Consider the following 113,941-nt stretch of genomic DNA (forward strand, 5'->3'; position numbering starts at 1 on the left):
GACGAACCAGCCGTCGACAAAGATGCCGAACTCGCCGAACAGGTAGATGAACTCATTGGCCAGCGACAGCACGCGCAGATCCGGCACCGCCGTCAATCGGGTGCCGTAGTCGGCCTTGAGTTGGCGCAAGCGGCCTTCAAGTGCAGCGAGGTTGCGTTCTATCCGTGGCGCATCGGCGGGAGCCAGGCGTGCCAGGTCGGCGGCGATCAGCGCTGACATGCGCATGGCGTTGACGGGGCCGAGCCAGGCGTAGGGTGACGGGCCCTCATCGACATCGCCCGCGGCGGCCCAGGGAATGTCGTTCACTGGCGCGTGGGCCACGGCTACGCCGGGCTTGACGGTGTCCCATGAGCGCGAGGCATCGATCTCGACGATCCGCAGGTTGTGGCGGCGTGCCGTCGCATACAGCGGATCTGCGCGCCAGAGGCTGCTGAGGGTGACCACGGCTTCGGCCTGCTGGAACACCGCGGCGTCGAGGCGCGACAGCGAGTTGGCCTGGCTTTCCATGGGCACGGCTGCGTCCTTCGGAACACGGACGATCTCCAGGGACGTGCCGGCGCTGAGTACCGAGGTGAGCGCATACACAGCAGGCAATGCGACAAGCACTTGCTGCTGGTCGGTATCGGCAGCGGTCGAAAACGGGATGCCCAGCAGCAGCGCCAGCATCGTCAGCCAGGACCTATAGACCCCTTTTCTATTCATACGCTGGCCCCCCTGAACCGGGATGCGGTAGCGCGCATGACGGTGGTGGCGATGAACACCAGGGCGGCGACGATCACGATGGCGCCGCCCGTTGGTACGGGGATGTGGAATTGCATGGGGGCCAGGATGCCCACCACGCAGGAAAAGGTCGCAATCAGGACGGCTCGTGCGACCAGCCCCGGCAGCGACCGGCTGATGTTGCGTGCTGCCGCGGCCGGTATGAGCAGCAGGGCTTCGACGAGCACGGCACCGATGATTTTCAGGCAGGCAACCGTCACCAGGGTGACCAGCACGACAAACAGGTATTCGACGCTTCGCACCCGCACGCCACGCGCATGGGCCAGGCTTGGATTGAGGCTGGCCAACAGCATGCCGTTGTACAGCGGCAACCCAAGCAGCGCGCACAGCGCCGTTACGCCAAGCAGCACGTTCATGTCGGTGTGGTCCACCGCCAGGATGGAACCGAACAGCACGCTTTCCATTACGTGGGTGTTGATCTTCGCCGACACGAACAGCAACAGCGAGGCCCCGACCGCCAGGGAGATGGACAGGAACACGCCGATCAGCGTGTCATTGGCCAATGTGGTGCGGTGCTGTGTGTACTTCAGCGTCAGGGCGAACAGCAAGCAGAAGCCGAACATCGAGAAGTAGGGGGATGTGTAGGATTCGCCGATCAGCACGCCAATGGCGACGCCGGTCATCGCTGCATTACCGACGGACTGACTGAAGAACGCCATGCGCTTGATCATCACCATCGAGCCCAGTACGCCCAGCAGCGGGCCGATGAGCACGGCGCAGAGCAGCGCGTTGATCACGAACTCGTACTCGAACGGTTGCGGCAGCAAGCTACTGGCGGCGAGCGCCTGCAGGTGGCTGCGAATGAAGTCGTATAGGGCGTTCATTGGGCGCTCTCCAACGAATGGGCGACCTGGTCGGGGGCGCCATGGAACAATACCCGCCGGTTGATCACGGTCACTGATTGGGCGATGCGCCGGACTTGTTCCAGGTCATGGTTGATCCACAGGATGGTGACCCCACGACCGTGCAATTCGGCCACCAGCGCCTCCACCAGCCGCACGCCCGGCTCGTCGATGCCAGCGGTCGGTTCGTCGAGAATCAACAGCCAGGGCGCCGGACTGATCGCCTGGGCCAGCAGCACGCGCTGGCGCTGGCCACCGGACAGGCTGCCAAAGGCTTTGGTGCCCATTCCGGCCACGCCGGTACGCGCCAGGGCCTCGGCATTGGCCGCCTTGGCGGCTCGGCTGGCGCCCAGGAAGGCCGGCCGGCGCTGACCAAGAAGCGCCATGAGATCGTTGACCGTCATCGGCAGGTTGCGGTCGAAGTCCGGCAATTGCGGGACATAGCCCATGGGTGTCGTCACCTCGCCCTCGAAGCGGACCGTCCCTGAATGCGGCATCTGGCCCAGCAGTGCGCGCACCAGTGACGTCTTGCCGCCGCCATTGGGACCGACGAGGCAGTGCAGCGCACCGGCTTCCACCCGAAAGCTGACGTCGTCGAGCACTTGCGTACCGCCCAGTTGCAGGGAAACGTGATCGAATACGATGGCGGGACCGCGCATGACTTGTTCCTCTTTCATCGCTGCGTAAACTCAACGGCTTCGGCCAAGGTCTCGAGGTTCTCGCGCATTGCCACCTCGAATTCCTCCGCGCTGTAGGCTGTGCCGGTGATGTGCGACAGCGCGAAGACTTTCACGCCGGTGGCGGCTTCGATCGGCTTGGCGAGGTCGAGTGAGAAGTTTTTTTCGGCGAACAGCACCCGAACATTGGCCTTCTTGATCGCGTCGAGGGTGTTGGCCAACTGGCGCGCCGTGGGTGCGACGCCATGACGAGGTTCGATCACGGCGCTCACGAACAGGCCGAACTCCTGCATCATGTAGTCGTAGCCGGCATGGGTCGTCGCACAGCGGAACGATGACAGATCCAGGGCGGCGAAGCGGGTCATGAAGCCGGCCCGTAATGCTCGGATGCGTGCGGCATAGGCGAGGGCGTTTTGTCGATACGCCGCAGCATTGTCCGGGTCCAGTTCCCCCAACCGGCGAGTGATCTCGAAGACCTGCTGTATCGCTGCCGTGGTGGATACGAAGGTGTGCGGATTGACCACCTTGGCGCCGCCCTGGTCACCGCCGATGGGAATCAGGGCCACTGAGGCATTGGCCTGGATGATCGGCAGCGTCGCCCCACGACCGGCAGCCTTGACGATCTGGAAGGCCCATTCATCGTGCCCGATGCCATTGACGACCAGGGCATCGAGCGTCATCGCGCGGGTGATGTCGTCCGGTTGCGGTTGATAGTTGTGCGGATTCGCTTGTGCCGGGATGAGCGCAACGACCTCGGCCCGATCACCGACGATATTCGCTACGAAACTGTAATAGGGGTGCAGGGTGACGCCGATCTTGAGCTTCTTGCCCAAGGGGGGCGTCGAGTCGGCGAGTGCGATGGCGGGTATCAGCACCAGCAGTGTCAGGCAACGGCGCCACAGTGTGCGGTATTTCGTAGAAACGGTCATGGCTGGTTTCCTTTAACGCGTTCGACTTCGCTGGCGCCGTCGTAAGGAATGACCTGACGCCAACCTTTGCCGACCAGCGATTCGGGCTTGACGATCCCGGGGTAGGGCGCATTCGGGTCGGGGTGGACCCAGATTGTTGCCTGGTTGGCCCACATGACGCCGGCATGGGCGTGTCCAATGACGAGCAGGTAGGCGCTCTGGCCGGGCGCGCGGCCGGCGGCGCCGTAGTAGACCGTCGCGCCCTGGCCCTGGGTGGCTTGCGACACTTCGTTGGTGGCCGGGGCAGCAGCGTCGTCTTCGTGCTCATCGACGGAACCGGCATGGGGCAGGTGGCCGCCAGGCAGGATCAACTGCCAATGCACCTCGCCGTTGGTCTTCCAGAAGGCGTCCCGGTAGAAGGGCGGCAGCAAAATTTCCTGAGCACGCTCCAGGGTGATCCAACCGCCGGTGTCGTTGTTGTTCCAGATGATTTCTTCACCGGCAGGCAGCAGGGCGCTGTGGATGGCCTGGTCGACCGCACCCAGGCCATCGAAGGAACGCACCTGCCAGCTCAAGGGCGTCGGCGGTCCGGCGTGCTGTGGGCGCAGCAGCACATAGCCTGTCACGCTGGCGATGATTGCCAGGGTCGCTAGTACCAGGGCCAGCGATTCCCAGTGGCCGGAAGCCGGGCGCACGACCTTGGTCGCGCCGTTGGCGTCAGCGTCGGGCCAGGTTCGCGACAGGCGCGCCATCAGACGAACCCGATCCAGCGGCCAAGGCCTATCACGCTCACCCACAGCGCCAACGAGCAGAATCCAGCGACACGGGCCTGGCCGGGAGGCGGCAGAGTCGTGTCCCATTCCTCGATTCGGCGATAGGCGCCCAAGTGGAAGATCCCCATGTTCAGGCCCGCCAGCACTAACACGCCCATCTTCCACCAGAACACGCTGTTTTGCGCATAGGTGGTGGCATTGGAAACGAACATGAGCAGACCGGTGATCACGCAGGCTGCGAAGGCAACCCAGGTGTAGGGCAGCAGTTCCTGGATCAGCCGGAGCGCGCTGCGACGATGGGAGGCGATGCCGAGCAGGCGCAAGTCGACGACGGCGATGGTCCCGAACACGAGGGCAATGCCGATCACGTGCACTGACTCCAGGTTTGGAAAAATGGAACCCGACTCTCTGATCTGGGCGGCGACAGAGGTGTCCTCGAGGGCTTGCAATATCGATTGGATGTCCATGGCAAATACCTGAAAAAAAACATTGAAAACGCTGGGATCAGTAGGCAATCCAGCGACCACAGAAGATCACGACGCACCACAGGGCGATCGACAGCCAGGCCAGGGCCTTGATGGGCGGCTTTTCGTCGGCGCCTTGTGCAGGGCCGACAGCGCGCAGCAACGGACGCCGGACCGACCAGGTCAGCGAGAACACGGCGACGACCAGGAACATCTTCAGCCAGAACGTTGTGTTGACGAGCACCCGATCGGGCTCGCCGATGACCATGACCAATCCGCTGAGGAGCAGGACGATGAGCGCCGCGCGCATCCATGGGAAGTAACGGCGCACGACGCCGCCCATGGGTTCGTCGGTAGCGAACACGCCCGCGAGCCTGAGGTCGGAGATGACCGCAGCGCCGAAGATCACTGCGATGGCGACGATATGAACGCTCTGGACGGTGGGCACGACCCAGGACATGTCCCTGATGGCCGTGCTTAACGGTGACGCGTAGATCCAGGCGATGATGAGTTCTGATGACATCTGCTTTGCTTCCGCGTTGAGTTAGAAGTCTTGAGGTTTCGCGATCGGACGCAGGCCCGTTGCGTCCTCCGGGAGGAGATAGCCTTGCTTGATCGAGAGGCGCTTGGCGTCTTCGAATGCCTGTGCGTAATGGCTGAAACTGCCATAGCGCTGGCCAAGCACGTCCTTGGCGTAGGGCACCTTGGTGTCGTAGATCAGGCCGCAGCCGGTCTCCTGGTCGGTGAGGTAGGTCGCGCTGGGCACCTGGATCCAGGGCGGGCGCACGCCCCCTTGCAAGTTGCCGGTAGCGGGGTCGCGCACGGCGGCCTTGCCCTCGCGTACGACTCGGGGGGCCTTCGGCATGGCTTTGCCCTCGCGCACCCAGTGGTCCATGCCATCCAGGAGGGCCGAGACGACCAGTTCCGCCGGCTCGTCGTACAGCGTCCGGCACCGTGGGTCGTCGCCCTTGCCGACGTCGTTCGCGAACAGTTCGGTATGTTCCGTACCGAGGTCGGCCAGCCGCAGATGGGGCATGCCGGTCACTTCGTAATAACGAAGCTGCGGGCTGTCGGTGTCCGGCGGCAGGTCGATGCCTTCGATCACGTCGTGCATCAGTTCGGACTGGCTGTAGACGGTCACGAACGGCACGCCGTCGGGCATCTGCCGCGGCAGCCGGATCACGTCGCCGCCCACCTCGCCATAGGCCATGCGCCCCGTCATATAGGCATCGATCAACGGCCGTGCGTCGGGCATGCGCCATTGCTGGTGCCGGCCCTGGTCGAGGTAGTCCATCCAGACTTGCGCGGTCACCGCCCAGCTGTTGACGTAGACGCGATGCACATCCAGGCCGGCCAAAGGGCCTTGCGCTGCATTGGTTTTGAGCAGTAACGCCAGCTGCGCCGCGATCCCCTGTGACTGTGGCACGAACGGGTCAGGACCTTCACCACGGGTGAAACGCTGTGGATCGTAGTAGGTGCCCAGCGGCGCATAGCGCGCGTAGTCGAAGCGGCGCATGAACTCGAAGTTCACGATCCGTCCGTACTGGGCAATTTGCTCCGCTTCGGCGGCCGGGGTATCCGCGATGAACTTGGGATCGACGGCCGGCTTGTTCATGTTCAGCGTGTAGCCGACGTACGCGTAGCCGCGCCGCAGCAAGTAGTCACGGGTCAGGATCCATCCTGCGCCACGCTCGCCAAACCAACTGAACGGCTCGATCACCACCGTGCCATTGAAGCGCGCCGGGTCTGTTGGTTTACGCACCAGGATGCGCGTGGTGTAAGGCGCCTCGAAGAGGGTTTTGCCGGCGGCGGTAATGGCTGGGGCGACGCCTTGCAGGTAAAACTCCTCCTCGACGTAGCCGTACTTGGCGAGATCGCTGTGCTCCGTGCCCGGCCGTTTCGCCGACGACAGCGGTGGCTCGCTGGAGGGCGGTATGGCGATGGCCGTGGGCATGCGCGGCACCTCGGCGAACGTGTTCGAGGTGAGGATCAGCGAGAGCATGACCCCTGGCAGCATCGGCCGTAGAAGGCTGATAGTTATTGGTCGTTCCATCCGGTCATCTCCAAGGGAGCAACGTCAGCCTGGTTTGGGGGCGCTTCGCACCCCAGCGGGAGCAAGCTCCCTCGCCACGGTTTTGCGTTTGGCTGGGCAGTGCTGTGGGGTAATCAGATCCCATTACGTTGCCCGCCAACCTGTGGCAAACGCCGCCTTTTGTGGCGAGGGAGCTTGCTCCCGCTGGGCTGCGCAGCAGCCCCAACACTGTCTTGATCCAATAGGGGCTTCACTCACGGCTGAGGGACGCCTTGCCCTCGCTGTCGATCACGATCTGGTTGTTCTCGCAGACATATTCTTGAATGGCGTAGTTGGAGCGCTTGTAGTCGAACGTGAAGCGATACGGGGTGTTGAGCACCTGCGGGTCTTCGATCACCACCTGGTTCTGCAAGTGGTCTGGCCCCTTTAGCCTGATGCGTTCGGTGATCTTCATCGCCTCACCGTGGGGAACGTCATAGAACGTCACGTCGGTTCGCACGCGTTGCGTCTCCACCACCAGCGTGTCGCCTTCCCAGTGGCCGCGGGAATGGCCCTGATATTTGGGGTCGAGCTTCTCTTTGGGCGGCATGGCTTGGTTCAGGAGAATCCGCCGCACCTGCTGGAGGTACTCGCCGAGGACAATCACCTGCTTGTCGTCGTGAATGATCTGGATCGGAAACAGCGCCGCCATCATCGTCGGCATGCCTTCGGGCAGGCACCTGGAGCTCGTTGTGGCCAATGGCGCGCCGGCTTCATTCGCGGCGGCTTGTTTCTTTTTCAGTGCGGCGTATTCGCCAGCGTAGGGTTCCTTCAGGTCCATCGGGCCGCCAGGGTGCACCGGATCGTCCGGGTTCTCACCGAACCAGTCGTCCGGGGTTCTTTCCCAGGTGCCGCTGATGTCCGGGCGCGGGTTGTTCTGGGATTTGGACGGCGCTGCGTGGCACACCCCGACGACCGTCGCGAGGATGACGCCGAAGAAGATTGTTGCTGCGCTCAAGGTTCGTACCGGTTTCATTGAAACGTCTCCACGCTGCTGGCTGGCTTGTTCGGTTTGGCTCGGTGGCCATGAAGCTGGGAAGGAGCCAACTTCTTATCCGCCGCCCGTGAGCACGACGTCACCGATTTTGATCTCCACCAGCAGGCCGCCCGGATCACCGTTTTTCAGCGGCCTGAAGGACACCTCGGCGCTCTCGCCGGCCTTGATCGAATCAGCGCTCCAGCCAGCACGCTGCAACGCGTTGACGCTGCCCGTCTCGATCTTGAATCGCTGGGGCGGCGGGCCGGGGGTATCGAGGTAGATCGTGATGTGCGGATTGGTCCAGGCAAAGCGCTCGACGACGCCCTTGACTGTGACGGTCTTGGTCTGGTCGAACAGTGCGAATGAATGGTGGGCAGTGGCCAGGGACGGCAGGGCACTGCAGGCGACGATGGTCAGTAGGCAAAGCCCCTGACGTAACAGCGGTATTGGGGTCATGACGGGTGCCTCATTCTTATGCGTTCTTATGGCCCCAGCATAGGGGCGACGCCTGGGCATGCCGTAGCCCAAAACGGCAACCGTTCAAGTCTCTGGAAATGTTTTCCGGCGGGCAGGGGGACGCTGAGAAAAATGGGTCGCCGGTCCTCGCACATGCTGATTTGGGCTACCGCAGGGGCGACCCGAATCGGAACACTCATGACTCGCCTCATAAATATAAAAACAGGAGAGACGTCATGCGCACCCCCCATTACGCCCCATTGCTTTCGCTGGTTGCACTCTGCGCGTTCGAGCCGCAGGCACAGGGCTACGAGCTGTACAACGAAAACGACGGTGGGACCGTCCTGAACGCCGAGCTGTGGGCGGGATTTGGCTGGTTCGGCAGCAGCGAGAACTACCTCGGCGACCCACAACGGGAGCCCGGCAGCATGCGGTGGCAGGAAGGGTTCGCCAAGTATGGTTTGAGCGGCACGACGGATCAGATCGCCGCCGGCTCGATCTACGGCGGGTTCAGCATGATCAGTACCGGGTCATGGGGCGATGGCGATGCGGGAGCGCTCACCGCCGGAAACGAGAGAGAAACCGCTGTGGAAGAGGCCTATCTGGGCTGGAAGTCAGCTGATTTGATTCCGGCGTTGGGCACGGACGGCGTTGATTTCTCTTTTGGCCGACAGATCGTGACGGTGGACGGCTTTCTGATCACCGACGATGGGTTCGCCCCCGGGAACGCCTTCAACCCCATCGAGGGTGTCGCGGATGGCCGGTTCAATCGCGGCGGTGCCTTTTACCTCGGCCCGCGCTTGGCGTTCGGTAATACGGCAGTCCTGAAGCTGGGCGGTACGCAGGGCCTTCATGGCAGCTTGATCTGGTTGAAGTCGGATAACCCCGGGCAGTCCAAGACCGAAGTGGCGGCCGCCACTGTCGACTACACGACGCCCATCGGCTCGATCGGTTCAACGTACGTGCGCGGCCTGGATGTCGAAGAGCGATACGTCTTCGGCGATCGGGGGGAGCGCAAGGGCATGGACATCTACAGCATCCGTGGCCAGGGCAATGCCGGCATCGAGAACGCCGATTTCGCATTCGAAGTGGCGCGCCAGGAAAAACGGTCGGGGTCGCAGCGGGCGATGTTCTTCGACGCGGGCTACACCTTCGCGGATGTCAAATGGCAACCGACGGTGAGCTATCGCTATACGCGCTATTCCGAAGGCTGGGACTTCCTGTTCCAGGGCGGTTTTCGTAAACGCTACCAAGGTGAAGTCGCAGTGAATTACGCAGGTTCAGTGACTTCGAACATGCAGATCAATGATGTGCTGCTCTCGGTCATGCCGACCGACAAGTTGACGCTTAACGCGATGGCCTTCGACTACCACCAGCTTTCCCGACGGGGGGAGCAGGACTTCAGCGCACGCGAGGTCGACTTCTTTCTGGATTGGATGGTGACGGACAACATCACGCTCTCACCCCTTGTCGGTTTCTACAAGCCTGAGAAGTGGCTCGGCAACGGTGGCAACCAGAGTGGGAGCGCATCGACGAACACCTACTTCCAGCTCATCGCCTGGGTGAGTTTCTGAGCGGCCATCCACGCCGCCACACACCGTGAGCGCATGCTGATTTGGGATATCTCCCCAACGGAGTGCTTGCGTATCTTCCCCCTGGAATAAACCACACCCACGCGCCTGGCACCGGCCGTCACGCACTTCAACGGTGGCGGTTTCCGGGATGTCAGTCACTACCAACGTGTAGAAAAAGACGCAGGTCATGCCTATGAAAATGCTCCCTCTTGCTCATGCAGTCATCGCGCTGCTGGCCATTCTGGCCGCCTCGGCGAATCCTTCGTTCGCCATCGCCGCAACGCCCAATGCAACCGCCAGCGCGGCCCAGCCGAAAGCCGCACCGCCCGACATCAGCGGGCTCTGGATGCCGGTGGGGAGTTCCGTAGACCCCCTCGTCAACAGCACGGGTGCCGATAACCCCGACACCAATATTGGCCCTCCATTCGGCACCACGCCGGAACTCAAGGGGGTCTACCTCGAGAGCGCCAGGAAACGCGCTGAAGCCCTCACCAAAGTGGGCAGCGAGTTCAAGACCTCGTGCAAGGTGCTGGGCATGCCAACGAACATGGTCGGGCCCTACGCGGTAGAGATCATGCAGACGCCGACGCAAATCAACTGGGCGCAAGAGTTCCTGCGCGAGACTCGTCGCATTTACCTCGATGGGCGCGCCCACCCCAATCCGGAGGAAGCTCCCCCGACGTTCGAGGGCCATTCAGTCGCACGCTGGGAGGGAAATGTGTTGGTCGTCGAGACGACCAACATCCGCCAGGAAACCACGTTGAGCGAGTATGGGCATGCCGACGACGCGCTGGGCCACGGCCCCCGCATGATCATCAAAGAGAGGATCTTCATCAATGACGAAGGCCTGCTGCAGGTGGACGGCAGGGTCGAAGACCCGGATGCGCTGGTCAAGCCATGGCAGTGGGCGCCGCTGACGTTCCGCCGTGCGCCCAAGGGTGTCGAATTCATGGAGTTCGTCTGCGAGGACAGCAATAACGAGTCGATCGATCCTGTGACGGGCGCGGAAATCACGACGATTCCCGAGCGACGGAACCTGAACCCAGCGGACAACAATAATCAAGGAGACACGAAGTGAATCTCAAATCCATTCTGTTCAGTTTGGCGTTCCTGGGCTTGTCGGCCCCGGCGGCTTTTGCCCACCATTCCTACTCAGCCTTCGACATGTCGAAGCTCGTCGCGATTGCCGGCACAGTGAGTGAGGTGCAGTTTAAAAACCCTCACGTTTGGTTGTTCGTCGATGTGCCGGTCGGGGACAAGACCGAGACCTGGGCGATCGAGGCCGGCGGCCCGAACATCCTGATGCGCCAGGGCTGGATGGCCAATACGCTCAAGCCGGGCGACAAGGTCGACCTGCAGCTCGCTCCGATGAAGGACGAGACGAAGACGGGTGGTGCCCTCCAGGCGCTGCGGTTGCCCAATGGGAAAACCATCGGAGCCTGGAAATGAAGCCCACGGGCAAGGTTCGGTTGTCCAGACTTTCCATGGCCGCTTTGCTGGTACTGACGACGGCTGCGCCCGTCGTCGCGCAAACGCCATCCATGCCGCAAATCTCCCAGGTGCCTCCCAGCGGTCAGTTACCGCTCGCGTCCGCGTCAAGGCACGGCACCGAGTATGTCGACCTGGAGAGGTTCGGGTATGTAGAGGAGGAGTACTACATGCTAGGGCTCGCGCCAGCGATCACCGCTTCTGGCGAGCATGTGTTCGACGCGCCCTACGTCACGCGCTTCCTTATCCGCAAACCCAAGGACCCTGGACGCTTCAACGGCACCGTCGTGATGGAACCGTTCAGTTGGATGGGCGAACGCGGCGCGGGCTGGATCCTCACCCGCAACTACCTGCTGCGCAAGGGGTATGCATTCGCCGGCTACACACTCAGCATCAATCGGCCGGCGAACGATCCCAAGACGCTGGATTGGGATCCTGAGCCCCGCAACTTGAATCTGGACTTCATGCGGCGCTACGACTACAAGCGCTATGCACCGCTCGGCAGCTACTACGACAGCGACCGGTTTCGACGCGGTGACGGTCCCGACCAGTACCCGCCCCAGGCGCAGGGCATTGCCGCGCAACTGGCCTTGCTGCTCAAGTCAAACCTTGTACACGGCCCCACCCAGGGGCTCGACGTCAAGCGTATCTATGTCAACACCTGGGCAATCAATGGGCAGCTCTGGCTCGATTACCTCGATCAGGGCCGTCATCAGCAGTGGCGCATGCCGGACGGCAAGCCGCTGATCGACGCCTACATGACGGGGCACGTTGTGTATGGCGACCTGGGTGGCGAGGTGCTCAGGGTTCCGCGCAAAATCCCCTCGGACGCGCCTTTCGTGACGGTCTACAGCCAGACCGAGGTGGTACACGATGCCAACCAGGAGATCGCGCTACCGCCAGATACAGACCAACCGAAGCTGCGCTACTACGAGATCGCGGGCATGCCACACCTGCGTCTTGTCGATCAAGGCACCGACGGGACAGAGCCGCACCCGGCTGACGGTGACAAGCGCAACGATCCGCACTGCCAGTTCCTCTATGACGAGCCGGTGGAGACGGTCGTGTCGGCGATCCTCGACGCGATGGATCGCTGGGTGCGTGAAGGTACGCCGATGCCCAAGGCTGAACGGGTCGGTCGCGAGGGGAAGGGCGTTGCCCGCGATCCGCAGACCGGCAACATGCTGGGGGGTGTGCGTCCGCCGTGGATCAGGGTGCCAAGCGCCACCTACCTGACCGACCAGGAGACCGGCTGCGGTTCAGCCTACGACACGAAGGTGCCGTATTCCGCGCAGCGGCTGAAGGCGTTGTATGGCAGTCATGCAAATTATGCGAGTCGTTTCGAGGCCGCCAAACAACAGGCGATCAAGGAGGGGTACTTGCTGCCGGAGGATGCGCGACTCGTCAAGCCAATCGCTTTGCCGGCGGACTTTACCGGGTCTCTGCGGTCCGAGCCGTGAGTGAAGGCGTTGGCATCTTTCGCCAACGCCTCATCACGTCACAGCATGCGGCGCAGGACATCGTTTCGCGGGTCGCGGTCATAGAACCGATGCTTGAGGGCGCCGGCGACATGCACCAGGATCAGGCCGAGCAGGGTATAGGCGAGCACTTTATGCAGCCATTGGAAGACGACGAACCAGTCGTCATTCTTGCCCAAGAGTTCCGGAAGATTCACCCCAAAGAAGAACACGCCGTCGCTCATCGTGTAGGTGCTCGACATCGAATAGCCCATCAACGGCACGATCACCAGCAGCGCGTACAAGGTACGGTGAGCGAGCCTTGACGAAACCCGCTCATACCGTGCCAGCGTCTCTGGCGGTTGCGGCAGCCTGGCCGTTCTCACCCGCAGGGCGATCTGGACCAGGACCACCAGGAATGCCAGCACCCCAAAGGATTTGTGCCACGGGTAATAGAGCTCGTATTTACTCGCCACTTCGTCATCCATCCCGGTCATGTGCCAGCCTGCCCAGAGGAGGCCTGCGATAAGTACTGCGCGCACCCAGTGCAAAAGCCGCAGGGACGTCGGATACCGATCAATTATTGTTTGATTTACCGGATTCATCACGGTCTCTCCATCGATCATCAGAGCATCGGAATGCACATTTGAACGACCACCTTCCATGGCACAGAGACTTGGAAGGTGGCCGGGTCAGTGCGGGTTTATTTTGCGCTGGGCAACAGTACGGTGATGACCTTCTCCTCGGTGTAGGCCAACGCACCGCTGAATCCTCCTTCTCGGCCAATGCCGCTGGCCTTGACGCCGCCCCAGGGCAGGTTGGCGTCCAGAGGGCTCCAGCAGTTGATGCCCACGGCACCGGCCTTTATCGCCGCCGCTACGCGGTGCGCTCGCGCCAGGTCGCTCGTCCAGACCGTGGCCGCGAGGCCGTAGTTGGAGTCGTTGGCCAGTGCGATCGCCTCATCCTCGCTGTCGAACGTGATCACCGTGCCGACCGGGCCGAAAATTTCGTCCCGGGCGATCGCCATGTCATTGCGGGCGTTGGCGAAGATCGTCGGCCGGACAAACCAACCCTGTTCAGGGTTCGATACCCCGCCGGCCAGCAGCGAGGCCCCTTGGTCGATGCCCAGTTGGATGTAGCGGTTGACGCGATCCAATTGCGCCTTCTTGGCCACCGGCCCCATCTGCACGCCGGGTTGGCGAGGGTCGCCCACCTTGACGGCGCGTGCGGCATCGGCCAGCGCTGCGGCGAAGCGATCGGCGAGGTTGCGTTGGACCAGGATGCGCGAACCGGCCGCGCAGACCTGTCCCTGGTTGGCGAACAGGCCGAGGGAGCAGCCGAACAGCGCGTCGTCGAAGGAGGCATCGTCGAAGACAATCTGCGGGCTCTTGCCGCCCAGCTCCAGGGCCACGCGCTTGAACAGTACGCCGGCGGTGCGCTGGATCTCGCGTCCGGCTTCGGGGCTGCCGGTGAAGCTGATCTTGTCGACATGGGGGTGTTCGCACAGGGCGCGACCCACCTCGTTGCCGTAGCCGGTGACAACGTTGATCACGCCATCCGGGAAGCCCGCTTCCTGGGCCAGCGTAGCCAGGTGCAGGGCCGACTGTGGTGTCTCTTCCGACGGCTTGATGATCACGGTGCAGCCTGCCGCCAGCAGAGCGGCGAGCTTCCAGACCGTGATCATCAGCGGTGAGTTCCAGGGAACGATGGCACCGACCACGCCCACCGGCTCACGTACCGTGTACGAGAGGGACTTGGTGCCGAAGTAGCCGCCGGAGGGAATGGTCCGCCCTTCGAGTTGGTTGGCCCAGCCGGCGGAGGCGCGCAGGTTGGCGACCGCATTGGGCAGGTCCAGCCGGCGCGGTTCGATCGGCGAGCGGCCGATGGCGTCGGCGTCCATATCGGCCAGTACATCGGTGTCGCGCTCCACCAGGTCGGCCAGTTTCGACAGCAGTCGAGCGCGCTGGGCACCGTCAAGCTGGCTCCAGGCGCCACGTTCGAGCTGGTTGCGTGCGGCCCCCACGGCACGGTCCACGTCTTCAGCGGTGCCGCGGGCGCAGCTGCCATAGACCTGTTCTGTCACCGGGTTGACGAGGTTGATGCGGCGCCCGTCGGAGGCTTCGAAGGGCGTGCCGGCGATGAAGTGTTTCAAGTGCTCAGTCATTTTGAAGTCCATGGGTGATGGGCAGGAGTCGGGACATGTCACGCATCGAGGGAATCCAGGGCGTCGCCGAAGATGTCCAGGGCCTTGAAGAACAGCGCCCGTGAGATCGTCAGCGAGGGCATGACACGCATCACGTTGCTGTAGCGACCGCAGGGAATCATCAGCACGCCGTGGCTCAGCAGGTAACCCATGAGTTGGCCGATCTTTTCCGGTGCCAGTGGCGCCTTGGTGGTCGGGTCCGAGACCAGCTCGATCCCGATCATCAGGCCGCGACCACGGACCTCACCGACCAGCGGGCTGCCGAAGCCACGGATACGTTCCTGCGCTTCCAGCCCCAGTGTGTGGGCACGGTTGAGCAGATCGAGCTCCGGGTCCTGGAGGATGCTGATGTTGGTCAGCGCCACGGCCGCGGACAACGAGTTGGCGGCGAAGGTGTTGGGCATCGATCCGTCAGGAATCGCCGCCGCCAGGTCCGAGCGCATGATCAGTCCCGCCATTGGCAGGTCGCTGCCAATGCCCTTGCCGAAGGTGAGCATGTCGGGTTTCACGCCGGAATGCTCGACCGCCCACATCTTGCCGGTACGCCCCGCACCGGATTGCACTTCATCGACGATCAGCAGTGCGCCGCTGCGGTCGCAGGCCTTGCGCAACAGTTGCAGGAATTCTGGCGAGGGAGGCACGTAGCCGCCTTCGCCCTGTACCGGTTCCACGATCACGGCAGCCACGTCGTCGGCGGCGGTGTAGGGGGTGTTCAGTAGGTAATCCACGTACTCACCGGCGATCTGCTCGGCGCTTTTGTGCGTGGTGTCGAAGGGGAAACGGTAGGCATAAGGGTAGGGCGCGTGAATGACGCCGCCCATCTGGGCGCCATAACCTTTGCGATAGGCCGTGCCGGTCGTCAGCGCACCGGAAGCGTTCCACACGCCGTGGTAGCCACCGTGGAAGGCGATGATCTGGTGCCGTCCGGTGACGCGCTTGGCGAACTTGATGGCCGCTTCCAGCGCATCGCTGCCGCTTTGCGTGAAGAACGTGATGCAGTCGCCGCGCAAGCCGTCGGGCGCGATCTCCGAGAGTTTGGCGGCCAGTTCGGTGCGTCGGGTGCTATTGATCTCCAGTGCGTGCATCAGCACTTCGGACTGTTCGCGAATGGCCTGCACCACCTTCGGGTGGCAGCGACCCACGCTGCTGACGCCTACGCCAGCGGACAGGTCAATGTAGGTATTGTCATCGGCGTCCTTGAAGGTCGCGCCGAACGCCCGGTCCATGGCCACGGGCATGCGTCCGCCGCCGCGTGCCATCGATTCGGTACGCGCCGACAACGCCAGGGCCTCGGTGGTCTTTGGGCCGGGAATGGTGGAGGTAATCCGCGGGGCATCCGCGAAGTGGAGGGCTTCAAGTTTGGCTTCACTCATGACGGTCTCTCAGGATGTCGGTTTCAGTGTCTCGATCATCCTCGTGGCCCGTTCCTGGCCGGTAGCCCGAATCGGCACATTGGGCGGGCCGTTCCGAGCGTCAGCACCGAAGCGCTGACATTGCGCAAAGAAAATTTGCAGAATTCTCTTTATGTGAGAATATCGCTCGTGAAGGCGATCTAAAAACAAGAATATTGGCCGAGGCTTTCGTCATCATGAAAAATCAGAACATCAGCCACTTCCACGACATTCATGTCCACGCCGCCACCGTCCAGGAGTGGAGCCAGGACTACAACCAGTTAACCGCGGGTTTGGCTGAGAGCTCACTTATCCAGTTGACGACGCCGCGCTGCCACGTATTTCGCGAGCAGATCAATCAGCGTGTTGTGCAGCATGGCGTGGCCCCTCGGGGCAAGATGTGTTTCGCCGTGCCGATCACCGTCCCGGGTACGATACGGATGCAAGGGCGGGAAGTGGACGACAGCAGCCTGTTCTTTCTCCAGGGTGGCGAGGAGTTCATGTTCCACATGCCGCTGGGCATGGAACTGCTGGCGATCACCTTCGAGCGTGACTTGTTCGAGCAAGCGTTGGCGCAAACCGCGTCGGCCAAGGAAATCAGCCAGTTGTTGCGTCAGCCGGTGATCAAGGTTTCCACTCAACGCTATGCCGAGGCTCGCCATCGAATGCTGGCGGCGTTCTCCCAGGCGCTCTTGAGTGAAGAACTCGACAATTCGCAGGACCGGGAAATGGCGCTGGAACAGACCATGCTCGGTGAGTTGCTGCAGTTGATGACCGATCCCGCCTGCGACAAGCAGCAGCGCACGCCAAGCTCCACGCGCAGTTACATTGTCGAAAAATGTCACCGCCTGGCGACCGCGCAATTGAACAACGTGCCCAGCGTGGACGAGTTGTGCCAGCGACTCCAGGTGAGTCGGCGCACCGTGCAGAACAGCTTCCGCTCGGTGACCGAGACGACACCGGTCAATTACCTGCGCTCGGTGAGGCTTAACGGCGTGCGCCGAACCCTGATGTCCACCCCCGCGTCGCGTCTTTCGATTGGCGATGCGGCGGCCCAGTGGGGCTTCTATCACCTGAGCCATTTTGCGGCGGAGTACCAGGCGCTGTTCGCAGAGTTGCCGTCCCAAACCGCCCGCGCTGCCATCGGCGGTTGTGCGCTTGCTTGAGCATTTGCCTGCACAAGGATGTAGAAAAAATGAATAGCCTTCGTCGCCTGCTCAGGGTTTTCGACTTGTTTCGCCCTGAACAGCCGGTCATCGATGTCGACGTCATTTGCCGGGAGCTCGGCTACACGCCCGCCACCGCCTATCGTTATCTGCGCGAGCTCGGCGACGCGGGCTTTTTGAAGCGATTGCCACGCGGCTACGCCCTCGGCCCACGTATCGTCACGCTTGAGCATCAGATGGCCCACTACGATCCATTACTGGCCGGCAGCCGGGGCCTGGTCGATAAACTGGTGGCTGACACGGGCCTGGATGCGCTGGTCAGCGAATGGCATGGCGACTCGGTGGTCAACGTGCTGATCCAGCGTGGTTCCGACGCCGGCCCGGTGGGGGGCGACCGAGGGCGCCCGATCGATCTTTTCCACAGTGCGACCGCTCGGGTCGTATTGGCGTATCTGCTGCCGCGCCAGATCCGCCGCATCTACGACGTCCACGCGAATCCCGCGCAAGTGCTGCATCAGGGATTGGAGTGGAAGCCGTTCACCAAGGGGTTGCTCGCCATTCGCAAGCAGGGCTACTGCATCAGCGAAAGCGAACTGCACCCGGGACGCAGTGGCGTCGCGGCGCCGATCTTCGACGAAAAACGGCGAGTGCTTGGGAGCATGACCCTGGTGGGGCGTAGCGAGCGGTTCCATGCGTTCCAGCAGGGCTACCTGTGCGACCTGGTCATCGGCGCGGCGTCGGAACTGACGGCGCGCATTGCCTTGCAATGAAGTGAGAGGGCCTCACGCCATAATGTCTAGTCAGTTAGGAGCAAACGGCATAAACCCTGTGGGAGCAAAGCTTGCTCGCGATTGCGGTAAACCAACCGACAACGATATTGACGATTCTGCCGCTATCGCGAGCAAGCTTTGCTCCCACAGGTTTGCAGCTTAACTGACTGGCATCAGCCCCACGCCAGGCTTTTTTGAGGGGACCGTGCCGATTACCGATTTGGGCTAATGGGGCGCTCAGGGAGAGGCATAGGATCGAATCCAGCGTGAAACAAGAACAATAACGCTATTCGGTGACGGTGTGCGTTTGACTGCACCGGTCCTACAGCGACTGCCTCATACAATAAGGTCAAGAAAACATGAGTGTATCTCTCCCGGTCAATAGCAACACGGAGCTCAAGCGTGGGGCCCTGGGTGTCGGCTTCATTATCTTCTTCGTGGTTTCGGCGGCGAGCCCCTTGAGCGTCATCGCCGGCGGTTTCCCCATTGGCATCATGCTGGGCAACGGCGCCGGCACACCGGCGTTGCTGATCCTGGCCCTGTCGGTGTTATTGGCGTTCTCGGTGGGCTACACCACCATGTCCCGACACGTGACCAACGCTGGCGGTTTCTATGCGTTCACCTCTCGCGGTTTGGGTGGCTTGGCCGGTGGCGCTGCGGGCGTGCTGGCGATGTTCGCCTACAACATCCTCCAGGTCGGGCTGTATGGCATGTTCGGGGGCGTGGTCAGCGGCACGATGGAAAGCGTCTTCGGTCTGGTATTGCCCTGGTGGTCGTACTCGCTGATGGCGATGGCCAGCGTTGCGATTCTCGGCTATCGCAAGATCGACCTGTCGGCCCGGGTGCTGTCGGTGATTGTAATCGCTGAATACCTGGCGATCCTGCTCCTGGATTTCGCCATTCTCAGGACTGGCGGCGATAGCGGCATCAATCTCGACGCGTTTGATCGCAGTCACGTGTTCAGCGGCACGCCGTCCATCGGCTTGCTGTTCTGCTTCGCGGCGTTCATCGGCTTCGAGGCCACCACTATCTACGGCGAAGAAGCCAAGAACCCGCAACGGACGATCCCGATTGCCACCTACTGTTCGGTGTTGCTGATCGGTGGTTTCTACGCGCTGTCGGTCTGGTCGATGGTGATCGGCGTGGGGGCGGACAAAATCGTCTCCACGCTCCAGGCCTTGCAGGACCCGACGACGTTTATCTATGGCATGTCCGACCACTTTGTCGGCCCGCACCTGACCCAGGTCATCCGCGTGCTGTTCATGGTCAGCATCTACGCCGGGCTGTTGGCGTTCCACAATGCCGCGGCCCGTTACTTCTATGCCATCGGGCGTGACGGCTTGCTGCCCAGCCGGCTGGGCACGACCCATCGCGTCCACCAGAGCCCGCACATGGGCTCGGCGTTGCAAAGCTTGATCTCCGCCGTGGTGGTACTGATTTTCGCCGCCATGGATGCCGACCCGATCCTGCAATTGTTCGCCTGGTTCTCCAACCTGGCGACGCTTTGCGTGATCTTGCTGATGGCGCTGACTTCCGCAGCGGTCTGGGTCTTTGCCCAGCGCCACCCCGAACTCAAGCTGGGGATCTGGCGTGGGCGGATTTTTCCTGGGTTCTCTTGCGTGGCGCTGTTGACGGTCCTGGTCATCGCGGTGGTGCATTTCGATGTGTTGACCGGCGCGAGCAAGGCCTTGTCGTATGGTCTCTGCGCCATCATTCCCGCGGCCTTGCTGGCGGGTGTGTTCCTGGCGGCGCGACTGCGCAAGGCGGCGCCGCAGCGGTATTTGGTGTTGGGCAGTCACAAGCTATAGGAACCTGCGCAGTATCGATGGCGCTTGAAAAGGATAAGGCTAAGCTGATTGGGTTTCCGCGTTCCAATGCCTCAGCGGCCGGTGTGCCGGGCTGGACCGTAAATAGCAGAGGAGTCTTGCGATGACACTTCCACAAGCGTTGGCATTTGATGTGTTCGGCACCGTTGTTGACTGGCATTCAGGCATCGCACGTGAGGCGAGACCATTCGTGTCGACCTACCTGCCCGCGGTCAGCCCCGCAGAATTTGCAATGCAATGGCGCCGGTTGTATGCGCCAGCGCTGCGCGAGTGCATCAAGGGGCATGGGGGCTTCGTTGTCCTGGATACATTGCACTACGAGACGCTGGTCCAGTTGTTGACGACTTACGGCTTGGAAGCCGATCAGCTTGCCCCCGAGGTATTGCACACGCTTGCCCATGCCTGGCGTCGCTTGGACCCGTGGCCTGACGTGGCCGAGGGGCTGGCCCTGCTGCGACGACGCTTTGCGGTGGTGACCTTGTCCAATGCCAATGTGGCCTTGATGATCGCAATGAACCGGTATAACGGTTTGCAGTGGGACGCGCTGCTGGGGGCGGAATTTGCACAAACCTATAAACCGGATCCTGCCGCGTACCTGTTCACGGCAAGGGCGCTGGATCTCAAACCCAATGAACTCTGCCTGGTGGCCTGCCACCACAGCGATCTTGCGGCGGCCAGGAATTGCGGCCTGATGACGGCCTATATCGACCGGCCCATGGAATACGGTGGAGCACCTGCCCCCGACGCCGCCGACGCACAGGATTGGGATTGGCAGGCCGATGGTTTCATCGAGCTTGATCACAAGCTTGCGTGACGGCGCCCGTCAGCTTACCTCCGCAGCCTCATCAAACTTCAACCGGGCCGCTTCAACCTCAGGCAATTTGTCGAGCGTCCATTTATGCAATTCGCGAAATGGCTGCTGCAGTGTTCGACCCAGTTGAGTGATCTCATATTGGACCGCCACAGGCGAGAACGAAATGACCTTGCGCGAGACGAGGCCATTTCGTTCCAGGCGCCGTAGGCACTGAGTCAGTGCCTTCTGAGTGACGCCCTCCAGGCGACGCCTGATGGCGTTAAAGCGATGTGGCCCGTCATCCAGCACCGCCAGAACCATCATTGACCACTTGTCTGCGATCTGGTCGAACAGCGCCCGGCTTGGGCACTCCGATGAAAAACATTGCGGCTTTAATTCCAGCATCGAAGTTTCCTCATATATACCTAGGCGACTCTAGGTGCCTGATTGACATTTGGTTTACAAAATATACTTATATGGCTTCCAAAAGCAAATGGGAGTCCATTCAATGTCAAACCTTGATACCAGCGTTTTATTCCGTCCTTTTTCCATTCGGTCGCTTGAACTGAAAAATCGGATTGTCATGTCGCCGATGACGAGGCAATTTTCGCCGGAGGGCATCCCCGGTGAAGGGAGCGCTGCATACTACCGGCGGCGGGCTGAGGGGCGAGTCGGGTTGATCTTGTCAGAAGGGACCGTCGTTGATCGTCCCGCTTCACGTAACGGCTCCGGCATTCCTTTTTTCCACGGTGAAGCAGCACTCGCTGGATGGAAGAACGTGATCGATTCTGTTCACAATGCTGGGGGCCGTATGGGGCCGCAACTCTGGCACACCGGCGCAGTGCGTGACGTCAGCGGCTGGGAGCCTGATGCGCCGGTTGAAAGCCCATCTGGCCTCGATTCGCCAAACGACCGGCGCGGCGTGGCAATGAGCGGAGAAGATATTGCAGACACAGTTGCTGCTTTCGCCAAGGCCGCGGCGGATGCCAAACGACTGGGTTTCGACACCGTTGAGATCCATGGGGCTCATGGTTATTTGATCGACCAGTTCTTCTGGGCCGGCACCAATCAGCGCACCGATCGTTATGGCGGACCGACGATCAAAGAACGCTCCCGCTTTGCCGCAGAGATCGTGACTGCAGTTCGTCACGCGGTTGGGCCCGAATTCCCTATCATCATGCGCGTTAGCCAATGGAAGCAGCAGGACTTTGGGGTGCGCCTCGCCGAGACGCCTGCCTTAATGGAAGACTGGCTGCTACCGTTGGTCGAGGCGGGTGTTGATGTTCTGCATTGCTCGCAGCGACGCTTCTGGGACCCTGAGTTTCCCGAAATTGACGGTGAAAACGGGCTGAACTGCGCTGGCTGGGCGAAGAAAGTCACTGGAGCCACAACCATTAGCGTCGGCTCGGTCGGGCTGGATAATGATGTGACTCACGCATTCGCCGGCCAAGGCTCAACCCCGGCGAGCCTGGATCGGCTCGTCGAGCGCATGGAACGCGAAGAGTTTGATCTGATCGCAGTAGGACGTGTTCTGCTGAGTGACAAGGATTGGGCCGCCAAAGTGGAAAAGGGCGATTATGCGGATCTGAAGGGCTTCAATCCGGCATCTTTAGCCGAATTGGTTTGAGCCTGAGTGGAGAGTGTGACGTCACAAAGGTTTTAGCCTGAAGGTGTAAGCGGTCTGGCCTCGGATGTCGCGAGGCCGAGATTGCAATCTGTTGTTGAGTGCGCCATGACAGTTTCAATGACTGATGTGTTAAGGCCACTCAACATGGGGTTAACACTTTTTTCGGAACTCGGTGGAATCTGTTACAGGCTATCCGGGTCGCCAAAAAACATCTGAATCCGCGAACGCAACCAGCGCTCCCCAGGATCATTGTCCTGAGAACCGCGCCAGGCCATGTGCAATTCAAAGCTGCGCACCGGTATGGGTGGGTCTTCGGCGCGTACGCCACCGGCGGCGGTCAGTGCGTCGGCGGTGTAGTCGGGCACGGTGGCGATGATGTCGGTGCCCGACAGCAGCGTGCTCAAGCCGTTGAACTGCGGCACGGCCAACACCACATGGCGCTTGCGGTCGAGTTTTGCCAGTTCTTCGTCGATGAAGCCGCTCAAGTCCCCTGCGAAGGAGACCAGGGCGTGGGGGCGGGCGCAGAATTCGTCCAGGGTCAGTCGTCCCGGCGCGGTGTCGGCCCGCAACACTTTGGGCAAGCTGCGCCGCAAGACCTTGCGCTTGGCGTTGGCTGGCAGGTCGTCGGTGTAGCTGACGCCGATGGAGATTTCACCGGAGGCCAGCAAGCCCGGCATCAGAATGTAGTTGACCCGGCGCACCACTAGCACAATGCCCGGCGCTTCGGCCCGAAGGCGCTTGAGCAGCATCGGCAGCAGGGCGAATTCGGCGTCGTCCGACAGGCCGATGCGAAACACCGAGGTGCTGGTGGCCGGGTCGAATTCCGCGGCGCGGCTGACGGCCGTGGAAATCGAATCCAGGGCCGGAGAGAGCAGGGCGAAGATCTCCACCGCCCTAGCCGAAGGTTCCATGCTGCGGCCGGTGCGCACGAATAGCGGGTCATCGAACAGGCTGCGCAGCCGCGACAGCGCGGCGCTGATGGCCGGTTGGCCTAGAAACAGCTTCTCAGCCGCGCGAGTCACGCTGCGTTCATGCATCAACGTTTCGAACACGATCAACAGGTTCAGATCGACACGCCGCAGGTCATTACGATTCATCTGGGGTCCTGGCAGATTCGGTAAGCTTGACGTGAACGGCCATATGGGAACAATGGCCGGCATGAATCTTACGGGGAAAGGCTGGTACTCTGCATCGGCTAATTGAGTTTTCTTAGGTAAGTCCTACAGGAGTGGTTGGTTTTTCTTGCTGCGGAATCAATGACAGGCATGTCGACTATTAATAGCCACTGATGGTCTTGGGTACAAAGCCCGGATAGAGTTCATGGCATTAGAGGTTACTTTGACGAGGTTTGCGATGTCCCGCACGATCCGTTTTCACAAGTTTGGTGGTGCCGAGGTGCTCAAATGCGAAGAGCATGCGGCGGCTCTTCCTGCGCCAGGAGAAGTGCAGGTCCGCGTCGAAGCGATCGGCATCAGTTGGTACGACACGTTGTGGCGCCAAAACCTGGCGTCCTCCCAGGCACGCCTGCCTTCGGGCCTGGGCCATGAAATGGCCGGCGTGGTAACCGCCGTCGGCGATGGCGTCGATGACTTGGCCGTGGGCGACAAGGTTGCCAGTTTTCCGGCCGAAAGCCCGAACGATTATCCGGTGTACGGTGAAGTCATCGTACTGCCCCGCACCGCCCTGACCCGTTATCCCGACGTGCTCAGCCCGATCGAAGCCGCCGTGCATTACACGCCGCTGCTGATCGCGTATTTTGCCTACATGGACCTGGCGCGGGTCAAACCGGGGCAATTCGCCTTGGTCACCGATGCCAGTCATTGCGCCGGACCATCCTTTGTCCAGCTGGGCAAGGCCCTGGGTGTGCGGGTGATCGCGGCCACCAAGACAGCTGACGAGCGTGAGTACCTGTTGTCGCTGGGTGCCGAGAAAGTCATCGTCACCGAAGAGCAGGACTTGCTGATGCAGATCAACAAGCTCACCGACAACCGTGGCGTCGACGTGGTATTCGACGGGCTCGGCGGGCCGCAGATGTCACTGTTGGGTGATGTGCTGGCGCCCCGTGGCAGCCTGGTGTTGTATGGCTTGCAGGGTGGCAACCAGACGCCGTTCCCGGCCTGCGCGGCGTTCCAGAAGAACATTCAGTTCTTCGTGCACTGCATCGGCAATTTTACCGGCAAACCGGAACTGGGCATCCTCCAGGACCAGGTGGCGTTGCAGCGAGCATTGCGTGATATCAATCAACTGACCGCCGATCACGTGTTGTTGCCACTCAAGACTCGGGTCTTCCCGTTCTCCGAGTTTGTCGAAGCTCACCGGTACATGGGTGAATGCCCTTGCCGTGAGCGCGTTGCCCTTCAGGTTGTCGACCCCGCCTGATACCTGTCTTGCGCAAGAGTCATCGCCGGGCTCTTGCGCTGTTCGGCTTGATCCCCATCCTTCCTTTCCCACGACACTGGCTGCCTGGCGGCGGTGCATTCGTGTCTCGCAAGCCCCCTCAAGTTGCCTGTCCCGGTTCGTTCAAGGCAGAAACGGTTTGTCGGTGAACATCTGAACTGGTTTTTGCCCTCAATCTGTATCTTCTAATCATTATTTAAGTCCTGATAATTGAACGCTGATTTCCATATCAAGGAAGAAGTCGTGGTGCGGTATAACTTTCTCGAAGGCGTTCATCCTTCAAGGCACATTCAAGCTGCAACGAGCGTTAATGGGGACGGGGCTATCTATCGATTCTGGCGAGAACAGAGTGGGGTAGAGGGTCAATTAAAGTTCGGCAAGTTCCTTATTTTGCGTACTCATTATCTGTGGGACGTTGTCGGAATTCTCCTAGGACGTGCGGCCCGCGCGGCGAGCCCCCCGGTTTTAAAGGCCCGCGGCGGGGGATGCCAAGCGCGCGAGGTGACTCGTTGTGTATGTATCAAATAATTACGACAAGCAACGCTTGAGCGTATTGCTAATACTCTTTGGGTACTAGAACGATCCTTTCAGATCAACACGTCGCACGGTCACGTAGGTGCGGGTGCGGCGCCGATAGTTGAATTTCAGGTAAATGGCTATGAGTGCAATTCATGAGCAGGCAATGACTCACGTGTATCAACAGATACTGCAACGATTGTTGGGTTTTTATTCCCGGGCCGAACGGACTGCGTTGCAGCTTTTGATCCAGCGATTGATTGTCGCCGCCGGAGGCATCGACCGGATTGGCGATTATCGGGTGTTGACGGTCCAGAACGGCAGCCGGGAGGGCTTTTATGTATTAACCGCTTTGCGGGCCGCGCAGCTCAGCATCGCGGGCCGGCATCCGGTGACCTTCGCCTTGCGCGTCGCCACGCCGCGCTTGAGCGAGACCACCCAGGCGACGCTTGAAAACATCCATCGCTGCTACAGCGCGCTGTTTGTCTATGACGATCCCCGGGTTGAATTGCTGATGGCGGATAACCGCGAAGTGTTGCCGTTCAATCACCGGCAGCCCTTGTCGGTGGCGGGGCACGAGGCCAATCGCATGGACCTGTTGGCCCTGGGGCACCTTCGCTCGGTCGACAGCCCCCTGGAAATCGGGAGTGAGGGCTACCTGGCGATGACAGAATTCTATCGGCACATGGCCCGCTGGGAGTCTGGCGTGGATTCGATGGTCAGCAGCGATACGCCTCGCCAGCAAAGGCAGTTCATTTCAGGCCTTCGCCGCGCGGCCCGCAAGATCGGCCTGCCGACCGACAATATAGGCTGCTTCGACAGCCTTTTTGCGCATCTTGATACCTTGAACAACGATCTCTACGAGCATTTCTACGGTCCTGAGCGCCTTGGCGCATGGAAACCCGAGGGGCATTACGAAGCCTGCCGGCGGATGAGTCACATCGGCATCGACGACCTGATCGTCGATCGCCTGGAAGGCACCAACTGGCCGCTTTTCAACGAATTCCTGCGGGTACAGACCGATGGTCTCATGCCTTCGGCGATCGAAAACGAATACCTTAGCCCGTTGCTGTTGGCTCATTTGCACGGCCTGCAGGCCTGTTACGTGCAAGGGCGCAGCTACGAAACGGGATACGGTGACTACGTGCAGCGGGCGATCATGCTCATGCATCGCAAGCAACTGCCGGAACACGCCTGCGAGCAGGCTCGGGCGCTGTTCGGCTCACCTTCGTCGATTCCCGAGCGCCGCGCCTACGCCGCCCTCGAAGCGCAAAAGATCCTGGGGCTCAGCGAAACGCAACTGGTGTGCATGCTGTTCGCCCCGTTCGTGGGGCAGGGCGCAGGCCTGGAACATTTCCTGCGCTGTTGCCATCCCGGCATGCTGGTGGCGATGCCGGACTTGCATAAAGCCATGCAGGGCGCGACGGTCGCTGATCAGATCGCGCAATGGATGGTCGACGTCAGTGGTCTGCCCGTCGGTGTCCTTGGCAAACTGTACCAGGCGAGCGTGGCATCGCCGGACCAACCGGAAACTGTTCCGGGAGGTGATCTGCAACAAGTCCTCGACGACGTCGACGCGGCAGAAACGGGGCAGGTCGCCGATGAGCCGCACGAACGCTCGGCAAGGCACTGAGGAACGAGGTTTGATGGACTCGTCTATCTCGTCCCTGGTCGTTGTGTCCGGCGTTGCGACCTGGCCGACGACAATTCGCTCTCCTGGCGTGATCCCATGAAAGGTTGCCGGGAGACAGACTTCGCCTACCAGGCGGTTTATCGCTACCTGACCACGCTGATCAACGAACTGGAGGTTGATGCGCGGGTGCGCCTGCCTTCGTTGCGGCAATTGGCCGAGCGTCTGAATGTGTCGATATCTACCATCCAGTACGCTTATTCGTTGTTGGAGAAGGAAGGGCGGGTGTACTCAATCGCCAAGTCCGGTTACTACGCGCTGCCGGCGCCCACCATGACTACCCTGGACGGTGGTGACGATTTGCTCGAAACCTTGTACGTCAATGCCCGGCGACCGGGCATGCGGGTGCTCAGTGCGGATGAGCCGGCATCGATGCAGCCGTTGGACAGCCCGATGTTGTTGCTCGAGCGCGAGCTGCTGCGCCAATACCCGCGCTCCTCGCAAACGCCCTCGCAACCTTGGGGCGAACTGGAGCTGCGCACCGCGCTGGCGGCCCGCTACACTTCGTCGCCGGCCCGTTGTTGGAATGCCGATGACGTCTACATCGGCGCCGACCTGCGGGGTGTCCTGGAGATTCTGATTGCCGTACTGGCACTCCGGGGCGCCACGGTGCTGATCGAATCGCCCTGCGACTGGGCCGTGTTGCGCCTGCTGCAGGCAGCCGACATCAACATCATCGAGCTGCCATTGCTGGCGAGCGGGGAAATCAACATCGAGCAGTTGGAGGAATTGCTCGAGAGCGAAACGGTACGCCTGGTGATGCTGTCCTCAGTCCTGAACATGCCCACGGGTTCGCTGGTTCCTGAAGGGAACCGTCGCACCATCGCCCATTTGCTGGAACGGCACGGCACCTGGGTGTTGGAGAACGATAGCCATACAGACCTGGCGTTCGAGGCCGGGGCGACGCCTTTTCGGGACTTGCTCGACCCGGACCGGTTGATCGTCTATTCCACGTTCGAGAAGACCATCGGTCCTGAGGCGCCGTATGGCTACGTGTTGTCGCGCCAGTTGACCCTGCACCTGCAGCGACATTTCCTGCTGCGCGCGTTTCGCCTGTCACCCATTCGCCAGAAAGCCATCGCTCGGCTGTACAGCAACGGTCGGATTGATCAGCATTTGCTGGTATTGCGACGCCTGCTGCGCGAAAGCGCGGTTTCCACTACACAATTGCTGTGCGAGCGGTTGGGGGATAGCCTGCAATGGGTGGAGCCCCAAGGCGGCGCGACGATCTGGATGCGCTCGACGCGACGGGTTGACTTGCGGCGGGTTTTCCATCGGCTGCTGGCCCAGCGCATCGTCATCGCACCGGGGGAGCTGTTCAGCCTTCATGGCCTGTATGGGCAACATATGCGTCTGACCCATGCGCTCAATGGGCCCCAGGACCTTGACGCGGCACTCTGCGCGCTGGCCGATGCCCTGAGGCTTGAACAATCGTAATCGGCGGCGATGGATCGAACCCGTCGCGCCATGGTCGAACTGTCAGTAAACTGCACCCCATTTCCCGAGCCACTCCACTCAGAGGTTTTGCATGACAGTCAGTCCATTTGCGGGCAAGCCGGCACCGGCAGAGTTGTTGATCGATATCCCGCGACTGGTGACGGCCTACTACGCCGGCCGACCCGATGCCTCGGTTGCGACCCAACGCGTGGCTTTTGGTACCTCCGGTCACCGTGGTAGCTCCTTCGACCTGGGCTTCAACGAGTGGCACGTGTTGGCAATCAGCCAGGCGATCTGCCTGTACCGCGAAGCCCAAGGCATCGACGGGCCGCTGTTTGTCGGTATCGACACTCACGCGTTGTCGACTCCGGCGGGCGCCAGCGCATTGGAAGTGTTCGCGGCCAACGGCGTGACTGTCATGATCGCTGAAGGGGATGAATACACCCCGACGCCAGCGGTTTCCCATGCCATTCTCTGCTACAACCGTGGTCGCACCTCGGGCCTGGCGGACGGTATCGTTATCACACCGTCCCACAACCCACCGCAAAGCGGCGGCTACAAGTACAACCCCACCAACGGTGGCCCTGCCGATACCCATATCACCAAGTGGATCGAAGCCAAGGCCAACGAACTGCTGGCCAACCAGCTCGTCGGCGTCAAGCGTGTCAGCTACGAGCAGGCCTTGAAGGCCGATACCACCCACCGTCACGACTACGTCAACACTTACGTGGCGGACCTGATCAATGTCATCGATTTCGATGCCATCCGCGCCGCCGGGTTGCACTTGGGCGTCGATCCGTTGGGTGGTGCGGGCGTGCGCTACTGGCCGGCCATTGCCGAGCATTACCGCCTGGACCTGGACGTGGTGAACACCCACGTGGATTCCACCTTCCGTTTCATGACCGTCGACTGGGACGGGCAGATCCGCATGGACCCATCCTCCAGCCATGCGATGCAAGGGTTGATTGGCCTGAAAGAGCGTTTCGACGTGGCCTTTGCTTGCGACCCGGACCATGACCGCCATGGCATCGTAACGCCGTCCGGCGGCCTGTTGGCGCCGAACAATTACCTGGCGGTGTCCATCGACTACTTGTTCCAGAATCGCCCGCAATGGCGTGCCGATGCTGGCGTGGGCAAGACGGTGGTCAGCAGCGGCCTGATCGATCGCGTCGCCAAGCGCCTGGGGCGCCGCCTCTATGAAGTGCCGGTGGGCTTCAAGTGGTTTGCCGACGGTTTGTTCGATGGTTCCCTGGGCTTTGGCGGTGAAGAAAGTGCCGGTGCTTCGTTCTTGCGCAAGGATGGCGGTGTCTGGAGTACCGACAAGGACGGCCTGATTCCGGCGTTGCTGGCGGCTGAAATGACGGCGCGCACCGGCCGCGACCCGAGCCAGGCCTACCGCGCCTTGACCGACGAGCTGGGCGAACCGTTCTCGGTACGCGTCGATGCCAAGGCCAATCCGCAGCAGAAGGCACTGTTGAGCAAACTATCGCCGGATCAGGTGACGTCTACCGAACTGGCGGGGGAGAAGATCCAGAGCATCCTCAGCCATGCGCCGGGCAATGACCAGGCCATCGGCGGCCTGAAGGTCATGACCGAAAACGGCTGGTTCGCGGCGCGTCCGTCCGGTACCGAGGATATTTACAAGATCTACGCCGAAAGCTTCATTGGCGATGCGCACCTCAAACAATTGGTGGCTGAGGCGCAAACGTTGGTGGATGGGGCGATTACCAGCAAGTGATCCGTTAGCAAGTCTTGCTCCAACTTGTGGCCAGGTGATTCATGTGGGAGCAAGGCTTGCCCGCGATACAGACGATGCGGTATTTCAGAAAACGAGGCGCCTACTTCGCGAGCAAGCTTTGCTCCCACAACCCTCTCGCCACAAGATTAATCAAGCCAGGTCTACGAGCACGATTTCGCTGTCTTCGACCGCAGTCACCCGCAGAAGCTGTTCATCTTCAATCGCAACACCGTCTCGAGATTGTGCACGCAAACCATTGATTTCTATCAATCCTGTGGCAGGCACAAGATAGGCTCGTCGCCCTGCGTCCAGTCGGTATTCCGCACTTTCACCCGCCTTGAGGTTGGCCGCTACTAGCCGTGCGTCGGCGCGAATGCGCAGGCTTTGGTCGTCGCCGGCCTTGCCACTGGCCAACGTCACGAAGCCTTCGCGCGAGTCCTTGGGAAACGGTTTAGCGCCCCATGACGGTGCCAGGCCTTCTTCATTGGGAATGATCCATATCTGGAAAATGCGCGTGGCCGTCGATTCCAGGTTGTACTCGCTGTGGGCGATCCCGGTGCCCGCGCTCATGACCTGGACATCGCCAGCCTCCGTACGGCCCTTGTTGCCCAGGTTGTCCTGGTGGCTGATCGCGCCTTCGCGCACATAGGTGATGATTTCCATGTCCCGGTGCGGGTGTTGAGGAAAACCGCTGCCGGGGGCGATGACATCATCGTTCCAGACGCGCAGGTTGCCCCAGTGCATGCGTTGCGGGTCGTAATACTCGGCGAACGAAAAATGGTGGTGGGCATCCAGCCAGCCATGGTTGGCGGCGCCCAAGGTGGCGAAGGGCCTGAGTTCGAGCATGTTCGTGTCCTTTTCGCTGGGAGCGAAAGCGAGGGTTGATGGGGCTATTTTGTCCAAGCAAACCATCGATAAAAAGCGTAAAAAACGCGTCAAAACTATCGCCTATTTAGATATTAAATCGTGAGCCAACTTTCACTTCATCGCCTAAACCTATGACTTAAAAGCTTTTGGGTGGAACCTGGCGGCAAATACAGACACCATAGCCGTCATGGTTCATGAACACCGGAGTCCCCAGCGTGTCGCAACACACTCCTGATCTTCCCCCTGAGCTTTTACCCCTGGCCCAAATGCCGTTGCTCAAGCGCCTGGCCGCTCGGTTATTCGGCCATGGCCTGACGCGCCTGCGCGCCCAGCACCGAGCGTCCTGGTTGCACGGCCAGGCCGATGGTTTTCGCAGCGGCCATACCGCCGGTTTCGACTATGGCTATAAGGAGGGCCGGGCCGAAGGGCTTGAGGAGGGCCGCCAGGTCCTGTTGATCCGTGATTCCCGCAGTACGGAGCATCCGGCACCGCAGGTCGATGATTTGCTGTTCGATGACTGGCGCCTGCCGCTGACCTCCGAGCTGAAGAAACGCATCAAGGCGGATGTCGCCCGATTGCTGCCAGCGCACGCACAACCAAGTGCTGCGCAATGGAAGATGATTTTCAGCGACACACCGTCTACCTCGGTGGTCGCCGGGGCGGGTGCTGGCAAGTCGACGACCCTGGTGCTGCGTATTGTGTTGCTGTCCCACTACCTGGGATTCGAACTGGACTCAATGACCGTGGTGACATTCACCCGGGAATCGCGCAAGGACTTCATTCAGAAATTGATCGAAGTGTTTGCCCTGTGGGGGCGAACCGTCAGCCTCAAGGACGCCCGTGACTTGGTGCGCACGTTCCATTCGCGCATCTTGCCCATGGTCCGTAGCCTGCCCGGGTTCGAGCGCCTCCAGGCCTTCGAGACCCTGAGTCATCGCGCCGAAGCGGACGACGACGCCCAAGGCAATCCCTTTGAACTGCGTATTAACGATGTCCAGCGCCGGCAACTCAACGCCTGTTATTACAACCTTTACCAGAGGGACGCGCGTTTCCGTGAGCTGATCCAGCCATTGTCCCGTCACGCCCTGCAACTCAAGGAGCTGGAGCGCGATCACCCTGATGTGCAAAAACGGGTGGCCGTGACCGAGCTGGCGGCCCAGCGCGACGAGGAATTGTGCGACGCCGTCGAAGACCTGTGGTTTCGCGCCGGTGCCTGGCCAATCAAGGGCATCGAGCCAAAACGACAAACCTTCGAAATCAATGGTTCGACATTCCACTGCCATGGCTACGCACCCTCACTGGATGCCTGGGTGATGCTGGGGTTCGATCCGCGGGAAGATGCCCGGCTCAGTCGTCCGGGTGCCAAGTTGAGCATCCGCGCGGAGTGGGCGGTAAAGCGCACCTTGTTTCAAGCTTTCTGTCGTAAGCCGCTGATCTGGCTCGAAAGTTACGAAGTATCCAAGCGTGTAGTGGCATCCATGGCCGGCGACGCCAGCGCTGGTCCCGGGTTCGACTATAAGGTCAAGGGTGAGCTGGGTTCGGCGCCATTGCTCGACTGTTTTGTCGCGGCGGCGGGATTTATCGAGAACCTTGGCCTGGACGTTCCGGATGCCGTAGGCCGGATGTCTTTTGCCCAGGATGATCCCGACCGGTATTTCTTCGAAGCGCTGAGCCGCTACTGGCGGGCATTCGAAGACCATTTGCTTGATCAATCGCCACCGATCATGACCTACAACCGCATGTTCGCGTTGTTCAGCGAGCACTCGCCGGAAAATTTCAAGTTGCTGGGTGATGCCTTACTGAGGCCGCTTTCGCACCTGATGATCGACGAGTTCCAGGACGTGTCACCGCAGATCGTCTCCTGGCTTCGCGCCAGTCTTCGGGAAGTCCGCAGCCGTGGGCCTGTGCTGCACGTGGGGCGCGGCGCCCAGCGTTCTTCCTTGTTGTGTGTCGGGGACGATTGGCAATCGATCTATGGCTGGCGCGGCAGTTCGCCGAGCTACTTCATGGCGTTCAACAAGCAATTCCCGTCACCCGCGACAACCCGAGTCATGCTTACGGACAACTATCGCAGTCACCAACACATCATCGATGCGGCCGAGCACATCGTGCGCGCGGCTGCGGCTATTCCGGGCAAAAAAGCCAAGGCCAGCGGTATGCCTCGCTCGCTGAGTCCGGTCAATGTGTTGGATCGAGACGATGAAGGGCTGGCCCTGCGATTGGATGAACACTATCGCAAAGGTGATTCCATCCTGATGTTGTATCGAAAAAGTAGCGATAAGTTACTGATAGAAAAGTATATTCATCCAATAGTTAATGTTGATTCTAGCTTGCCGTACGATGCCCGGCGGCTCAGGCAAATGACTTACCACAGTGCCAAGGGGCTCCAGGCCGATGCGGTGTTTTTGTTGGGCGACTGCCAGCACCTGAGCAGTTCGCCTTACAAGAATCAGGTTTATCGGATGGCTGGGCTGGGGCAGGACGGAGATGCTGAGCCTTACGACACGGCGCAAAAAGATGAAATTTTGCGTTTGGCGTATGTGGGGATCACTCGTGCAGTGCAGCATTGTTATTGGTATGTCGATGGGCAGGATGGGCAGGCGGCCAATGGGCCGAAGGCTTCGGATCGTGTTGCGGCGGACAAGCCTTTTTTTGCTGACCACCGGCGTAAAGGATAAGGATGTGTACGGGTACGGATATACACCCAAAACCCAAGCCCAAGCCCAAGCCCAAAAAAACGGCACCTTCCACAAAAGAGGAAGGCGCCGCTTTTTAAATGATCAACATCACCCTTGTCAGGAAGCAAACCGCCGCAACCCCACCGGTGGCACAAACGCTTCCAGCTCGGCCTCTACCGCCTCGATTATTCGCTCCACATCCGGCGCATTCATCACCGTCGCGCAGGGGATCCCCGCAATGGCGATCATCGTCTCGCCGCTGGCACGGTCAAACAACCGGGCAACCATACTGCCAGGCGCATCCATGCTCGCTTCGAATCCCATGGGATGGAAGTGCCAGCGCATCAACTGGCAAGCATTGGGGAACGTAACCTTGCTGAAAGATCCTTTATTCATGTGTTGCCCGCCTTCTTCAATCGAGCGCTTCCTTTTGCTCATGTCAGGAAGGAAGAGCCATCATGGCTCTACCAGTGAGAACTAAAAATAGCACCTGAAAATGAAGCTCATGTGGATTTTTTCAGTCCGTTTTGCGATTGGTTCACTTTTTTTGATCCGGATCACGACTTAAGCGGCAATACTCAGAATGCCATCACACTTGGCTACGGGTGTCCTTGGCTTCGCCGAACTGCTCTGGCACGCGGTATTTCAAGGCGATGACCACGGCCAGGATCGCCATCGCCAGGGCGACGGCGAAGGTCGTGTGCAGCCCGTTCGTCACGGCTTCGGGGCTGGCGCGGGTGATGTCATTTGTCGCCGCTACAGTCGCAAACACCGCGCCGAGCACGGAGGCTCCGGTGAAGAAACCCAAGTTGCGCGACAGGTTGAGCAGCCCGGCTATGACACCCCGCCTCTGGGCGGCCACATCGGCCATGACGGCCGTGTTGTTGGCCGTCTGGAAAAACGCGTAGCCCAGGGTCGTGACCACGATGGCGGTGATATAGCCGGCGATGCCAAGGGCAGGGGCAACCAGTGACAGCATCAGGCAGCCGAGGGCCATGGTCGCCAGGCCGGCGAGTCGCATGGGCTGCACGCCGAACCGGTCCGCCAGGCGTCCGGCAGGCACTCCGGCCAGCGCTGCGACGCACGGCCCTGTCGCCAGCACCAGCCCGACGAGGGCCGCTGGCAGTCCGAGGGCGATGGACAGGTAAAAAGGCCCGACCAGCAGCGTCGCCATCATGATCGTTGCGACCAGGGCGCTCGTCGCCAGGCCCGAAACCAATGACTTGTCGCGAAAGACTGCCAAGGGAATCAGCGGCGACACGGACCGGGACTGGACCCGAACGAACAGCCCGCCGCCCACCAGCGCGGCCAGTAACAACGCAACATTCAACCCGCCAAAGTTTCCGCGCCCGGAGGTCATGGCCAAGGCATAGGTGGCGAGCGTCAACGCCAACAGCACTGTGCCGGTGATATCGAAGCGAGTCGCTTCAGCCTTCGGCGGCACTTGCCGCACCGGTAGCGCGTACCACGCCAGCCCTAACGTCAGCAGGCCGAGGGGGAGGTTGACCAAAAACAAGGCCTGCCAACCGAACTCGCTGATCAGCAGGCCGCCGAAGGACGGCCCAAAGGCCGTGCCCACCGCCGACAGCGTGGCCAGCAGGCCCATGGCGCTGCCGGCTTTCTCCTGGGCGACTGTTTCGCCGACCAGGGCCAGGGTCAGCGTCATCATGATGGCAGCCCCCAGGCCTTGCAATGCCCGACCCGCGACCAGCAACCAAAGCGAGGGAGCCAGGCCGCACAACGCCGAGGCCAAAGTGAACAGGGCGATACCGACCAATAGCAGCTTGCGACGACCCATCAGATCGCCCAAGCGGCCGACGCTGACAATCAGCGTGGTCATGGCGAGCAGATAGGCCAGCACTACCCATTGGACCTGTTGGAAAGAGGCATCGAGGACCTGGGCCAGCGTCGGCAACGCCACTGCGGCCACACTGGCGCCCAGGGAGGCCAGCAACGTTGAGAGCGCAAGGCTGGCCAAAGCCCAGCGAGGTGAAAAGAGCCGGTTTGCGGGTGCGGTTGCCGGCGGGTTTGGTTGCGTGTTGATGGGTTTCATCGTTTCACCTGTATCCGTGGCGCTCTAAACGGCGCTGTCAGAACATTACAGCTGGGCATAACATGGCGGAAGGCGCAGCATTTGCAGGTTATAGCTGCACAAGACGCCATCTACTCAACTCGAGACTCCGCCATGTCTTCGCCTGACCTCAATCTACTCGTCACCCTCGATGTGCTGCTCTCGGAAGGCAGCGTGGCCCGCGCCGCCCGACGGTTGCGGCTCAGCCCATCGGCCATGAGCCGGGCATTGGCACGGTTACGTGAAACCACCGGTGACCCGCTGTTGGTAAGGGCTGGGCGAGGGCTGGTGCCGACACCCCGTGCACTGGAGTTGCGCGAGCAGGTCAGCCAACTGGTGCTGCAGGCCCAGGCGGTGCTGCGGCCAGTGGCGACCCCGGACCTTGGCCGGTTGAACCGTACGTTCACGCTGCGCACCCGTGAAGGATTCGTGGAAAACTTCGCCATCGACCTGATCGCCCGTATCCACGAGCAAGCGCCGGGCGTGCGGTTGCGTTTCGTGGAAAAGACCGACCGGGACAGCACGGCGCTTCGCGAAGGCACCGTGGACCTGGAGACCGCCGTGGTGGACAAGGACACCAGCCCGGAACTGCGAACCCAGGCGTTGTTCAGCGACCGCTTGATTGGCGTGGTGCGCACGGGTCACCCGTTGAGCCACGCGGCGGTGAGTGCCCCCGGTTATGCGGCGGGCGGGCATGTCGGCGTCTCGATGCGCGGCCTGGACCATGGCCTTATCGACCAGGCCCTGGCGGCGCTGGACCTGTCCCGGGAAATCGTCACCACCGTGCCAGGTTTCTCTTCGGCGTTGGGGCTGGCGCGCTCCAGCGACCTGATTGCCAGCGTGCCTGAGCGTTACACCACCAGCCTGCGGGTCGGTCTGCACAGTTTCGCGCTGCCGTTCCCGGTGCCTGGATTCACGATCGCCATGCTCTGGCATCCGCGAATGGACGCCGACCCCGTGCATCGCTGGCTTCGGGGCTGTTTGCGGGAAGTGTGCGCAAGTAAACCATAGTGGTCTTAGTAGATATTCATTAATAGCACTTCGCTGGCACTTAGTTGGCGAAAGTGCGGCGCCGTGCACAAATGCCTAGTTATGGATATTTAATATTTAAATAGAGTTTTGTCCGACAATCTGTAACTCGGGCAGTTGAGCGTGCGCACTAAGAAGGTAGAAACCTATTGTTTCCGGGCGTTAAGGGAATCGACGTGAAATTGAACGAAAAAATTGCTAGACGTTTGATTTCAAATTGTGTCAGGTTTCTTGCGTCCTCATTGGGCGAGTGATAGGACGATCTCGCCAGAGATCGCCTGTCTGACTAAAAATGTTCCATTAGCAAACAAGGAAGTGTGTTTATGTCGAAAGTCAAAAACAGCGCTATTGATTCTGCCGAACAACTGCTCTGGGCTCCGCAATTGGCGGCGCCCAGTAATGCGTTCAACCAGATCAATAGTTTCAGCCATCAATACGACCGCGGCGGCAACCTGACCGTCAACGGCAAACCGTCGTACTCCGTCGACGAGGCGGCCACTCAATTGCTGCGCGACGGCGCGGCTTACCAGGACCGGGACGGCAGCGGCAAGATCGAGCTGACCTATACCTTCCTGACGTCTGCCTCTTCCAGCACCATGAACAAGCATGGGATCAGCGGCTTCAGCCAGTTCAGCGCCCAGCAGAAAGGCCAGGCCGCCCTGGCCATGCAATCCTGGGCGGACGTGGCCAATGTCACCTTCACCGAAAAAACCAGCGGTGGCGACGGTCACATGACCTTCGGCAACTACAGCGGCGGCCAGGATGGCGCCGCGGCGTTCGCTTATCTGCCGGGGACTGGCGCCGGTTATGACGGGACGTCCTGGTACCTGATCAACAGCAGCTACACCCAGAACAAGAACCCGGACCTGAACAATTACGGCCGCCAGACCCTGACCCACGAAATCGGTCACACCCTCGGCCTGGCCCACCCGGGTGACTACAACGCAGGTGAAGGCAGTCCGACCTACGACGACGCCACCTATGGCCAGGATACCCGTGGCTACAGCGTCATGAGCTACTGGAGCGAAAGCAATACCAACCAGAACTTCAGCAAGGGCGGCGTCGAAGCCTACGCCTCGGGCCCGCTGATGGATGACATCGCGGCCATCCAGAAGCTCTACGGTGCCAACACCACGACCCGTACCGGCGACTCGACCTACGGTTTCAACTCCAACACCGGTCGCGATTTTCTCAGTGCCTCTTCGTCGTCGGACAAAGTGGTGTTTTCGGTATGGGACGGGGGCGGCCGCGACACCCTGGATTTCTCCGGGTTTACCCAGAACCAGAAAATCAACCTCAATGACGCCTCGTTCTCCGACGTGGGGGGCATGGTGGGTAACGTGTCCATCGCCCAAGGGGCAGTCATCGAAAATGCTATCGGCGGTTCGGGCAGCGACTTGCTGATCGGCAATGCGGTGGCCAACGAACTCAAGGGCGGTGCCGGCAACGATATCCTTTGGGGCGCCGGTGGCTCGGACAAGCTTTGGGGCGGCTCGGGTTCGGACACTTTTGTGTTCGCCGCCAGTTCCGACTCACGGCCGGGGGCGACGGACCAGATCGTCGATTTCGTCAGCGGCCTGGACAAGATCGATCTGACGGGCATCACCAAGGGTGCGGGCCTGCATTTTGTCAGCGCCTTCACCGGTGCGGCGGGGGATGCGGTGCTGTCGACATCGGGTGGCAACAGCCTGTTGTCGGTGGACTTCTCCGGGCACGGCGTGGCTGACTTCCTGGTCAGCACCGTCGGCCAGGCAGCCGTTTCGGACATCGTGGCGTAATGCTGGAATCCCTGTAGGAGCTGCCGCAGGCTGCGGTCTTTTCGCTTGAGACTCAAGTGCTAGGGGAAAGATCGCAGCCTCGCTTCGCTCGACAGCGCCTACAGGACCCAGCCAGGATCAAGCCAATGCGTAGAGAATCGATGCCCTGTAGCGTTCAGGCAACCGTCGGGTTGCTCGCTACGTTGATGATGTTTTGTGGAGAAGTCGCCATGGCGCGCAGCCTGTTGTTAGCAGAACCCTCGCAGTTGGCCGGTCAGTGGCAGGCCGTTCTGTCGAGCCCGCAGGACACTGCGCAAAGCCAGGCGATGCAGGACAAACCGTCCAACACTTGCCTTGTCGAGCTCAAGGCGGACCAAACCCTGGGCGGACAAACCGAATGCCTGGGCCACTGGCTGGGGGATGAACCGGTCCATTGGTTTACCGAACCCGATGGTCTTTCCCTGATTGGCAGACAGAACTCTAGAGTGCACCTGGGGTTGCGCCAAGAACATCATTATCAGGTCACTTTGAAGTCCGGCCTGACACTCAGGCTTGAGCGGCCGATCCAGCGTTAACAAATTGTTACGATTGTCCCAGGGCGAGACGCGTATGTTCAATCAGGCGTGCGCATCGGCCGGGGCCGATTGAATAATTAAAGATTGGTAGTGCATAACAGCCGGATATCCGGCGAAGCCAACAGCAGGAAGATCCATGACTAAGAGCCGGGGCGCTGTCGCCGTGCCGTTGTTTAAAGCGCTGGGCGCTTATAAACACATTCTGATCAGTGTCGGTTGTTTTACTGCATTGATTAACGTCTTGATGCTTGCGCCGTCGATATACATGCTCCAAGTGTATGACCGCGGGTTGTCATCCCAAAACGAAACCACCCTGGCGATGTTGTCGTTGATGGTGGTCGGGTTCTTTGTGTTCATCGGACTGTTGGAAATAGTGCGCAGCTTCATTGTCATCCGCATCGGCAGTCAGTTGGAAAGACGCTTCAACCTCCAAGTGTACAAAGCTGCGTTCGAGCGCAATCTGTGTCAGGGCGAGGGCAATGCCGGGCAGTCCCTGGGCGACCTTACCCATGTTCGCCAATTTGTCACGGGACCTGCATTGTTCGCGTTCTTCGACGCGCCATGGTTCCCCATTTACTTGCTCGTGATTTATCTGTTCAACGTCTGGCTCGGTGTATTCGCCACCGTCGGCACACTGCTGCTGATCGGCCTGGCCTGCCTGAACGAAGCCATGACCAAAAAACCGTTGGGGCAGGCCAGTGTCTACTCACAACGATCCAGCCAACTGGCCACCAGCCATTTGCACAATGCCGAGACCATCCAGGCCATGGGCATGCTCGACGCGCTACGCAGCCGCTGGTTCGCCGTGCACTCGCGTTTTCTCGGTCTGCAAAACCAGGCCAGTGACACCGGTGCGGTGATCAGTGCCTTGAGCAAGACTCTGCGTCTGTGCTTGCAGTCGCTGGTGCTGGGGTTGGGCGCGCTGTTGGTGATCAAGGGCGAGATGACCGCCGGAATGATGATTGCCGGCTCGATCCTGATGGGCCGGGTGTTGAGCCCCATCGACCAGTTGATTGCCGTGTGGAAGCAGTGGAGCGGAGCCAAGCTCGCCTATCGCCGCCTCGATGCGCTGTTGCAGGCTTACCCGTCACAGGATGATGCGATGGCGCTGCCGCCGCCCAAGGGCCAGCTGAGTTTCGAGCAGGTGAGCGCCGGCCCGCCGGGGCAACGCAATGCCACCCTGCAGCAGGTCAGCTTCAGCCTGGCGGCGGGGGAAGTCCTCGGGATTCTGGGGGCTTCGGGCTCCGGTAAATCCACCCTGGCTCGTGTGCTGGTCGGCGTGTGGCCGACACTGGGGGGAAAGGTGCGGCTCGATGGGGCGGATATTCATCGCTGGAATCGCGACCAGCTCGGCCCGTATATCGGCTATCTGCCCCAGGACATCGAGCTGTTCAGCGGCAGCATCGCCGAGAACATCGCCCGCTTTCGCGAGGCCGACCCGCAAAAAGTCGTCGCCGCCGCGCAACAGGCCGGCGTCCATGAGTTGATCCTGCGCATGCCCCAGGGCTACGACACCGTGCTGGGGGAAGACGGCAGCGGTTTGTCCGGCGGGCAGAAGCAACGGGTCGCCCTGGCCCGGGCGATGTACGACCGGCCGAGCCTGGTGGTGCTCGACGAGCCCAACTCCAACCTCGACACGGTTGGCGAGGCCGCGCTCGCCGGGGCCATTGCGCAGATGAAGGCCCAAGGCACCAGCGTCGTGCTGATCACCCATCGTTCCTCGGTATTGGCCCAGGCCGACAAGTTGCTGGTGCTTGATGAAGGTCGGCTACAGGCCTTCGGCCCGAGCCAGCAGGTGCTGCGGGCACTGTCCGGGCAGCCGGATTCACAGGGCAACGCGCCGCGCCACTCACCGCCAAACAGCCCCCCGGCGACCCCCAACGGACTGAGCATGAGTCGCCAGTACCAGGCAGTCGGCAAACCGGGTGGCGTATGAGCAAGGAGTGCGAGATGAATCTCGAATTGGCCCAGGACTTCGAGCGCCCGGAGCGCGACGCCCGTTTCTTTACACGGATGGGTTGGGTGCTGGCACTGGTGGGGGCCGGCAGTTTTTTCACCTGGGCCAGCCTGGCGCCGTTGGACCAAGGCATCCCCGTGCAAGGCACCGTGGTGGTTTCCGGCAAGCGCAAGGCCGTGCAGTCGATGAGCGGCGGTGTGGTCAGCCGGATCCTGGTGCGCGAAGGCGAGGTGGTGAAGCAAGGCCAGCCGCTGTTCCGCCTGGACCAGACCCAGGCCGCCGCCGATGTGCAATCGCTGCAAGCGCAGTACCGGATGACCTGGGCCAGCCTGGCGCGTTGGCAAAGCGAGCGGGACAACCTGTTGCAGGTGAGCTTCCCGGCAGAGTTGAGTCGCGATCCCGATCCACGCCTGGCCCTGGTGCTCGAAGGCCAGCGGCAACTGTTCAGCAGTCGCCGCGAAGCCTTCGCCCGGGAGCAGGCGGCGTTGCGCGCCAACATCGAAGGGGCCACGGCGCAACTGGCAGGCATGCGCCGGGCCCGCAGCGACTTGACCGCCCAGGCCGACTCCCTGCGCCTGCAATTGGGCAACCTGCAACCCTTGGCGGACAACGGCTACATCCCGCGCAATCGCCTGCTGGACTATCAGCGCCAATTGTCGCAAGTGCAGCAAGAACTGGCGCAGAACAGCGGCGAAAGCGGGCGAGTGGAGCAGGGGATCGTCGAGTCGCGACTGAAGCTGCAGCAGCACAACGAGGAATACCAGAAAGAGGTGCGCAGTCAGTTGGCCGAGGCCCAGCTCAAGAGTGAAACCCTGCAACAGCAACTGAAATCCGCCGGGTTCGAGCTGCAACACAGCGAGATCCTCGCCACCGCCGACGGCATCGCCGTGAACCTGGGGGTGCACACCGAAGGCGCGGTGGTGCGCCAGGGCGACACCTTGCTGGAAATCGTCCCCCAGGGCACGCGGCTGGAAGTGGAAGGGCATCTACCGGTGCACCTGATCGACAAGGTCGGCCCGCATTTGCCGGTGGACATCCTGTTTACCGCCTTCAACCAGAACCGCACGCCGCGGGTGCCTGGGGAAGTCAGCCTGATTTCCGCCGACCAGATGCTCGATGAGAAGACCGGCGCGCCGTACTACGTGCTGCGCAGCAGCGTCAGCGACGTGGCGATGGACAAGCTCAACGGCTTGGTGATCAAACCCGGCATGCCGGCCGAAATGTTCGTACGCACCGGCGAGCGCTCGTTGCTCAACTACCTGTTCAAGCCGCTGCTCGACCGAGCAGGCTCTGCGTTGACCGAAGAATAAGGAAGCCTGGCGGTATGAAGCGTTTCTATTGGGTGGCCGTGCTGGCCGTTTCCGTGTGCAACAACGCCTGGGCCATGGGGCCCTTCGAGTTCTATGAGCAGGCGCTGCGCAATGACCCGGCCTACCTGGGCGCGATCAAGGAGCGCGATGCGGGCCTGGAGAACCGCGCCATTGGCCGCGCCGGGCTGTTGCCGCATTTGGGCTACAGCTACAACAAGGGCCGCAACCAATCCAAGGTCACGTACCTCAATGACCGTGGTGCCAGCCAGCATGACGATCGCAACTACAGCAGCTACGGCTCCAGTCTGACGCTGCAACAACCCTTGCTGGACTACGAGGCATACGCGGCCTACCGAAAGGGCGTGGCCCAGGCGTTGTTCGCCGACGAAAGTTTTCGGGACAAGAGCCAGGCGCTGTTGGTGCGGGTGCTGGGCCAGTACACCCAGGCGTTGTTTGCCCAGGACCAGATCGACATTGCCCAGGCCAAGAAAAAGGCGTTCGAGCAGCAATTCCAGCAAAACGAACAGCTGTTTCGCCAGGGCGAAGGCACGCGCACCGACATCCTCGAGGCGCAGGCACGCTATGAACTGGCAATCGCCGAAGAAATCGAGGCGAGGGACGAGCAAGACGCCGCCTTGCGTGAGCTCGGCTCGCTGATAGGCGTCCCGGCCCTGGATATCGGCGACCTGGCCCCGTTGCACGACACCTTCCAGACCTTTGTCTTGCAACCGGCCAGTTTCGACACATGGCATGAGTTGGCCGTGAGCAATAACCCCAGCCTGGCGTCCCAGCGCCAGGCGGTGGATGTGGCGCGCTTCGAGGTCGAACGCAACCGCGCCGGACACCTGCCCAAGGTCAGTGCCTACGCGACGATGCGCCAGAACGAATCGGAAAGTGGCAACACCTACAACCAGCGCTACGACACCAACACCATCGGCCTGGAAGTCAGCGTGCCGCTGTATGCCGGCGGTGGGGTCTCGGCGTCGACCCGTCAGGCCAGCCGCAACATGGAGCAGGCCGAATACGAGCTGGAGGCCAAGACCCGCGAGACGCTGATTGAACTGCGCCGTCAGTTCAGCGCTTGCGTGTCGGGGATGAACAAACTGCGCGCCTACCAGAAGGCCCTCAGCTCCGCCGAGGCGCTGGTGGTATCGACCCGGCAAAGCATCCTTGGTGGCGAACGGGTCAACCTTGACGCACTCAATGCCGAGCAACAGCTCTACACCACCCGCCGCGACCTGGCCCAGGCCCGCTACGACTACCTCATGGCCTGGACCAAGCTGCATTACTACGCAGGCACTCTTGGCCCGCAGGACTTGGCGAAGGTGGACGAGGCGTTTGTGTCCCAGGGGGCAATTCAATGACCAGCGCGTTGCCTTTGTGACCAGGGATTGCTCCCGCTGGGTTGCGCAGCGGCCCCAAAAAGCCTGGGAGCGCTTCGCACTCCAGCGGGAGCAATCTCTGGCCACAAAAAGCTGTACCACCCGGTTCTAGCATTCCAACAACAAAAAGAGGGCAACAACCATGGGTATCTACGACTACAAGAACTTCGGCACCACCGAATCCAAAGCATTGGTCAGCGATGCGATGGCAATCATGCTGTATTCCTATCACAACCTCGACAACGGCTTTGCCGCCGGGTACCAGGACAACGGTTTCGGCGCCGGATTGCCGGCGACCCTGGTCACCGCGCTGTTCGGCGGCACTGATTCCCAAGGGGTGATCCCCGGCGTGCCGTGGAACCCCGACTCGGAAAAACTCGCCTTGGAAGCGGTGCAAAAGGCCGGTTGGACGCCCATCAGCGCCTCGCAACTGGGCTACACCGGCAAGGTCGATGGACGGGGGACGTTCTTCGGCGAGAAGGCCGGCTACACCACGGCGCAGGCGGAAATCCTTGGCAAGTACGACGCCGATGGGCATCTGACGGAAATCGGTGTGTCGTTTCGTGGCACCAGCGGCCCAAGAGAGAACTTGATCGTTGACTCCATAGGTGATGCGATCAGCGATTTACTGGCGGCCTTCGGACCGAAGGATTACGCCAAAAACTACGCGGGCGAAGCCTTCGGCAATCTGCTCGCAGACGTCGCCAAGTTTGCCCAGGCCCATGGCCTGACCGGCGCGGACGTGCTGGTCAGCGGTCACAGCCTGGGTGGGCTGGCGGTCAACAGTCTGGCGGACTTGAGCACCAGCCAATGGTCGGGCTTCTACGCCGATGCCAACTACATCGCCTACGCTTCGCCAACCCAGAGCAGTACCGACAAGGTCTTGAATATCGGTTACGAGAACGATCCGGTGTTCCGCGTCCTGGATGGTTCGACGTTCAACCTCGCGTCGTTGGGAGTGCACGATGGGCAACAGGAGTCGGCCACCAACAACATCGTCAGCTTCAACGACCACTACGCTTCGGCGGCATGGAACGTGTTGCCGTTCTCGATTCTCAACATCCCCACCTGGATTTCCCACTTGCCCAGCGGCTACGGCGATGGCATGGGCCGGATCATGAGCTCGGCGTTCTACGACCTCACCGAAAAAGACTCCACCGTTATCGTCGCCAACCTGTCAGACCCCGCGCGCGCCAATACCTGGGTGCAGGACCTCAACCGCAACGCCGAAGCCCACACCGGCAGCACGTTCATCATCGGCAGCGACAGCAATGACCTGATCCAGGGCGGCAAGGGCAGCGACTACCTGGAAGGCCGCGCCGGCAACGACACCTTCCGCGATGGTGGTGGTTACAACGTGATACTGGGCGGGCAGGGCAGCAACAGCCTGCAACTGCAGCAGTCGGTGAAGGATTTCAGCTTTGCCCATGACGGGGCCGGAACGCTGTACATGCGCGATGCCCATGGCGCGATCAGCATCACCCGCGACATCGGTACCTTGGTCAGTAAAGAGCCCGGATTATTCTGGGGACTGCTCAAGAATGAGGTGAGCCATAGCGTCACCGCCAATGGTTTGGTGGCGGGCGGCAATCTGACCGCGTATGCGTCTTCGGTCAAGGGCAGTGCGGCCAACGACACCCTGGTGGCGGGAGCAAAGGGGGACTGGCTGTTCGGTCACGACGGCAACGATGTGCTGGTGGGCGGCGCGGGTAACGACACCTTCGTTGGAGGTGCGGGCAACGACCTGATGCAATCGGGCGGTGGCAGCGACACCTTCCTTTTCAACGGTGCGTTCGGCCAGGACCGGATCAGTGGTTATGGGGCGGGGGACAAGCTGGTGTTCCTTGGCGTACCCGGCGCCGGGGCAGGCCACGACTACAGCGATTACCTGTCACAAGTGGGCAATGACACGCTGCTTAAGGTCGGCGACAGTTCCGTGACCCTGGTAGGGGTTGGTATCGGTCAGGTTGGCGGCGACGGGATCGTATTCGCCTGATATCGCTATCGCGAGCAAGCTCGCTCCCACAGGGGATCTCGGGTGTATGCAAGATTTGTGTTCACCCCCGAAGCTGTGTGGGAGCGGGCTTGCCCGCGAAGGGGCCTGAACATTCAACATCATTGCAAGCTGATCCACCGCTATCGCGAGCAAGCTCCCACAGGGGATTTCGGGTGTACGCAGTATTTGTGTTCACCACCGGTCTTTTGTGGGAGCGAGCTTGCTCGCGATGGCGGCCTACCAGGCGAATCACAGGGAATCAGTCTTCCTTGCGAATGGTCGCCACATCATCGGCGCGGACCCGGACTTTCCTGCCGGAAATGTCCTCGAACTCGTAGAAACCGTCGGCGGTGCGGGTGTTGGGGGTGTCCTTGGTCAAATACTGGGTACCGTTTTGCAAGGTCACTACCGTGGGCGACGCGCAGCCAGCCAAAGCCATAAATGCCACGGCGACCAGGGGCAGGCCCAGAAACCTGATGTTCATAACCATAACCTCTCAATCAAAAGGACACGGAGCAGCTGATTCGACCGCGCCATCACATTAGCTAACCGCCATTGGTCTCGCTTGCCGTAGGAAAGTTCATCGCTAGCTGAAGGATTTCACCTTAAATATAGGAGACCGTTCATCTTTTGCGGTTGCCTGAGTGGTTTACAGCTGTTATCTGTATGCATAACCAGTACCCCGACACCCCTTGGCGTTTCTTCCCGTGGCAACCCGTTCTCTCGACGATCCGTTTTATTACCTGATCAACTTCCAGCAAGTGCTCGCCTGGTTGACCCAGCGTTATACCGATGTGCTCAGCGGCGAAGAACAGCGCTTCATTGACGATTTCGCAATGCTGCCCCGTGCCTCCCAAGCCTTGCTGGTGCGGATGGTGATGCGCAAGGGGCTGCGGTTCCGTCATAGCAAGTTGAGTTACCCGGAAATCGGTGACATCGATGCCGCCGTCACGCCGCTGCTGGCGCTGGGTTGGGTTGAGGAACAGGCGCCCATCGGGCTCGTTGAACTGTTCGAAGTGCTGCTCAAGGCGGAAATCCTCCTGTGCCTTGGCCACTTGATTGAACACCCCAAGGCGAAAAAGACCGAATGGCTCCAGGCGCTGGATGATCACTCAAACCACTTTCAGCCGTTCCGGGCCTGGTGTCCGCAGCTCGACGACCGTTTGTACAGCCTGACGATCATGACTCTGTGCGACAGGCTGCGCTTGATGTTCTTCGGCAACCTTTACCAGGATTGGTCGGAATTCGTCCTGGCGGACCTGGGGATCTTCACCTACGAAACCGTTGAGTTCAGTGCCGAGTCACGGGGCTTGCGCAGTCGTGAAGACGTCGATGCCTATCTGTTCCTGCACGACTGCCAGCAACGCTTCGAAGCCGGCGAGCCCCTGGAAGCTGTCGTCGCCCAGGTCAACGAGCTGTCCTTGGATAATCCCTGGCTGGAGCGGCGCCGGGGCAAGTTGTTGTTTCAGATCGGCCAGCACGGCGAGCGCATCGGTGATTTTGCCTTGGCCTTGTGTATCTATCGCGATTGCACCTACCCGGGCGCCCGGTTGCGAAGGGTCCGGGTGTTGGAACGTATCGGCGAGTTCGCCCTGGCCCTTGAACTGGGCGAGGCGGCGGCGCAGGCACCGCAAAGCGCCGCCGAGACCCAGGCTCTGCTTCGGATCGTGCCTCGCCTGCGGCGCAAGCTGGGCGGCCCGCCGGTGCCACGGGCCATGGCCCGGGAAGTGGAGCGTCTGGAACTGCACTTGTCTCGCGTCGATCCTAGCTTGTCAGTGGAATACCACGTCCAGGCCCACCTGCACGATGAAGCCGCGCCGGTGCATTACGTCGAGAACAGCCTGATCAATTCACTGTTCGGCCTGCTGTGCTGGCCGGCGATCTTCGCGCCGTTGCCGGGCGCGTTTTTCCACCCGTTCCAGCGCGGGCCGGTCGACCTGCTCAATGAGGATTTCCATGCTCGTCGCGCCGAGTTGTTCGTGGCCTGCCTGGCGGAGTTGGACGATGGCCGCTATCGGCAGACCATCTACCGCCGTTACGTCGAAAAGTGGGGCGTGCAATCGCCGTTCGTGTTCTGGGGCGCGTTGTCCGAGCCTTTGCTGGAGCAGGCTCTCGATTGCCTGCCGGCCGAGCATCTCAAGCATTGGTTCCAGCGCCTACTGCTGGACATCAAGGCCAACCGCGCCGGCATGCCGGACTTGATCCAGTTCTGGCCGCAGCACAAGACCTACCGCATGATCGAAGTCAAAGGCCCTGGCGATCGCCTGCAAGACAACCAACTGCGCTGGCTGGAGTTCTGTCACGAGCACCGGATGCCCATCGCCGTTTGTTATGTGCAATGGGCAGAGTCCCCCATCGCGAGCAAGCTCGCTCCCACAGAGGGTGAACCATCACAGCACACCTGTGGCAGTGAGGTCGGGGACGAACCATCACCGGTCACCTGTGGCAGTGAGGTCGGGGACGAACCATCACCGATCACTTGTGGGAGCGAGCTTGCTCGCGATGGGGCCCCATGAGCCCGGCACCCAGCTACAGCATCGCCGTACGAGCGCTGTGTGAGTTCACCGCCAAGGTGGGCGACCTCGACCTGCGCTTCACCCCCTCGCCGACAGCCCTGGAAGGCATCGCCGGCCATCGCACCGTTGCCTCGCGGCGTAACGAGGGTTATCAGGCTGAAGTGGCCCTCGAAGGTCACTACCAAACATTGACGGTCAAAGGCCGAGCCGACGGCTATGACCCCGTCCGCCAGTGCCTTGAAGAAGTGAAGACCTATCGGGGTGACCTGAGCAAACAGCCGGCCAACCATCGCCAGTTGCATTGGGCCCAGGCGAAGATCTATGGCTGGCTGATGTGCCAGAAGCTGCAGTTGCCGCACATCGACGTGGCCCTGGTGTATTTCGACATCGTCAGCGAAAAGGAAACCTGCATCACCCAAAGCTTTGAGGCGGCGCAGTTGCACACCTTCTTCGAAGGGCAATGCGCGTTGTTCCTGGCCTGGGCCGAGCAGGAAATGGCCCATCGACAGGCGCGCAACCTCGGCGCGCAGGCGCTGGTCTTTCCCCATGCGGGTTTCAGGCCCGGGCAACGGCACTTGGCCGAGTCGGTGTTCAAGGCGGTCAGTACCGGCCGCTGCCTGATGGCACAGGCGCCCACTGGCATAGGCAAGACCGTTGGCACCTTGTTCCCGATGCTCAAGGCCCTGGCACCGCAGCAACTGGACAAGGTGTACTTTCTCACGGCGAAAACCCCAGGGCGCAAGCTGGCCCTGGACGCGGCGCGCGTGATCACCGACAGCGCGCCTTCGATGCCATTGCGGGTGCTGGAAATGATCGCCCGGGACAAGGCCTGCGAACACCCGGACAAAGCCTGCCATGGTGAATCCTGCCCGCTGGCCCGGGGTTTCTATGACCGCCTGCCGGGCGCCCGGGCAGCGGCGAGCCGGGTCACCTTGCTCGATCAGGCGGCGTTGCGCGAGATTGCCCTGGCCCATGAGGTGTGCCCGTATTACCTCAGCCAGGAAATGGCCCGTTGGGTCGACGTAGTGGTGGCCGACTACAACTATTACTTCGACTTCAGCGCCTTGCTCTTTGGTCTGGCCCAGGCCAACGGCTGGACGGTCGCGACCCTGGTGGACGAGGCCCATAACCTGGTAGAACGTGGACGGCAGATGTACAGCGCGACCCTTGACCAGGCCACGCTGAGCAGCGTGCGCAAAACCGCCCCCGAACCGCTGAAGAAATCCCTGGAGCGGGTCAATCGCCAGTGGAACGCCTTGCACACGCCCCAGGTGGCGGCCTATCAGGCCTATGGAAAACTGCCGGAAAAGCTGCTCCAGGCTTTGGCCACCTGTACCACCACCATTGGCGATTATCTCAACGATCATCCCCAGGGCCTGGACAGCGGCTTGCAGGCGTTCTACTTCGACGCCTTGCAGTTTGGCCGGGTGGCGGAGACCTTCGACGAGCACTTCCTGTTCGACATCCACAAGCGCGAGCTCGGTCGCCAGCGAAGCTTGTCGACGCTGTGCCTGCGCAACGTGGTACCGGCCGCGTTCCTGCGACCCAGGTTGACGGCGGCCCGCAGCACTGTGCTGTTTTCGGCGACCCTGAGCCCTCGGCATTACTATGCAGACTTGTTGGGGACGCCGGGCGACACGGTGTGGATCGATGTCGAATCACCGTTCAAGGCCGAGCAGTTGGACGTACAGGTTGTCAGCCGCATTTCCACGCGATTTGCCCATCGCCAGGCGTCCCTGGAGCCGATTGTCACGTTGATGGCCCGCCAGTTCAGCGAGCGTCCGGGCAACTACCTGGCTTTTTTCAGCAGCTTCGATTACTTGCAGCAAGTGGCCGGGCTGTTGGCCGAGCGACACCCGCAGATTGCTCTCTGGACGCAATCGCGCGGCATGGGCGAAGCCCCTCGGCAGGCATTTCTCGAACGCTTCATGGAACACAGCCAAGGTATTGGCTTTGCGGTGCTGGGCGGAGCGTTCGGTGAGGGCATCGATTTGCCGGGCTCTCGCTTGATCGGCGCTTTCATCGCCACCTTGGGGCTCGCGCAGTTCAACCCGGTCAATGAGCAGATGAAACAACGCATGGCGGCGATCTTTGGCGATGGCTATGACTACACCTACCTGTACCCCGGGCTGCAAAAAGTTGTGCAGGCGGCTGGCCGCGTCATCCGCACCCAGCAGGATCGCGGGGTGGTGATGCTGATCGATGATCGGTTTGGCGAGGCCAGGGTGCAGCACTTATTGCCGCGCTGGTGGTCTGTCACTCAGGAAGCACACTCCGCCACCTGTGGGAGCGAGCTTGTTCGCGATAGCGGTCTGTCAGTGACGTGAAGGCTGGCTGAAACACTGCTATCGCGAGCAAGCTCGCTTCCACAGGGGAATTGAGTAGGACTTGGGTTGTGAGCAGTCTGAAGACTTGCTGATTCGCTCAATCATTTTTCCTGACGCCAGACTTGTTCCATACTCCGCAAAAAATCCATACGGATGCCCCGGCCAGATGCTTGAGAATGCCCCCAAGACCCCACTCATCAACGAGGAGCAGCGCTTTCGCCTGCTCATCGACGCGGTGGTCGACTACGCCATCTACATGACCGATCCGTCGGGCATCATCACCAGCTGGAACTCCGGTGCCAAGCGTTTCAAGGGTTATGAGGAGTCCGAGATCCTCGGCCAGCATTTCTCCCGTTTCTACACCGATCAGGACCGCGCCGCCGGTCTGCCGCAACGGGCGCTGGACACCGCCCTGCATGAGGGGCGTTTCGAAGGCGAGGGCTGGCGGGTGCGCAAGGACGGCACGTTGTTCTGGTCTCATGTGGTGATCGATCCGATCATCGACAGCCAGACCGGCACCTTGCTCGGCTTCGCCAAGATCACCCGCGACCTGACTGACCGCAAGATGGCCGAGGAAATCCTCAAGCAAAGCGAGCAGCAGTTTCGCCTGCTGGTGCAAAGCGTCACCGATTACGCCATCTACATGCTCGACCCGCAAGGTCAGATCACCAACTGGAACCTGGGGGCGCAGCGGATCAAGGGTTATCTTCCGGTGGAAGCCATCGGCCGGCATTTCTCGATGTTCTACACCCCCGAGGATCGCGATGCCGGCGAGCCGCAGCGCGCGTTGAGCATCGCTGCCAGCGAAGGGCGTTTCGAGAAAAAAGGTTGGCGCATGCGCAAGGACGGCACACGCTTCATGGCCCATGTGGTCATCGATGCGATCCGCAGCGATACCGGTACACTGTTGGGGTTTGCCAAGATCACCCGCGACATCACCGATGCCACCCAGGCCCAGCAGGCCCTTGAGCAGGCCCGTGAGGCGCTGTTCCAATCCCAGAAGTTGCAAGCCATCGGTCAGCTCACCGGCGGTATCGCCCATGATTTCAATAACCTGTTGACGGTCATCCTCGGCAACCTGGAAATCTTGCGTAAGCGCATGCCCGGCGATCCGAAGCTCACCCAACTGCTGGATAACGCGACCCAAGGCGCGCTGCGCGGTGTTTCGCTGACCCAACGTATGCTGGCGTTTGCCCGCCGGCAGAAACTGACCTATGAATCGGTCGAGCTGTCGACCCTGGTGCAGGGTATCAGCGGCCTGCTGCAAAGCTCCCTGGGCCCGTCGATACACATCCAGACCCGTTTCGCCGAGGCGCTGTCGCCGGTGCTGGCCGATGTCAACCAACTGGAACTGGCGATTCTCAACCTGGCGACCAATGCCCGGGACGCCATGCCCCATGGGGGCCAGATCATCATTGCCGCCGATGAGCGGCAAGGATCTGATGCCGGGCTGGACAAGTCGATGGCTACCGGACGCTACATTTGCCTGACGATTACCGATGAAGGCGAGGGCATGGACGACGTCACGCTGGCCTCGGCCGTGGACCCGTTCTTCACCACCAAGGGCGTTGGCAAGGGCACGGGCCTGGGACTGTCCATGGTGCATGGCCTGGCGGAACAGCTGGGCGGCCGACTGATGCTCAAGAGCCAGAAAGGCCTCGGTACCACTGCCGAGTTGTGGTTGCCTGTGGCTGACGATCCGGCGGTTGGCAAGGCGGCAATCGAGGCGGCGGCGCTGCCGGTCCATGAGTTGAAAGTGCTGGTGGTCGACGATGACAGCCTGGTGCTGACCAGCACGCGACTGCTGATCGAAGACCTGGGGCACCGCGTCCTTTGTGCGCCATCGGGGGCTCAGGCACTGGAACTGCACGAGCGCAACCAGGACATCGACCTGGTGATCACCGACATGGCCATGCCGCAGATGGACGGCGCGCAGTTGGCGAAATTGTTGCGCGACCGCCAACCGAGCCTGCCCATCATCCTGGCCACCGGTTATGCCGAACGCTTGGAAGGGTTCGCCACGCAACTGCCTCGATTGATCAAACCGTTCAAGCAAATTGACCTGATGCAGATCATTGGGCAGACGATGAAATAGATACGGATCCCAGGTTGAATGCAGCTCCCCTGGCCACAGGGGTATATGCCTGCCCGCAAAGGAATGGGCTTATTCAGTGTTCTTTTTGAACCCCCGCAAATTCATCGCACACAAGCAGAACTGCAACACGATCAATGCATAGGCGTGGGTATGCAGCCCCCAGACCACCCACAAAATGTTGCTCGCGATAAAACAACTGAACCCCGCCACCCTGCGTCGGGGTTGGCGTGAGCCGATCAACCAGGCCGCCAGCACCGTGACGACCATCGCCGGCCATTGCACCCATCCAAGATAATCCACATAACCGTCCTCTTGCCCTTACATCCTAGAGACCCTGACGGTGGGGCAGCGTTTCCTCGGACTTCACTGCACCTGCGGTCCATTGGCTTGAACTTGCCGCGCATCGGGTTCTTCTAATGAGTTCGAATCATCACCGAGGCACGCCTGCGCAATGCCCAGAATACTCACCGGGCCGACCCCGGACGAAGAACTGACAGAACACAATGCCAAATTGTTTGGCTCGCCCAAGGAGCGATTGGATTTCTATCGCCGGGAGATCCAGTACGAAACCAGTATCCTGGCCAATCGAACCGATGCTTACCTGGCCGCCCAATCGTTCCTGGTGATCGCCTTTGCCTCATGCATGGCCAACCTGAACCCGGAGTGGGGCAAGTTGTTCACGCTGATCGTGCCGCCATTCCTGGCCTTGCTGGGATTCCTGAGTTCGCTCAACGCCTGGCCGGGGATCAAGGCGGCCTACGAAATCATTGATCATTGGCATTTCAAACAGAGCGAGTTATTGCGCGCCGAACCCTTGATGGGCCTGGCCTACGACGAATCGCCGCTGTTCAGCAAACGGGAGTCGACCCACAAGGGCTACCGCAAGTCGTTGCTGTTCTCGCTGCGTACACCCTGGATCTTCGCCACGTTCTGGGTGCTGCTGGGGGTGTATTCGATCTTTATCCAAGTGAGCGATCCTGGCGGTTGAGACACACGCTTTGAAGTGGGACATCATTGTGGCGAGGGGATTTATCCCCGCTGGGCTGCGAAGCGGCCCCCTCATTCATCTGATACACCGAAGCGTCAGCGCCATGGGCCGCTTCGCGCCCCAGCGGGGATAAATCCCCTCGCCACAACAGCGTTCATCTCCTGCCACAGTGCCTTAATCCGGATGCTTACGGCGCTCGTACCATGCCAACGTGGGCTGTGTGGTGACGCCATGAACCAGAATGCTCAAGGCCACCACCGACAGGGTGAGGTTGATGCACAGTTGCGCCACCTCTGGCGGCAGGTCATGGTTCAAGGCGAAGAACAGATAAAACAGGCTGCCGATCCCGCGAATACCAAACCAGCCGATCAGCAGCCGTTGCGGTCCGTCGAGCAATCGCCCCCAGGGCACCACCAGCACACTCAGCGGGCGAATCACGAGAAACAGCAGGGCACCGATTACCAAGGCCCGCCAGTCCCAATGGTTGGCCAGCACGACCCCCAGCAGGGTCACCAGGAACACCTCCATCGACCGCTCCACCAAGCTGCCGAACGCCAGCATGTCGCTCATCATGACTCCGGCGGCCAATTGACCATCGTCCAGCGCCTCGGTATCGCCCAGAACAGCCTCTTGGGGATCGACGGTTTCGTGGCCCACCACCGGTTGCACCAGGTGTTCCGCCGGCGGTGCCGCTTCATCGGTGGACTTGACCTCGGCCTGGCGCAGGCCCAGGCCGGCGGCGAACACCGAGAGAAAACCGTAACCCTGGATCCACTCGGCCACGACGTAGGCCAGGGCAATCAGCGCCAGGGCCAGGTAATCGTTGGGGGACAGGGTGCTGTCGGCATTCCTGATGCGCATCGACAAGGTCAGCTTGCCAATTCCGCGGCCCATCCAGTAACCGACCAACAACCCGGCTGGCACGGCCCACAGGACGTCGCGCAGCAGCCATTCACCGAAAAAACCGCTGCCGTCTTCACGCAGCATCAACAGGCCCAGGATCACAAAGGGAAACGCCGTGCCGTCGTTCAGTCCCGCTTCACCCGACAGGCCGAACCGTACCCGGTCGTCATCCCGCGCATCATTGACCTGCACCAGCGCCGCCAACACCGGGTCGGTGGGCGCCAGTATCGCGCCAATCAGCATCGACACGCCCCAACTCAGGCCCAACAGATAGTGCAACGCCAGGCACAGGCCGGCGATGCACAGGATCATCACCGGCCCGGCCAGCCCATAGGCCACGCGCCAGGTGCGGTCCTTGAGAGGCAGGCGCAACTTGAGGCCGCTGACGAACAGCGAAAACACCACCGCGACTTCCGTGAGGTGTTCCATCCAGACCGACGAGTCACTGACGTCCAGTTTCAGTACGTCCAACCCCAGCGGCCCGATGGCGACGCCCAGCACCAGGCACATCGCTGAGGTGGTGACCGGCATCCAGCGCAGATAAGAGGAGGTCAGGGCCAGGGTCAGCAACACCGCGCCGAGTACCGCTACCCATACTGTGAACGTCATCGTTGCTCCTTGGATGCGCAACACTTTGCATGACCGCCAAGCACAATTGTGTGGCGAGGGGATTTAGCGAAACGTCGCACCGCCTCGCTGTGGGAGCAAAGCTTGCTCGCGATGCAGGCGCCTCGGTCCCAGAGAGACCGCGGTGTTTTTATCGCGGGCAAGCCTTGCTCCCACAGATAAACCCCCTCGTCACAAGGTGTTCACTTGCTGGTATTGGTGCACTTGTCACTCATTCGAGGCCCAGAGCGAAGCGAGGGTTCCCACCAATGCAGCAGACTCCCGTTTATCCGCCTGCCATTCAATCCAACGGAATTTTTCGCCGTTCCTGGCGCTCTGCAACAGAAGAGACGTTCTGATTCAGCGTCCGCCAAGAACCCGAGAGGCCCTTATGACTGCGCTGACACCCCTCCAATCCCAGCCGGCCACCGTGCACCCTGTTATCCATAACGGGCAGGTGCGCCAATGCTATGAACGGCTGTTCCAGGGCCCCGACGACGCTGACAAGCAAGACGTCGCCCAAGCGTTCCTCCAGCAATGCCTCACGAAGGCTGAGGCGCTCCCCCAGGAGATGCCTGCTGACCCCTCGGCGCTACAGGCCTGGGTCGAACAACACAGCGCCGGCGTGGCCCGGCAATACGCTGACTATCTGCAACGGCGCAAAACCGGCGGCCCGCGGGAGTTCTTCCGCAGCAAAGCCCACGCGCTGTACTTCCTCCAGGCGGTAGCCCCGACCAAAAGGGTCGACGGCGCCTGGCTGTATGGCGTGGTCAAGCACTGGCACGACCACCGTTTCGAAGGGTTGCTGTGCACCTACCTGGAAGAACTGGGGGACGGTCATCCCGCGCAGAACCATGTGGTGCTTTATCGCAAGTTGCTCGCCGAATACGACTTGGTGGACGCCCCGGACATCGACGACGACCTTTATCTGCAAGGCGCTGTGCAACTGGCCCTGGGCTATGCTGGCGACGAGTACTTGCCGGAGGTTATCGGCTACAACCTGGGCTATGAACAATTGCCCCTGCATCTGTTGATCAGTGCCTATGAGCTGAGCGAACTGGACATCGATCCATACTATTTCACCCTCCACGTCACCATCGACAACGCCAGCACCGGCCACGCCCACAAGGCCGTGCAAGCACTGCTGCAACTGATGCCGATGGAAGCGGACCGTGAGGCCTTCTGGCAGCGGGTCACGTTGGGCTATCGCCTCAATGACCTGGGACAGGGCAGCCGGGCCATCATCGGCTCGTTCGACCTGGATCGCGAAGTGCTGGACATGCTCGAACGCAAACGCCCGTTCGGCCAGCACATGCATTCCGATTACTGCAAGTTCGAAGGCAAGACCGTCAACCAGTGGCTCGCGGCGCCGGGTCAGTTGGAAGGGTTCCTGGCGGCCATGCAGAACAAAGGCTGGATCAAGCGCCATGAAGACCCGCAAAACAGCCGCTTCTGGACATTGATCGATGGCGCAGGGGCGGCCATGTTCGGGGTGTTCAGCCCCTACGAAAAACAGCTGCTGCACGATTGGATTGCCGGTGACTGGCTGGACGAGGGCACGAAGTCTGGCGTGCGGCGTAGTCCGGTTGCCGCTTGCGAGGCCGCCACGCCGATGGACGATCCCGATGTGCAAAGCCTGCAACAGGCGCTGCAAGGCCGCACGCCGGACGAGCAGATGCAAGTCCTGATGCCCTGGCTCTGCGCCCGCTGCCACAGCCACCCGGCCGGGCTGCTGGCGACGCGCCGGTTCATCGAACTCAAATCCGCACTTCGCTAGGGAGCCCTGCATGAATGAAGAAGAACGCCTGTCCGAGCTGGACCTTGCGCTGTTGCAACTGGGCCGACGCCTGCAAGCCGACGGCTATCGTTTCATCACCCCGACGCCGTTGACCCATGAACGGGTCAACCAGCGACCCGGCAATGAGCGCGCCAAGACCTTGCGGGACGTATTTGGCTGGTCACGGCCGTTTGCGCCGGGGCTGATCAGCACCGACGAACAGCGGCAACTGCAAGACGCCCAGGTGCTGGAAGCACACGACGGCTTGTTGCGTAGCCGGGTGCGCTGGTCGAGCCTGGATGGCTTGCTGTTTGCCCATTCGCAGTTCCCCACGCAAGCCACCGACGCGGTGTTCTTCGGCCCTGACAGCTACCGTTTCGCCCAACTGATCCATACTCATCTACAACAGAACTTCACGGCCGTGCAGCGCGCCGTGGACATCGGTTGTGGCGCCGGTGTCGGCGCCATCGTGATTGCCCGCGCCCGCCGTGAAGCGCAAGTGCTGGCCGTGGACATCAACCCCCAAGCCCTGCGCCTGAGCGCCGTGAACGCCGCGCTGGCGGAGGTGGCCAACGTCGAGGTCGCCCGCAGCGACGTGCTGCAGGATGTGCCAGGCCAGTTCGACCTGATCGTCGCCAACCCGCCGTACATGGCCGACCCCTCCGAGCGCGCCTATCGCCATGGCGGCGGCACACTGGGCGCCGGGCTGTCGCTGCGCATCGTCGAGCAGGCCTTGCCCCGGCTCACACCGGGCGGCTCGCTGGTGCTCTACACCGGCGTGGCCATGGTGGACGGGCGCGACCCGTTCCTCGAAGCGCTGGGGCAATGGCGTGACTCGGCGGATTTCGGCTGGACCTACAAGGAATTGGACCCGGATGTGTTCGGTGAAGAGCTGCTCACGCCGGGTTATCAGGACGTGGAAAGGATCGCCGTGGTGGCGTTGGTTGTAACCCGCATTGGCGCAGGTCTCGGCGGGGTTATCGGAGGGACTATCGATGAACAGACGCATGAAGTTCGGCGTTGAAGAGGAGTATTTCATCACCGACCTGAACACCCGGTGCATGCCGGGTGAGCCACCCGCGGAGGCTGTCGCCGCGTGCCAGGCCGAGCTGGGCAAGCATTTCGCCCATGAAATGTTTCAATGCCAGGTGGAGATGGCCTCGCCCATCTTTCGCAGCCTGCCCGAGGCCGCCGACTACCTGAGCCAGGTGCGTACGGGCCTGAACCAGCGGCTGGCGCCCTATGGCCTGGGCCTGCTCAGTGCCGGTTCACACCCAATGGCTACCCCGGTGCTGCAACCCACCGATGAGCTGCATTTCCAGCAACTGTTCGATGATTATCAGCGGGTGGCGCGGCGTAGCGTGCTCTCGGGCCTGCATGTACACGTGGAAGTCCCGGCCACCCAGGATCGGGTGCGGGTCATGAATGAAATCCTGCCCTGGTTGCCGATGTTCCTGGCCCTGAGCGCGTCATCGCCGTTCTGGAACGGTGGCTACAGCGGCTTCAGCAGCTATCGACAAGTGGCCTGCGATGAATGGCCGCGCATGGGCGTGCCGGAGTACTTCGAAGATGAGTCGGCGTTCGCCGGCTACGTCGACATGCTCATGCGCACCGGGTCCATTCGCCAGGCCAGCGATTGCTGGTGGGTGATACGGCCTTCGTCACGTTATCCCACGCTGGAGCTGCGCATCTGCGATGCCTGCCCTCGGGCAGAGGACGTCCTTTGCCTGGTCTCGCTGTTTCGCCTGATGGTGGCCCATGCCGTCGCGCAGCGCCGGCCCGGCGCCCACTACAGCCAGATGTCCCAGTGGATCCTCAAGGAAAACCGCTGGCGGGCCAAGCGCCACGGGATTCTCGCGGAGTTTATCGTCGAGGGGCAGGACCAACCGATGCTGATCGGTGAATGGCTGACCCTGGCGGAGCAGACCTTCGGTGAAACCGCGGCCCAACTGGGCGTCCAGGACGTGTTCAAGCAGGCCCGGCGGATCGTGCAGGAAGGCACCAGCGCCGATCGGCAAATCGTGCTCTACGAACAAGGCCTGCTGCTGGGCGATTCGGTCGAACAGGCCTTGAGCCGCGTGGTCGATCAATTGCTCGCGGAAACCGCCGGGATGCCGGTCGCCGACCCAGCCTTGCAACAGGTGGCAGGTGGTCCATGAGCAGCAAGACCCTGGATGACTACAACCGCATGCGAGATTTCGCCGCCACCCCGGAGCCGGCGGCGAAACGTTCGCGCAGATCGCCAAAGACCGCCCACGCCTTGCAGTTCTGCATTCAAAAGCACGATGCCTCGCGATTGCATTACGACTTCCGGCTGGAGCTGGACGGCGCGCTCAAGAGCTGGGCGGTGCCCAAGGGACCCTCCCTGGACCCGAAAGCCAAGCGCCTGGCGGTGCATGTCGAAGACCATCCGTTGGACTACGCGACGTTCGAGGGCAGCATCCCCGAAGGCCACTACGGTGCCGGTGACGTGATCGTCTGGGACCGGGGTGTCTGGATTCCCCAGGGAGATCCCCACGAGGCCTATGAAAAAGGCCGGCTCAAGTTCGAGCTGCAAGGCGAAAAACTCAGCGGCTTGTGGAACCTGGTGCGCACTCACATGCCTGGCAAGCAGGAACAGTGGTTCCTGATCAAGCATCAGGACCAGGCCGCCCGTGCCGAAAGCGAATACGACGTGGTCGAAGCCGAGCCGGACAGTGTGCTCAGCGATCGCACCCTTGTGCCCAAGCGTCGAGGCAAGGCCGCCGCGGCGAAAGCGGTGAAGCAACCGGAAAAAGCCGCCCAGCCGAAATCGCCGAAACGCACCTCGAAAACCACCCTCAGCGGTGCGGTCGCTGGGCCGCTGCCGGAAACCCTCAAACCGGAACTGGCGACGTTGGTGGACAGCGCACCCGACGGCGATTGGCTTTATGAGATCAAGTTCGACGGTTACCGGGTCATGGCGCGGATCGAAAACGGCGACGTCAGGCTGCTGACCCGCAACGGCCATGACTGGACCCACAAGTTGCCAAAGCAGGCCGAGGCCTTGGCTGCGCTGGGGTTGGAATCGGCCTGGCTCGACGGTGAAATGGTGGTCGCCAACGATCAGGGCGTGCCGGACTTCCAGGCCTTGCAAAACGCCTTTGAGGTCGGCAGCAGTGGCAAGATTGCCTATTACCTGTTCGATATGCCTTATCTCAACGGCATGGATTTGCGCAAAGTGCCGGTGCAAGAACGCCGGGTGGCATTGGCCGCCGTGCTGGAACCCAATCAAAGCCCCTTGTTGCGGTTTTCCGATGCCTTTGAGGACCCCCCTGAAGCGCTGCTCAACAGTGCCTGCCAGATGCAGATGGAAGGGCTGATCGGCAAGCGCGTCGGCAGCGCCTATGTGTCCAGGCGCAGCAACGATTGGATCAAGCTCAAATGCAAGAATCGCCAGGAATTCGTGGTAGTGGGTTTCAGCGATCCCAAAGGTGCCCGCAGTGCCTTCGGTGCCTTGCTGCTGGGGCTGCATGACGCTGACAGCGGCCAATTGCGTTACGCCGGCAAGGTCGGCACCGGTTTCAACGAAACTACCCTCAAGAGCATCTACCAGCAACTGCTGCCCCTGGAGACGAAAAAGGCCGCCGTGGTGAACCCGCCCACCGGCTACGAAGCCAAGGGCGTGCACTGGCTCGAACCGACGCTGCTGGCCGAAGTGGCCTTTGCCGAAATGACCAAGGAAGGCTCGGTGCGCCATGCGGTCTTCCATGGCTTGCGCAACGACAAGCCGGCCAAGGCCATCACCCAGGAGCTTGCCAAACCCGTGAAAAAAACCACTGCGACGAAGAAAACCAGCAGCAAGGATGAACCTGACGCGAAACCGGACAAGAGCAAGGACAAGGCAAAGTCCCAGACAAAAGCCAAGGCGCCGGCCATGAACGGCAAGGTCCGCATCACCCATCCGGAGCGGGTCATCGACGCCAGCAGCGGCACCACCAAACTGCAGTTGGCCGAGTACTACGCCAGCGTTGCCGAATTCATCCTGCCGGAACTGAAGGATCGCCCGGTTGCCCTGGTCCGGGCGCCGGAAGGCATCGCCGGTGAGCTGTTTTTCCAGAAGAACTCCGAGCGCCTGGCGATTCCCGGCATCGTCAGCCTGGACAAGGAACTGACCGGGCAGCCGGTGATGATCATCAACAACGCCGAGGCGCTGATTGGCGCGGTGCAGATGAGCACGGTGGAACTGCACACCTGGAATGCCACCTCCGTCGACCTGGACAAGCCCGACCGCTTCGTCCTCGACCTTGACCCGGACCCGGCATTGCCCTGGAAAAGCATGGTCGAGGCGACGCAGCTCACGTTATCGGTGCTCGATGAACTGGGGCTCAAGGCGTTCCTCAAGACCAGTGGCGGCAAGGGCATTCATGTGGTGGTGCCGTTGACACGCAAACTGGGCTGGGATGAGGTCAAGGGCTTTAGTCATGCGATTGTCAGTCATATGGCCAAGCTGCTGCCGGACCGTTTTTCGGCGGTGTCCGGGCCGAAGAACCGGGTAGGGCGGATCTTCATCGATTACCTGCGTAATGGGTTGGGCGCCACTACCATCTGCGCCTACGCCGCCCGGACTCGGGAAGGGTTGCCGGTTTCAGTGCCGATCTTTCGTGAGGAGGTGGCTGAGCTCAAGGGGGCGAATCTGTGGAATGTGCACAATGTTCATGAGCGTTTGGCGCAGGTGGGGCATGAGCCTTGGGCTGGTCTGAAGAAGACTCGGCAGAGTATTACGGCTGAGATGCGTCGGCGTATCGGCATGAGGAAGGCGTAAGGTGTTTGGGTGGTGGTGCATCTATCCGTTGCTGCGGTGACGGCTACTTAGGGTTGCGCAGCCGACCTGATCGTGGGTGAACGCGTTTCTTCTGTGGGAGCGGGCTTGCTCGCGAAGAGGCCAGCACATTCAACATCATTGTCGACTGTAATGCCGCCTTCGCGAGCAAGCCCGCTCCCACAAATGATGCCGCACGCTCAGCCCACCGGAACACGCAGATATTCCGGCTGCAGGTAGTTGAACCACAGCAAGATCATTTCCACCAGAATCGTTACCAGCACCAGCAAGCCAACGCCCCAGACACTCGCCGAGTACAGCACGCCCTGTTCTTTCTTGAGTCCCATGAACTTGGGCAGGCCGACAAACAGCAGGAATGTCGAGTAGGCCGATGCCAGCAACAAGGCCGTGACCGCCAACCAGCGACTCGGATAAAGCCCGAAGATCCCGGCGAGGAAGTACGGCGTGGCGGTGTAGGCGGCGAAACCGATGCATTGGTTGACCGTTGGGCGCACCTCGAAGGTTCGGGACATCCAGCGAATGAACAGTCCCATCAATGTGACGCCAACTACGATGGTCAGGTACAGCAGCACGCACAATTGCAGCGCGCTGGCGCGGCTGAGCCGTACCGTTTCGTTTTCAGCCAGGCTCCAGCCGGTCCAAGTGGTGCCGATGAACAGGCACACCACCGGAATCAATGCGAGCAACAGCAAGTGAACCAGATAATGAAGCGGATGCGCCTGTTCCTGCTCGCGGATGTCGGCCCAGGCAAATTCGGGGTGCGTGAACAGTTTGACGAAAGGTGCAGACATGACGACCTCCTGATCAGGACGGCCCCGCATGAGGCCCATGTAGATTTGAGGTACAGCAAGAGACAGGGGTTTCATTTATTTGCCGCCCCTTTGTTGGCTGGCCCAACACTGAGGCGCGATAAAGGGAATGAAACACAATGGCAGGGGTCAACCCATCAGCATCCCTGAAGGACCGCCTGCCATGACTGTTGCCCAAACCCTGGTTGATTATTTACGTGATCATGACCTGCGCCTGACCACGGCCGAATCCTGCACGGCCGGGCAGATCGTCACGTTGCTGGCCGAGGTGCCCGGCAGCGGCTCACTGATCGAAAGCGGCTATGTGGTGTATTCCCCGGAAGCCAAGCAGCGCTTGCTCGGTGTCAGTCCACGCACCATCGAGACCTTCAATCTCACCAGCCGAGAAGTCGCTGAGGAAATGGCCCTCGGCGCCTTGCACGATGCCGATGCCAACGTGGCGGTGGCGACCACCGGCCTGCTCGGGCCAGACGACAAGGACGGAATACCCGCCGGTACCGTCTGCTTTGCCTGGGCGTTCGATGTCAACGGCCAGCGAGCCTTGTTCAGTCGCTGCGTCCGGTTCTTCGGCAGTCGTGGCCAGGTGCAATTGTGGGCCGCCGAATACGCGTTGCAGCAATTGCCCAGCTTTCACCAGCGTGCCGTGGTCGGCGAGCGGCGATAGGGGACGGACCATGAGCGATCCATACGAGCAGGACGACCACCGTAGCCGCCAGTTTCCGGTACGCGAGGACATGGCGTTCCAACACAAGGTCTGGCGTTTCGAGCGAGTCGGCTGGTACGTGCTGGTGCTGCTGGTGATCCTGACCTTGCTGGGGCTGTTTTCCCGTGGCCCGTTGAGCAGCCGGGAGCTGCACAGCAGCGACGGTAGCCTGAGCGTCGAATATGAGGCTTTCCACCGCAACGGCTCCAGCAACGCCGTGGTCATCCGTCTCAAGGGCCAACCCAACGCCGTGCTGGAAGTCGAGTTGGGTGGCAACTGGCTGGAAGGGTTCGAGGTGCAGGCGTTGCAACCTCCACCGCTGCGCTCGGCGGGCGCGGGGCAGGGCATGACGCTTTGGGTCCAAGCGGATAAACAGGGGCAGGCCAGCCTGCATCTGTCATTGCTCGGCGAAGGCTTCGGGACCTATCACAGCCGCATCGCAACCGCCGGCGGTGCCGTGGTCAGTTTCAACCAATTCATTCTTCCTTAGGTGACCTATGGATTCGGTGCTGCGAGCCGCGGTGATGTATGCCGCATTGATGGTGTTGTTCAAGATCGCCGGGCGACGTTCACTGGCAGAACTCACCACTTTTGATTTCGTGTTGTTGATGATCATCGGCGAAGCCACTCAACAGGCGCTGTTGGGGGATGATTTCTCGATGACCAACGCGCTGATGGTGATCGTGACACTGATTGCCATTGATGTCGGCTTCTCGTTGCTCAAACTGCGCTCCCAATGGGTGTCGCGGCTGATCGACGGTGGCCCGACCATCATCGTCGAGGACGGCCGAATCCTGCGCGGCCGGATGCGTCATGCGCGGTTGGTGGAGGCGGACATCATGGAAGCGGCGCGCTCGAGCCAGGGCATCGAGAGCCTGGAACAGATCAAGTTTGCGATCATCGAGCGCAATGGGAAGATTTCGGTGATTGCCAAGGAGTAACCCCGAGTGCTGGCGAACTTCATTGTGGCGAGGGGATTTATCCCCTCGCCACAAAAAACAGGCTCAGCCGCCTTGATCACAACATCGGCTTGCCCCCGGTAACCCCATAACGGGCCCCGGAAATGTAGCTGCCTTCATCCGAGGCCAACAGCACGTAGATCGGCGCCACCTCAACCGGCTGGCCAGGGCGGCCAAGGGGTGTCTGGGAACCGAAATTCTGCACTTCTTCCTCGGGCATGGTCGCCACGATCAGCGGCGTCCAGATCGGTCCCGGCGCCACGCTGTTCACGCGGATGCCCTTGGGGCCGAGCAGTTGCGCCAGGCCGCCGGTGAAGTTGGCGATGGCGCCCTTGGTGGTGGCATACGCCAGCAGCGTCGGCTTGGGCATGTCGGAGTTGACCGAGCTGGTGTTGATGATCGAGCCGCCCGGTTTCATGTGCGGCACGGCGGCCTGGCAGATCCTGAACATCGCCGTGATATTGATATCGAAGGTACGCACCCATTCTTCGTCGGGAATCTCCTCGAGGCTTTCGTGAGTCATCTGGAACGCGGCGTTGTTGACCAGAACGTCGATATGCCCGAAGCGGGCGACAGTCTCATCGACGATTTTGCGGCACAGGCCTTTGTCCGCCAGGTCACCGGGCAACAGCAGGCATTGGCGTCCGGCCTGCTCGACCCAGCGCGCGGTTTCCTGGGCGTCTTCATGCTCGTCCAGGTAGGCAATCGCCACGTCCGCGCCTTCACGGGCGAAGGCAATGGCGACGGCGCGACCGATGCCGCTGTCGGCGCCGGTGATCAGGGCGATCTTGTTCGCCAGTCGTCCGGAGCCGGTGTAGCTCTGTTCGCCGCAATCCGGGTAAGGGTCCATGTTGCGCTGGGTGCCGGGCACCGGCTGGCTTTGTTTCGGGAAAGGTGGGAAAGGGTAGTCGACCATCGTCATTCTCCAGGCTGGATGTGGTTGTGATGGAGGGTGGACTTTGGGTTTTCCGGCAGAGTTCGGTCGGATTACCCTGCCAGTCGATGAGCGTCACGGCAGGTCGTTTCGTCGGTGAATCGTCGGCTGTGGCGAATATGGGCGAGCCGGTATTCTCCAACGTCAGTACCGGTGTCGAAAGGAGCAGGATAATGTTCAGCCATATACAGATCGGTGCGCGCGACCTGCCGAAGATGGTCGCTTTTTATGACGCCGTCCTCGGCTGCCTGGGGCTGGAGCGTATCGAGGGCGAAAACGATTCGGGCCCGCCGGGGGAGGGTTGGCGTCAGCCCGGCAAGTATTGGCCGCAGGTTTTTGTCCAGTTGCCTTTCAACGGGCTGCCCGCGACCTGGGGCAATGGCATGCAAGTAAGCTTCGCCGCCGACTCCCCACAAACCGTCCGCGCCGCCTGGGAGAAGGCGATGGCGATGGGCGGTACTGACGAAGGCCCACCCGGTCCGAGGCCGCAGTATTGCGAAGGTTATTTCGGGGCGTATTGCCGTGATCCGGAGGGGAACAAGCTGTGTTTTGTCTATGCGCCGGATATGCATGAATAACGCATAAACCCTTGTGGCAAGGGCACTTGTGTGGAGAGGGAGCTTGCTCCCGCTGGGCTGCGGAGCAGCCCTCAGATTTCACCAATACTGGGTGCTCTGCTAGTTAGGGGCCGCTCCGCGCCCCAGCGGGAGCAAGCTCCCTCGCCACAAGGGATTGCTTCGCCTGCTGGATCAGCCCCTGGCTTTCAGGCTGCGCTCCATCCGTGCGATGCCTTCCTCCAGCAATGCCCGCGGGCAGCCGAAGTTCAGGCGCACGAACTGCCCGGCATCGTCAGCAAAATCCAGCCCGGCACTCAGCCCGACCTTGGCTTCTTTCAAGAAGAACCCTTGAGGGTCATCCAGCCCCAATCCGGAGCAATCCAACCAGGCCAGGTAAGTGCCTTGGGGCACAGTCATGGTGACGCCCGGCAGGCGAGTGTTCACCGCCTCTACCAGGTAATCGCGGTTGGCTTGCAGGTACGCCTTCAAGGCCTCGAGCCACGGACCTGCTTCGCTATAGGCCGCACGGGTCGCTTCCAGGCCCAGGGCATTGACGCTGTCGACCATGCCGGCCCGGGCACTGTTGACCCGCTCGCGCAGCTTGGCGTTCTGGATAATGGCGAACGATGTTTTCAGCCCAGCGATGTTGTAGGCCTTGCTGGCCGACATCAACGTGATGGTGCGCTCGGCAATCTCCGGGCTGAGGGAGGCGGTCGGAATGTGCACGCGGCCGTCGAAACACAGTTCGGCATGGATTTCATCGGAGATGATCCAGGCGTCCTGCGCCAGGCAAATGTCGGCCACGGCCTTGAGTTCTTCGCGCTCGAACACTTTGCCCAGCGGGTTGTGGGGATTGCTCAGCAACAGCGCGCCGCCACCCTGCAACGCCTCGCGCAATGCCGCCAACGGCGTATGGAACTCACCGTTGACCGGGGTGAACGGCAACTCCACTTTATTCAACTGCCAATGATCGGGGGCGTGGCGCAGCGGCGGGTAGTTGGGCACCTGCACCACGACGTTCTGCTGGGGGGCCACCAAGGCGTGCAGCGCCATGTTGAAACCCGGCTCGACACCGGGCAGGAACACGATCTGCTGGGGCTCGACGCGCCACGCGTATTTGTCCCAAAGATCGGCGACGATGGCCGCACGCAGATTGTCCTGGGCGACGCTGTAGCCCAGCATCGGATGTTCGAGGCGCTTGTGCAGCGCGTCGATGACCACCGGCGGGGCGGGGAAGTCCATGTCGGCCACCCACATTGGCAACACATCGGCCGGGTAGCGGCTCCATTTGGTACTGCCGGTGCCGTGGCGCTCCAATACGGTGTCGAAATCGAAAGTCATGGGGGTTCCATCAGTCTGTCATGAGATGGCGAACATCATAAAGCAAAGACCGCCGAGAAAAGCTTGGTGGCGTAGTGCTACTAATTGATGATAATCAGTTAAAATTCTCACTCGACACGCCGCTAAGCCGTTTACGCCATTTTGGTAACGGACCTACAAGTCTTTGAAAAGGACGACCCCCATGACTTTGCCCGTGCGCTTTCACGATCACCACCGTAAAGCCGACCGCATCATGCTGGGGCTGCTTTGGCTCACGCTGCTGTATTCCCTGAGCCTGGCATTCCTGCATTCGACGTTCACCCAGGCGCTACTGGTGGGGGCGACCACCTGCGTGGCGAGCACCGCGCTTTATCGCGTTTTGGCCGGCACCCGGGCCATGCGCTGTGTCATCGCGGTCGCGCTGATGGTCATGGCGGCACTGCACATCAACCAGACCCACGGCGTGATCGAATTCCACTTCGGGATCTTTGTGCTACTGGCCGTGCTGACGTTTTACCGTGACTGGCTGCCGATTGTCGTCGCCGCCGCCACCATCGCTGTTCATCACCTGGGGTTTCACTGGCTTCAACACCAGGGTTATCCAGTGTTCGTCATGGGTAGCCACGGTGGCTGGTCGATGGTCTTTCTCCACGCGTTCTACGTGGTGGTGGAAAGCGTGATCCTGATTTACCTGGCGAACCAGAGCCTGGCCGACGCCACGGAAAACCAGGAGGTGCTCGACAAGGTGCTGGCGGCGGCCGCCCAACTGAGCAACGACACCGGCAGGCAGCACAGCGATGGCGTCAAGGTCTCTTCGAGTGAGCGTTTCGATCATTTCCTCCAGCAGGTCACTCAACTGGTGGACGGCGTGGTACGCGACACCCGCAACCTTTCGGACCTGGGCCAGGACCTGTCCCAGGTAGGCCAGACCCTGGAAACCGGTGCCCGTCACCAACTGGATGAAGTGGCACAGATGAGCGGTGCGATCGGCCATCTGGTCCAAGCCATGGAAAACATTGCCGGCCATGTCGACCAGACCCTGCAGCGTGCCGGCCAGGCCAACGAGCAGGTCACCCTCGGGCGCAGCACGGTTGACCAGACCCGAGAAGAGATTGTCGAGCTGGCAGGGCGTATCAACCTGACCAACGAAACCGTGCAGGTCTTGGCCGAGCAGGCACAGCAGATCGGTCAGGTGCTGGATGTGATCAACGGCATTGCCGAGCAGACCAACCTGCTGGCCCTCAACGCCGCCATTGAGGCGGCCCGGGCTGGCGAACAGGGCCGTGGGTTCGCGGTGGTGGCCGACGAGGTCCGCACCCTGTCACAAAAGACCTCGGCGTCTACCACCGAGATCCAGCAGATCATCGCCAAACTGCAGCAAGGCAGCCGCCAGGCCGCCGTCGCGATGCAAGACAGCCGCGACGGGGTGGAGCGCTGCGTGTCCGCCAGCCAACTGGCTTCGCAACTGTTGCACGCCGTCGTCGAAGACATTGCCGTGATCAACCATTTCAACGACCTGATCGCCAGCACCACCCAGGAACAATCCAAGGCATCGATGGGCATCAACCAGCGCCTGCAAAGCGTGCAGGCCGTGGCTGAGCGCAATGCGGACAACATTGGCATCCTGACTCGCAGCAGTCAGTGCTTGCCGCCGTTGGCGGAGCGCTTGGCGGTGTTGGGGCAGGCGTTTCACGGCAAGGGCGGGGCGGCCTGAGTCGAGCTCGGCTTTCACACTGGTTCTCGGGTCGAAAATCCAGCGCTCACCACAAATCCCTGTGGGAGCGAGCCTGCTCGCGATAGCGGTGGATGAGGCAACATTGATGTGAACCATGATCGCATCTCACCGCTCGGTCTGCTCGGCAGACCGAGCTTTTCCCGCACAAATGTATCTCTTTGTATCCAGCCCCCCTGTCGATACGGACTGTTTCTTTCAGGCCCGTCCGTGACATATCCGGGATACCTCACCGGCGTCAAATGAACCCATCGAGACCGCCCCCGCCGTCTCGGGTCATTCGACGTTGGAGACAGTGTCATGAGCCGCAACCCCCAGCATCGCCCAGCGTATGCCACGCCTAGCCCTTGGCGCGGTAGCGGCCAACGCGCGGGACGGCGTGCCATCGCCAGTGATTTGTCCCGGCAACGATCGCCAGGCCTGTCGGCCATTTACTCAAGGAGATTCATCATGCCCGCAGCTTCGTCCTCTTCCGCCTGGCAGCGTTGCCTGGCTTCATCCGCCATCGGCAGTGTGCTCGGTCTCGCACTGCTGGCTGGAAGCAATGGTGCATGGGCGGCCACTGCGGTGGTCGACAACCCATCCTCCAGTACGGTACCAGCTCAATCGGAGGCCATTCGTCCGTATCGCGTTCACGTTGATGAAGCGAAGTTGGCTGATCTGCGCAAACGCATTGTCGATGCGCGGTGGCCGGATAAAGAAACCGTCAGTGATGTGTCTCAAGGTGTGCAACTGGCCCAAGTGCAAGAGCTGGTGAAGTACTGGGGCAGCGGTTACGACTGGCGCAAAGCCGAGGCCAAGCTCAATGCCTTGCCCGAGTTTATCACCACCATCGATGGGGTCGACATTCAGTTCATTCATGTACGCTCGCGCAACCCCAACGCCATGCCGCTGATCCTTACCCATGGTTGGCCGGGTTCACAGTTCGAGTTTCTCAAGACTATCGGCCCACTGACCGATCCGACCGCGTACGGCGGGCGTGCCGAAGACTCGTTCGACGTTGTGATCCCTTCTATTCCCGGTCATGGCTTTTCCGGGAAACCGACCGAATTGGGCTGGGGGCCCGACCGTGTGGCCAAGGCTTGGGACGTGTTGATGAAGCGCCTGGGCTACACCCACTACGTGTCCCAGGGTGGCGATCATGGTTCGGTGATCTCCGATGCACTGGGCCGCCTGGCGCCTCCCGGTTTACTGGGTATCCACTTGAATATGCCGACGACCGTCCCACCGGAGCTGGTGAAACCGATCAACAGCGGCGATCCGGCACCGGCCGGGCTGAGCGATCCGGAACGCAGCGCCTACAACTCGCTGAGTACATTCTTCGGCCGCAATGCCGCCTACGGCGCAATGATGGTGACTCGGCCGCAGACCATCGGCTACCTGCTGGCCGATTCGCCCTCCGGCACAGCCGCGTGGATGTACGAAAAATTCGCCGCCTGGACCGACAGCGACGGCAAACCGGAACGCGTGCTGAGCCGCGATGAAATGCTCGATGACATCAGCCTTTACTGGCTGACGGACACCGGTGCGTCGTCCTCCCGTTTCTACTGGGAGAACAACAACAATAATTTCAGTGCGGCGGCGCAAAAGACGGCGGACATCAAAGTCCCGGTGGCCATCACCGTGTTCCCCCATGAGATCTATCGAGCCCCGAAAACCTGGGCCCAGCGCGCCTATCCATCGCTGTCCTACTACAGCGAAGTCAGCAAGGGCGGCCATTTCGCGGCCTGGGAGCAGCCTCAATTGTTCAGTGAGGAACTGCGCGAAGCCTTCCGGCCGTTGCGCACGGCTGCAAAAAACACGCTTGCCCAGACTGCTCGATAAACCTCTCCAAGCGGTTCCGAACGGGAGCCGCTCACCCGCCGCTCGCAAAGGAGATTCACCATGGACACGACTCTGTTGAACCACACATCCGCCGCGCGGCCTCGGCGCCTGTTCGGCCCATCTATCCTGATGTTCGCCATGATGCAACTGGGCGCCTTGGGACTGGCCTCGTCCCAGGCGAGCGCCGCGGATGTACCTGCCAGCACCATCGCCTCCATCACGCCGGGCAGTCACACCTCGTTCGGCCCGCTCAAGCACGTCAAGGCTGGCCTGCTGGACGTTTCCTATGCCGAGGTCGGTCCTGCCGATGGGCCGGTGGTCATCCTGCTGCATGGTTGGCCCTATGACATTCACAGCTACGCCGACGTTGCGCCGGCACTGGCCGAGAAGGGCTATCGCGTGTTGATTCCCTATGCCCGCGGTTATGGCGATACGCGTTTCCTGTCGGCCAAGACCCTGCGCAACGGCCAGCCTTCTGCGCTGGCAAGCGATCTGATCGACTTCATGGACGCGCTGAAGATCAAGCAGGCCGTGCTCGGCGGTTACGACTGGGGCGCCCGCACCGCCGACATCGTCGCGGCCCTGTGGCCGGAGCGGGTCAAAGCCCTGGTGGCGGTGAGTGGCTACCTGATCGGCAGCCAGGAAGCCGGCAAGACGCCGCTGCCGCCGGCCGCCGAGTTGCAGTGGTGGTACCAGTTCTACTTCGCCACCGAGCGTGGCCGTCTGGGCTACGAAAAAAACACCCACGACTTCGCCAAGCTGATCTGGAAACTGGCGTCGCCGAAGTGGAATTTCGATGACGCGACGTATGACCGAAGCGCCGCCGCTTTGCAGAACCCCGATCACGTCGCCGTCTCAATCTTCAACTATCGCTGGCGCCTGGGCCTGGTGAAGGGCGAGGCCAAGTACGACAAGCTGGAGAAGAAACTCGCGACCTTTCCGTCCATCAGCGTGCCGACCATCACCCTCGAGGGCGACGCCAACGGCGCACCGCATCCACCGGCCGAGGCCTATGCCAAGCGCTTCACCGGCCAATATGAGCATCGTCTGATCGACGGCGGTGTCGGCCACAACCTGCCGCAAGAGGCTCCGCAAGCGTTCGCCCAGGCCGTGATCGACGCCGATCACCTCCAATAGCGCCCAGGGGAGAACAACGATGAAACTCAAGCAACTGGCGGTCTCCGCTGTTATTGCAGTGGCTGCACTGACCGCGACCGGCATCGCCTTGGGCGACGCCGGCAGCGGCGAAGCGTCACCGATCTATGGCGTAAAGCTTCCTGATGGGTATCGCCAATGGGCGCTGATAGCCCCGGCCCAGGAGGCGGAACCCCTGAACGAGCTGAGAGCGGTATTGGGCAATGACCTGGCGATCAAGGCTTATCAGGATTCAACACTGCCGTTCCCGGACGGCGCGGTGCTGGTCAAGCTGGCCTGGAAACACGTCCAGTCGCCGGAGTTCGAGCCGGCTTCGATCCCCGGCGCGGCGACCACCGTGCAGGTCATGGTCAAGGACTCCAGCAAATATGCCGCCACCGGCGGCTGGGGCTTTGGCCGCTTTATCAATGGCAAACCCGCCGATGAGGCACAGCACCAGACGTGCTTCGCCTGCCATCAGGCGCGCGTGCAGAACCACGACTTCGTCTTCACCCGATTCGCCCAATAGCCCTGTCACCCAAGGAGTTTCCAATGAAAAAAGTCATGACCGCACTGGCGTGCAGCGCCGGCCTGTTCATCGCGGCCAACGCGTTCGCACAAACTGAAAAAACCACGGTCGTCCTCGTACACGGCGCTTTTGCCGACGCTTCAAGCTGGAATGGCGTGGTGAAGATCCTCGAGAAAGATGGCTATACCGTTGTCGCCGCAGCCAACCCGTTGCGCAGCGTGAAAAGCGATGGTGCTGCAGTTTCCGCCTTGCTGAGCAGCATCCAATCTCCCGTTGTGCTGGTCGGCCATTCCTACGGCGGCAACGTCATCAGCGAAGCGGCCAACGACCATGCCAACGTCAAGGCACTGGTCTACGTCAGCGCGTTCGCCCCCGAGGCGGGCGAAACCGTCGCCGGGCTCGCCGGCAAATTCCCCGGAAGCACCCTGGGGCCAACCCTTGCTCCACCTGTCGCACTGGCTGACGACGGAAAGGATCTGTACATCCAACAGGACAAGTTCCGCGACCAGTTCGCCGCTGATGTTCCCGCCGGGCAGGCGGCATTGATGGCGGCGACACAGCGTCCGGTCACTGAGGCGGCGTTGAACGAACAGGCCGGGACCCCGGCCTGGAAGCACATTCCGTCCTGGTACATCTACGGCGACAAGGACAAGAACATCCCGCCCCAGACCATGGCCTTCATGGCCAAGCGTGCCGAGGCCAAGGTCGTGAAAGTGGTCAAGGGGGCTTCCCATGTGGTGATGGTTTCCAATCCGGAGCCGGTCGCCCGGCTGATTGAAACCGCTGCTGCGGCGAAGTGATGGCGGGGCCTGTAAAAACTGGTCATAAGAGCAATAGTGCTTACTTAGGGACGTGAAATCCGTGGTGAGGAGTGGTCGGCGCAAGCAACCTCCCTCGCCACAGCAGAGTTTCGTTTCAAGGGCCGGTTAGCGGAATTCACCTTGAATCGGGCAAATATGCCGGCGAATCCGGCAAACGGATCCGTTTCTCGCTCCACATACTTTCGCGCCCCTGGGGCTCTGCCACCGATGTATCCGCTCGAGGGCGCATCGATGGTCGGTTGAAAACATGTGTGTGAGAGCTTGGTATGGAAAACAGCGCTATCCGATTTGCCTGCAACGGTTGCGGGATTTGCTGCAAGGGCCGCCTGATTCCACTGACGCTGAACGAGGCACGGCAGTGGCTCCAACGAGGGCATGAAGTGGCGGTCATACTGGAGGCGTTCGATGAAACGACTTGGGCTTCTGCGCCTGGGCAATTCACCCACAGCGCCCAGCGGGCCGTGGAGGTAACCAGCGGCAATGCGCAGATTCGAGTCGTTGCGGTATTGGCCGGCAATGCCCTGACGCAATGTCAGAACCTGGGCGATGACGGCCGTTGCGGCATCTATGAAGAGCGCCCCCTGGTCTGTCGAATTTACCCGATGGAAATTAATCCGTTCATTACCCTGCGCCCGGCCGATAAGATTTGCCCTCCCGAAGTCTGGGAGGCGGGGGATATTCTCTTCACGGACCGGGTCGTCGATCCGATCCTGGCCGATCAGATCGAACGCTCACGCCAGGCCGATAGAGACGATGCCCAGGCGAAAATCCAGGTATGTGAAGCCCTGGGAATGAATGTCGCGGCGTGGAAGGGCGACGCGTTGGCGGTGTACCTCCCAGACCGAACGCAGCTGTTCGAGGCGATCAGCCGTTACGACGGCGGGTCAGTGGCTCCGGCCCGTGCGGATTGGAAAGTCCGGGTCGACACGCCAGTTTTGCGCGAACAACTGGGCCAGGCAGGGGTAGCGTTGGACGATCAACCGTCCACCCGCTACATCTTCCATAGACTTTAGGTGCCAGGCGAAGTCATCGCTTTGGGCATCCTTATTTCCTGAAATATCTTGTTATACTTGGATGTCAGGGTCTTCTGGCTCTGATGGCTCGTTGAATCGTGCAAGAAATTGCGCTGATCAGGCAAGCGAGCCGAACCACCGGCCCAGCATACTCCACCGTGGGCGGACTTGCGGTCGGAGCGAACCTCGTTCGCTGTGAGCCGTCCAGGCCTGATGTTTCCAGGAGTCGAATGTGCCAACCGATTTTACAAGCGCCAAAACCCTCAGCGACATAGAACGTCTGGCCGATTCGGTCAGTCAACGGCTGCCCAGCGACGGCGACCAGATCACCGCCATACCCGGCTTGAGCCTGCATCGGCGCAAAGCGATCACTGCGCCCATGCACTGCATCTACGGCCTGGGTATCGGCGTCACCTTGCAAGGCCGTAAGCAAGCCATGGTGGGGGAGGACATCCTGACCTATTCACCCGGTCAGTCCATGGTGACCAGCGTAGATCTGCCAGTCATTTCACATATCTGCCAGGCCAGCGTCGCCGAGCCTTTCCTGGGCATGATGCTGAGATTCGAAAGCACCACGGTGATGCAAGTGGCCGAGCGCATGCGGCTGTCGCAACGCATGAGAGACGACGCGTTCAAACCCATTACCGTGCAGGCTTTGGATGCCGGTGTGCTGGATGCCCTGAAGCGTCTGGTCGAGCTGTTGAAGGAGCCGCCACTGCTTGAGACTGTGGCCCCGCTGATCAAGGAAGAGATCATCGCTCGTCTGTTAAGCGGTGCCCATGCTCCGCAATTGCTGCATGTCATCGCCGCAGGCTCACCCAGCCAACACATCGCCAAGACCCTCGCCTGGTTGAAACTCAATTTTCGCCTGACGCTGCGCATGGACGATCTGGCGGCACAGGCGCACATGAGTCCTTCTACCTTTCGCCAGCACTTTCGCACCGTGACCGGAATGAGTCCGCTGCAATACCAGAAACAGTTAAGGCTACAAGCCGCTCGGCATTTGATGTTGACCCAGAATGTCGACGCGAGCAGCGCAGGCGGGCAGGTTGGCTATGAAAGTGCTTCGCAGTTCAGCCGCGAGTACAGCCGCCTGTTCGGAGAGCCACCGCAGCGGGATATCAAGCGGATTCGCTTGTAACAGGGAGGCACGTCTGGCAGCGCAACTGCCAGACGGCCTCATGTTTCTGTCACGTCAACTTGAACGGCAACTCACGCAACGGCTTACCCGTCAGGCTCGCCACGGCATTGGCAAACGCCGGAGCCAACGCTGGCAAACCGGGCTCACCCATCCCCGTGGGTGGTTCGGCGCTGGGCACGATGTGGACGGCGAATTCCGGCATGTCGGTAATGCGCGGCACGCTGAAGTCGGCAAAATTGCTCTGCTGCACGACGCCGTCCTTCAGGGTGACGGCGCCACCTGGCAGGCACATCGACAAGCCCATCAGCGCAGCGCCTTGTACCTGGGCTTCAACGCTGCGTGGGTTGACGACCAGATTGCAGTGCACGCCGGCGGTCACCTGGTGCAGCACCGGACGACCATCCTGCACCGAGGCTTCGACGACGTACGCCACCACCGAACTGAACGATTCGTGGACCGCCACGCCCCAGGCACGGCCCGCCGCCAGCTGGCGCTTGCCATACCCACTCTTGTCCACGGCCAATTGCAGCGCTTCGCGATGCCGTGGGCTCTGGTCGCCAAACAGCTTCATCCGGTACGCCACCGGGTCCTGTTTGGTGGTGCGGGCGATCTCGTCGATCAGTGTTTCCATCACGAATGCCGTATGGGTGGAACCGACGCTGCGCCACCACAATACGGGGACGTTGAGTTTGGGGTGGTGGACTGTCAGGCGCATCGGCAGCGGATAAGGATTACGCATTCCCTCTGTTGCGGTGGCATCGATCCCGTTCTTCACCATCCCCTCGAACAGCGTGCCACTGACGATGGATTGCCCGACCAAGACATGGTCCCAGGCCAGCACCTTACCGCTGTCGTCAAAACCGATGCGCGCGCGGTGCAGGTGCATGGGGCGATAGTAGCCACCCTTGATATCGTCCTCACGGCTCCAGAGTGTGCGGATAGGAGCATCAAGCCCGGCGGCGTGCGCGGCCTTGGCCACCTCGCAAGCCAGCACGACAAAATCGTTGGTGGGCACGCCACGCCGGCCGAAACCTCCGCCCGCCGTCTGCACATTGACCTGGACTTGTTCGGGTTGCAGATTCAGGACCCGTGCAGCTGCCGCGCCATCGCCGCCAGGAAACTGGGTGCCGACCCACAACTGGGCGCGCCCCTGCGCGAGTTGCACGGTGCAGTTCAACGGCTCCATGGGCGCGTGGGCGAGGTAAGGGAACACAAACTCGGCTTCCAACTGATGCGGCGCGCTGGCAAGCGGTGTCATGTCAGCGTCGAATTGTCGTGGGCCGGGTTGAGCGGCCAGCTCCCGGTATTGGACCCGTTGCTTTTCACTGTCCACTTTCTCGACGCTGGCCAAGTCCCATTCCAGCTTCAGCGCATCACGCGCCAGTTTCGCCTGCCAATAACCGTCCGCCACCACAGCAACGCCTTCAGCACCTCGGTCCAGCGGCACGCGAAACACAGCTTTCACCCCTTTGGTTGCCCGTGCCGCACTGTCATCCAAAGAGGCAATCCTGGCGCCGAACACTGGCGGACGTGCCACCACGGCTGTGAGCTGCCCCGGCAGATGCATGTCGATGCCAAATTCCTGCTGGCCACTGCTCTTGGCTTTCGCATCGATGCGCGTGGTGGCCTGGCCGATGATTCGGAAATCCTTGGGATCCTTGAGCGTGATCGTTTCCGGTACGGGCAGGGCCATCGCGGCCTCGGCCAGCTCGCCATAGCTCGCTTTACGCCCGGCGGGGCCGAGCACCATGCCGGCTTGGGTGCTCAGGCTCGCGACATCGACGTTCCAACGCGCGGCTGCCGCCGCAAGCAGCATGGCGCGAGCGCGGGCGCCCAGTTCGCGGTATTGGGTATAGCTGTTCTTGATCGAGTTGGAGCCGCCAGTCAGGTGTATGCCAAAGGCCGGGTCCATATAGGCGGCGTCGCTGTTACCGTTGCGACTGCGCACCAGGCTCCAGTCGGCATCCAGTTCTTCGGCGAGAATCATGGGCAGGGCGGTCTGCACACCCTGGCCGAACTCCAGGCGGTTGATGGTCACCGTTACCACGCCGTCAGGGGCGATCTGCACAAATGCGGAGGGCTGCTGAGTCGGTTTGAGCGGCGTTGGGACTGCGCCGTTGGTCTCCTGCGCCAGGGCCAAGTGGGGAAAAGCGCCGAGCGCCAGACCACCGATGCCGACAATCTTGAGAAAACTGCGGCGGGGCAGCGTAGCGGGGCCGTCGGCCTGATCGCGCTCCAGCGTGTGCTGCAAGGCGCGGGGCAACTCGTCGGGGAAAATCTCGTTCAACATGGTCGGCTCCGATCAGGCAAGGGCTTTGGCGGCATCAGCCACCGCGGCGCGGATTCGGGCGTAGGTGCCACAGCGACAGATGTTGCCGGCCATGGCCGAGTCGATCTCGGCCGCCGTGGGCTGCTTGCCCTTGGGCTGGGCCTTGAGAAAAGCCGTTGCGCTCATGATCTGGCCACTCTGGCAGTAGCCGCATTGCGCCACGTCGTGTTTGACCCACGCCTCGTGCACGGCACTGCCAACCGGGTCGCTGCCATCGGTTGCCGCTTCGATGGTGGTGATCTTCTTGCCTTCGGCGGCGGCGATGGGCGTCACGCAGGAACGAATGGCCTGGCCATCCAGGTGCACGGTGCAGGCACCACAAAGCGCCGCGCCGCAGCCGAACTTGGTGCCGGTCATGCCCAGCGTGTCGCGCAGGGTCCAGAGAATAGGGGTTCCAGGGTCGACGTCGACCGTGTATTCACGGCCGTTTATGTTCAGGGCGCTCATAGGGGGACCAGCTCCAGATGGTTTGGCTCTGATCAACTATAGGAAGGAATATTTGCGGAGGGTTGCACGATCCGGGCTGATGCTTGCCCGATCCTGCGAATCAATGTGCCCGGGAAGGCAACGCTGCTGTGTCAGTGCAACAGCGCGGTAGGCCCGGCGCCAGGGCAATGGGCATGCCTTGAAGGCGGGAGGAAAGGAGCCGCGGTGGGAGTGCTTCCGGCTCCTTCCTCCTGCACGGTTACATCAACGGAATGCTGTAGCTCACAAACAGGCGATTTTGATCCTGGTCGCGGGCGATATCGCTTCGCGACATCCCGTTGCGCCAGCCGAAACCGACGTTCTTCAACGTGCCGCTCTGGATCACATAGTCCAGGGAGATATCACGTTCCCATTCACTGGCGTCCCGGCCGCTGGCGGTCTGGATGTTGTCGCCCTTGAGGTACATCACCGAGGCCTTCAAACCCGGAACGCCAAGCGCTGCGAAGTCATAGGCATATTGCGCGAATGCCGTGCGCTCACCGGCCTGGATGAACGTCTGGATGGTGCGGTCGGTGTAGAGGTAAAGACTTGCGCCGCCTTCGCCTTTGCCCACCAGGCCGCCCTGATTCAGTTGCGTAAAGTTGCTGTCTTCGGAAACACGCTGATAACCCGCGGTAATGGCATGGCCACCCAACGAATAAATGAACGCCGCGCTCCAGGTGTCGTTGTCGATCTCGCCGTTGCCATCCTTGGTATAACCGCCGAGTTTGTAACCACTGGCGCGACCGGCAGCGCTGCTGTTCTTGCCATCGGACGTGGTTTTGAAGTAACGCAGGTCGGTTTTCAACGAACCGTATTCACCCAACGGTAATACATGCAGCAAACCGGCGAAGTGCTGTTGATAGTAGTCTTCAAGATTGGCGTAGTAATACTGCGCGGTCAGATCCTTGGTCAGTTTGTAATCGCCACCGGCAAAGGTGAATTTATTGCTTTCCTGGGTGCCGCCCGCAACGGCCAGGCCGGCGCTGTCGCTGGACGCACGCCCTGTGGCGTGTTCCAACTGGCCAGCGGTGAACGTCAGGTTGTCGATTTCATTGCTGGTGACTTGCCCGCCCTCGAAGGTTTGCGGCAGCAGGCGACCATCGTTGGAGACCAGGATCGGCAACTTCGGTTGCAAGGTGCCGTACCGCAGCTCGGTCTTGGAGACACGCATCTTGGCCGTGGCACCGAGACGAGCCCATTGGTCCGCCGCCTTGTCGCCATCGTTGGGAAACATCGAGCCACCGACATGACGGCCGGCGCCACTGTCGAGCTTCAGGCCCAGCAGCCCCATGGCATCCAGGCCGAACCCGACGGTGCCGTCGGTAAACCCCGACTGATAATTGAGCATGAAGGCCTGGCCCCATTCTTCGGTCTTCGAAGGCGCGGCGGCTCCGTCACGGTTATCGTTATTGAAGTAGAAGTTGCGCAAGTTCAAGTTGGCCTTGCTGTCGCTGATAAAATCAGCCGACGCCAATGGGCTGAGGACAAGCGTCATACCACCCGTTAAAACACTCAGTACGTTAAATAGGACTTTCATCAGGGCGAACTCCACCGCGGAATCTCTGTTCCGGGCATGTTGAAAAGACAGCAGGAAGCGCTCGACCGATCAGATGATTGGCCGAGGCGTTAAATAACTCGTTGGAAAAACTTCAGTGCATTGAGTGGGGTAGGGGATAAATCTCCAAAGAACGGCATCAGTAAAAGTCCCTGGGGTTATCAGTCGATCAATCCATGAGCGTCATAGAACGGATACGGCCCGGGATACTGGCCAAACACACCGTTATGGGTCACCAAACTCTGGTCATGCCAGTGATGCAGCAGGTATCCGGGTGGTTCCAGGTTGAAATGCGCGGGCGCGCTTGGCTGTAGATCCAGGACGATTTGATGTGAGGTGCCGGGGCACACGCAACTCAGGCTACCGCCGAAGCGCCGCTGCATCGGCCGATGCAAATGCCCGCAGAGCAAACGCTCTACCTGTGGATGGCGGGCGATGACCTGTTCCAGTGCCGAGGCGTTGATGAACGGCTCGCGGTCCATGTGGCCGATGCCGCTGATAAACGGCGGATGGTGCAGGACCAGCAGCGTTGGCACCTCGGGACGACGGGCCAACTGTTCATCGAGCCAGCGCAATTGGCTATCCAGTAACTGACCGCCATGACCGCCGGGAATGGTGCTGTCCAGGCCAATCAGGCGCAGCGGATGCTCCTCGACGACCCAATCCAAGGGGGCTCCAGCCAAACTTGGCAAGTAGGCGTGATCGGCAAATGCCGCCCGCAAATGTTCGCGGTTGTCGTGGTTGCCAGGCACCAGGTAGCAAGGCATGTGCAGGCGCGCCAGTTCGGGGTGCAATACGGCGTATTCATCAGGGCGACCGAAGTCGACCAGGTCGCCACTGATTACTACGATGTCGGGGCGCGGCACCTGGGTATTCAAATGATCGACGGCACGACGCAACGCGGCGAGGGTATCAACGACGCCATAGGTCAGTTTTTCCCCGGCCTTGAGATGCAGGTCACTGATCTGCGCAATGAGAAACGGATGATTCAAAATAAGCCCTCTGAAAACACGAAGATCACGATGACAGGGTGAACAGCACTTGCGGCTCGACGGCCAAGGCAATCAGGGCGCCGGTGGCGTGGGTGACGTTGTCGGTGCTGTCCACGAGCAATGGCTGGGCGGCGCCGACGTCCACCAACAAGCGGCTTTGGGCCCCTTGGAAAAACTGGCCCACCAGGCGCCCGCGCAGATGCCCCTCGCTGTCCATCACCCGCAAATGCTCGGGCCGGCAGTAGACGGTGGCAGGCAGTCCGCCACCGCGCCACGGCAACTCTCCGCCGTGGACTTTCAAGCCCAGGGGCGTGTGGGCGAGCACTGGAAAAGCGTTGAGGTTGCCGACAAAACTGGCGACGAACGTGTTGGCCGGTTGTTGGTAGATGTCCCTTGGGCTGGCCAACTGTGCGACGCGGCCGTGTTCCATGACCAGAATCCGATTGCCCAGGGCCATGGCTTCGCCCTGGTCGTGGGTGACGAACACCGCCGTAATGCCCAGATGGCGTAGCAACTGATCCAACTCGCTGCGCAAGCGTTCGCGCAACTGCGCATCCAGCGCCGCCAACGGTTCGTCAAGCAGCAATACCCGAGGCTTGGGCGCCAGGGCGCGGGCGAGGGCGACCCGCTGGCGTTGACCGCCGGACAGCTCGTGGATGCTGCGCTTGCCATGGTCCTGAAGGCCCACCAGTTCCAGCAACTCCGAGCAGCGCCTGTTCCGTTCAGCCGGCGCCATGCCGCGAATCTTCAAGCCATAAACGATGTTGCCGGCCACATCCAGGTTGGGAAACAACGCATAGTTCTGGAACACCATGCCCACGTCGCGTCGTTCGATGGGCAGGCGGGTGACGTCGGTGTCGCCAAAAAACACCTGCCCCGCATCCGGACGCTCAAGGCCGGCGATCAGGCGCAAGGTCGTGGTTTTACCGCAACCGGACGGGCCGAGGATCGCCAGGGTTTCTCCGGCATTGATGGTCAGGTCCAGGTCATGGACGGCAACGGTGCCGTCGGAGAACGCCTTGCGGCAACCTGCCAGGCGAATGGTGGTTCCGGTCATCGTTTTTCTCCACGGGAAAGGCGCGCGCTGATGGCCTGCAGCGCAATCAGCAGCGGCACGATCATCAGCAGGAATATGAGGGTGTAGGCACTGGCGACTTCCAGCCTGGCTGAGGCATAGCTGTCAGCCAGGCCTACCGGCAATGTTTTGGTCATTGGGGTGTGGAGCATCCAGGTCAGGTTGAACTCGCCCAACGACAGCGTGACGACCATCAGGACCCCAGCGAGGATCCCCGCCCGGCAGTTGGGTACCACCACACTGAAGAATCGTCGTAGCGGCCCGGCGCCAAGGCTGGCGGCGGCTTCTTCCAGGACAGGCAGTTGCTGACGTTGCATCACCGCCATTACCGGGCGCACCAGGAACGGCAAGGTGAACAGCACATGGCCGACGAGGATGAACAGCCAACTGCTGCGAAACCCACCGAATTGCCCATAGGTGAGCAGCAACGCCAGGGCGCTGGCCAGGCCAGGCATCGCCACCGGCAGCACCATCAGTTCCTCGAACGCACGGCTGAAGCGGTTGTTCATCCGCACCAACGCGTAAGCCGCCGGAACACCCACCACGCAGACGCACAGCGCACAGGCCACGGCCAGTTGCAGGGATAGCCAGACTGTCGGCGAATAGGCCTGCCAGACTTGCACCAGCCAATCGAACGTCAGGCCACTGGAGACGCCCTGGAAATAATTGCGCGTGAGCCCGGCCAGCAGTGACATCAGCACGGGCACCAACATGAACGCGCAGACCAGCAGGGTAAACACCAACTGGCCGATAAACAGCGTTGAGCGCTTCACAAGACGGTCCTCGAGTTTTTTGCCAGCCGTCGGGCCAGTAGCAGTACTGCCCACGTCAGCGCCCCCAACACCACCGACAGCGCAGCGGCCACGGCGAAATTGGCGTAGTTGGTGAACACGTTGTAGATCGCCACCGGGGTCACATTCAGGCGGGTGCCGAGGGTGAAGGCCGTACCGAACGCGCCCATGGAGGTCGCAAAGCAGATCGCCCCGCACGAGACCAGTGCCGGTGCCAGACCGGGGACGATGACATCGCAAACCACTCGCCAGTGGCCGGCGCCCAGGGAATGAGCGGCTTCTTCCAGGCTGCGATCGAGGCTTTCACAAGCAGCCATCACCGTGAGGATCACCCGTGGAATCGAGAAGTACAGATAACCGAGGCACAACCCCATCAGCGAGTAAGCGAAGATCCAGCGTTCACCCGCCAGCTCGAGGCCAAGGCTGGCGAACAAGCCTTGGCGCCCGGCCAGCAGAATCACCAGGAAGCCGACCACCACGCCGGGGAATGCCAACGGAAACGTTAACAAGGCGACCAGCAGCGAGCGGCCGAAGAAGCGTTGGCGGCTGAGAAAAAAACCACTGATGCCCCCCACCAGGAGCGCCGCCAGGGTCGTCGCCAAGGCCAGCAGGCAGGTCTGTACCAGACTGCCCAGGTATTGCGCACTGCTCAGTACCTGCCAATAGCCGCTTTCGCCGCCGTCGCGATTTTGCCCGCCCAGCACGATCAGATGCGCCAGTGGCAACAACCAGAACGCGAACAGCACCGCAGCCGCAGGCGCCAGGGCCCAGGCCGCGGTCAGCCGCAAACGCGGCACCGTGGCCTGGCCCGAAGGGACTCCCCGGGCTTTTATTACCGAGGCGGTCACTTACTTGACCTCTTTCAGATAACGTGCGGAGAAGGCTTCCTGTGCCGCCGCCATCTGTTGATAGTCGACCACGCCGGCCCGTGCGTAATCGCTGTCTGGCAGGAACTGGGACGCGATGTCGGCAGGCATCTTCATCGCCCGCACCGGTCGCAGGTAGGCCTTGGCCCAGAGCGCCTGGCCCTGGTCGGACAGGACGAAGTCCAGGACCTTCTCGGCATTGGCCCGATGCGGCGCGTTGCCGACGATGCTCATGACGTAAGGCACGCTGATGCTGCCTTCCTTGGGGATCACGAAAGCAACGTTGGCCTTGTCCTTGTAACGTGCCCGATAGGCGTTGAAGTCGTAATCCACCAGAATCGGCAACTCCCCGGACAACACCCGTGCGTAAGCGGTCTGCTTGGGCACGATGGGTGAGTTTTTCGCCAGTTTCTGGAAGTAATCGATCGCCGGCGTGAAGTCATTGAGGCTACCGCCCATGGCCTGGTTGATCGCTACCGCGGAAACGTAACCGACGAACGCGCTGGATGGATCAAGGTAGCCGACCATGCCTTTGTACTCAGGCTTGAGCAGATCGCCCCAGCTTTGCGGCACAGGCAAGCCGCCCAAGGCATCGACGTTGACCATGATGCCCAGGGTGCCGGAGTGAATGGCGAACCAGTGTCCCTGCGGATCTTTCAAGCCTGCCGGAATCTGTTCCCAGCCCTTGGGTTGATAAGTGCCGACCACCCCGGCTTTTTGCGCCTGCAAACCGAAGGTCACGCCGTAATACACCACGTCCGCTACAGGCGCGGCCTGTTCGGCGACCAGTTGCGCCAGTGCCTGCCCGGAGTTCTTGTTGTCCAGCGGGACCTGCACGCCAGTGGTATCGGCAATGGCCTTGAGCTGTGTGCCCCAGTCGGCCCATTCCGGTGGGCAGTTGTAGCAAATCGCCGTTTCGGCGGCCTGGGCCAGGCTGGCAGCGCCGCATAGCAGTAACGTCGCCAGGGTTTTACGCAAGCGAATCATCAAGTGTCTCCTTGTAGGATTGAGTACTTTCGCCCGGCCGGATATGGCAGGGCAGGCAATGGGTAACCGGTGTGGCGCCGGCAATCTGCGCCAGCAATTGATTGATTACGGTGCAGGCCAAGGCCTCGATGGGCTGAACCACGCTGCACAATGTCGGGTGCATTTGAGTGCCGAGGGCGATGCCATCGAATCCCATGACCGAGAGCTGTTGGGGCACGTGCCAGTCGTTGCGACGCAGTTGTGCGATCAGGCTGATGGCCAACAGATCGTTGGAGCAAACCAGTGCGCTGAGGGCCTGCGGACCTTGCAGGAAGGGCGCGATGGCGGCGAAGTCCGCCTGGGTATGGGCCGGCATTTCAATCACCGGCAGGCTGTCGAGGCCGGCCTCGCGCATGGCGTCGCAATAACCGGCGTAACGCAGGCGAGCGCGGTCCGATTGCAGGGCCGGGCCGGCAACCATGCCAATGCGCCAATGCCCGGCTTCCAGCAGATAACGAGTGGCCAGAGCCATGCCGGCGCGGTTGTCCACCGACACGGCGCTGTAGTGCGGATTGCCCGGCTGGTGATAAGCCAGCACAAAAGGCGTGTCCTCGCTGTCCAGGCTTTGCAACACGCGGTTGCTCTCGGCGTCGGTGACCGTGAGGACCAGGCCATCGACCCGCTGGCGCAACAACTCCTCGACCACCACGCTTTCGCGCTCGCTGCTGTAGTCGGTCGTCGCCAGGAGCAGGTTGTAGCCGCGCAAACGCGCAGCGCGCTCCATGGCTTGGAATTGTTCGGCGAACACGGGATTGAGCAGGTTGGGGACCACCACACCGATCAGCTTGGTCACTTGCAGGCGCAACTGACGACCAAGACGATTGGGCCGGAAACCCAGCTGCCGTGCGGCGGCGAACACCTGCTCGCGGGTAGCCGGACGCACTACTTCAGGGGAGGCGAAGGTGCGGGCAGCGGTAGCTCGCGAAACCCCTGCCAGACGTGCCACTTCTTTCAAATCAGTCATTGTCACTCGCTTGAGATCGATCTCATTGGCGAGGACAGTAGCCAGGAATCGTGGCATTTCGGCGAAGGAGTGATGACAGTTTGATGTCAGCTGGCGGTGCCTACCTCGGACGGCCATTCCGGGCGCGCGATACCTGCTTGCAGGTCGGCATGATTGACGTGCCGTCGGCTAGCCTTTGTTGCAGGCGGTTACCGATGGGGCTGTTGCTACTTGCGAATCAAGGCTATGACGTATTCACAGACTTGCGGCGTGGCGTTTTCGAACGTGCAGGCTTCTTCAGGCAGTCCCAATTGCAAGCAGTCGCCTTGTTCCAGAAGGTAGGTGGTGGTGCCCTTGGTAAACGTCAGCGTGCCTTGCGTGGCCCACACCTGCTGATGAAGGAACGCGTAAGCCGTGGCGGGATAGCTGATGCGCACGCCCGGGGGCAGTTGCACACTGATGAGTTCCAGTGGCCAGCCCTCCCGGGGTGAGACTTGCTGGCGCGCATAGCCGGTTTCCGGGTCTACCCAGCGCGGTTGCTCCGCCGCCCTTGAAAGAAGTCCCGAGCGCCCCTCGGCCCGATGCAGCAGGGTAGAGAGGGGTAAACCGAAAGCACCTGACAACCGGCCCAGGATCGTTGAGGTAGGGCTGACCTGTGCGTTTTCAATTTTGCTGATCATAGCCTTTGATACGCCGGAGAGCTGGGCGAGCTCGCCGATGGACCATTCACGGGCGGTTCGCTCGGCTTTGATGGTCAGGGCGATGTCAATGGGTTGGTTGTTCACTATAGAAGACTTCCAGGTCAGGGTAATTTAATTTCAGCTTAGCGGCTGGCGCGCATCAAGTCGGTGCAAAAAATAAATAATGCTCTATTTTTGTGCGTTAAAATTTTCTATGAAAGTAAACCTATGATTTTAATCAAAAATAATAATGAGTTTTTCATGTTTCAAAATAAATCTATTGTTTGAAGCATAGCCGATTGAAACTATTAATTTGTTTGCATGAGTCGCTTGTTTACTATCTGAAACGCGCAGCGACATTTCGTCACTGCCGTCCAAGCTACCTTATCGTATTTGGGGAAATCTATGCCGGCTCAGCAAATGGAACAAGGCTGTCTGACGGGTGAGCAAATCATCCATTCGATTAAAGGAATGATCACGGCTTCGGGGATCAACACCAATGCGTTCTACAAAACGTTTCGCCAGGCCCCGCTGCCCAAGGCAACGTTGAAGAAAGTGTTCCAGCAATACTTTTATTACATTCGTACGTTCCCCCAGATCCTGGCGGGTACCTCGCACCGCACCGACAGCGAAGTGATTCGGATGAAGTTGGCGCGCACGGTGGTGTCTGAGCTGGGCGATGGGGTAGGCGAGGCGCACTTCATTATGTTTGAGCGTGTACTCGCCGGCGTCGGCATCACATTGGATGACTGGAAGAAGGTTGAATACATTCCCGAAGCCAGCGAGCTGGTCGACGGCCTGCGTCGGATTTTCCTTGAGGGTTCGACAGAGCACGCCATTGGTGCTCATTACGTTATCGAAGAGTTCGGCTTTCCGATGATCGCCAACCTGTACGAAGGTTTCCGCCTGTACAGCGGGTGGAAGCACGAAGACTTCACCTACTTCTACCTGCACATGCTGGTTGAAACCGATCATGTGCAATGGATCAGTGACGCGGTCATGGAGGCCGCTCGAGACACTGACAACGGCAGCGATATTCTGGAAGGCGCTGGCGATGTACTGAACCTGTTGACCCGATTCTGGCAAGGACTCAACCGAGTGGCCACTCACGCCTGACCGATCAATACAAGGGGCGGGAAGTCATGGATGATTTGACATTGATTGGTCGAGTGGCGCCCTTCAGGGATGCCAGTGCCTATGCAGCATCCTCGGGGGCGTTGAACCTGTCGCAAGGACTTCCTGAACCCCTGTTTGACAATGCCATGAATGCGGCGTTGGCCCGCCAGGTGCGGTCGGGCTGGCAGTATGCCGACCCTCGCGGCGAAATGATTTTGCGCGAAAGCATTGCGGCCCACAGTGCCGGCTATGCGCCCGACAGCGAAGTGCTGGTGACCAGCGGCTGTACCGAGGCCTTGTACTTGGCCCTGTATGCCGCGTCCACGCAATACGGCAGCAGGGTCGCCTTTTTTGAACCCTTTTATCCCTATTACCCAGGAATGGCCACGTTGCTGGGGTTGGAGTTTGTTGCACTACCGTTGTCGGTGGGGGCGTCGATCGGCCCCGACTGGGCAATGTTCGAGCGGCAATTGCGTGCCGGTGTTCGCATATTGCTGCTCAATACGCCCCACAACCCGACCGGGTGGTGCATGTCCGCGGATGATTGGCAGCACTTGGTGGCGTTGGCAAAAAACCATGACTTCATGGTGATTGTCGACGAAGCCTATCGTCATTATCAGTACGACACCGACGCGCCGGCACAGTACCCCCACCAGCAGATTCCCATGATGGTGGCGGGCAGCGCTTCAAAGTTGTTGTCCATGACGGGAGTCCGGATCGGCTGGTTATGCGCGCAGGCAACCTTCATGGAGCGAGCCTACGCCCACCACCTGTACCTGAGCTATTGCCAACCCACCCCCATACAGGCCGCCGTTGCTGTTTTGCTTGATGAATTGACCGTCGGGCGACTTGATAGCTTGCGTGAGCACTACAAGCACAAACGTGATCGCCTGGCAGGTGCGCTGATGGCTGCCGGGTTGGATATCCGGTTACCGGCGGGCGGCCATTACATCATGGCCGACTATTCACGGCAGGCGCCTTCATTGTCTCCGGTTGAGTTCAGTCAACACTTGGCCATGCGTTGCGGGGTCATGCCATTGCCTGCGACGCCCTTCTACCTGGGGCAGTGCCCCACCTATGTCCGGTTTTCTTTCTCGGTAGCCAAACCCATTGTTGATCAAGCCTGTGCCCGCCTGGAGGATTTTTGAAATGGAGCAGCAAGTGTTCGACGTCATTGTCGTAGGCGGCGGTCCCGCAGGGCTTAGCGAGTGTATCCGGCTGATCGACCTGGGCCTGAAAGTCGCGGTCATCAGCGATGTATTCGGGGGGTGCATGGGCATGATGGGAGATCATCCATTGCAGTCATACTGCAATGAGCTGGAGATTGAAGGCGCTCCCTATCCCTTGCATCGATTCATGCGCAAGTTGTGCGTCAGCCCCACCGGTGAGGAATACGCAGCCTATATCCGTAGCAACTTCGAAGCCTTGCCTCTGGCCAAGATCCAGCAACGGGTGGTCACCGTAAGCAAGGTGCAGGGGGTGTTCGAGGTGAGCCTGGCCCCGGGCTCCCAGAGTCATTCCTTGCGCGCGCGGCAGATTATCCTGGCAACCGGGATTCGCCCGAAGGCGCCGCCCTTCGAAATGCCCAATGCCCATTGGTTGAACTGCTTTGATGTCTATCAAATGGTTGCGCGGGGGCAGGGCCTCCGTTTCCTGCAGCAGGATGTGGTCATCTTTGGCAGCGGTAACAGTGCGTTTCAGATCGCACTACTGCTTGCCCCGTTCGCCCGCAATGTGTCCATTCTGATCAAATCCTACCTGGGGCTGTATCCCCAAGAGACCGATGATCGTTTTGCCCTCAGGTCCCTGAGCCAGCGCACGTTGGAAATGATTGCCAAGACTTCGTCCAGTTCCTTTCAAGGGCCGCTCAACAGCGCCAATAGCACGGGCCGGGCCAATATATGGCTGCATGCCTACAGCCGCATTCGCCAGGACGGCGACAAGGTCGTCTTGGACCTTCCGGCGTCGCTCAATGGCAATTCGTTGCTCCAGGCTTCTTGTCGCAAGGCTCAAGAGTCGGGCCGGCTGGTCGCTGCCCAGGCATCCGAGGGGTATGAGTTGCACTTGGATGTGTTGGCGAAGGACCAATGCCTGGTGTCGGCCATCGGCGTCACCGCCCAACTCCCCGCTACCGACTGGCCACAACTGCTCAACCCGCAAACCGGCTTTACCTGCCACCAGGATGGGAAAAGCCCTGTCGCCGGCCTGTATTTCGCGGGCGCAGCTTCAGGTTATGCATCGATCAACACGATGGTGCCCGCAGCAGCAGAAATGAGTGCCACAACATCACTGCAAGAAGGACTGCGGTCATGGGCGTGAGGATGTTCCAGCCGCTGCGCCTGGACCTTGGCGATGTGCTCGGGCAGTCGCCAGCGGAGCTCAAACAAACCATCGCCGGGGCCAAGGTGCTGGTCATCGCCAACCAGGACGTCAGCGTTGCCCCCTATGTGCAGTTGATGCGCAGGCTGGGGGCACCTGTGCATCATGTGTTGGCCAAGTACTGCCTCGAGGACTATCGGGAAGTGCTGACCGTGACCAATCTCTATCGGGACGGCCAGGCCTTGGGTGTGCATGAGGGAGGAGGGTATTGGCACACCGACATGTCGTACAAATCGGCGAACACGGTGTTCACGTCACTGCTGTCGGTACGTGTACCGGACCAACACGGTGAGACTCAATTCATCGATTGTGTCGCAGGCCTGCATCAAGTTCGCCAGTGGCTGGATAGTCCAGATTGCCCGCAGCACCTGAAGGGCCTAGACCTGGAAAACCTGCGGATTCACCATCGGTTCGGCAATCGCGACACACTGCGCAATGCCGACGCTGCGGTGCAACAACTCAATCCCCAGGAGGCTGGCGCACTGGAAGACACCGTGGTTCACCCCTTGGTGTTCAAACACCCACTCGCCGCCACGACGTCGCTTTATGCACCGGCCGCCACGGCCATGCAAATAGAAGGGGTAACGCCAGCACTGTCCCAGCGCATTCTCGACAGTCTGGTCGACTTCCTTGTCCAGAACGCGCCGCGCTATCGGCATGCCTATCGCCCAGGCGACATCGTGATCTGGGACAACCTCTCAACGCTGCATAAAGGTCCGCCAATCCCCAAAAGTGAAGGGGGCGCCGATGCGCGCCTTCTTTATCGCATGAACGTCGACTTCCAGTGAGGCATTACCATGATCAAGACCATCGTTTTCCTGACGCCCCATTACCTTAACTTCGCCTCCGAGAAGGCGCTGCGGACGCTGGGTCGAGAGTGCCGGACAGTACTGATCGCCTATCATGCCGATGTCCTGCCGCCCACACTCGAGCGCAACGTCTCGCAGATTGCACGCGTCGATGCCGACCTGCAGCGCAACATTCGCCCGTTGCTGGATCATGACCAATGTCGAAGCATCATCAGCGATGAGTTGCGAGCCGTGCAGGGCAATACTTCGTCATTGCGTATTTTCTGCCAGGAAGAGTGCCACGTTGAGCTGGCGGCACAATTGCGCGAGGAGTTCGGATTAGAGGGCGATACACAGGCGATCGTGGCGAACTTTCGCGACAAGGTGCTGATGAAACACGCCGTCAGCGAAAAGGGAATACGCATTCCCGAGTTCGTGCCCCTGGATCACGTACGGCTATCGGCTGAGCCGCAGGCTTACTACGCCGAGCTGACGGCGCGATTGGGCTTGCCCCTGGTCCTGAAACCGGTGAACGCAGCGGGCAGTTTCGAGGTGTCGATCATTCGCAACGAGGCCGAATTCATCAAGGCCCGAGAACAAGTGCTGGCCTCACCGTATCATTTTGATTATGAGGTGGACGAGTTCATCGACGGTGACATGTTCCAGTGCGATTCGTTTGTGGTTGACGGTCAAATCCGCTACTGCGGCGTCCTGGAACTGGGCTGCACCAACTTCGACTTTGTCCAGGGCAAGCCCTTGAGCGTGATTCCCGTAGCCGATCCCACGCTCAAGGCGACCCTGGAAGCCTTCAACCGGGATGTGATTGCAGCCCTGAACTTTCGCAACGGTTCGACGCACCACGAGGTCTTCGTGGACCGCAAGCGCGGTTATCCGGTGTTCCTGGAAATTGCCGCACGCGTGCCTGGCGGTATCGGGGTGCCGTACCACGAGAAAAACAGCGATATCAACCTGATCGACGCCAATCTCTACCTCGTCGCCGGGGCCGCAGCGCTTGATGACATCAAGCCCAACGAGAAGAACAACGTGGTGTCCGCCTTGTTGCCCTTGCGCAAAGGTCGGATCAGCCAGCTCAACGAACCCCCCATTTCCAGTACTTACAGCATCGACTGGAGGGTCGCCCCCGGAATGGTGGTGGACTCCCGGTCCCTGGCCGATACCGCGGGCATCCTGACTTTGTATAACGCAGATCCAAAGGTGCTCCGCGCCGACTTCGAAGCCTTGCAGCACTACGTGCCAACCCAGGTGGAAGTGCTGGAGCCGGGAACCGCTTGATCAATTCCGCGGGCGGCAAGCAACAGGTTCTTCTCAAGGAGCAGGCATGAAGACAGGAATACTCGGTGCCGTCAGCATGGCGGTCTACTGCATCTCGACGGCGCTCTCGGCCGTCTGGGTCATGGTGGCGTTCACCCGTATCAGTGGGGCGGCGCTGACATTCATTACCTTCCTGATGGCCTGGGCGGTATTTTTCCTGGTGCATACCTTGCGGGGTCATGACCCGTTTCGGCTACTGCGCGAGGAGTGGCGAGGCGTGCTGCTGCTCAATGTGCTGACACTGTTCAGTTGGTGGCTGATGTTCATGGCGTTGCAGCGTATCGAGGCTTCAGTGGAATCGGCCATCTATCAGGGCTGGATGCCGCTGGTGGTGGTGGTCTGTGAAATGCTGGTGGCGAGGTCCGCAGTCAGTCGTTCCCGGTGGTTGGGCGCGCTGCTGATCCTGTTGTCGCTGATGGCCCTGGTCCTTATGCGCCTCGCGCTTGGAGTCACGGCCCAGGTCAGTCTTGTCAACTTGCATGAGGGCATTGCCCTGGCCACTGTCGCCGGGATCACCGGTGGGATCTATGTGTTCTGCTCGGCTCGACTGAACCGTGACAGCAAGTACAGCGCCATGGATATTCTGTGTGTCAGGTTCTTCCTGCTATTGATTGTCACGGGCTGGGTCGGCCGGGAAAACTTGCACCAATTGCTCACGCTTGATACCGCCATGCTCGGTCAATTGATCCAGCTGGCGTTTGTCAGCGTGCTGATTCCGGTGTTCACCCTGCAGTTTGCCATTCAGCATTTGGGAGGCGGGCGGGTGTCCATTCTCACGCCGTGCGTGCCGGTCATTGCCTTGGCGGCCGAGTTCGTACTCTCCACCTGGCATAGCCCCTGGGTGCCAGTCCTGGTTACGCTGGTGTGCGTGGCGGTGTTGTTGTCCAACGTCTGGTTTTCGCGAGACAGGCGCGTTGTTCATTCAGGGCCTATGCCGGTCGCCCTTCAAAAATAGACTTCTGTTTGCTGGAGCATCCCATGACTCTTTCCTTGGCCTTTGCGCAGGGGGCGGCAGACGCTTGCTCGAATGACGGCCGCAGCGTGCTGGCACGCACGTTGGAGATCGCACGCACCTTGATTGGTTTCCCTTCGGTCAGCGACCGCTCCAATTTGGACCTTATCGAATGGGTGAGCGGGTACCTGCACGGCGTCGGGGTGCAGGCCCAAATTCTGCCGGACGTCTCCGGGCGCAAGGCGAACCTGTTTGCCAGTCTCGGCCCGCCGCGCCCCGGCGGCATCATCCTCTCCGGACATACCGACGTGGTGCCCGTAGCGGGCCAAGCCTGGGCGCAGGATCCGTTCAGCGCCCACCTGGACCATGGGCGGCTGTACGGTCGTGGCAGTTCGGATATGAAGGGGTTTATCGCCGTGGTGCTGGCGATGGTTCCAGAGCTGATGGCGTCTGCACGGCAAAGCTTTCACCTGGCCCTGTCCTATGACGAAGAGGTGGGCGCGATGGGGGCGAAACACCTGGCCCCATTTATCACGCAGGCGCAGTTGGAACCCGCCGGTTGTATTGTCGGCGAGCCGACTTCAATGGCGTTGGTGATCGGCCACAAAGGGCGTCATGAAATCAATTGCTGTGTCCACGGCAAGGTGGCGCACTCATCGTTGCCCAGCGAGGGGGTCAACGCGATCGACTATGCCGCGCGAGTACAGATGCAGCTTCAGCAGGTGGCCAGACGGCTGGCAAAGGGGCCGCTGGACAGTGGGTTTGATGTCCCGTACACCACCGTTCAGGTCTGCCGGGTCAACGGCGGTGTGGCAGGCAATGTCATTCCTGGCCAATGCAATTTTGACTTCGAGATTCGCTACCTGCCCGGGTGCGATGCCGAGCAGCTGTTGGTACAGATCAAGGAGGACGCCAGCCAGGCCATGCACAGTGAGATGAATGATCGCGCTGCGGGGGCGTCCATTGAGTTTTTCCACACGCTGCATACCCCGGGGCTGGATGAGAAGGGCAATCAGGCATTCGCGCAGTGGGTTCGCGAGGCGAGTTCAATGACCCATGGCCGACAGCGAGTGGCGTACAGCACCGAGGCCGGGTTGTTCCAGGCCGCTGGGATTCCCACGATCGTCTGCGGCCCAGGAAGTATCAAGCAAGCGCACAAGGCAAACGAGTATGTGGAACTGGCTCAGCTTGAGGCCTGTGAGCAGTTCCTGCGCCGCCTGGCGTGTTGTGAGCCATTGCCTCCACTTCCCGCCGGGGGTGAGCAATGAGCGCTACCGCCCTGGATAACCAGGGGCGCGAGCGCAGAAAGCTGGTGCTGGCGGTGAGTGTGGGCGCCGCGCTGGAATGGTTCGACTTCACCCTGTTTGCAATCTTTGCCTTGCAGATCGCGGCGGCGTTCTTTCCGGCTTCCGACCCATTGATGTCGTTGCTCGCTTCCTACCTGGCGCTCGCGGTCGGCTTCGTTGCCCGGCCGTTGGGGGCGCTGTTGATGGGGCGCTATGCCGATCGCCGGGGACGCAAGGCCGCGCTGACCCTGTCCATCATGCTGATGGGCGCCGGAACCCTGATCATTGCGGTCTGCCCGACCTATCAGGCCATTGGTTGGTGGGCACCGCTGAGCATTGTCGTCGCGCGCATATTGCAGGGGGTTGCAGCAGGCGGGGAGATTGGTGGCGCGTTGGCCTATCTTGTCGAAACGGCACCTGCCGACCGCCGTGGTCTATTTGCTTCCAGCCAACAAGTGGCGCAAGCCGGATCATTCCTGCTATGCGGTTTAAGTGCGAGTCTGTTGTCGAGCGCGTTGACGCCAGCCCAGTTGGATGAGTGGGGCTGGCGCGTGCCCTATGTCTTTGGGCTGCTGGTCGTGGTCGCCGGTCTGAAGATTCGCCGCAGCCTTGAGGAAAGCGAGCCGCTGCGCCGCTTTCTCGATGACCAGGCTAATCAAGCACTGCCAGGAAAGGGGACAAGCCTGCGCCCCTACCTGCCCAACCTCGTGATGGGGGTGTTGATCGTCGTCCTCTGGACTGTTGCGACACAATTGATCAATTTCATGCCGACCTATGCATCGATGGTGCTTGAGCTTCCGCGCAACGAGGCCTACCTGGGGTTGGTGCTGGTAGGCCTCATCACACTATTGTGTCCCTTGACCGCACTGCTATCGGACCGTATCGGGCGCTATACCGTCATGCTCATCGGTTCCATGGGGGTCGCGCTCTGCGTATACCCAGGGTTCGTATGGTTGAACAACAGCCCCAGTCTCCAGACGTTGATCAGCTTCCAATGCGGGCTGGCAGTGCTGATGGTGCTTTACACGGGGCCGGCTTCGGCGGCCTTGGCCGAGCTGTTTCCGGTGCAAGTCAGGGCCCTGGGGGTCTCGCTGGCCTACGCCTTGTCGGTGACCCTCTTTGGCAGTTCCACGCCGACGCTGATTACCCTGATCTACCGACAGAGCGGGGATGCTCTGGCGGCGGCGCACTGGTTGTTTGCCGCAGCCTGCCTGAGCGCAATTCCGCTGGCCTGGGTAAGCCTGTCGAAATACCGGGCAAGCGCTAACCCTGGGTTGACTGCAGAGCACGAGACTTGAACGAAGATGACCAACAATCGTCACTGAAGGCTTCGTGTAAACCCGCACTTGCTGGCAGACCACACCACCGCCAACGTCAGCAGCAGGAGAACGACCAGGACAGGCGCAAACGCAACGACCCCCAGGTGATCGAGCAGGACACCTCCCACGATCCCGCCGCCGGCAATGGCGAGGTTCCAGGCCGTGACCAGCATCGACTGGGCGAGATCCGCCGCCTCTGCCGCAGTCTTGGCGATGGCCGTCTGGAACAGAGTCCCAGCCCCTCCGAAAGCAACTCCCCAAGCGGCCACGGCGATATACACCGCTACAGGCCTGTCGCTCATCGCCCCCAGCATCATTGCCGAAAGGGCGAAGAGCACCGTGCCTGCCAGCGTCAACGCCCGTAGATGGCGATCGATCAGCACGCCGACGACCCAGATCCCCAGCAACGACGCGACGCCAAAGACCAGCAGGACCAGATCCGTCCGCTCGCCCAGGCCCACCGCCGTCAAAAACGGAGCGATATAGGTAAAGAGAATGTTGTGCGCCAGAACAAAAGCCAGCACCACAAACAACACCGAGCGCACGCCCGGCAGCTTGAAGACCTGGCCCAAGGCAAGGCGTTTGTGGGTGGTTTGCCCGGGAAAGTCAGGCACCTTGAGTCGTATCCAGACCATCAAGGCCACGGCGAACAGGCTCATGATGGCGAAACTCATCCGCCAGCCGATCAGGTTGCCGAGCAGCGTGCCGGCCGGTACACCCAGGGATAACGCCAAGGGTGCGCCCACCATGGCGATCGCAATCGCTCGACCTTTCTGGTGCTCGGGCACCATGCGGGCGGCATAACCGGCCAGCAAGGCCCACAGCAGTCCGGCCGATACGCCGCCCAGCAAGCGCGCGACCATCGTCAAAGCATAATGAGTGGACAGTGTCGTAACGGTATTGGCAACGGCGAAGCCGGCGATGGCCAGCAGCAAGAGCGGTCTGCGCCGCATGCCTTGGGTCGCGGCCGTCAATGGAATAGCCGCCAGCAAGGAACCTATCGCGTAGACCGTTACCAACTGGCCGGCCAGGGCCTCGGAGATCGCCAGCCCTTCGCTGATCTGCGAAAGAAGACCGGCGGGCAAGGCTTCGGTGAGGATGGTCACGAACGCCGCCAGTGCGAGGGCAAACAGTGAACCGATGGGGAGCGGTGCAGTACCTTGAACAACCTCGGCCTCTGCGTCGATATGGGTGTTGGCAATCGTCATGTGTTACCTGCCTGGAACGCGCCTGACCCGCCGGAACGACGTGGTCAATCGCAGATTGATAAGTGTCGACTACGGTAGGTGCCCGTCTTTGTCGAGACAAGAATGCTAGAGTGCACAACACATCGGAAAAAATGTCCGCAATGGGAGCGTGGCGTGGAATCACTGAGCGGGATTGATTTTTTTGTGCGCGCGGCCGAAACCCGCAGCTTTTCGGAGGCGGGTAGGGCGCTGGGTATTTCGTCTTCGGCGGTGGGCAAAAGCGTCGCCCGGCTTGAGGCGCGGCTGGGTGTGCGGCTGTTTCATCGCAGCACACGCAGTATCACGCTGACGGCGGAAGGGACGCTGTTTCTTGAACGTTGCCGGCGCATTCTCTGCGAGGTCGAAGCAGCCGAACTGGAACTGTCGGAAACCCGCAAGGCGCCACGGGGCAAACTGCGTGTGAGTTTGCCCCTCGTTGCGGATTTGGTCATGCCGACGCTGATTGCCTTCATGCGCCGCTACCCCAGTATCGAACTGGACCTGGATTTTTCCGACAGACTGGTGGACATCATCGAGGAGGGTTTCGATGCGGTCATTCGGACGGGTGAGCCGAACGACTCCCGACTGATGTCCCGGCCGTTGGGCCCGTTCAAGCTCGTTGTGGTCGGTTCGCCCCGGTACTTCGCCGAGCACGGCACCCCGCACGCACCGGCGGACCTGCTGGGTCATGCCTGCTTGCTGTACAAGTTCCCCAGTACCGGCAGGATGCAAGTCTGGCCGGTAAACGGGGACGGAGAGCCGGAACTCAACCTGCCGGCGACCCTGGTCTGCAACACCACCGAGGCGTTGCTGCACGTTGTGCACGATGCGCTGGGGATCGCCTGTGTGCCGGATTTCACTGTGCGGGAGGCCATCGCTGCCGGTGAACTGGTCACCGTCCTGGACGACTTCAATCGGCATCAGAGCACCTTCCGCATGCTCTGGCCCTCAAGCAAACACCTGGCGCCGAAACTGCGGGTGTTCATTGATTTCATGAGCACCGAGTTGTTCAAGTGACTCACTGGGATATGTCCCACCTTCAATCTTCAGCAGACACAACATCCATCTCCACCCCAGCCCCCCTGTGGGAGCGAGCTTGCTCGCGATAGCGGTGGTTCAGTTACAGGGATGTTGGATGGGTGGCCCTCATCGCGAGCAAGCTCGCTCCCACAGGGGAAATAGGTTGGCCAGGGAGCAAGTCGGCTGCTAGCCGCATCACCTCCGGCCCGCCGTAGTTGTGATACTGGATACGCTTCATAGCCGACGCTTACTCTGGATTGTTGCTCGCGGGAGTGTTCGACCAGCACCCCAATTTGCAAGTCATCAGCGCGCATTGGGGTGAAATGGTGCCGGTTTTCCTGCGGCGCCTGGAGGACGGTTACTGGCCTATGACGCGAATCGTGACGAATGCCTGGGGCGCACGTTCAGATCAAGGGGCCTTGTTCTCCACCAGACAGTTTCCGCCATCCACCACGATGACTTCGCCAGTGAGGTAGCTCGCTTCTGAAGACGCAAGGAAAGCAACCAATGCCGCCACCTCTTCAGGACGTCCCGCCCGACCCATCGGAGTGTGACCGGCCGCCTTGGCTTCTTCGGCAGTGGTCGACCCTGTGGTGATCCAGCCGGGCGCGACGCTGTTTACAGTGATGCCTTGCTGGGCGACTTCCAGCGCCAGGCTCATGCTCATGCCGACCATCGCAGCCTTCGCGGCGCTGTAAGCCGCTTCACCGGGGTTACTGCAGCGGGTGCCGGTCGTGGAGCTGATGTTGACGATGCGCCCGTAACGGCGTGCCCGCATGCCGGGCAGAACCGCCCGTGTAAGAAGAAAGGCCGTGGTGAGATTTCGCGCCAGCGTCAGGTTCCAGGTGTGCAGGTCCATGGTCGCCAAGTCGGAAAAAAACTCCGGACTGCCTTGCATCGCCATGCCCGCGTTGTTCACCAGAATATCGACCTGCCCCCAGAGGGACTCTGCCCACAGCATAAACTCACGTACCTGGTTTTCATCGGTAAGGTCGAGGGCTCGCCCTTCGACGTCGAACCCTTCGGCACGCAGTTCTGCGACGCGCTCAAGGATGCGGGCACTGCTGGCGGTGATGATCAATCTGGCTCCCGCCGCGCCCAGCCTGCGCGCGATCGCCATGCCGATTCCGATCTCACTTCCAACCCCACTGATGAGTGCCACGGGGTTCTGTCCTATTGCGTTTGGCATGGTGCCTCCAGAGGGGGAATTGATTGCCGGCGTCGGCGCGCTATATATACACCCTGATCAACGCCCGAACACCGCTGTCATGCCCAATAACCGCTTTTGCCGCCAGGCCGGTGCGCTGGTCGGGAAGAGCGCCTCGTCGGGTCGAAAGCGGGCGAGACCGCAGGCGGCGGCGATGCGTTGGCGTTGCTGGCCGCGGACAAGGGCTTGCTGAAAACTGTGTTCGCTGTGCGCCAGTCCCAGCATATAACGCGTCCCCACCTGGAAGTGTCCACCATTGGCTTGCCACCAGCTTTCGATTGCCTGCGGGTCTGGCCAGGGCAGGTTTTCATCGGGGTCCATGGCGACATTGGGATCTTCAGGATTGTCGTTCGGGCCCGCATCGAACTCCGGCAGGGTCTGCAATTCCAGGTCGAGCAGTGCCAGGTCGGCGCCGGTGATCAGGCTGAAGGCTTCGCCAGCGACCCGGGCAAAGGGCAAGTCACTCATCTGCTGGATCAACCAGGGCACGCAGACCGGATCGCCCAGCAGCCCAAGGGCCTGGATACCGATGCGCCGATCCCTGGGATCTTGTACCCATTGGCGTATCCAGGCGATGCTGGGCTCGCGTTCCTGCCAGGCCAGCAACACACAGAGCGCGCGGTACTGGAATTCACCCGGTTGTTCGGCGAATGAGCGCAGAGGCTCCAAGGCCTGCTGATCGCCCATTTGGGTGGCGGCCCAGTTGGCCCAAAAGCGCGTGGCGGCGTCTTCGTGCTGGCGGTTGGCTCGAAGCGCCGGCAGCAGGTCACGCCGGCGCAGCTCGCCCGTCGTGCGCGCAGCACGTGCCAGCACGCTGGGGGCGGCATCGGAAAGTCCGGCCAGCAGGGCGGGGCCTGGGTCGTGGCGATGCATGCCGCAGGCGGCGAGGCCGAGGCGGCGGAACAGGGGCTCGGGGGAGGCGAGCATGCGTTCGATCCAGGGCGCGACCCGTTCCCAGTTGAGCCACCCCAGGGCCATCAGGTAACCGCGCTCGGTTTCCAAGGCACTGCGCAAATGCTCGCTGAGCCGCGACAACACTTTTGCATTGGCCGCCTCGAAGGCCAGTACCACGCAGGCGAACATCTCTCCGATGGCGTGTGGGCCGAGCTGGGCCAGTAGCGTTTCCAGGCCGCCAGGGGCCGCGATTCGCAAGCCGTCGAAGTGGGCGTCGAGGCGGTTATCGAGTTTGTCGAGGTGCTCGATGTCGTAGTGCGGGGCGCGCAGGGCATAGTCGCGCAGGACGGCGAGGAAGCTGGCTTCTTCGGCGTGTTGGTCCAGAACAATGGAAGTTACCAGCATGATGAATATTCGCCTCCAGCGGTTCTTCTACAGGAACCTTCGAATGACTTGGCCTGCCCTTGGCACGCGTCACTTCATTATCGTTTGCCATTGATCATCGCGGATCAACCCAATCGTTCTCTCCGCGAAGGACCACACCCCTTCGGTGCTGCTTCGAAGCACTGTGAATTGGAGGTCTGCTTCTTCTATGTCCAAGGCGATCAGAGTCTGTCCGGCGACTTTGTCCACACCGGCCAAATGGGCTGCATATATTTGATCGTTATAGGCCGCCACCCCCCAGTAGCTTTTTTTCGTGTCAATCGGCTGAACAATGGACCATTGATCTGCAACGCCGATCAGTACGGTTCCATTCTTGCCAGCAATGGCATAGTGACCGTTGTCCAGCCGACAGATACTGGTAAGACTCGCGTTGCTTGGTAGATCAAGAACGGCCCAGCTTGTACCGTCGAAATGCGCAGCGTAACCATCGGAGGTTACAGCGACCATATCGCTGCGACTGCTTCCGGCGATATCCTCAATGGTCACATCCTGATTGCCAACGCTTAACTTCGGCAGCGTTTCGAACCTATCGCCGAGCAAGCGATAGACCTGGCCGACAGATCCTGCGCAGATCACATCATCACCTAGGATACGAATTCTACGCAGTGGTCCGATGTTACCGACGGCAGCGTTCGCGAAGGGCTTTCGCGAGGCTTTGAGCGCCTCTCTTGTTATTGGCGATTTCCAGTCGAAACGCACGACTGAACCGTTCTCACCCAAGACGTAAGCGGAGCCGTCAGTCGCGGCATCAACCGAGAGAATAGCCTCTGCAGACAATCCGAACTCAAGCCAGACATCCTGCTTTCTAACGCCAATCCTGTTCTTTGGATTGTCATAGTCGTCGCCAATGGTACAGGCAGCGATGATGATACCCGCGACCGGACTAACACCCTCCTGAATAAAGGCCCCTTCAATAAACTCCGCATCTGATATTCCGTTCATCTTCATTAGATCCCGTGCTTGTTAATCGTCCAATACTATGGCGGCTGGTGGCTGTTTCGCCCTGGGCAGCGGATCGTTGGGTTTCACCGTCAATTCCATCTTCTGGTGACCATTGTCCAACTGCTTTTGCAGGCACTCCTTGTCACATCCTTTGGCTCCGGGTGGAGCATTGACTTTGCCAACCGCCGACTTCGCGCCTATCTCGCAACCGACGGCCAGGGTATAGGCCTTGCCTCGGTTGGCAGGATTAGCGAGCCAAGCATTTCTTTCGACGGTGTAATTGCACCCTACCTGCCCATGCTCGGTACGTTTTGAATGGCTATGGCCCTCCACACAGAGACAGGGGGCCTTGTCCGATTTATAGTTCGTCGTTGCGTCGGCGGAGCCTCGGTTGGCATGTGCGACGAACTCATTGGATGGAAGCAGGTGGTGGCCTGTCATCGGTTTGCCATCCGCGCCGTCGCAACAACGGTTCGGGGTCTTCGGCATAAGCAGGCATTTTCGGCTGCTACAACACTTGTCGCTTTTGTCATTGGCACCAGAGCATTGGGTCTTAATATCGTTTGCCATTGGTTGGCAAGGATGACCAGCGGTATCCATCGCAATTGCATCTTGATAAGGCCAAGGGCCGGTGTTGCTTGTCGATCCGTGGTTATGGGTGGTCAGATCCATATTTCTCACGACGTTTTCAGCTTCAAACTTCACATTCATCGACCAGGCTGTGAAATAGACTTTCCCTTTGATCTTGCCGGTGATGATCCCCTTTTTTGGAGCGTTTCCAGCCTCATCCCCATAACTTGTCTTGAAATAGCTCTTGTCCTTGAGCATGGCCTCCTTGCCACTGATCTTCACCGTTCGCGTGCCCCTGGTGGTGTCCTTGGCCATGCCGGTGTTGGGGTAGGGGATGGGCACACCGAGCGGGGTGGGTGGGGCCTGGGGCGGGGTAAAGCAGACGTCCGGAAAGCAGGCAATCGACTTGCCGTCGGCCGCCTTGCAGGAAACCTCCATATTGTTGGCGTAGACCTCATTCGCCATTACGCAGCCCTCACAGTCTGGTAACTGAGCAATGCGACGGCGCGTTCGCCGGCGTCGTTGCCGAGGTGGCAGAAGATATTCGGACCTTCGCCGTAGCCCTTGCGACTGGCGGCCAACGCAACGGCGAGCATGGCCGGGCCGATGGCGGCGCCGACTTCGCCGATGCAGTCGGCCGGGTGCCAGAGATGGAAGAACTCCTTGCGCACGCGCAGGGTCCGGCTGAGGGCCAGGGAGGCTTCCTTGAAGTAGTACTGCTCGCCGGAGATGTCGGTGAGCCGATAATCCATTTGCTCCAACCCACAGCCGGCTTCGCTCAGGGCCGCCCGCACAGCTTGAGTCAGGCCTTCGGCGCGCAGGGGAATGCCTTCGGCCTCCACCGTGGCCTTCTCCATGCCGAACCCCAGGCCGATGCAAGCCAGTTGCGGCGTTGCGCTGGCAACCGGGGCGGCCAGTACCACGGCCGCAGCACCTTCGCCGGGAATAAAACCATTGGAGTTCTCGCTGGTCAGCAGACGCTCGCGTTCTTCGAAGGCTGCGAGGGTTGGTCCGCACAGAAACGAATCGACGCCGGCGACCAGCACGTGGCGATGGCCGCCCTGGTAGATCAGCGTACGTGCATTAAGCAGGGCCACCGCGGCGCTGACCCGGCCGCGGGCGATGATGTTGGAGTCCGGATGAAAGCGCAGGCCCAGTTCAGCTTCGATGTCCTGCAATAGTCTTTTATCGAGACCATCCAGACGGCCGGGACGCTCGGCTTCGGCCACCCCCAGCAGCAGCGGGGTCTTTTCCGGGTCGACCCCGGGGGTGCTCTGTAACGCTTCGGTGATGGCGCGGGCGGCCATCTTGATCAGCTTGGTGCGGCCGCGCCAGGGCTGTTCCAGAGGTACGCTGGCGGCCATCAGCCATTCTCCACCTTGGTCGATGAAGCGGGTTTCCTGGAAGTTGTCGATGGCGCAGCGGATCGCCGCGCAGCTCGCGGGTGCGCTGAGGCCGACAGCGCTGACCATGCCGGAGCCGATGATGCAAAGTGCGGTCACCCGTCCATCTCCTCGGGCGCCTGCTTGGCTTTAACCAGGGAGGAGAGCGACGGGTAGTAATCCTTGCCCAATTCACGGGCGCGCCACCACCCCGTGGACATTGTGCCGACCAGCACCTGGGCGATCTCGAACATATTGCGTCGCAGCGGACGGGAGACACGCCAGGTCAGCTGCACCTGGAGCGAATCCGTATCAATCAGCAGGGTGTCGATGACCGCCTGCACGGTCTCGTGGCCGCCTTTTTTCAGAAAGAAGGTCACCGGCACGTCCATTTCGGGGATGCGAAAGCTCGTGCGCTCCCGGGGCGTGAGGTTGAGCAGCAGCACCTCCTCGCCGCCACGCAGGTAAGCAATCTGCTGATCGTCAGGGGCGGCCTGAAAGTAGCGGCTGTCGAAATCCTGCGGCAGAAACGGAAAGCAGTCGGCCAACCAGGCCTCGTCGTAAGTACCGGCGAAACGGGCGCGTTGCGGCCAGCTACGGCCAAGGGGGCCGAGAGCCATGGGGCGGAAGTCGCCGGAGGGGCTGTCGATCGGCTTGCCCAGTTCCTCCGTATTCGGCATTGGCTTGTAAGCGACTTCAGCACTGTCGATGCTGCCTGGGAACCAACCGCAACCGCTTGGATTGTCCGGGTAGCAATGACGCATATCCGGATTCTTGGCCATGGGATGGGAGCCTCCGTAGGCCTGGGCATAGGAGATGTCCTGCTCGGTAAAAGGTTGCGGTAAACCGGGAGAAACCCCCAGTAGCCCCGGTTGCCATTGGCGGGGGCCAAGGACGGAAAAGGCTTTGCTCATCTGACCGACACGAATGCCTGCGGCCAGCTGCGTCACGGGCCGCCCGCCTGGAGCATAGGCCTTGCCGCGTACCAGCACATCGCAGAATGGCTTGACCGGGGCGAAGTCCATTTCCTGCAGCGGAGCGCTGAGCCCCGGCTCGCCGAGGAAGGTATCGGCCATCAGCAGCGGTTGCTGGGTGTCGGCGAGGGTTGCCGCACGGCCGTCCAGCGGCAAATTGAAAGTGCCTTTGGCCACTATCACCAGGGATTCGCGGCCATCGGGCTCCAGGCCTTGGGTGTAGGCAGCAAGCAGTTTGCTGGCGTTGAGCAGCTCCATGAGTCGACTACCTGTCTAGTTGATCTGCACCGAACCGCCCTTGATACGGTTCACGCCGGAGGACCGGTTCGAGAGATAGGTCCCTCGAATCAGCACCTTGCCCTCGCGTGTGAGGGTGATGCTCGCCTTGCCGCAGCGCAGGACGATTTCCCGCTCTGCCGAAAACTCCAGACGCTCGCCGTCCAGGTGGGCGACAGCTGGCGTGGTGGTTTGCGGCAGGCGCTGGATGCGACCGATCACCAGCGGTCGGCTCAGGTCGCCGGCCTCGAACATCAGCGCGACCTGGGCGCCGATATCTTCACGGGCGAGTGGGGTAGTGGTGCGGGCGGCGAGGCCGGTTTCGCCGGGGCAGCCAGGGAAGGCCACCACAGGAGCATCCGCACTGGGCACATCCAGCAGCACCCCAATCACGACGCCATCCACGCGCGCGGACGTGGCGGAGGGGGAAACGGGAAAATGATATTCAACGGTCATGGCACCCACTCCTTGGCTAGTTCTGCAGGATTTTCTGGCCTTTGACGACAACGTTCTTGTTCGCCTTGATGTTGATGGCGCCGGAACCGTCGATGGTAATGTTCTTGCCGCTGATCACGATGGTGCCGTCCTTCTTCATGGTGATGCTGGCCGCGCCCGTGGTCAGGCTGATCGAGTCACCCGCGGTGAGGGCGAAGTGTTTGCCGACGTCCAGGCTGTCGTTCTGCTTGATGTTGGTGGTGCGGTTCTGGGCGACGTCGCGGGATTCATTCTGGCCGATCTGGGTGCTCTGGTTGCCGTTGATCTCGATCCCTTCGTTACCCTGGACCGTTTCGTTACGGTTGCCGCTGATGCCGATGGTTTCGTCGCCTCCCACGTCCTCGGTCCGGTTGCTGACGATGGTGATTTTTTCGTTCGCCCCGACTTTTTCCGTGCGGTCGGCACCGATGGTGATGGTCTCGTTATTGCCCACGCTCTCGGTGCGATTGGCACCAATAGTAATTTTCTCGTTACTGCCGACATCTTCGGTGCGGTTCACACCGATGGAGATGGTTTCGTTATTGCCGACCTTTTCCTTGCGATCCACACCGATGGTGATGGTTTCGTTGTTATCGACGGTTTCGGTACGGTCGTGTTTGACGTGCACGGTTTCGTCGTTGTCGATGGTCTTGCGCCGGTCGTGGCCAACCCAGTGGGTCTCGTCATTCTCGACTTCGATGTCCTGGTTTTTTTCGGCGTGGATAAACAGCTGCTCGGCGCCTTTTTTGTCCTCCATGCGGATTTCATTGAAGTTGGCCGGTGAGCCGCCCTTGCTTGAACGGCTTTTCACCCCGCTCTGGGTGGCATTGGCCGGCAACCCGTAGGGCACGGTCTGTTCGGCGTTGTAGACGCGGCCGGTGATGATCGGCCGATCCGGATCGCCCTCGAGGAAACTGACGATCACTTCCTGACCGATCCGCGGGAGCTGCACGGAGCCCCAGTTCTTGCCGGCCCAGGCCTGGGAAACGCGAATCCAGCAGGAGCTGTTTTCATTGGACTGGTCATGGCGATCCCAGTGGAAATGCACTTTGACCCGACCATATTGGTCGGTCCAGATTTCCTCGCCATTGGGCCCCACCACCACGGCAGTCTGCGGTCCACGGACGATGGGCATCGGCGTGAGGGGCAGAGGGCGGAAGGCCTGGTTGGCATCCATGCAGTCCAGCTCGCTGACGAATTGTTCGGCGACGTCCGACTGCCCGCTTTCATAGGCATCCTGACGAATCTGATAACGAGCGGCCACCACGAGATACTCGCGGTTCTGGTCCGCACGGTCGTACCCTGTCAGCGTGAACACATGACCGCAACCGATGCCGCGGGCGCGGCCGCGTAATTGCACACGCTCGAACTGGCTGTGAATGGCTTCGATGCGGGTACGCGCGTAGTGATCGCCATCGTTGCTCTGGACGTATTCACCCGGGTAGTCATAGAGCGGGTAGTCGGCGTTGGTGTGGTTGCGCGGCACGCTGGAGCGCACCTCAAGACTGGCGCGTGGGCGCAGGAAGTCATAGTCGTTCAGCGCCAGCGAGCCGGGTTGGACTTCTCGCGCCAGTTGCCAGTCGTAGAAATGATCGCGCTCGCGCATTTGCCGATCGGGCGGGTAGAAGGGCACCGAGGCATAGTCCGGCGCCGTGGAGTGGGCGCCGTAGGCGTCGGCGAGCACCAGAACGTGACGGCCCTTTTCATGGCGAAAGTAGTAATAGATGCCTTCCTGCTCCATCAGCCGACTGACAAAATCGAAGCTGGTTTCGCGGTACTGCACGCAATATTCCCACTCGCGATAGCTACCGCTCAGGCTGTCTTCGAAGTCGGAAAACCCGAGGTCGCGGAACACCTGCTTGATGATGTCTGGCACCGTCTTGTTCTGGAAAATCCGGCAATCGGAGGTGCGCGTGAGCAGCCAGAACCAGGGCCGTAGACTGACGCGATAACCAGCGAACTGGCCGTGCCCGGTCAACTGCCGGCAACTGCAGACAATGCCGTGGAAGTAGCGTTTGCCACCCTCGTACAGCTCCAGGGTCAGGCCCATCGGCTTGCCCAGCAACTGGTCGAACGTGATCGCCCGGTCTTCGGAGGTCAGGTCCAATTCGTAGTGGAACAACCGCCCCAGTTCTTCGCTGCCTTCCATGCCCTGCAGCAGCAGGACATCACCGCCGAGAGGACTGTCGACCTGCACCAAACGGGTGTTTTGCGTGATTGCCATGAGCGGCTTCCTTAGGCTCGGGTTCGGGCGTCAGTTGGCCGTTATCAATAAGGTGGCGCCGTACGCAAGGTCGCCGCCAAAGGGAATGTGAAGGGAAACCGAGTCCAACGTTTGCTGCACATCCACCACAGAGGTGATCTCCTTATCGGTCTTGCGGTTTTCAATCAAAGTGGACGTATGAGCAGCTGGATCAAACTGTGTCCGGAGCCATTGGATGGCGTCCCTGATCCGTTGAATACGTTCCAGCATCCAGCCAGATTGGCAGATGCTGAGGTCAAGATAGGTGACTGAAAGGTCGTTTGCTTAGTTTCGTTGGCTATATATCTAATTCTTAAATCGAATAAACAGTGAAACGGAGATGAGCATAGGGGATCCACGCTCTAGCCGCTGTAATACCTGCCTCACACACGTCTTGACGCCTCGCTTCCACCGCGTCCCCCATTCGGATCAAGCACGTTTCTGTTGTGCTATCGTATTCAAAGGTAATACCTATTGATACTGGAGAGGCCAATATGGCGACGTCGATCAAAATCGATGAGGATCTGAAGTACCGCATCCAGCAGTTGGCGAATGCGCGGCAGCGCTCGGCCCACTGGATCATGCGAGAAGCCCTTTCTCAGTATGTAGCACGAGAGGAAGCGCGGGAAAGCTTCAAGCAGGAGGCGCTGGCTTCGTGGACGGCCTACCAGGAAACGGGCCTGCACCTGACAGCGGCTGAGACCCGAGATTGGCTTAAAACGTGGGGAACCGAGGAAGAGTCGGAGCTTCCTGAATGCCACGATTGATCGTTACTGCGGGGGCAGGTGAAGGTCTGGAGCGTTGCCGTCGTTTCCTGCTGGAAAAAGACGTACAGGTGACGCGCAGGGCCGCTCAAGTCATTGAGCAGCAGTTGATGCGCCTGGAAGCCGACCCCCAGATAGGTCGCCCCTTTGCCGAGTCACCCGAACTACGAGAATTGATCATTACTTTTGGTGACGCGGGCTACATTGCGCTTTACCGTTTTGTCCCTGCGGAAGAAACCGTGTACGTATTGGCGTTCCGACATCAGAAGGAAGCGGGTTACTGATTGAAATTCTTCATGCCGAACAACCGGATGGAAAAAATGTTGCCCAGTTGCAATTTGTCCAGGCCGATTTCCTCGGCCATATAGGCGGCGGTATGGGACAGCATCAACAAGTCGAAACCATCGAGGAAGGTGATCAGCACCGACACACAGATGATCAGATAGTTGAAGCCCGACAGGTTGAGCCCCTCGATCAGGGCGGCGGCATCAATGGCACGTGACGACGTCATGGGTGTTCTCCCGATAAGACGTATGCGAGCGGGTTCCGGTGGGCGAGGTTCACCACAGCTTCCAGGTGTAAGCCACGATCAGGCGGTTCTCATCGAACTGCTGGGTCAGGCCATTCCCGGAGCGAAAGGTGAGGTTGCGCCAACGCACGTTCAGGCCTTCCAGCGCACCCCTTTGGAAAACGTAAGCCAAGTCGGTGTCACACAGTCACTCATTCGTGTGCATCGTGCGCAACGATCGAATTGCTCGCCGATTTCTCTCCTGCGGAAATGGTATCCCTCTGAGCGGTGGCTGTTTAACGTCGGGACCGGCTATTGAGCCGTTTCTGACAAGAATGTCAGGAAGCCGTCAGCCTCCAGACACCTTGGCTGTCTAGACTCACTGGGTTGCCCCGTTGCTGCAGAGGATTCACCTGATGCGCTTGCTTATTGTCGAGGACGAAGAAAAAACCTCTTCCTACGTCCATCGTGGCTTGACCGAGCTCGGCTACATCGTCGACGTCGCCACGAATGGCATCGATGGCCTGCACTACGCGTTGGAATGGGACTACGACGTGGTGATCCTGGATGTGATGCTGCCGGGCAAGGACGGTTACGACGTGCTGCAAGGCCTGCGCCTGCACAAGAAAACCCCGGTCATCATGCTGTCGGCCAGGGGCACGGTGGATGACCGCATTCGAGGGCTGCGCGAGGGCGCCGATGATTACTTGGGCAAACCTTTTTCATTTGCCGAGCTCGTCGCGCGTGTCCAGGCCTTGATCCGTCGTCGCGCCGGCGACACGGCTGACCTGACGCATTTGCGCATCGACGACCTGGAGGTCGATTTGCAAGCGCGCAAGGTGACCCGGGGCGGGCTGCGGCTGGACTTGACGGCCAAGGAGTTCTGTCTGTTGAGTCTGTTGGCGCGGCATCAGGGCGAAATTCTTTCCAAGCTGATGATTGCCGAGCAGGTCTGGGACATGAATTTCGACAGTGACGCCAACGTGGTCGAGGTCGCGATCAAGCGCGTCCGCGCCAAGGTGGATGCCCCGTATCCGCGCAAGCTGCTGCATACCGTCCGCGGCATGGGCTATGTACTGGAAAGCCGAGAGGCAGATGGCAGGCAGACGGGTACGCCTTGATGAAAAGATCGATCGCCAAGCGGCTCGCCCTGATGTTTGCCCTCGCTGTCCTGCTGATCATGTCGGTCAGCGCGACGCTGTTGCGCTGTTCCTTGAAACAATCGCTCGACGAGCAGATGCAGAACGAGCTGATCCTGCGCCATTCGGTGCTCGACCCGGTGTTGGCGAAATACGATTCGCCGACGTTCTGGGTTGGCTTGCGCCAGAAGCTCGACGGCCTGACGCCCGCGGATGAGCGGGTCCGCTATTGGATCCTGGTGGACAACCCGGCCTTCAGCTACGGCGGGGCGATGCCGGACGGCCAGGATTGGTCGAAGCGCTCCGATGGGCTGTTTACCGTCGATCTGCCTGAGCGAGAGCGACCCATGATGGCATTGCTCAAGACCATTCCTGCCATGGGGGATCGTCCGGAACTGCGCTTTATCGTGGGGCTGGATTCAACGCCGTTCAGGAAGACCCTGGACCACTTCACCAAGATACTGATCCTGACCTCTGCGTTGGGCATCGGCCTGGTTGCGCTGCTCGGTTACTGGATCGCGCGTTTCGGCTTGGGACCGGTGAGGCGCTTGAGCCGTCAAGCCAATAGCCTGCCGCCGGGGGATTCGAAGCAACGCCTGGACACCGAGGCACTGCCAGGCGAATTGCAGGAACTGGCGGTGTCGTTCAACGGCGCCCTGGCGCGCCAGGAAGCGGCCTGGTGTCAGCTCGAAGGGTTCAACGCCAATGTGGCCCATGAGTTGCGAACGCCCCTGACCAACCTGATCGGACAGACCCAGGTGGCATTGGCCCACGGGCGTGAGGTGGGCGAGCTTCAGGACTTGCTGCAGTCGAACCTCGAAGAGCTGGAACGGATGGGCACCATCGTCAACGACATGCTGTTCCTGGCCGGGGCCGAGAGCGGGCAGCGGGCAACCGAGCTCAGTGATGTCTCGCTTTATGAAGAGGCGTCGAAGACGGTGGAGTATCTGGAGCCGGTGCTGCATGACAAACAGCTGAACGTGCTGATCCAAGGCGACATGCGCGTGTGCATCGACCGACGCCTTTTTCACCGCTCCCTGGCCAATCTGATACAGAACGCGGCGCGCTACGCGGTGCCGACCAGCACCATTACGGTGAGCCTGGTCAGCCACGACAGGCAGGTCGAAGTGAGCGTTTCCAATGCCGGGGAGCCCATCGACAACGTACATCTGGAACGTTTGTTCGAGCGTTTCTACCGTGCCGACACCGCCCGGGCGCGAAGCGATGCGCACCATGGCCTGGGTCTTTCCATCGTGCGTGCGGTGGCGTCCATGCACGGTGGGCGCGTATTCGCCCACAGCGAGAATGGGCTCAATACCTTTGGATTTTCCTTGATGAACCAGGCGGCGCCTTAATCGTCGCCGCCGCGAGTAAAGTCCGCCCCCGTTTGACATCTTCCCGTCAGCCAGCAGTCACCTTGACGTCAGTCGCCCCCTCCTAGAGTGCTACGACCATCCCAACGAGGACAGTGTCGTGGAGCCCACTATGAATATTCGAAACCTGTCGATTGCCGGCCTGCTGGCAGTCATCTCCTTGAGCGGCTCGCCGCTGCTCGCCAAAGAACAACCGCAGTTCCCGGCCTATGAATATGGCATGCCGCTGGACATCGCCAGGGTCATCCATATCGAGGAGGCGACATCACCGGTATGCGAGGTCGTGCAAGCCAAGATGACCTACCTGAACACCCAAGGAATAAAGAAGCACGTCAGCTTTCTGCAGTTGGCTGAGGCGTGCTCGAACCAGTGACCGTCCGGCGATGCCGGTTCATTTCTTCAGACAGGGACCATCACCATGTGCAATAGAACAACACCTGCCATTGGCCGCACGAGCAACGTGAGCCGGCTTTCGAGAATGGCGAGAACCTTTGCTGCTGGCGTCGCGCTGCTCGGTGCGCTGAGTGTTGGAGCGTCCGATCGTGTTGCTCCGAAACCGGATTGGTCAACCCACGACATGCCCTCCCAGAAAGGTCGAATTGTCCTGGTCACGGGTGGCACCAGTGGCATGGGCTACGAGGACGCGCTGGCCTTGGCGCGTGCCGGCGCCGAGGTCATCATCGCCGCGCGTAACCCGGAGCGCGGCGCGCAGGCCATCGCGCGTATTCGCGAGTCCGTACCCGACGCCAAGGTGCAGTTCGAGACCGTGGACCTGGCCGATCTTTCATCCGTGCGCGACTTGGCCCAACGTCTCAATCAACGGCTGCCGCGCCTCGACGTATTGATCAACAACGCCGCCGTCATGGCGCCTCCGGAGCGGGGCACGTCCGCGGATGGCTTTGAGCTTCAGTTGGCCACCAACTACCTGGGGCACTTCGCGCTGACCGGCCTGTTGGTGCCGCTCTTGCGTAAAAGCCAGGATGCCCGTGTGGTGAGCCTGTCAAGCATTGCCGCGGCGCGCGGTGCGATGAACTTCGATGACCTTCAGAGCGAGCGGAAGTACGACCCGTACGCGGCCTACGCACAATCGAAACTGGCCGTCCTGCACTGGGCCTTTGCCTTGCAGCGGCGCAGTGACGCTGAGAACTGGGGCATTCGCAGCATGGCGGCGCATCCCGGCGTGGCGATCACCGAGTTGGTCGCACGGGGGCCCGGCCTCGACAGCGAGTTCGGCCGGCGCTGGGCAAAGGACCGCGACGCGTACCACTCGGCGGCGCAAGGGGCGTTGCCTACGTTGTATGCCGCCACGGCTGCCCAAGCCGTGGGCGGGGCTTATTACGGCCCGACCGGCGACGAAGAACGACGCGGGCCGTTGGGTTTCGCCAAGACGCCGCCCGCCGCGAGCACGCAGGCGGATGCCGAACGGCTCTGGTCCGTCTCCGAGCGCCTGACCGGCGTGACCTACCGCTGATGCAACCCCGGGCGCGGGCATCCGTCCCGCGCTCGTCCCCTGTCTTGTGGCCGTCTCCCTGGAGTCCCTATGAGTACGTTTCCCTATTTGCACCGACTGAGTCTCGCCCTGAACGCCCGCGACGGCGAGTTGCGCCCGGCGCTGTGCGGGTTCCTGCTATTTCTTTGCCTTTTCACCGGTTACTTCATGCTGCGCCCGATCCGTGAGTCGATGGGCATCGCGGCGGGGGTGGAGAACTTGCAATGGCTGTTTACCGCGACCTTCCTGGTCATGCTGGCGGCCGTGCCGTTATTCGCCTGGCTAAGTTCTCGAGTGCCACGCCTGCGCCTGATCGACTGGGTGTACGGCTTCTTCGGCTTCAACCTGCTGATGTTCGTCGAGCTGTTCCAGTTCCAGCCGGACAGTATCGCGTTGGCCCGGGTCTTTTACGTCTGGATATCGGTCTATAACCTGTTCGTCGTCTCCGTGGCCTGGAGCCTGATGGCGGATGTATTCGACAGCGAGCAGGCCAAGCGTCTGTTTGCCTTCATCGCCGCGGGCGCCAGCGTCGGCGGCTTGCTGGGGCCGGCCTTGAGCGCGCTGCTTATTGGTCCCCTCGGCGCCTCGGGGTTGATGCTGCTGGCGGCCTTGTTGCTCGGTGTCACGCTGGTGTTGAAACGGGCGTTGATGGGATGGCGCGAAACGGGCGGGGCTGGCCGTCCGGGCGCCGCGCCGACGCAAAGCCCCCGGCAGCCACTGCAGGGCAACCCGTTCAGCGGTTTGACGGCCGTGCTCAGGTCACCTTACCTGTTGGGCATCGCCGGGTTCGTCGTGTTGTTGGCGACGGTCAGCACCTTTCTCTATTTCGAGCAAGCGCGCCTGGTGGCCGAGCTCTATCCCGATCGCGAGGCGCAAGTGCGCATCTTCGGCACCATCGACATCATCGTGCAGGCCGGTGCGTTGCTGTCCCAGCTGTTCATCACCGGCCGCATCGCGCCGAAGTTGGGGGTGCGTGCTTTGCTGGCCATCGTGCCGTTGCTCATGTGCTTCGGCTTCCTCGGCCTGGCATTGGCGCCGGGGTTCGCGCTGCTGGCGGCGCTGATGATCGTGCGACGGATCGGCGAGTACGCGTTCGTCCGACCTGGCCGGGAAATGCTGTTCGCGCCGTTGGATGCCGAGAGCAAATACAAGGCCAAGAACTTCATCGACACCGTGGTTTATCGCGCGGGTGACGCCATGAGCGGCTGGGCCAAGAGTCTGCTCGACCTGCTCGGGCAAGGCGCCGGCCCGGCCGCGATGATGGGTGCCTGTTGCGCGCTGCTGTGGGGTTACTTGGGCTGGCAACTGGGGCGGCGGGCGGACAATGCCGCTTCGCGGGAGCTACGCTTGGCGGCCATTGCGGCCAGGGATGAAGACCGTGCCGACCAGGATGAAACCCACTCTATTGTCCGTCGCGTTGTTGCGGCGAGTGAAAGGTGATGCGGATGCGTCTGAAAAACAAAGTACTGGCAGTCGGTGCGATCGTTGCCTTATCGGCGTGCTCCAGCGTGTTTACGGGCAAAGAAAACGCCTTGGTCGGGACATGGCGCATGGTCAGCGCAACCGTTGAGAGTCAGGGCAGTGTATCGGATGCTTACGGCCCCGATCCTCATGGCTGGCTCGTCTTCACGCCAGAGCTGACGTTTGTCGAAGTGCTCACTGATCCGCGCGTGCCGGCGTTTCGATCCAATGTGCGTGGTGAAGGCACCGATGAGGAGAACCGGGCAGCGCTGGCGGGGAGCATCGGTTTCTTCGGGCGCTATACCGTCGACCAGAACGGTGAGTTCACGGGCAACACGGTCAAAGGGTCTACGTTCCCGAACTGGGTGGGCGCTGTGCGTACCCGGGACGACCTGCAGTTGAAGGTCGACGGCGACCGGATGGTGGAAGACTTTCGCCGTCCCGATGGGGCGAAGGTTCACATCGTCTTTGAGCGTGTAAGGTGATTTCGATGCGTCGTGCGTGCCGCCCTGGATGACCCAGGGC

At 60.9% G+C, this 113,941-nt stretch carries 102 protein-coding genes and 1 pseudogene (1 of these 103 running past the window's edge); 57 read left to right on the forward strand and 46 right to left on the reverse strand.

The window, feature by feature from the left end:
• From AC3A5O_RS00225 to AC3A5O_RS00270, 10 genes are all read right to left on the reverse strand, one after another.
• Positions 1–702, reverse strand: the 5' portion of a protein-coding gene (locus tag AC3A5O_RS00225) for a metal ABC transporter solute-binding protein, Zn/Mn family (RefSeq protein ID WP_487752707.1). 294 nt of this gene lie to the left of the window's left edge; 702 of the gene's 996 nt are visible here — the first part of the coding sequence; its start codon is at positions 700–702; its stop codon lies off the left edge, out of view.
• On the reverse strand, positions 699–1,604 hold the full coding sequence (locus AC3A5O_RS00230) for a metal ABC transporter permease (RefSeq protein ID WP_122566948.1): 906 nt from the start codon (positions 1,602–1,604) through the stop codon (positions 699–701). The genes AC3A5O_RS00225 and AC3A5O_RS00230 overlap by 4 nt, the downstream gene beginning before the upstream one ends.
• The gene (locus AC3A5O_RS00235) at positions 1,601–2,281 is read right to left on the reverse strand and encodes a metal ABC transporter ATP-binding protein (protein ID WP_487752708.1); all 681 of its coding nucleotides are present in this window, start codon (positions 2,279–2,281) and stop codon (positions 1,601–1,603) included. Before AC3A5O_RS00235 ends, AC3A5O_RS00230 begins: the two co-directional genes overlap by 4 nt.
• Positions 2,282–2,295: 14 nt before the next feature.
• Positions 2,296–3,228, reverse strand: a complete 933-nt coding sequence (locus AC3A5O_RS00240; protein WP_305481628.1) for a metal ABC transporter solute-binding protein, Zn/Mn family — start codon at positions 3,226–3,228, stop codon at positions 2,296–2,298.
• Positions 3,225–3,959 carry a DUF6162 family protein gene (locus AC3A5O_RS00245; RefSeq protein WP_487752709.1) on the reverse strand — a complete coding sequence of 245 codons (735 nt, stop codon included), beginning with the start codon at positions 3,957–3,959 and terminating at the stop codon, positions 3,225–3,227. Before AC3A5O_RS00245 ends, AC3A5O_RS00240 begins: the two co-directional genes overlap by 4 nt.
• A complete protein-coding gene (locus AC3A5O_RS00250; RefSeq protein ID WP_305467097.1) occupies positions 3,959–4,447 on the reverse strand; it encodes a DUF6644 family protein in 489 nt (162 codons plus the stop codon). Before AC3A5O_RS00250 ends, AC3A5O_RS00245 begins: the two co-directional genes overlap by 1 nt.
• A gap of 37 nt (positions 4,448–4,484) precedes the next feature.
• Positions 4,485–4,967: a DUF6644 family protein gene (locus tag AC3A5O_RS00255; RefSeq protein WP_487752710.1), complete on the reverse strand. Its 483-nt coding sequence runs from the start codon at positions 4,965–4,967 to the stop codon at positions 4,485–4,487.
• A gap of 21 nt (positions 4,968–4,988) precedes the next feature.
• A complete protein-coding gene (locus AC3A5O_RS00260) occupies positions 4,989–6,497 on the reverse strand; it encodes an alpha/beta hydrolase domain-containing protein (RefSeq protein ID WP_305481624.1) in 1,509 nt (502 codons plus the stop codon).
• 229 nt (positions 6,498–6,726) lie between these two features.
• Positions 6,727–7,491: a hypothetical protein gene (locus AC3A5O_RS00265; RefSeq protein WP_122566941.1), complete on the reverse strand. Its 765-nt coding sequence runs from the start codon at positions 7,489–7,491 to the stop codon at positions 6,727–6,729.
• Between the two features lie 75 nt (positions 7,492–7,566).
• The gene (locus AC3A5O_RS00270; RefSeq protein ID WP_305481622.1) at positions 7,567–7,950 is read right to left on the reverse strand and encodes a DUF6152 family protein; all 384 of its coding nucleotides are present in this window, start codon (positions 7,948–7,950) and stop codon (positions 7,567–7,569) included.
• Positions 7,951–8,186: 236 nt separating this feature from the next.
• Here AC3A5O_RS00270 and AC3A5O_RS00275 point away from each other — a divergent pair, with 236 nt between their 5' ends.
• The 4 genes from AC3A5O_RS00275 to AC3A5O_RS00290 all read left to right on the forward strand — a co-directional run bounded on the left by AC3A5O_RS00275 (position 8,187) and on the right by AC3A5O_RS00290 (position 12,472).
• Positions 8,187–9,524, forward strand: a complete 1,338-nt coding sequence (locus tag AC3A5O_RS00275) for an alginate export family protein (RefSeq protein WP_122566939.1) — start codon at positions 8,187–8,189, stop codon at positions 9,522–9,524.
• A gap of 193 nt (positions 9,525–9,717) precedes the next feature.
• Entirely contained in the window at positions 9,718–10,602 is an 885-nt protein-coding gene (locus tag AC3A5O_RS00280) for a hypothetical protein (RefSeq protein WP_305481620.1), read from the forward strand.
• Complete coding sequence (locus AC3A5O_RS00285; protein WP_122566937.1) at positions 10,599–10,973, forward strand: DUF6152 family protein; 375 nt, start codon at positions 10,599–10,601, stop codon at positions 10,971–10,973. The genes AC3A5O_RS00280 and AC3A5O_RS00285 overlap by 4 nt, the downstream gene beginning before the upstream one ends.
• Positions 10,970–12,472 carry an alpha/beta hydrolase domain-containing protein gene (locus tag AC3A5O_RS00290; protein ID WP_487752711.1) on the forward strand — a complete coding sequence of 501 codons (1,503 nt, stop codon included), beginning with the start codon at positions 10,970–10,972 and terminating at the stop codon, positions 12,470–12,472. Before AC3A5O_RS00285 ends, AC3A5O_RS00290 begins: the two co-directional genes overlap by 4 nt.
• A 38-nt stretch (positions 12,473–12,510) precedes the next feature.
• On the opposite strand, the gene AC3A5O_RS00295 is transcribed toward AC3A5O_RS00290, so the two are convergent.
• The 3 genes from AC3A5O_RS00295 to AC3A5O_RS00305 form a co-directional block, all read right to left on the reverse strand.
• On the reverse strand, positions 12,511–13,074 hold the full coding sequence (locus AC3A5O_RS00295; protein WP_122566956.1) for a cytochrome b: 564 nt from the start codon (positions 13,072–13,074) through the stop codon (positions 12,511–12,513).
• A 98-nt stretch (positions 13,075–13,172) separates the two neighbouring features.
• Positions 13,173–14,633, reverse strand: a complete 1,461-nt coding sequence (locus AC3A5O_RS00300) for an aldehyde dehydrogenase family protein (protein WP_487752712.1) — start codon at positions 14,631–14,633, stop codon at positions 13,173–13,175.
• A 38-nt stretch (positions 14,634–14,671) separates the two neighbouring features.
• Entirely contained in the window at positions 14,672–16,045 is a 1,374-nt protein-coding gene (locus tag AC3A5O_RS00305) for an aspartate aminotransferase family protein (RefSeq protein WP_122566934.1), read from the reverse strand.
• A gap of 215 nt (positions 16,046–16,260) precedes the next feature.
• On the opposite strand from AC3A5O_RS00305, the gene AC3A5O_RS00310 reads away from it, so the two are divergent.
• The 4 genes from AC3A5O_RS00310 to AC3A5O_RS00325 all read left to right on the forward strand — a co-directional run bounded on the left by AC3A5O_RS00310 (position 16,261) and on the right by AC3A5O_RS00325 (position 20,639).
• Positions 16,261–17,229, forward strand: coding sequence for a helix-turn-helix domain-containing protein (locus AC3A5O_RS00310; protein ID WP_122566955.1), 969 nt, complete (start codon positions 16,261–16,263; stop codon positions 17,227–17,229).
• A gap of 29 nt (positions 17,230–17,258) precedes the next feature.
• Positions 17,259–17,999 (forward strand): IclR family transcriptional regulator, encoded by a 741-nt coding sequence (locus AC3A5O_RS00315; protein WP_305467090.1) that lies wholly within the window; start codon positions 17,259–17,261, stop codon positions 17,997–17,999.
• 359 nt (positions 18,000–18,358) lie between these two features.
• The gene (locus tag AC3A5O_RS00320; RefSeq protein WP_305481615.1) at positions 18,359–19,807 is read left to right on the forward strand and encodes an APC family permease; all 1,449 of its coding nucleotides are present in this window, start codon (positions 18,359–18,361) and stop codon (positions 19,805–19,807) included.
• A 121-nt stretch (positions 19,808–19,928) separates the two neighbouring features.
• On the forward strand, positions 19,929–20,639 hold the full coding sequence (locus tag AC3A5O_RS00325; protein WP_487752713.1) for a haloacid dehalogenase type II: 711 nt from the start codon (positions 19,929–19,931) through the stop codon (positions 20,637–20,639).
• 9 nt (positions 20,640–20,648) lie between these two features.
• On the opposite strand, the gene AC3A5O_RS00330 is transcribed toward AC3A5O_RS00325, so the two are convergent.
• Positions 20,649–21,023 (reverse strand): winged helix-turn-helix transcriptional regulator, encoded by a 375-nt coding sequence (locus AC3A5O_RS00330; RefSeq protein ID WP_305467085.1) that lies wholly within the window; start codon positions 21,021–21,023, stop codon positions 20,649–20,651.
• Positions 21,024–21,126: 103 nt separating this feature from the next.
• Here AC3A5O_RS00330 and AC3A5O_RS00335 point away from each other — a divergent pair, with 103 nt between their 5' ends.
• Positions 21,127–22,245 (forward strand): NADH:flavin oxidoreductase, encoded by a 1,119-nt coding sequence (locus AC3A5O_RS00335; RefSeq protein WP_305467084.1) that lies wholly within the window; start codon positions 21,127–21,129, stop codon positions 22,243–22,245.
• A gap of 182 nt (positions 22,246–22,427) precedes the next feature.
• Here the strand turns inward: AC3A5O_RS00335 and AC3A5O_RS00340 are convergent, their stop codons facing one another.
• Positions 22,428–23,342: a LysR family transcriptional regulator gene (locus AC3A5O_RS00340; protein ID WP_069970812.1), complete on the reverse strand. Its 915-nt coding sequence runs from the start codon at positions 23,340–23,342 to the stop codon at positions 22,428–22,430.
• Positions 23,343–23,598: 256 nt separating this feature from the next.
• Between AC3A5O_RS00340 and AC3A5O_RS00345 the strand changes: the two genes are divergently transcribed.
• The 4 genes from AC3A5O_RS00345 to pgm all read left to right on the forward strand — a co-directional run bounded on the left by AC3A5O_RS00345 (position 23,599) and on the right by pgm (position 30,023).
• A complete protein-coding gene (locus AC3A5O_RS00345) occupies positions 23,599–24,624 on the forward strand; it encodes a zinc-dependent alcohol dehydrogenase family protein (protein ID WP_122566930.1) in 1,026 nt (341 codons plus the stop codon).
• A 676-nt stretch (positions 24,625–25,300) separates the two neighbouring features.
• Positions 25,301–26,791 carry a hypothetical protein gene (locus tag AC3A5O_RS00350; protein WP_122566929.1) on the forward strand — a complete coding sequence of 497 codons (1,491 nt, stop codon included), beginning with the start codon at positions 25,301–25,303 and terminating at the stop codon, positions 26,789–26,791.
• A 96-nt stretch (positions 26,792–26,887) separates the two neighbouring features.
• On the forward strand, positions 26,888–28,285 hold the full coding sequence (locus AC3A5O_RS00355; RefSeq protein WP_305467082.1) for an aminotransferase class I/II-fold pyridoxal phosphate-dependent enzyme: 1,398 nt from the start codon (positions 26,888–26,890) through the stop codon (positions 28,283–28,285).
• Between the two features lie 91 nt (positions 28,286–28,376).
• On the forward strand, positions 28,377–30,023 hold the full coding sequence (gene pgm / locus AC3A5O_RS00360; protein WP_487752714.1) for a phosphoglucomutase (alpha-D-glucose-1,6-bisphosphate-dependent): 1,647 nt from the start codon (positions 28,377–28,379) through the stop codon (positions 30,021–30,023).
• A gap of 150 nt (positions 30,024–30,173) precedes the next feature.
• Here pgm and AC3A5O_RS00365 read toward each other — a convergent pair whose 3' ends face one another.
• On the reverse strand, positions 30,174–30,869 hold the full coding sequence (locus AC3A5O_RS00365; RefSeq protein ID WP_487752715.1) for a pirin family protein: 696 nt from the start codon (positions 30,867–30,869) through the stop codon (positions 30,174–30,176).
• 236 nt (positions 30,870–31,105) lie between these two features.
• Between AC3A5O_RS00365 and AC3A5O_RS00370 the strand changes: the two genes are divergently transcribed.
• Positions 31,106–33,568: a UvrD-helicase domain-containing protein gene (locus AC3A5O_RS00370; RefSeq protein WP_354338949.1), complete on the forward strand. Its 2,463-nt coding sequence runs from the start codon at positions 31,106–31,108 to the stop codon at positions 33,566–33,568.
• A 117-nt stretch (positions 33,569–33,685) separates the two neighbouring features.
• On the opposite strand, the gene AC3A5O_RS00375 is transcribed toward AC3A5O_RS00370, so the two are convergent.
• Complete coding sequence (locus tag AC3A5O_RS00375) at positions 33,686–33,964, reverse strand: DUF1652 domain-containing protein (protein ID WP_003201764.1); 279 nt, start codon at positions 33,962–33,964, stop codon at positions 33,686–33,688.
• A gap of 193 nt (positions 33,965–34,157) precedes the next feature.
• Complete coding sequence (locus tag AC3A5O_RS00380) at positions 34,158–35,621, reverse strand: MFS transporter (RefSeq protein ID WP_487752716.1); 1,464 nt, start codon at positions 35,619–35,621, stop codon at positions 34,158–34,160.
• 132 nt (positions 35,622–35,753) lie between these two features.
• On the opposite strand from AC3A5O_RS00380, the gene AC3A5O_RS00385 reads away from it, so the two are divergent.
• The 7 genes from AC3A5O_RS00385 (at position 35,754) to AC3A5O_RS00415 (ending at position 45,645) form a co-directional block, all read left to right on the forward strand.
• Positions 35,754–36,650: a LysR family transcriptional regulator gene (locus AC3A5O_RS00385; protein ID WP_122566923.1), complete on the forward strand. Its 897-nt coding sequence runs from the start codon at positions 35,754–35,756 to the stop codon at positions 36,648–36,650.
• Between the two features lie 341 nt (positions 36,651–36,991).
• Positions 36,992–38,446, forward strand: coding sequence for a serralysin family metalloprotease (locus AC3A5O_RS00390; protein WP_487752717.1), 1,455 nt, complete (start codon positions 36,992–36,994; stop codon positions 38,444–38,446).
• 125 nt (positions 38,447–38,571) lie between these two features.
• The gene (locus tag AC3A5O_RS00395; RefSeq protein ID WP_487752718.1) at positions 38,572–39,000 is read left to right on the forward strand and encodes an AprI/Inh family metalloprotease inhibitor; all 429 of its coding nucleotides are present in this window, start codon (positions 38,572–38,574) and stop codon (positions 38,998–39,000) included.
• Between the two features lie 136 nt (positions 39,001–39,136).
• Complete coding sequence (locus AC3A5O_RS00400) at positions 39,137–40,936, forward strand: type I secretion system permease/ATPase (protein ID WP_122566921.1); 1,800 nt, start codon at positions 39,137–39,139, stop codon at positions 40,934–40,936.
• On the forward strand, positions 40,933–42,267 hold the full coding sequence (locus AC3A5O_RS00405) for an HlyD family type I secretion periplasmic adaptor subunit (protein WP_122566920.1): 1,335 nt from the start codon (positions 40,933–40,935) through the stop codon (positions 42,265–42,267). The genes AC3A5O_RS00400 and AC3A5O_RS00405 overlap by 4 nt, the downstream gene beginning before the upstream one ends.
• 14 nt (positions 42,268–42,281) lie before the next feature.
• Positions 42,282–43,631, forward strand: a complete 1,350-nt coding sequence (locus AC3A5O_RS00410) for a TolC family outer membrane protein (RefSeq protein ID WP_122566919.1) — start codon at positions 42,282–42,284, stop codon at positions 43,629–43,631.
• A 160-nt stretch (positions 43,632–43,791) separates the two neighbouring features.
• A complete protein-coding gene (locus tag AC3A5O_RS00415) occupies positions 43,792–45,645 on the forward strand; it encodes a polyurethane esterase (protein ID WP_305467073.1) in 1,854 nt (617 codons plus the stop codon).
• A 259-nt stretch (positions 45,646–45,904) separates the two neighbouring features.
• Here AC3A5O_RS00415 and AC3A5O_RS00420 read toward each other — a convergent pair whose 3' ends face one another.
• Complete coding sequence (locus AC3A5O_RS00420) at positions 45,905–46,129, reverse strand: YgdI/YgdR family lipoprotein (RefSeq protein ID WP_053119970.1); 225 nt, start codon at positions 46,127–46,129, stop codon at positions 45,905–45,907.
• Between the two features lie 223 nt (positions 46,130–46,352).
• Between AC3A5O_RS00420 and AC3A5O_RS00425 the strand changes: the two genes are divergently transcribed.
• The 3 genes from AC3A5O_RS00425 to AC3A5O_RS00435 all read left to right on the forward strand — a co-directional run bounded on the left by AC3A5O_RS00425 (position 46,353) and on the right by AC3A5O_RS00435 (position 52,583).
• Positions 46,353–48,161: a VRR-NUC domain-containing protein gene (locus tag AC3A5O_RS00425; protein WP_487752719.1), complete on the forward strand. Its 1,809-nt coding sequence runs from the start codon at positions 46,353–46,355 to the stop codon at positions 48,159–48,161.
• Positions 48,158–50,488 (forward strand): ATP-dependent DNA helicase, encoded by a 2,331-nt coding sequence (locus AC3A5O_RS00430; protein ID WP_487752720.1) that lies wholly within the window; start codon positions 48,158–48,160, stop codon positions 50,486–50,488. The genes AC3A5O_RS00425 and AC3A5O_RS00430 overlap by 4 nt, the downstream gene beginning before the upstream one ends.
• Positions 50,489–50,654: 166 nt before the next feature.
• Positions 50,655–52,583 (forward strand): hybrid sensor histidine kinase/response regulator, encoded by a 1,929-nt coding sequence (locus AC3A5O_RS00435; protein ID WP_122566915.1) that lies wholly within the window; start codon positions 50,655–50,657, stop codon positions 52,581–52,583.
• Positions 52,584–52,652: 69 nt separating this feature from the next.
• On the opposite strand, the gene AC3A5O_RS00440 is transcribed toward AC3A5O_RS00435, so the two are convergent.
• Positions 52,653–52,883 carry a hypothetical protein gene (locus tag AC3A5O_RS00440; RefSeq protein WP_122566914.1) on the reverse strand — a complete coding sequence of 77 codons (231 nt, stop codon included), beginning with the start codon at positions 52,881–52,883 and terminating at the stop codon, positions 52,653–52,655.
• 151 nt (positions 52,884–53,034) lie between these two features.
• Between AC3A5O_RS00440 and AC3A5O_RS00445 the strand changes: the two genes are divergently transcribed.
• Entirely contained in the window at positions 53,035–53,571 is a 537-nt protein-coding gene (locus AC3A5O_RS00445) for a hypothetical protein (protein WP_487752721.1), read from the forward strand.
• 174 nt (positions 53,572–53,745) lie between these two features.
• Here the strand turns inward: AC3A5O_RS00445 and AC3A5O_RS00450 are convergent, their stop codons facing one another.
• The gene (locus AC3A5O_RS00450) at positions 53,746–55,083 is read right to left on the reverse strand and encodes a cation:proton antiporter (RefSeq protein ID WP_122566912.1); all 1,338 of its coding nucleotides are present in this window, start codon (positions 55,081–55,083) and stop codon (positions 53,746–53,748) included.
• A 388-nt stretch (positions 55,084–55,471) separates the two neighbouring features.
• On the opposite strand from AC3A5O_RS00450, the gene AC3A5O_RS00455 reads away from it, so the two are divergent.
• Genes AC3A5O_RS00455 through ligD form a run of 4 tightly spaced genes read left to right on the forward strand, consistent with a single transcriptional unit; the run spans position 55,472 to position 61,640 of the window.
• Positions 55,472–56,857: an iron-containing redox enzyme family protein gene (locus tag AC3A5O_RS00455; protein ID WP_305467066.1), complete on the forward strand. Its 1,386-nt coding sequence runs from the start codon at positions 55,472–55,474 to the stop codon at positions 56,855–56,857.
• 10 nt (positions 56,858–56,867) lie between these two features.
• The gene (locus AC3A5O_RS00460; RefSeq protein ID WP_487752722.1) at positions 56,868–57,881 is read left to right on the forward strand and encodes a methyltransferase; all 1,014 of its coding nucleotides are present in this window, start codon (positions 56,868–56,870) and stop codon (positions 57,879–57,881) included.
• Entirely contained in the window at positions 57,853–59,016 is a 1,164-nt protein-coding gene (locus tag AC3A5O_RS00465) for a carboxylate-amine ligase (protein WP_487752723.1), read from the forward strand. Before AC3A5O_RS00460 ends, AC3A5O_RS00465 begins: the two co-directional genes overlap by 29 nt.
• On the forward strand, positions 59,013–61,640 hold the full coding sequence (ligD, locus tag AC3A5O_RS00470) for a DNA ligase D (protein ID WP_487752724.1): 2,628 nt from the start codon (positions 59,013–59,015) through the stop codon (positions 61,638–61,640). The genes AC3A5O_RS00465 and ligD overlap by 4 nt, the downstream gene beginning before the upstream one ends.
• Positions 61,641–61,837: 197 nt before the next feature.
• On the opposite strand, the gene AC3A5O_RS00475 is transcribed toward ligD, so the two are convergent.
• Positions 61,838–62,449: a Yip1 family protein gene (locus AC3A5O_RS00475; protein ID WP_487752725.1), complete on the reverse strand. Its 612-nt coding sequence runs from the start codon at positions 62,447–62,449 to the stop codon at positions 61,838–61,840.
• 181 nt (positions 62,450–62,630) lie between these two features.
• Here AC3A5O_RS00475 and AC3A5O_RS00480 point away from each other — a divergent pair, with 181 nt between their 5' ends.
• From AC3A5O_RS00480 to AC3A5O_RS00490, 3 genes are read left to right on the forward strand one after another with little or no spacing between them, the layout of a single operon-like run.
• Positions 62,631–63,131, forward strand: a complete 501-nt coding sequence (locus AC3A5O_RS00480; protein WP_305490425.1) for a CinA family protein — start codon at positions 62,631–62,633, stop codon at positions 63,129–63,131.
• Positions 63,132–63,141: 10 nt separating this feature from the next.
• Complete coding sequence (locus AC3A5O_RS00485) at positions 63,142–63,660, forward strand: hypothetical protein (protein WP_305490424.1); 519 nt, start codon at positions 63,142–63,144, stop codon at positions 63,658–63,660.
• A 7-nt stretch (positions 63,661–63,667) separates the two neighbouring features.
• Entirely contained in the window at positions 63,668–64,111 is a 444-nt protein-coding gene (locus AC3A5O_RS00490; RefSeq protein ID WP_122566904.1) for a DUF421 domain-containing protein, read from the forward strand.
• 76 nt (positions 64,112–64,187) lie between these two features.
• On the opposite strand, the gene AC3A5O_RS00495 is transcribed toward AC3A5O_RS00490, so the two are convergent.
• Complete coding sequence (locus AC3A5O_RS00495; protein ID WP_305467060.1) at positions 64,188–65,045, reverse strand: SDR family oxidoreductase; 858 nt, start codon at positions 65,043–65,045, stop codon at positions 64,188–64,190.
• A 191-nt stretch (positions 65,046–65,236) separates the two neighbouring features.
• On the opposite strand from AC3A5O_RS00495, the gene AC3A5O_RS00500 reads away from it, so the two are divergent.
• Positions 65,237–65,641, forward strand: coding sequence for a VOC family protein (locus tag AC3A5O_RS00500; RefSeq protein WP_487752726.1), 405 nt, complete (start codon positions 65,237–65,239; stop codon positions 65,639–65,641).
• Positions 65,642–65,812: 171 nt separating this feature from the next.
• Here AC3A5O_RS00500 and AC3A5O_RS00505 read toward each other — a convergent pair whose 3' ends face one another.
• Entirely contained in the window at positions 65,813–66,961 is a 1,149-nt protein-coding gene (locus AC3A5O_RS00505) for a MalY/PatB family protein (protein ID WP_305490422.1), read from the reverse strand.
• A gap of 181 nt (positions 66,962–67,142) precedes the next feature.
• Here AC3A5O_RS00505 and AC3A5O_RS00510 point away from each other — a divergent pair, with 181 nt between their 5' ends.
• From AC3A5O_RS00510 to AC3A5O_RS00540, 7 genes are all read left to right on the forward strand, one after another.
• Positions 67,143–68,654, forward strand: coding sequence for a methyl-accepting chemotaxis protein (locus tag AC3A5O_RS00510; RefSeq protein ID WP_487752727.1), 1,512 nt, complete (start codon positions 67,143–67,145; stop codon positions 68,652–68,654).
• Positions 68,655–69,122: 468 nt separating this feature from the next.
• Complete coding sequence (locus AC3A5O_RS00515) at positions 69,123–70,496, forward strand: epoxide hydrolase family protein (RefSeq protein WP_487752728.1); 1,374 nt, start codon at positions 69,123–69,125, stop codon at positions 70,494–70,496.
• A gap of 60 nt (positions 70,497–70,556) precedes the next feature.
• Entirely contained in the window at positions 70,557–71,633 is a 1,077-nt protein-coding gene (locus tag AC3A5O_RS00520) for an alpha/beta fold hydrolase (RefSeq protein WP_122566898.1), read from the forward strand.
• Between the two features lie 19 nt (positions 71,634–71,652).
• Positions 71,653–72,159, forward strand: a complete 507-nt coding sequence (locus AC3A5O_RS00525; RefSeq protein ID WP_305467056.1) for a cytochrome P460 family protein — start codon at positions 71,653–71,655, stop codon at positions 72,157–72,159.
• Positions 72,160–72,182: 23 nt separating this feature from the next.
• Positions 72,183–72,959, forward strand: a complete 777-nt coding sequence (locus tag AC3A5O_RS00530; protein WP_487752729.1) for an alpha/beta fold hydrolase — start codon at positions 72,183–72,185, stop codon at positions 72,957–72,959.
• Positions 72,960–73,246: 287 nt separating this feature from the next.
• Positions 73,247–73,993: a YkgJ family cysteine cluster protein gene (locus AC3A5O_RS00535; protein ID WP_122566895.1), complete on the forward strand. Its 747-nt coding sequence runs from the start codon at positions 73,247–73,249 to the stop codon at positions 73,991–73,993.
• Between the two features lie 232 nt (positions 73,994–74,225).
• Positions 74,226–75,134 carry an AraC family transcriptional regulator gene (locus AC3A5O_RS00540; protein WP_122566894.1) on the forward strand — a complete coding sequence of 303 codons (909 nt, stop codon included), beginning with the start codon at positions 74,226–74,228 and terminating at the stop codon, positions 75,132–75,134.
• A 49-nt stretch (positions 75,135–75,183) separates the two neighbouring features.
• On the opposite strand, the gene AC3A5O_RS00545 is transcribed toward AC3A5O_RS00540, so the two are convergent.
• From AC3A5O_RS00545 to AC3A5O_RS00590, 10 genes are all read right to left on the reverse strand, one after another.
• Positions 75,184–77,424 carry a xanthine dehydrogenase family protein molybdopterin-binding subunit gene (locus tag AC3A5O_RS00545; protein WP_354338982.1) on the reverse strand — a complete coding sequence of 747 codons (2,241 nt, stop codon included), beginning with the start codon at positions 77,422–77,424 and terminating at the stop codon, positions 75,184–75,186.
• A 12-nt stretch (positions 77,425–77,436) separates the two neighbouring features.
• The gene (locus AC3A5O_RS00550) at positions 77,437–77,910 is read right to left on the reverse strand and encodes a (2Fe-2S)-binding protein (RefSeq protein WP_122566892.1); all 474 of its coding nucleotides are present in this window, start codon (positions 77,908–77,910) and stop codon (positions 77,437–77,439) included.
• 238 nt (positions 77,911–78,148) lie between these two features.
• Positions 78,149–79,468: an OprD family porin gene (locus AC3A5O_RS00555; RefSeq protein ID WP_305481598.1), complete on the reverse strand. Its 1,320-nt coding sequence runs from the start codon at positions 79,466–79,468 to the stop codon at positions 78,149–78,151.
• A gap of 179 nt (positions 79,469–79,647) precedes the next feature.
• Positions 79,648–80,478 carry a phosphodiesterase gene (locus AC3A5O_RS00560; RefSeq protein WP_487752730.1) on the reverse strand — a complete coding sequence of 277 codons (831 nt, stop codon included), beginning with the start codon at positions 80,476–80,478 and terminating at the stop codon, positions 79,648–79,650.
• A gap of 25 nt (positions 80,479–80,503) precedes the next feature.
• Entirely contained in the window at positions 80,504–81,535 is a 1,032-nt protein-coding gene (locus AC3A5O_RS00565) for an ABC transporter ATP-binding protein (protein WP_487752731.1), read from the reverse strand.
• Positions 81,532–82,326, reverse strand: a complete 795-nt coding sequence (locus AC3A5O_RS00570; RefSeq protein WP_122566889.1) for an ABC transporter permease — start codon at positions 82,324–82,326, stop codon at positions 81,532–81,534. Before AC3A5O_RS00570 ends, AC3A5O_RS00565 begins: the two co-directional genes overlap by 4 nt.
• Positions 82,323–83,141, reverse strand: coding sequence for an ABC transporter permease (locus AC3A5O_RS00575; RefSeq protein WP_163006776.1), 819 nt, complete (start codon positions 83,139–83,141; stop codon positions 82,323–82,325). Before AC3A5O_RS00575 ends, AC3A5O_RS00570 begins: the two co-directional genes overlap by 4 nt.
• Before the next feature lie 51 nt (positions 83,142–83,192).
• Positions 83,193–84,197, reverse strand: coding sequence for an ABC transporter substrate-binding protein (locus tag AC3A5O_RS00580; RefSeq protein WP_305467050.1), 1,005 nt, complete (start codon positions 84,195–84,197; stop codon positions 83,193–83,195).
• Positions 84,181–85,200, reverse strand: coding sequence for a LacI family DNA-binding transcriptional regulator (locus tag AC3A5O_RS00585; protein WP_487752732.1), 1,020 nt, complete (start codon positions 85,198–85,200; stop codon positions 84,181–84,183). Before AC3A5O_RS00585 ends, AC3A5O_RS00580 begins: the two co-directional genes overlap by 17 nt.
• Before the next feature lie 206 nt (positions 85,201–85,406).
• Positions 85,407–85,964, reverse strand: coding sequence for a helix-turn-helix domain-containing protein (locus tag AC3A5O_RS00590; RefSeq protein ID WP_122566886.1), 558 nt, complete (start codon positions 85,962–85,964; stop codon positions 85,407–85,409).
• Positions 85,965–86,330: 366 nt separating this feature from the next.
• On the opposite strand from AC3A5O_RS00590, the gene AC3A5O_RS00595 reads away from it, so the two are divergent.
• Genes AC3A5O_RS00595 through AC3A5O_RS00630 form a run of 8 tightly spaced genes read left to right on the forward strand, consistent with a single transcriptional unit; the run spans position 86,331 to position 95,010 of the window.
• Positions 86,331–86,975, forward strand: a complete 645-nt coding sequence (locus tag AC3A5O_RS00595) for an iron-containing redox enzyme family protein (protein WP_240998397.1) — start codon at positions 86,331–86,333, stop codon at positions 86,973–86,975.
• A 26-nt stretch (positions 86,976–87,001) separates the two neighbouring features.
• A complete protein-coding gene (locus tag AC3A5O_RS00600) occupies positions 87,002–88,123 on the forward strand; it encodes a pyridoxal phosphate-dependent aminotransferase (protein WP_122564847.1) in 1,122 nt (373 codons plus the stop codon).
• A gap of 1 nt (position 88,124) precedes the next feature.
• A complete protein-coding gene (locus tag AC3A5O_RS00605) occupies positions 88,125–89,294 on the forward strand; it encodes an FAD-dependent oxidoreductase (protein WP_487752733.1) in 1,170 nt (389 codons plus the stop codon).
• Positions 89,285–90,142, forward strand: a complete 858-nt coding sequence (locus AC3A5O_RS00610) for a TauD/TfdA dioxygenase family protein (RefSeq protein WP_122564845.1) — start codon at positions 89,285–89,287, stop codon at positions 90,140–90,142. The genes AC3A5O_RS00605 and AC3A5O_RS00610 overlap by 10 nt, the downstream gene beginning before the upstream one ends.
• 9 nt (positions 90,143–90,151) lie before the next feature.
• Positions 90,152–91,435 carry an ATP-grasp domain-containing protein gene (locus AC3A5O_RS00615; protein WP_122564844.1) on the forward strand — a complete coding sequence of 428 codons (1,284 nt, stop codon included), beginning with the start codon at positions 90,152–90,154 and terminating at the stop codon, positions 91,433–91,435.
• 46 nt (positions 91,436–91,481) lie between these two features.
• A complete protein-coding gene (locus AC3A5O_RS00620) occupies positions 91,482–92,429 on the forward strand; it encodes an EamA family transporter (protein ID WP_122564843.1) in 948 nt (315 codons plus the stop codon).
• Between the two features lie 23 nt (positions 92,430–92,452).
• Entirely contained in the window at positions 92,453–93,694 is a 1,242-nt protein-coding gene (argE, locus tag AC3A5O_RS00625) for an acetylornithine deacetylase (RefSeq protein WP_460078297.1), read from the forward strand.
• Entirely contained in the window at positions 93,691–95,010 is a 1,320-nt protein-coding gene (locus AC3A5O_RS00630) for an MFS transporter (protein ID WP_122564842.1), read from the forward strand. Before argE ends, AC3A5O_RS00630 begins: the two co-directional genes overlap by 4 nt.
• A gap of 20 nt (positions 95,011–95,030) precedes the next feature.
• On the opposite strand, the gene AC3A5O_RS00635 is transcribed toward AC3A5O_RS00630, so the two are convergent.
• Positions 95,031–96,239 (reverse strand): MFS transporter, encoded by a 1,209-nt coding sequence (locus AC3A5O_RS00635; protein WP_305467045.1) that lies wholly within the window; start codon positions 96,237–96,239, stop codon positions 95,031–95,033.
• Positions 96,240–96,392: 153 nt separating this feature from the next.
• Between AC3A5O_RS00635 and AC3A5O_RS00640 the strand changes: the two genes are divergently transcribed.
• Positions 96,393–97,274, forward strand: a complete 882-nt coding sequence (locus tag AC3A5O_RS00640) for a LysR family transcriptional regulator (RefSeq protein WP_305481591.1) — start codon at positions 96,393–96,395, stop codon at positions 97,272–97,274.
• 412 nt (positions 97,275–97,686) lie between these two features.
• Here the strand turns inward: AC3A5O_RS00640 and AC3A5O_RS00645 are convergent, their stop codons facing one another.
• From AC3A5O_RS00645 to AC3A5O_RS00685, 9 genes are all read right to left on the reverse strand, one after another.
• Complete coding sequence (locus tag AC3A5O_RS00645; protein ID WP_305467042.1) at positions 97,687–98,466, reverse strand: SDR family NAD(P)-dependent oxidoreductase; 780 nt, start codon at positions 98,464–98,466, stop codon at positions 97,687–97,689.
• Between the two features lie 57 nt (positions 98,467–98,523).
• The gene (locus tag AC3A5O_RS00650; protein ID WP_487752734.1) at positions 98,524–99,783 is read right to left on the reverse strand and encodes a TIGR02270 family protein; all 1,260 of its coding nucleotides are present in this window, start codon (positions 99,781–99,783) and stop codon (positions 98,524–98,526) included.
• A 69-nt stretch (positions 99,784–99,852) separates the two neighbouring features.
• Complete coding sequence (locus AC3A5O_RS00655; protein ID WP_487752735.1) at positions 99,853–100,770, reverse strand: hypothetical protein; 918 nt, start codon at positions 100,768–100,770, stop codon at positions 99,853–99,855.
• 15 nt (positions 100,771–100,785) lie between these two features.
• Positions 100,786–101,799, reverse strand: a complete 1,014-nt coding sequence (locus tag AC3A5O_RS00660) for a PAAR-like domain-containing protein (protein ID WP_134924365.1) — start codon at positions 101,797–101,799, stop codon at positions 100,786–100,788.
• On the reverse strand, positions 101,799–102,836 hold the full coding sequence (locus AC3A5O_RS00665) for a beta-ketoacyl synthase N-terminal-like domain-containing protein (protein WP_122564834.1): 1,038 nt from the start codon (positions 102,834–102,836) through the stop codon (positions 101,799–101,801). The genes AC3A5O_RS00660 and AC3A5O_RS00665 overlap by 1 nt, the downstream gene beginning before the upstream one ends.
• Positions 102,833–103,948, reverse strand: a complete 1,116-nt coding sequence (locus tag AC3A5O_RS00670; RefSeq protein ID WP_305467037.1) for a DUF2169 family type VI secretion system accessory protein — start codon at positions 103,946–103,948, stop codon at positions 102,833–102,835. Before AC3A5O_RS00670 ends, AC3A5O_RS00665 begins: the two co-directional genes overlap by 4 nt.
• A 15-nt stretch (positions 103,949–103,963) precedes the next feature.
• Positions 103,964–104,422 (reverse strand): DUF6484 domain-containing protein, encoded by a 459-nt coding sequence (locus AC3A5O_RS00675; protein WP_305490405.1) that lies wholly within the window; start codon positions 104,420–104,422, stop codon positions 103,964–103,966.
• 16 nt (positions 104,423–104,438) lie between these two features.
• On the reverse strand, positions 104,439–106,664 hold the full coding sequence (locus AC3A5O_RS00680) for a type VI secretion system Vgr family protein (RefSeq protein ID WP_487752736.1): 2,226 nt from the start codon (positions 106,662–106,664) through the stop codon (positions 104,439–104,441).
• Between the two features lie 30 nt (positions 106,665–106,694).
• The gene (locus tag AC3A5O_RS00685; protein ID WP_305467033.1) at positions 106,695–106,913 is read right to left on the reverse strand and encodes a hypothetical protein; all 219 of its coding nucleotides are present in this window, start codon (positions 106,911–106,913) and stop codon (positions 106,695–106,697) included.
• 263 nt (positions 106,914–107,176) lie between these two features.
• Between AC3A5O_RS00685 and AC3A5O_RS00690 the strand changes: the two genes are divergently transcribed.
• On the forward strand, positions 107,177–107,449 hold the full coding sequence (locus AC3A5O_RS00690) for a CopG family ribbon-helix-helix protein (RefSeq protein WP_487752737.1): 273 nt from the start codon (positions 107,177–107,179) through the stop codon (positions 107,447–107,449).
• A complete protein-coding gene (locus AC3A5O_RS00695) occupies positions 107,437–107,730 on the forward strand; it encodes a type II toxin-antitoxin system RelE/ParE family toxin (RefSeq protein ID WP_487752738.1) in 294 nt (97 codons plus the stop codon). The genes AC3A5O_RS00690 and AC3A5O_RS00695 overlap by 13 nt, the downstream gene beginning before the upstream one ends.
• Here AC3A5O_RS00695 and AC3A5O_RS00700 read toward each other — a convergent pair.
• Together AC3A5O_RS00700 and AC3A5O_RS00705 are read right to left on the reverse strand one after the other, a co-directional pair.
• Positions 107,724–107,957 (reverse strand): hypothetical protein, encoded by a 234-nt coding sequence (locus tag AC3A5O_RS00700; RefSeq protein ID WP_487752739.1) that lies wholly within the window; start codon positions 107,955–107,957, stop codon positions 107,724–107,726. The genes AC3A5O_RS00695 and AC3A5O_RS00700 overlap by 7 nt on opposite strands.
• Positions 107,958–108,006: 49 nt before the next feature.
• A pseudogene (locus AC3A5O_RS00705) lies at positions 108,007–108,156 on the reverse strand (OprD family outer membrane porin); the annotation flags it as partial.
• A 214-nt stretch (positions 108,157–108,370) separates the two neighbouring features.
• Here AC3A5O_RS00705 and AC3A5O_RS00710 point away from each other — a divergent pair.
• The 6 genes from AC3A5O_RS00710 (at position 108,371) to AC3A5O_RS00735 (ending at position 113,901) form a co-directional block, all read left to right on the forward strand.
• Positions 108,371–109,075 (forward strand): heavy metal response regulator transcription factor, encoded by a 705-nt coding sequence (locus AC3A5O_RS00710; protein ID WP_122564821.1) that lies wholly within the window; start codon positions 108,371–108,373, stop codon positions 109,073–109,075.
• Positions 109,075–110,448, forward strand: coding sequence for a heavy metal sensor histidine kinase (locus AC3A5O_RS00715; protein ID WP_122564820.1), 1,374 nt, complete (start codon positions 109,075–109,077; stop codon positions 110,446–110,448). The genes AC3A5O_RS00710 and AC3A5O_RS00715 overlap by 1 nt, the downstream gene beginning before the upstream one ends.
• 130 nt (positions 110,449–110,578) lie before the next feature.
• Entirely contained in the window at positions 110,579–110,839 is a 261-nt protein-coding gene (locus tag AC3A5O_RS00720; protein WP_122564819.1) for a DUF2790 domain-containing protein, read from the forward strand.
• A gap of 105 nt (positions 110,840–110,944) precedes the next feature.
• Positions 110,945–111,937 carry an oxidoreductase gene (locus AC3A5O_RS00725; protein WP_305467020.1) on the forward strand — a complete coding sequence of 331 codons (993 nt, stop codon included), beginning with the start codon at positions 110,945–110,947 and terminating at the stop codon, positions 111,935–111,937.
• A gap of 69 nt (positions 111,938–112,006) precedes the next feature.
• Positions 112,007–113,395 (forward strand): NTP/NDP exchange transporter, encoded by a 1,389-nt coding sequence (locus AC3A5O_RS00730; protein ID WP_305481577.1) that lies wholly within the window; start codon positions 112,007–112,009, stop codon positions 113,393–113,395.
• A 5-nt stretch (positions 113,396–113,400) separates the two neighbouring features.
• Positions 113,401–113,901, forward strand: coding sequence for a lipocalin-like domain-containing protein (locus tag AC3A5O_RS00735; RefSeq protein WP_487752740.1), 501 nt, complete (start codon positions 113,401–113,403; stop codon positions 113,899–113,901).
• Positions 113,902–113,941 lie beyond the last annotated feature (40 nt).

Source organism: Pseudomonas sp. Soil_N_39 (genome assembly GCF_057655955.1).

What these genes read in the sequence shown, in the direction of transcription:
- AC3A5O_RS00230 (WP_122566948.1), bottom strand. Translation starts at nt 1,604, where the DNA reads ATGAACGCCCTATACGACTTCATTCGCAGCCACCTGCAGGCGCTCGCC.
- AC3A5O_RS00235 (WP_487752708.1), bottom strand. Translation starts at nt 2,281, where the DNA reads ATGCGCGGTCCCGCCATCGTATTCGATCACGTTTCCCTGCAACTGGGC.
- AC3A5O_RS00240 (WP_305481628.1), bottom strand. Translation starts at nt 3,228, where the DNA reads ATGACCGTTTCTACGAAATACCGCACACTGTGGCGCCGTTGCCTGACA.
- AC3A5O_RS00245 (WP_487752709.1), bottom strand. Translation starts at nt 3,959, where the DNA reads ATGGCGCGCCTGTCGCGAACCTGGCCCGACGCTGACGCCAACGGCGCG.
- AC3A5O_RS00250 (WP_305467097.1), bottom strand. Translation starts at nt 4,447, where the DNA reads ATGGACATCCAATCGATATTGCAAGCCCTCGAGGACACCTCTGTCGCC.
- AC3A5O_RS00255 (WP_487752710.1), bottom strand. Translation starts at nt 4,967, where the DNA reads ATGTCATCAGAACTCATCATCGCCTGGATCTACGCGTCACCGTTAAGC.
- AC3A5O_RS00260 (WP_305481624.1), bottom strand. Translation starts at nt 6,497, where the DNA reads ATGGAACGACCAATAACTATCAGCCTTCTACGGCCGATGCTGCCAGGG.
- AC3A5O_RS00265 (WP_122566941.1), bottom strand. Translation starts at nt 7,491, where the DNA reads ATGAAACCGGTACGAACCTTGAGCGCAGCAACAATCTTCTTCGGCGTC.
- AC3A5O_RS00270 (WP_305481622.1), bottom strand. Translation starts at nt 7,950, where the DNA reads ATGACCCCAATACCGCTGTTACGTCAGGGGCTTTGCCTACTGACCATC.
- AC3A5O_RS00275 (WP_122566939.1), top strand. Translation starts at nt 8,187, where the DNA reads ATGCGCACCCCCCATTACGCCCCATTGCTTTCGCTGGTTGCACTCTGC.
- AC3A5O_RS00280 (WP_305481620.1), top strand. Translation starts at nt 9,718, where the DNA reads ATGAAAATGCTCCCTCTTGCTCATGCAGTCATCGCGCTGCTGGCCATT.
- AC3A5O_RS00290 (WP_487752711.1), top strand. Translation starts at nt 10,970, where the DNA reads ATGAAGCCCACGGGCAAGGTTCGGTTGTCCAGACTTTCCATGGCCGCT.
- AC3A5O_RS00295 (WP_122566956.1), bottom strand. Translation starts at nt 13,074, where the DNA reads ATGAATCCGGTAAATCAAACAATAATTGATCGGTATCCGACGTCCCTG.
- AC3A5O_RS00300 (WP_487752712.1), bottom strand. Translation starts at nt 14,633, where the DNA reads ATGACTGAGCACTTGAAACACTTCATCGCCGGCACGCCCTTCGAAGCC.
- AC3A5O_RS00305 (WP_122566934.1), bottom strand. Translation starts at nt 16,045, where the DNA reads ATGAGTGAAGCCAAACTTGAAGCCCTCCACTTCGCGGATGCCCCGCGG.
- AC3A5O_RS00310 (WP_122566955.1), top strand. Translation starts at nt 16,261, where the DNA reads ATGAAAAATCAGAACATCAGCCACTTCCACGACATTCATGTCCACGCC.
- AC3A5O_RS00315 (WP_305467090.1), top strand. Translation starts at nt 17,259, where the DNA reads ATGAATAGCCTTCGTCGCCTGCTCAGGGTTTTCGACTTGTTTCGCCCT.
- AC3A5O_RS00320 (WP_305481615.1), top strand. Translation starts at nt 18,359, where the DNA reads ATGAGTGTATCTCTCCCGGTCAATAGCAACACGGAGCTCAAGCGTGGG.
- AC3A5O_RS00325 (WP_487752713.1), top strand. Translation starts at nt 19,929, where the DNA reads ATGACACTTCCACAAGCGTTGGCATTTGATGTGTTCGGCACCGTTGTT.
- AC3A5O_RS00330 (WP_305467085.1), bottom strand. Translation starts at nt 21,023, where the DNA reads ATGCTGGAATTAAAGCCGCAATGTTTTTCATCGGAGTGCCCAAGCCGG.
- AC3A5O_RS00335 (WP_305467084.1), top strand. Translation starts at nt 21,127, where the DNA reads ATGTCAAACCTTGATACCAGCGTTTTATTCCGTCCTTTTTCCATTCGG.
- AC3A5O_RS00340 (WP_069970812.1), bottom strand. Translation starts at nt 23,342, where the DNA reads ATGAATCGTAATGACCTGCGGCGTGTCGATCTGAACCTGTTGATCGTG.
- AC3A5O_RS00345 (WP_122566930.1), top strand. Translation starts at nt 23,599, where the DNA reads ATGTCCCGCACGATCCGTTTTCACAAGTTTGGTGGTGCCGAGGTGCTC.
- AC3A5O_RS00350 (WP_122566929.1), top strand. Translation starts at nt 25,301, where the DNA reads ATGAGTGCAATTCATGAGCAGGCAATGACTCACGTGTATCAACAGATA.
- AC3A5O_RS00355 (WP_305467082.1), top strand. Translation starts at nt 26,888, where the DNA reads ATGAAAGGTTGCCGGGAGACAGACTTCGCCTACCAGGCGGTTTATCGC.
- pgm (WP_487752714.1), top strand. Translation starts at nt 28,377, where the DNA reads ATGACAGTCAGTCCATTTGCGGGCAAGCCGGCACCGGCAGAGTTGTTG.
- AC3A5O_RS00365 (WP_487752715.1), bottom strand. Translation starts at nt 30,869, where the DNA reads ATGCTCGAACTCAGGCCCTTCGCCACCTTGGGCGCCGCCAACCATGGC.
- AC3A5O_RS00375 (WP_003201764.1), bottom strand. Translation starts at nt 33,964, where the DNA reads ATGAATAAAGGATCTTTCAGCAAGGTTACGTTCCCCAATGCTTGCCAG.
- AC3A5O_RS00380 (WP_487752716.1), bottom strand. Translation starts at nt 35,621, where the DNA reads ATGAAACCCATCAACACGCAACCAAACCCGCCGGCAACCGCACCCGCA.
- AC3A5O_RS00385 (WP_122566923.1), top strand. Translation starts at nt 35,754, where the DNA reads ATGTCTTCGCCTGACCTCAATCTACTCGTCACCCTCGATGTGCTGCTC.
- AC3A5O_RS00390 (WP_487752717.1), top strand. Translation starts at nt 36,992, where the DNA reads ATGTCGAAAGTCAAAAACAGCGCTATTGATTCTGCCGAACAACTGCTC.
- AC3A5O_RS00395 (WP_487752718.1), top strand. Translation starts at nt 38,572, where the DNA reads ATGCGTAGAGAATCGATGCCCTGTAGCGTTCAGGCAACCGTCGGGTTG.
- AC3A5O_RS00400 (WP_122566921.1), top strand. Translation starts at nt 39,137, where the DNA reads ATGACTAAGAGCCGGGGCGCTGTCGCCGTGCCGTTGTTTAAAGCGCTG.
- AC3A5O_RS00405 (WP_122566920.1), top strand. Translation starts at nt 40,933, where the DNA reads ATGAGCAAGGAGTGCGAGATGAATCTCGAATTGGCCCAGGACTTCGAG.
- AC3A5O_RS00410 (WP_122566919.1), top strand. Translation starts at nt 42,282, where the DNA reads ATGAAGCGTTTCTATTGGGTGGCCGTGCTGGCCGTTTCCGTGTGCAAC.
- AC3A5O_RS00415 (WP_305467073.1), top strand. Translation starts at nt 43,792, where the DNA reads ATGGGTATCTACGACTACAAGAACTTCGGCACCACCGAATCCAAAGCA.
- AC3A5O_RS00420 (WP_053119970.1), bottom strand. Translation starts at nt 46,129, where the DNA reads ATGAACATCAGGTTTCTGGGCCTGCCCCTGGTCGCCGTGGCATTTATG.
- AC3A5O_RS00430 (WP_487752720.1), top strand. Translation starts at nt 48,158, where the DNA reads ATGAGCCCGGCACCCAGCTACAGCATCGCCGTACGAGCGCTGTGTGAG.
- AC3A5O_RS00435 (WP_122566915.1), top strand. Translation starts at nt 50,655, where the DNA reads ATGCTTGAGAATGCCCCCAAGACCCCACTCATCAACGAGGAGCAGCGC.
- AC3A5O_RS00445 (WP_487752721.1), top strand. Translation starts at nt 53,035, where the DNA reads ATGCCCAGAATACTCACCGGGCCGACCCCGGACGAAGAACTGACAGAA.
- AC3A5O_RS00450 (WP_122566912.1), bottom strand. Translation starts at nt 55,083, where the DNA reads ATGACGTTCACAGTATGGGTAGCGGTACTCGGCGCGGTGTTGCTGACC.
- AC3A5O_RS00455 (WP_305467066.1), top strand. Translation starts at nt 55,472, where the DNA reads ATGACTGCGCTGACACCCCTCCAATCCCAGCCGGCCACCGTGCACCCT.
- AC3A5O_RS00460 (WP_487752722.1), top strand. Translation starts at nt 56,868, where the DNA reads ATGAATGAAGAAGAACGCCTGTCCGAGCTGGACCTTGCGCTGTTGCAA.
- AC3A5O_RS00465 (WP_487752723.1), top strand. Translation starts at nt 57,853, where the DNA reads ATGAACAGACGCATGAAGTTCGGCGTTGAAGAGGAGTATTTCATCACC.
- ligD (WP_487752724.1), top strand. Translation starts at nt 59,013, where the DNA reads ATGAGCAGCAAGACCCTGGATGACTACAACCGCATGCGAGATTTCGCC.
- AC3A5O_RS00475 (WP_487752725.1), bottom strand. Translation starts at nt 62,449, where the DNA reads ATGTCTGCACCTTTCGTCAAACTGTTCACGCACCCCGAATTTGCCTGG.
- AC3A5O_RS00480 (WP_305490425.1), top strand. Translation starts at nt 62,631, where the DNA reads ATGACTGTTGCCCAAACCCTGGTTGATTATTTACGTGATCATGACCTG.
- AC3A5O_RS00485 (WP_305490424.1), top strand. Translation starts at nt 63,142, where the DNA reads ATGAGCGATCCATACGAGCAGGACGACCACCGTAGCCGCCAGTTTCCG.
- AC3A5O_RS00490 (WP_122566904.1), top strand. Translation starts at nt 63,668, where the DNA reads ATGGATTCGGTGCTGCGAGCCGCGGTGATGTATGCCGCATTGATGGTG.
- AC3A5O_RS00495 (WP_305467060.1), bottom strand. Translation starts at nt 65,045, where the DNA reads ATGGTCGACTACCCTTTCCCACCTTTCCCGAAACAAAGCCAGCCGGTG.
- AC3A5O_RS00500 (WP_487752726.1), top strand. Translation starts at nt 65,237, where the DNA reads ATGTTCAGCCATATACAGATCGGTGCGCGCGACCTGCCGAAGATGGTC.
- AC3A5O_RS00505 (WP_305490422.1), bottom strand. Translation starts at nt 66,961, where the DNA reads ATGACTTTCGATTTCGACACCGTATTGGAGCGCCACGGCACCGGCAGT.
- AC3A5O_RS00510 (WP_487752727.1), top strand. Translation starts at nt 67,143, where the DNA reads ATGACTTTGCCCGTGCGCTTTCACGATCACCACCGTAAAGCCGACCGC.
- AC3A5O_RS00515 (WP_487752728.1), top strand. Translation starts at nt 69,123, where the DNA reads ATGCCCGCAGCTTCGTCCTCTTCCGCCTGGCAGCGTTGCCTGGCTTCA.
- AC3A5O_RS00520 (WP_122566898.1), top strand. Translation starts at nt 70,557, where the DNA reads ATGGACACGACTCTGTTGAACCACACATCCGCCGCGCGGCCTCGGCGC.
- AC3A5O_RS00525 (WP_305467056.1), top strand. Translation starts at nt 71,653, where the DNA reads ATGAAACTCAAGCAACTGGCGGTCTCCGCTGTTATTGCAGTGGCTGCA.
- AC3A5O_RS00530 (WP_487752729.1), top strand. Translation starts at nt 72,183, where the DNA reads ATGAAAAAAGTCATGACCGCACTGGCGTGCAGCGCCGGCCTGTTCATC.
- AC3A5O_RS00535 (WP_122566895.1), top strand. Translation starts at nt 73,247, where the DNA reads ATGGAAAACAGCGCTATCCGATTTGCCTGCAACGGTTGCGGGATTTGC.
- AC3A5O_RS00545 (WP_354338982.1), bottom strand. Translation starts at nt 77,424, where the DNA reads ATGTTGAACGAGATTTTCCCCGACGAGTTGCCCCGCGCCTTGCAGCAC.
- AC3A5O_RS00550 (WP_122566892.1), bottom strand. Translation starts at nt 77,910, where the DNA reads ATGAGCGCCCTGAACATAAACGGCCGTGAATACACGGTCGACGTCGAC.
- AC3A5O_RS00555 (WP_305481598.1), bottom strand. Translation starts at nt 79,468, where the DNA reads ATGAAAGTCCTATTTAACGTACTGAGTGTTTTAACGGGTGGTATGACG.
- AC3A5O_RS00565 (WP_487752731.1), bottom strand. Translation starts at nt 81,535, where the DNA reads ATGACCGGAACCACCATTCGCCTGGCAGGTTGCCGCAAGGCGTTCTCC.
- AC3A5O_RS00580 (WP_305467050.1), bottom strand. Translation starts at nt 84,197, where the DNA reads ATGATTCGCTTGCGTAAAACCCTGGCGACGTTACTGCTATGCGGCGCT.
- AC3A5O_RS00585 (WP_487752732.1), bottom strand. Translation starts at nt 85,200, where the DNA reads ATGACTGATTTGAAAGAAGTGGCACGTCTGGCAGGGGTTTCGCGAGCT.
- AC3A5O_RS00595 (WP_240998397.1), top strand. Translation starts at nt 86,331, where the DNA reads ATGATCACGGCTTCGGGGATCAACACCAATGCGTTCTACAAAACGTTT.
- AC3A5O_RS00600 (WP_122564847.1), top strand. Translation starts at nt 87,002, where the DNA reads ATGGATGATTTGACATTGATTGGTCGAGTGGCGCCCTTCAGGGATGCC.
- AC3A5O_RS00605 (WP_487752733.1), top strand. Translation starts at nt 88,125, where the DNA reads ATGGAGCAGCAAGTGTTCGACGTCATTGTCGTAGGCGGCGGTCCCGCA.
- AC3A5O_RS00610 (WP_122564845.1), top strand. Translation starts at nt 89,285, where the DNA reads ATGGGCGTGAGGATGTTCCAGCCGCTGCGCCTGGACCTTGGCGATGTG.
- AC3A5O_RS00615 (WP_122564844.1), top strand. Translation starts at nt 90,152, where the DNA reads ATGATCAAGACCATCGTTTTCCTGACGCCCCATTACCTTAACTTCGCC.
- AC3A5O_RS00620 (WP_122564843.1), top strand. Translation starts at nt 91,482, where the DNA reads ATGAAGACAGGAATACTCGGTGCCGTCAGCATGGCGGTCTACTGCATC.
- argE (WP_460078297.1), top strand. Translation starts at nt 92,453, where the DNA reads ATGACTCTTTCCTTGGCCTTTGCGCAGGGGGCGGCAGACGCTTGCTCG.
- AC3A5O_RS00630 (WP_122564842.1), top strand. Translation starts at nt 93,691, where the DNA reads ATGAGCGCTACCGCCCTGGATAACCAGGGGCGCGAGCGCAGAAAGCTG.
- AC3A5O_RS00635 (WP_305467045.1), bottom strand. Translation starts at nt 96,239, where the DNA reads ATGACGATTGCCAACACCCATATCGACGCAGAGGCCGAGGTTGTTCAA.
- AC3A5O_RS00645 (WP_305467042.1), bottom strand. Translation starts at nt 98,466, where the DNA reads ATGCCAAACGCAATAGGACAGAACCCCGTGGCACTCATCAGTGGGGTT.
- AC3A5O_RS00650 (WP_487752734.1), bottom strand. Translation starts at nt 99,783, where the DNA reads ATGCTGGTAACTTCCATTGTTCTGGACCAACACGCCGAAGAAGCCAGC.
- AC3A5O_RS00655 (WP_487752735.1), bottom strand. Translation starts at nt 100,770, where the DNA reads ATGAAGATGAACGGAATATCAGATGCGGAGTTTATTGAAGGGGCCTTT.
- AC3A5O_RS00660 (WP_134924365.1), bottom strand. Translation starts at nt 101,799, where the DNA reads ATGGCGAATGAGGTCTACGCCAACAATATGGAGGTTTCCTGCAAGGCG.
- AC3A5O_RS00670 (WP_305467037.1), bottom strand. Translation starts at nt 103,948, where the DNA reads ATGGAGCTGCTCAACGCCAGCAAACTGCTTGCTGCCTACACCCAAGGC.
- AC3A5O_RS00675 (WP_305490405.1), bottom strand. Translation starts at nt 104,422, where the DNA reads ATGACCGTTGAATATCATTTTCCCGTTTCCCCCTCCGCCACGTCCGCG.
- AC3A5O_RS00680 (WP_487752736.1), bottom strand. Translation starts at nt 106,664, where the DNA reads ATGGCAATCACGCAAAACACCCGTTTGGTGCAGGTCGACAGTCCTCTC.
- AC3A5O_RS00685 (WP_305467033.1), bottom strand. Translation starts at nt 106,913, where the DNA reads ATGCTGGAACGTATTCAACGGATCAGGGACGCCATCCAATGGCTCCGG.
- AC3A5O_RS00690 (WP_487752737.1), top strand. Translation starts at nt 107,177, where the DNA reads ATGGCGACGTCGATCAAAATCGATGAGGATCTGAAGTACCGCATCCAG.
- AC3A5O_RS00695 (WP_487752738.1), top strand. Translation starts at nt 107,437, where the DNA reads ATGCCACGATTGATCGTTACTGCGGGGGCAGGTGAAGGTCTGGAGCGT.
- AC3A5O_RS00700 (WP_487752739.1), bottom strand. Translation starts at nt 107,957, where the DNA reads ATGACGTCGTCACGTGCCATTGATGCCGCCGCCCTGATCGAGGGGCTC.
- AC3A5O_RS00710 (WP_122564821.1), top strand. Translation starts at nt 108,371, where the DNA reads ATGCGCTTGCTTATTGTCGAGGACGAAGAAAAAACCTCTTCCTACGTC.
- AC3A5O_RS00715 (WP_122564820.1), top strand. Translation starts at nt 109,075, where the DNA reads ATGAAAAGATCGATCGCCAAGCGGCTCGCCCTGATGTTTGCCCTCGCT.
- AC3A5O_RS00720 (WP_122564819.1), top strand. Translation starts at nt 110,579, where the DNA reads ATGAATATTCGAAACCTGTCGATTGCCGGCCTGCTGGCAGTCATCTCC.
- AC3A5O_RS00725 (WP_305467020.1), top strand. Translation starts at nt 110,945, where the DNA reads ATGGCGAGAACCTTTGCTGCTGGCGTCGCGCTGCTCGGTGCGCTGAGT.
- AC3A5O_RS00730 (WP_305481577.1), top strand. Translation starts at nt 112,007, where the DNA reads ATGAGTACGTTTCCCTATTTGCACCGACTGAGTCTCGCCCTGAACGCC.
- AC3A5O_RS00735 (WP_487752740.1), top strand. Translation starts at nt 113,401, where the DNA reads ATGCGTCTGAAAAACAAAGTACTGGCAGTCGGTGCGATCGTTGCCTTA.